This window comes from Microbacterium petrolearium, from assembly GCF_054782875.1.
In genome coordinates, this window is record NZ_BAAGRQ010000004.1 from 1 (window position 1) to 109,959 (window position 109,959).

Sequence of the window (109,959 nt, forward strand, 5' to 3'; positions counted from 1 at the left end):
AAAGCAGGCTCACCCTCGTCGCTGACAACAGCCCCGAGGAGGTGACCGACACCAACCTCGAACTCAGCGCCTGAACCATCAACACGAAGGACCGAGCGCTACACCACCACCAGGGACTTGACCAGCCCCCGTGACAACTGCTGGTTCCGCCAGCCCTCGATCATCGCGTTGAAGACCTGCTCCTCAGGGTTCGCCAGCGCGACGTTCGAAGCTGAAGTGATCAGTCGAAGCGCCGCTGGAGAAGCCCCAAAGTCTTGCATTAGATGCAACAAAGTATGGGACAGTGCATCACCATGTCAACTCAGGACTCGGCATCCGCAAGATCGCGCTGTTATGGTCAGAGCAGTTCGGCACCGAACAAGACGAATAGGCGTCGTTTGCAAACGTGAACAGTTGCATTCACTGCAACACGCGATGGTTGCTCACCCGCATGTTCACGCTGGAGTACGGCTTCTGGTTCGACTACATGCTCTCGGGCCTCGACGCGTCGCGCCTGCCGCTGCCGCTGCCGCTCGGCGGCACCTCCAACCACTTCCGCGTGGACGGGCTCAAGCGGCTGGGCGGCTGGGATCCGTACAACGTCACGGAGGACGCCGACCTCGGCATCCGCGCCGCCGCGCTCGGCTGGCGCGTGGGCGTGATCGACTCCGTCACCTTCGAGGAGGCCAACACCTCGATCCCCAACTTCATCCGCCAGCGCAGCCGGTGGATCAAGGGGTACATGCAGACCTCGCTCGTGCACGCCCGCAACCCCATGGTGCTCATCCGCCGGGCGGGGCTCGTGCCGTTCCTCGCCTTCGCGCTGCTGATCGCCGGTACCCCGCTGACGTTCCTCGGGGTGATCCCGTCGTACCTCGCCACTCTGGCTCCGCGACGCCCCGCTGGATGAGCTCATCCCCTATTGGGTGATGTGGACGCTGCTGTTCAACTTCCTCATCGGCAACGTGCTCATGGTCTACGTCAACATGATGGGGCCGTTCAAGCGCGGCCAGTTCCACCTCGTGCCGTGGGCGCTGCTGAACCCCGTGTACTGGATCCTGCACTCGATCGCGTCGTACAAGGTGCTGTGGCAGCTGGTCACGCGCCCGCACTACTGGGCTGGATCGACGCGGGCCTGGAGGCGCCCGCCGAGACGCCGCTGGCGCCCGAGGAGCGCATGGCGGCGGTGCTGGCCGTCACGGGGCAGGCGCGCTGGAACGGCATCGTCGTGGCCGGCTATGCCGAGAACGCGCGCGCATCCGGCAGGGACGACATGCAGGTCGCCGCGCAGGAGCAGGCCTTCTACGACGCCGTGATCACGGCCGAGGCGTACCCGCACCTGCGCACGATCGTCGACGTGGGCGTGTTCGTCTCGCCGTTCGATCCGTTCCGCTGGGCCTTCGAGCGCACCCTCGACGGCATCGAGTCGTACATCGCGGGGCTCGATCGCGGCGAGCCGCACCGGCTGGAGGACGCGCTCGACCCGGTCGACGATCTCGACGTCGCCGACGACAAGCGCTACCGCGCCGCCGCGAAGGCCGCGGCCGACGCCCGGAAGGCGGTGCTGCAGGCCGAGAAGGCGCTGCGCCAGGCGCGCAAGGCGCAGCGGCAGGCGCTCGCGGAGGCCCGGGAGCGCCGCACGAAGGCCGCCGATTGAGGCCACAGAAACCACATAGGTTTACACGCATCCCTCGCACCCCCTAAAGTGAGGGGACCGAAGAGCCGGGAGGGGAATCCAGGGATGGCTGAGCTGCCGGATGTGCGCTTTCTGACGGTGGCCGAAGTCGCCGACATCATGCGTGTGTCGAAGATGACGGTCTACCGTCTCGTGCACTCCGGAGAGCTGCCCGCGGTGCGTTTCGGCCGCAGCTACCGCGTGCCGGAGACGGCGGTCAGCGCCGCGCTGCAGCAGCCGTTCGTCGCCGACGACCGCGTCGCCGACGCGGGCTGAGCCGTCGCCTGGGTGCCTCCCGAAAGCGGGGCGCGCCTCATGAGCTAGAATGCTCTGAGGCACTTTTCCTGCCGTGACCTTTTCGGGCTCCGGCGCCAGCTGGTGCCGTGCATCCAACCCTGACTTAGCGAGGTTCCCGTGGGTTCTGTCATCAAGAAGCGCCGCAAGCGCATGGCGAAGAAGAAGCACCGCAAGCTGCTTCGCAAGACTCGCCACCAGCGCCGCAACAAGAAGTAAGCGGCACGTCCAAAGCGCCGGCTCCGTCTCGACGGGCCGGCGTTTCTGGTTCCCGGATCCGGTCCGTCCCGGCCCGCGCCGCCGCGGACCTGCGAGGATGGACGCATGAACGAGATCTCGGTCCAGGAGCTTCACGCGGCGGCGGGGGAGCAGCCGCTCATCGATGTGCGGGAGGCGGACGAGTTCGCCGCCGGCCACGTGCCGGGCGCCGTGAACATCCCGCTCTCCGAGCTGGGCGAGCGCCTGCACGAGCTGCCCGCCGAGCCGTTCGCCCTCATCTGCGAGGTCGGCGGCCGCTCCGGTCGTGCGTGCGCGGCGCTGGAGCCGCGCGGCTACGAGGTGACGAACGTCGCCGGCGGCACGAGCGCGTGGCGCGCGGCGGGCTATCCCGTCGAGAAGTGAGGCCGTCGTGACCGATCTGACGATCCTCACCAAGCCCGACTGCCACCTCTGCGACGTCGCGCGCGAGGTCGTCGAGCAGACCCTCGCGGAGCTGCCGGACGACGTCGCCGACGCCGTCGAGGTCACCGAGGTGTCGATCCTCGACGACGAGGCGCTCTACGCGCGGTGGTGGGAGAAGATCCCCGTCGTGCTCATCGACGGCAAGCTGCACGGACACTGGCGCGTCTCCCCCGACCGCCTGAGGAGCGCGCTCGAGGGCGCGGCGAAGGAGACCGCATGATCCGCCACATCGTCATGTTCACCCTGAACGGGCAGACGCAGGAGGAGAAGAACGCGCAGATCCTCGAGGTCGCCACGCGGCTCGAGGGCCTCGTGGGCGTCGTGCCCGGCCTGCGCACCATGAACGTCTACGCGAACGTCGTCGACGTGCCGGGCAACCACGACATCACGCTCGTGGCGCACTTCGACGACGAGGAAGCGCTGCGCGGCTACCTCACCCACCCCGCGCACGTCGAGGTCGCGGAGTACATCGGCTCGATCCGCACGGATCGCGCCGCGATCGACATCGACCTCTGACGCCCCGATCTTGATCTGCGCCGCTCGGGCTGTTTTTCTTTTTTGAATCTGCGCCGCTCGGGCACCCGCTTCGCGGGTACCGCTCGCGCTTCGCGCTCGCACAGTGACCGGTTTCTGTGGAGGGATGCCCGACCGGTTGCACTCATCGGTTGCTGAACGGAGCGCCGCAGGCGCGGAGATGAAGCGACCAGCGCAGCCGTCAATGGACTTGCGGGGGTCGCTTCATCTTCGTTCGCTGACGCTCACTTCGTTCAGCAACCGTGGGGTTCCACCGATCGGTTGCTGAACGAAGGCGCGAAGCGCCGAAGATGACGCGACCGGCGCAGGCGTGCCTCAGGCCTCGGCGGGCTCGGGCGTCGCGTCGACGCCGGCCTCCTTGCGCTGCTCGGGCGTGATCGGCGCGGGCGCCTCGGTGAGCGGGTCGAAGCCGCCGCCCGACTTCGGGAACGCGATGACCTCGCGGATCGAGTCGGTCTTCGTGAGGTGCTGCAGGATCCGGTCCATGCCCAGCGCGATGCCGCCGTGGGGCGGGGCGCCGAACGCGAAGGCGTCGAGCAGGAAGCCGAACTTCTCCTGCGCCTGCTCGTCGGTGATGCCCATCACGTTGAAGACGCGCTTCTGGATGTCCTCGCGGTGGATGCGGATCGATCCGCCGCCCAGCTCCGATCCGTTGCAGACGATGTCGTACGCGTAGGCGAGCGCCGATCCGGGATCGGTGTCGAAGGTGTCCTCGAACTCGGGCTTGGGGCCCGTGAAGGCGTGGTGCACGGCGGTCCACTCGCCCGCGCCGACGGCCACGTCGCCCGAGGCCACGGCGACGCCCGCCGGCTCGAACATCGGGGCGTCGACGACCCACGTGAACGCGAACGTGTCGGGGTCGAGCAGACCCAGGCGGCGGCCGATCTCGACGCGCGCGGCGCCGAGCAGGGCGCGCGAGTCCTTCGTCGAACCGGCGGCGAAGAAGGCGCAGTCGCCCGGCTTCGCGCCGACGAGCTCCATGAGCCCGGCCTGCTCGGCCTCGGAGAGGTTCTTGGCGACGGGGCCGCCGAGCGTGCCGTCCTCGTTGAAGAGCACGTACGCCAGGCCGCGGGCGCCGCGCTGCTTGGCCCACTCCTGCCACGCGTCGAGCGTCTTGCGCGGCTGGCTCGTGCCGCCGGGCATGACGACCGCGCCGACGTACTCGGCCTGGAAGACGCGGAACGGGGTGTTCGCGAAGTACTCCGTCGCCTCGACGAGCTCGAGGCCGAAGCGCAGGTCGGGCTTGTCCGATCCGTACTTCGCCATGGCCTCGGCGTACGTCATCCGCGGCAGCGGGGTCGGCACGTCCACGCCGATGGTCGCCCACATCGCGCGGATCACGGACTCCGTCATCTCGATGACGTCCTCCTGGTCGACGAAGCTCATCTCGATGTCGAGCTGCGTGAACTCCGGCTGGCGGTCGGCGCGGAAGTCCTCGTCGCGGTAGCAGCGCGCGATCTGGAAGTACTTCTCGACGCCGCCGACCATGAGCAGCTGCTTGAACAGCTGCGGCGACTGCGGCAGGGCGTACCAGCTGCCGGGGTGCAGGCGCGCGGGCACGAGGAAGTCGCGGGCGCCCTCGGGCGTCGAGCGGGTGAGCGTGGGGGTCTCGACCTCCACGAACTCGCGCTCGTGCAGCACGTCGCGGATGGCCTTGTACACCTGCGAGCGCAGGCGGATCGCGTGCGCGGGGCCCTGGCGGCGCAGGTCGAGGTAGCGGTGGCGCAGGCGCACCTCCTCGCCGATCGGGTCGGTCTCGGCAAGTCCCGACGAGACCGGGAACGGCAGGGGAGCGGACTCGTTGAGCACCACCACGTCGGCCGCGATGAGCTCGACCTCGCCCGTGGGGAGGTTGGCGTTCTCGTTGCCCGCGGGGCGCTTCGACACCTCGCCGGTCACCTGCAGCACGAACTCGCTGCGCAGCGGGTGCGCCACCTCCTCGTCGCGGATGACGACCTGGGCGATGCCCGACGCGTCGCGCAGATCGATGAAGGCGACACCGCCGTGATCGCGCCGGCGATCCACCCACCCGGTGAGGGTGACGGTCTGGCCGATGTGCTCGGCTCGCAGGGAGCCGGCGGTGTGGGTGCGCAGCACGGAGGTTCCTCCTGGGTTCTTGCGGGACGCGTCAAGTCTAGGCGGGCGGGCGCGGGCCCGAGCGTGACGACCGGCATCGGCGCCCCCGCGCGCGCCGGAGTCGTGCCGGCATGGAGGAGGCCCCCGCCGGAAGCGGGGGTTGATCCCAGGGGAACGCGAGGCGGGCGCCGGTAGTGTCGTGCTCTGAAGTCCGGCACCCGAAGGGAAGCGATGTCCGCCACCGCACTCGATCGACGATCGGGGATCCTGCAGAGCCCGCTCAACCTCCTGCGCGGCTTCCTCATCGGCATGGCCGAGCTGGTGCCGGGCGTCTCGGGCGGCACGGTCGCGCTCGTGACGGGCGTCTACGAGCGCGCGCTGAACTCGGCGACGGCGCTCGGCGGCGCCTTCGTGGCGCTCGCCAAGGGGCCGGATCGGCGAGCCGGCTTCCGGCGCCGCATCGGCGATGTCGACTGGTGGCTCATCCTGCCCGCCCTCGTCGGCATGGCGGCGGCGGTGCTGTTCGCCGCCGGCGCGGTGGAGGCGCTCGTCTCCGCGAACCCCGAGAACGCGCGCGGACTGTTCTTCGGCCTCGTCGCCGCGAGCCTCGTCGTGCCGCTGCGGATGCTGCCGGCGCGGACGGAACGCGGGGCGGGGCGGATCGCGGACGTCGCGGCGGTCGTCGTCGCGGCGGTCGTCGCGTTCGTGCTGGTCGGCTTCGCGTCGAACACGACGCTCGAGGACCCGCAGCTCTGGTTCGTCTTCGTCGCGGCGGCCGTGGCGGTGTGCGCGCTCGTGATCCCGGGCGTCTCCGGGTCGTTCTTCCTGCTGGCGATCGGCCTGTACTCGCCCACCCTGCAGGCGGTGGACCAGCGCGACCTCGGGTACATCGCCGTCTTCGGGCTGGGCGCGATCGTCGGGCTCCTCACCATCGTGAAGGGCATCTCGGTGCTGCTCACCCGCGCCCGCCGCGTGACGCTGCTGGTGATGTTCGGGCTCATGCTGGGGTCGCTGCGCGCGCTGTGGCCCTGGCAGGGCGGCGCCGGCGGCGACGAGGGGCACGGCGTGCTGCTGGCGCCGACCGACCCGCTCGCGCCGGTGCTCCTGGCGGTCGCCGGCGCCGCGGCCGTGCTGGCCCTCGTCACGCTGGAGGCGCGCGCCACCCGGCGCGCCGCGCGCTGAGCGGCCACCCCCACGCCCCTTTCGGGGGACACCCCCAGGGGCGGGCGGGGTGCCGGTCGGTAGGGTCGACGGGGCGGATCGCGCGACGAAAGGCCCTGCATGCACGCACTCCAGACGACGACCTCCTCGGGATCCGAGGGGTGGCTGTCGGGACTGGTCGACTGGCTCGTCGGCCTCATGGATGTCATCGGCCCGGCCGGCGCCGGCATCGCGATCGCCGCGGAGAACCTCTTCCCGCCCATCCCGAGCGAGGCGATCCTGCCGCTGGCGGGCCTGGCCGCGCAGCGCGGGTCCTTCCCGCTGTGGGAGGCGATCCTGTGGACGACGGCCGGCTCGCTCGTCGGCGCCCTGCTGCTCTACGGGATCGGCGCGCTCGTCGGGGTGGGGCGCCTCGTGTGGGTCGCCGAGCGGGTGCCGCTGCTGCACGCCGAGGACGTGCACCGCACCGTCGCGTGGTTCGAGAGGCACGGCCCCGTCGCGGTGTTCTTCGGGCGGTTCGTGCCGATCTTCCGCAGCCTCATCTCGATCCCGGCGGGCGTCGTGCGCATGCCGATCTGGAAGTTCCTGCTCTACACGGGCGCGGGAAGCCTGATCTGGAACACGATCTTCGTGCTCGTCGGCTGGTACCTGGGCGAGTCGTGGCACATCGTCGAGCAGTACATGGACATCGCGCAGAACGTCGTGGTGGTCGTCGTGATCGTGGCGGTCGCCCTGTTCGTGTGGCTGCGCGTGCGCCAGCTGCTGCGCGCGCGGCGCGACGGATCGGAGAACGGCCCCTCCGCCGAGTGACCGCGGGGGATATCCCCCCGCCGGATCGGGCGGAGCGCCCCGCTGTGCGGCGGTCGCCGGAACCCTAGCGTGGAACCATGATCTCGACCACCACGCCATCCGGCGACACCGGAGCCCCCGCGGCGCCGGCCGTCCCCCCGGCGCCCGCGCCGGTCACCGGCGCGGTGCGCACGACCCCCGCGCCGCGCTCGATCGCCTCGCCCCTGGCGATCCTCGGCGCCATCGCCCACCTCGCGTTCATCGGCTTCTGGGGCGCCGCCGTCTTCACCGTGCTCGGCATCCTCTTCGCCGTGGGCTTCGGGTTGCTCGTCTTCGTCGTGGGCGCGATCCTGCTGCTCGGCTTCGTCTACGGCCTCTACGCCGCGGCGTTCCTCGAGACCGCCAGAGTCGAGGGCCTGTACGGCTTCGGGCTGCCGATGCTCAAGGCGCGCCGCTCGCCCAAGCGCGGCTTCGGCGGGTTCCTGCACACCATCTGGCTGCAGTTCATCGACGGCGGCATGTGGCGCGCGATCGCCCACCTCGTCGTCGCGTCGATCCTCGGCTGGATCGCGTGGGCCGCCTTCGGGCTCCTCGTCGCCGCGGCCACGGGCGCCTTCGCGCCGCTGTACGTGACCGACGGGGCCGTGGAGATCGAGCGCTGGAGCATCGACGTCGCGTGGACGCCCCTCGCCGGCATCCTGCTCTCCCTGCTGGCGCTCGCGGTGCTCGTGGGCCTGGCCCTGCTGCACGGCGTGCTCTCGCGCGTGCTGATCGCCCCCATCCGCGAGGCCCAGCTCACGGCCCAGGCGCGCGACGCCGCCACACAGCGGCAGGGCGCGATCCGCGCCGGCGAGCTCGAGCGCACCCGCATCGAGCGCGATCTGCACGACGGCGTCCAGCCGCGGCTCGTCTCGGTGGGCATGACGCTCGGCATGGCGCAGAACAAGATCGACACCGATCCGGAGGCCGCCAAGCAGCTCATCTCCGAGGCGCACACCTCCACGAAGGCGGCCATCACAGAGCTGCGCCAGCTCGCCCGCGGCATCCACGCCTCGGTGCTCGACGACCGCGGCCTCGACGCGGCCCTGTCGGCCCTCGCCTCGCGCTCGCACATCCCGGTGCACCTCGACGTGGGCATGGACGTGCGGGCCGGGCGCGACGCCGAGGCGGCCGTGTACTTCGCGATCGCCGAGAGCCTCACGAACGCGGCCAAGCACTCCCGGGCCACCGAGGCGCGCGTCGTCGTGCGCTCCCGTCCCGAGCAGGGCGTGCTGTGGGCCCGCGTCGAGGACGACGGGATCGGCGGCGCCCGCGTCATCCCCGGCGGCGGCCTCGACGGCATCAGCAACCGGGTCACCGCACTCGGCGGCACGGCGCGGCTCGACAGCCCGCAGGGCGGCCCCACGTCACTGGAGGTGAGCGTGCCATGCGCATCCTGATCGTCGAGGACTCCGTCCTGCTGCGGGAGGGGCTCGTGCGTCTGCTCGAGGACGCCGGCCACGAGGTGGTCGCCGCCCTCACCGACGCCCGCGACGTCGTGGACGAGGTCGACCGCACCGAGCCGGAGCTGTGCATCCTGGACGTGCGGCTGCCGCCCACGTTCACGGACGAGGGCATCCGCGCCGCGCTCGAGCTGCGCCGACGCGACCCCAGGCTGGCCGTGCTCGTCTTCTCGCAGTACGTCGAGGAGCGCTACGCCAGCGACCTCATCGCCCAGCCCGGCGGCGCCGTCGGCTACCTGCTGAAGGACCGCGTCACCGACGTGGCCGACTTCCTCGAGTCGCTCGACCGGATCGCCGAGGGGGCGACGGTGCTCGACCCCGAGGTCGTCGCACAGCTGCTCACGCGGCGGGCGCGCGACGAGAAGATGCAGCGGCTCACCGAGCGCGAGCGCCAGGTGCTCTCGCTCATCGCCGAGGGCCGCAACAACGCCGCCATCTCGCGCCTGCTGTTCATCAGCGCCGGCGCCGTCGAGAAGCACATCACCTCGATCTTCCAGAAGCTCGACCTCGACCAGGACGAGCAGGGCAACCGCCGCGTGCTGGCGGTGCTCGCCCACATCGAAGCGAACGGCGCGACCGGCCCCGTGGGGCCCGCGCCCGAGCGCGGACGGACAGGAACGGAACGATGACCACGCAGCTGACCCCTCCCCCCGTGACGCCGGAGAACCCGGCGCCGCAGAGCGAATCCACCCGCACCGGCACGCGCGCGCTCGCGATCACGGTCGCGGCGCTCGGTGCGCTGGGCCTCATCCTCTCGGCCGTGTTCACGTCCATCTCCACGGTGCGGCAGGCCACCCGCCCCGATCCCGTGTCGCAGTCGATCGGCAGCGTCGCGGGGGTCACCGGGATCGACATCGACATGTCGCGCGGTGACCTGCGGGTCACCTTCGGCGAGGGCGACGAGGTCTCGCTCGAGTCGACGTCGACCTCCGGTTCGGACTGGCGCCTCGAGCGCGAGGGCGATCGGATCGTCGTGGCCGACTCCGCGCCGTTCGACTGGAACATCGGCTGGAACTGGGGCTGGATCGGCGACGAGAACGCCGCCACGCTGACGCTGCCCGCCAGCCTCGAGGGCGTCGACCTCGACGTCGAGCTCGGCGCCGGTCAGGTGCTCGCCGACGGCGTGTTCGGCGAGGTCGGGCTCGACATCAGCGCCGGTCTGGCCGAGATCGAGGGCGAGGCCGACGCGCTCGACGTGACCATCGGCGCCGGGCAGGCCATCGTGGAGCTGGCGGACGTGCGCGACGTGACGTTCGACCTCGCCGCCGGACACGCCCGCGCCACGCTCACGGGCGAGGCGCCCGATCGCGTCGGCATCGAGGTGAGCGCCGGCGCCCTGGACCTCACCCTGCCCGACGCGCCCTACGCCGTCTCGACGGACGAGGAGGCCGGGCAGGTCGACACGAACAACCTCGAGCGGTCGTTCGACGCCCCGCGCACCGTGGAGGTGCAGGTCTCGGCCGGCCACGTCGACCTCCGCGCGGGCTGACCCGCTCCGTTCAGCAGCCGATTGGTGAAACTCACCGGTTGCTGAACGCAGTGAGCGTCAGCGAACGAAGATGAAGCGACCACAGCAACTCGACGACCGGTTGCGGTGGTCGCTTCATCTCCGCGGCCTCCGGCCGCTCCGTTCAGCAACCGGTGCGGTGCGACCCCGCGGTTGCTGAACGTAGTGAGCGGAGCGAACGAAGATGAAGCGACCACAGCAACTTCCGTTCGTCGACCGGAGGCGCGAAGCGCCGGAGCGGAGACGGGCCGAGCGAGCGAAGCGAGCCGAGGCCGTGGGTGCAGGCCTTGCTTTCGACTCCGCGCTTCGCGCTCCGCTCAAGCCGTCTCCGCTCGCTTCGCTCGGTCGACGACCGGTTGCGGTCTCGCTTCATCTCCGCGGCTGTCGCGCAGATCGCAAGAGCACGGCCAGCACCCGCCAGCCGACGAGGAACAGCAGCAGCGTCACGGCCGTGACGATCACGAAGGGCAGCGCGGTGCCGCCGCCGGTGAGGGCGCGCAGGATCATCCCGCCCGCGACCGTCACGGCCCACACCGGGAGCCCGCCGCGCAGGGGCTTCGCCGGCGCCCGCCACGCGAGCGTGGCGATCCAGCCGATCGCGAGCGCGGCGAGGAACGGCCACACCGCGGCGGCGAACGTCGGCAGCGTCAGGACGCCGTGGTGCTGCTCCACGCCGATCCAGGCGAAGATGACGACGAGGATCACGTCGGCGAGGAACGCGGCGGGCCACGGGAAGCGCATCTCTCGAGCGTACGGGCCCCGCGCCGCGCCGGCGCGGTAGCGTCGTCACCATGGCGTACGACGACGTGGTGAAGGTGCTGGACGAGACGCAGGTCGTCGCGATCGTGACGACCCGCCGGGCGGGGGATTCCGCCGCGACCGCGATCTGGTCGATGGTCGTCGACGGGGTGCCCTATGTGCGCTCCGCGTACGGCGAGCGGTCGTGGTGGTACAAGCACGTGGTCGCCGGCCGGCCCGTCGCGTTCGTCCTGGGCGACGGATCGGTCGCCGAGACCGACCGCGACGCCGCGCTCGCGCTGCCGCGCGAGGCCGTCACGCTCACGCGCGTGCCGGCGGACGATCCGGTGCAGGCGGCGATCACGGCCGAGGTGGAGCGCAAGTACGCCGCGTCGCCCCGCTCGTCGATCGACGCGACGATCGCCCCCGAGGCCGTCGCGTGCACGTTCCGGGTCGATCCGGCCTGAACGACGGCTCCTAGACTGGGAGCGTGACGGCAGCGCGCATCCACCTCGTGCGCCACGGCGAGGTGCACAACCCGCGGCGCGTGCTCTACGAGCGCATCGCGGGGTACCGGCTCAGCGAGGCCGGGCGCCTCATGGCGCGCGTGGCCGCCGAGCACGTGCAGTCGCTCGGGCGCCCCGTGTCGGCGCTCGTGTGCTCGCCGCTGGAGCGCACGCGCGAATCGGCCGAGCCGTTCGCCGAGATCTTCGGCCTCGTGGCGCAGCCGGACGAGCGGGTCGTCGAGCCGTGGAACGCGTTCGCCGGCAAGGTGATGCGCCGCGCGGTGCTGCGGCCCTGGAACTGGCACCACCTCATGCGCCCGTCGGTGCCGAGCTGGGGCGAGCCCTATGCCCTCATCGCCGCGCGGATGCGCGAGGCGATGGACGAGCTGTGGCACGAGCACGACGACGACGTCGTGGTGGTCTCGCACCAGGCGCCCATCTGGATCGCGCACCTGTCGGTGGCGGGGCTGCCGCTGCGGCACGATCCCCGCACCCGCCGGTGCGCGCTGTCGAGCGTGACGTCGTTCGAGCGCGTGGGCGATGTGTGGCGCGAGGTCGACTACGCCGAGCCGGCCACCCACGAGCGCTCGATCGACGTCGGCGCCGTGTAGACCCGACGACGACTGCGCGCTATCGGGCTTCACACAGGTCGCGCGGAGGGCGAAACGTAGGATGGTCGCGTGACTCGCCCCCGCCGGATCGCCGCTGCCGGAGCCGCCCTGCTGGCGCTCGCGACGCTCGCGGCGTGCGCGCCCGATCCGGTCACCGAGGACTACCTGAACGGCGAGAACAAGGGCTTCATCTCGAGCGACTTCCGCGTCGATCCGATCGCGCCGGAGGAGCGCGGCGAGCCCGTCGAGTGGGCGGGCGTCACGGAGGACGGCGAGGAGCTCTCGAGCGACGACGTGGCCGGCGATGTCGTCGTCGTCAACTTCTGGTACGCCGCGTGCGGCCCCTGCATCGTCGAGGCCCCCGACCTCGAGGCGGTGTGGCAGGAGTACCGCGACGAGGGCGTGTCGTTCGTGGGCGTCAACACGTACGACCAGGCCGACACCGCGCGCTCCTTCGCGCGCGACAACGGCGTGACCTACCCCAGCATCATCGACGTCAACACGGGCGACGTGAAGCTCGCCTTCGCGGCGGCCACGACCATCCAGGCCACGCCGACCACGCTCGTGCTCGACCGCGAGGGCCGCGTCGCGGCGCGCATCATCGGCCAGCTGGAGAGCCCGTCGATCCTGTCGACCCTCGTCGGCGAGACGCTGGCGGAATCGTGACCGCGCGGTCCGGATCGGGCCGCGCGTGAACGCCGGCTCCCTCGTCTTCGACGGCGCCCTGTGGGCGGCGCTGCCGATCGCCCTGCTCGCCGGCCTCATCTCGTTCCTCTCGCCGTGCGTGCTGCCCCTCGTGCCCGGCTACCTCGGCTTCGTCGCCGGCGCCGTCTCGCCGCAGACGCCGGCCGAGCGCGCCCCGCGCGGCCGGATGGTCGGCGGCGTGCTGCTGTTCATCGCCGGCTTCACCCTCGTGTTCGTCACGGTCATCGTGCTCGGCGGCCTCGCGGGCGGCGCCATGCAGCGCTTCAGCCTGCAGTGGGGCGACCTCGTCACCCGCATCCTCGGCGTCGTCATCATCGCGATGGGGCTGGTGTTCATCGGGATGTTCGGCGTCGCGCAGCGGATCGTCCGCCCGCAGGTGCGCGGCGGCCTCGGCCTCGTCGGGGCGCCGCTGCTGGGCATCGCGCTCGGCCTCGGCTGGGCGCCGTGCATCGGCCCGACGCTGTCGGCCATCATGTCGATCGCCTGGACCACGGGCGACGCCGGTCGCGCGGCGCTGCTCGGCGTGACGTACTCGCTGGGTCTCGGCATCCCGTTCCTGCTCGTCGCCCTCGGCTTCGGCTGGGCGACGCGCTCGCTCGCCTTCCTGCGCCGCCACATCCGCGTCGTCAACATCGTCGGCGGCGTGCTGCTGGTGATCCTCGGCCTGCTGATGGTCACGGGCGTGTGGACCATGATCATGTCTCGACTGCAGGGGGTGCTGACGAGTGTCCCGCTCCCGCTCTGAGGTGCAGGCCGATCCGCTCCGTCCGTCCGACCACGTGGACGGCGACGAGCCGGTGAACCAGCCGGCGCTCGGCCCGGTCGGCTGGCTGCGCTGGGCCTGGCGGCAGCTCACGAGCATGCGCACCGCGCTCGTGCTGCTGCTGCTGCTGGCGATCGCCGCCGTGCCGGGATCGATCTTCCCGCAGCGCATGGCCGACCCCAACGGCGTCGTGCAGTGGGAGGCCGAGAACCCCGACCTGTTCCCGGTGCTCGACGCGATCCAGATGTTCGACGTGTACCAGTCGCCCTGGTTCTCGGCCATCTACCTGCTGCTGTTCGTCTCGCTGATCGGCTGCATCCTGCCGCGCACCAAGCACCACGCCAAAGCGCTGCGCTCGCGCCCGCCCCGCACCCCGGCGCGCCTGGGCCGGCTCGCGGATCACCGTGCCGAGACGCTCGAGGACGCCGACGCGGCCGCGGCGGTGGCCCTCGCCGAGCGCCAGCTGAAGGCGGCCGGCTACCGCGTGCAGCGCTACGACGACGAGCGCCGCGGCACCCGATCCGTGTCCGCCGAGCGCGGCTACCTGCGCGAGACGGGCAACCTGCTCTTCCACGCCGCGCTCGTGGGCGTGCTCGTGACCGTGGGCGTGGGCGGCGGCTTCGCCTACACGGGCCAGCGCGTGGTGGTGGAGGGGACGACGTTCGTCAACTCGCTGCTGGACTACTCGTCCATGAACCGCGGCCGCTGGGTCTCGGACGACGCCCTCACCCCGTACGCCATGACGCTCGAGTCGTTCGACGTGACCTACCAGCCGCCCGGCACGAACGGCGCCGGCCAGGCGGGCGACTTCTCCGCGAACGTCTCGGTGCGCTACCCCGGCGGGGGCGAGGCCACCGAGGGCGCCGTGCGCGTGAACGACCCGCTCGAGGTGGGCGGCGACAGCATCTACCTGCTGGGCAACGGCTACGCCCCGACGATCCGGATCACGAACGCCGACGGCGAGGTCGTCTTCCACGACTCCGTCGCGTTCCTGCCGCAGGACAACAACCTCACCTCGCAGGGCGTCGTGAAGGTGGCCGACGGCATGCCCGAGCAGCTCGGCATGGTCGGCTTCTTCTATCCGACCGTGGGCGAGCTGACGACCGGGGCGCTCACCTCGATCTACGGCGACCTGCTCAACCCCGTGCTCACGCTCGACGTGTACGCGGGCGACCTGGGCATCGACGACGGCACGCCGCGCAACGTGTACACCCTCGACCCCACGGGCATGGATCGCCTGACGGGCGGCGACACGGGCGTGGAGTCGATCGAGCTCGCGCCGGGGGAGTCGCAGGAGCTGCCGAACGGCTGGGGCACGATCGAGTTCGTCGACGAGACGCCCGAGGGCTTCGACCCGGCGCTGGGCATGACGGAGTCGGTCAAGCGCTTCGCATCGCTGCAGATCCACTACGACGCCTCGGCGGTGTGGGTGCTCGTCTTCGCGGTGCTCGCGCTGCTGGGCCTGCTGACGGCGCTGTTCGTGCCGCGCCGGCGCGTGTGGGTGAAGGCGACGGCGGACGGCGACGCCGTGCGCATCGAGTACGCGGGTCTCGCACGCGGCGAGGATCCCGGCCTCGGCGCCGCCGTTGACCAGCTCGCCGAGAAGCACCTCGCCGCACTGCGCGACTGACGCGCGTTGCGCTGGTCGCTTCATCTCCGGCGCTGGCGCGCCTTCGTTCAGCAACCGATGAGTTCAGCCACAGCAAGCCACTCGCGATCAGACGGCAAGCCCGCTCCCAGATGCCCGAACGTAGGATGAGCGCATGCCCGACGTCGCCCAGCTCGACACCTACTCCGTCATCCTGATCTGGACCGCGATCGCGATCTACGCCCTCGCCTTCATCGCCTACGCGGTGGACCTCGCGAAGCGCTCGCAGCAGTCGATCGAGGTGAAGGACGCCGAGCGCCGCCTCGTGACGGTCGGGGCCGCGACGTCCTCCGGTGGATCGACGGCCGCGCTCGCCGAGGACGAGCCGTCGGACGCCCCCGCAGGCGGCGCCAAGCGGGCCGTGTTCGGGCGCATCGGCACCGTGCTCACCGTGCTGGGCTTCGTCTTCCACCTGGGCGGCACCGTGCTGCGCGGCGTGGCCGCCGGGCGCGTGCCGTGGTCGAACATGTGGGAGTTCGCCATGACGGGCACGCTCCTCATCACGGCCGTGTACCTGGGCGTGCTGATCTTCCGCGACCTGCGCTTCCTCGGCACGTTCATGACGGGGCTCGTCACGGTGCTGCTGGGCGCCTCCTCGACGTTCTATGTCGAGATCGTGCCGCTGATGGATCCGCTCAAGTCGATCTGGCTCGTCATCCACGTCTTCGTCGCCTCGCTCGCGACCGCGTTCCTCGCGCTCGCCTTCGCGCTCAGCGTGCTGCAGCTGCTGCAGGCGCGCCGCGAGCGCAAGGCGCTCGAGTCGCCCGGGGCGGCGGGCCGGCGCTCGATGCTCCGCACGATCCCCTCCGCCGAGGCGCTCGAGGGGCTGGCGTACCGCTTCGCGATCGTCGGCTTCATCTTCTGGACCTTCACGCTCATCGCGGGCGCCATCTGGGCGCAGGACGCCTGGGGCCGCTACTGGGGCTTCGACGTGAAGGAGGTCTGGACCTTCATCATCTGGGTGCTCTACGCCGGCTACATCCACGCCCGCGCGACGCGCGGCTGGCGCGGCAGCCGCTCGGCGTGGCTGGCGATCGTCGGCTTCGCCGCCGTGCTGTTCAACTTCACGATCGTCAACACCTTCTTCGACGGGCTGCACGCCTACAGCGGACTGAGCTGACGCACGCGCCGCTCGGCTTCCGTCCGGGCGCCCTGCATAGTCTGGGCGGATGCCGGCATCCGCATCCCGCAGACTGCACGCGCTCGACGGCGTGCGCGGCGTGGCCGCCCTCGTCGTCGTGCTGTACCACGCGAGCCTCATCGCCAAGCCCTTCGCGGACGAGGGCACGGCGCGCCTGGTCTGGGAGACGGCGACCGAGACGCCCCTGAAGCTGGGGTTCGCGGGCACCGAGGCGGTGCAGGTGTTCTTCGTGCTCTCGGGGCTCGTCATCACGCTGCCCGCGCTGCGCGACGGATTCTCGTGGCCGGGCTATGCCGTCTCGCGGCTGCTGCGCCTGTACCTGCCGGTGTGGGCCGCGATCCTGCTCGCCGTGCTGCTCGTCGTCGCGTTCCCGCGCGACGAGGCGGCCGTCACCCCCGACGCGTGGATCGTCAACGCGAACATCGTCTTCCCCGATTGGGAGCTCGCGCTGCGCGAGGCCACGCTCACCCCCGCCTCGTACGACACCGTCAACGCGCTGTGGTCGTTGCGCTGGGAGCTGCTGTTCAGCATCCTCCTGCCCGCCTACGTCGCGCTGGCGGTGCTGCTGCGGCGCTGGGCGTGGCCCGCGGCGGCGGTGTGCGTCGCGGCGATGGTGGCGGGCCGCGTGCTCGATGAGCGGCCCTTCGACCTGGAAGCGCTCGTCTACCTGCCGACGTTCTTCGTCGGGTGCCTCATCGCCGTGCGGCTGCCCGACCTCACGCGGTGGGCACGCGAGCGGCGCCGCCCGGCGCTGTGGCTGGCCGCCGCCGTCGGATCGGCGCTGCTGCTGATCGCGTCGTGGTGGACGCGGCCGTTCGTGCCCGCCTCGAGCGCGCTCGGCGACGCGCTCTGGGGGCTCGCGGGGGCGGGCGCGGCGGGGCTGATCCTCGTCGCGATCGGCTCGCCGCTGGCGGCGCGCCTGCTCGAGACGCGGCCGGTGCGGTGGCTCGGCCAGGTGTCGTTCAGCCTTTACCTCGTGCACGCGCCGATCCTCGCGACGCTCGCCTTCGCATGGGGCGACGAGCGCTGGGGTCTCGTCGCGCTCGTCGGTGTGCCGCTCAGCCTCGTCGTGGCCTGGGCGTTCTTCCGCGTCGTGGAGCGGCCCGCGCATCGCGTGGCGCGGGCGGCCGGGGCGCGCGTGGCGGCGCTGTTCAGCCCGACTTCCGGCGACGGGCGCGGTGCATCGCCCGAGCCCACGCGCGCGTGATCTCCTCGTCCGAGTAGCGCCGCGCGGTCGCCATGGCCGCGCGCCGCATGCGGGCCCTGTCGCGCTCGGGCAGCCCTACGAGGCGCACGATCGCCGCCGCGAGGGCCTCCTCGTCGCCCGCGGGCACGAGGAAGCCGTTCTCGCCGTCGCGGATGATGTCGGCGGGCCCGTACGGCACGTCGTAGGCGATCGGCAGGCACCCCGCGGTCATGGCCTCCACGAGCACGAGCGGGAACCCCTCGGACGTCGAGGTGGAGAGCAGGAACGACGCCTCCTCCAGCATGGCCGCCGCGCCGGGCGCGTAGCCGCGCAGCCGCACGCGATCGTCGGCGAGCGACTCGAGCCTGGCGTGCTCCTCGCCCTCGCCCCACACGTCGAGCGTGACGTCCGCCCCCTGCCGCGCCGCGGCCTGGACGGCGCGGATCGCGTGGCCGACGCGCTTGCGACGGGTCAGGCTCGCGAGCACGACGCCCCGCCCCGGCGAGCGGCCTCGCGGAGGGGGAGCGGGCGGCAGATCCCGGCTGTTCGGGATCACCTCGAGCCCGGCGTGCGGCCCCAGCAGCGCCACGACGTCGTCGCGCTGGCGCGGCGTGAGCAGCACGACGGCGTCGAAGCCGTCCAGGTCCTCGAACACCCGCCGGCGCGATTCGCGCAGCCGCCCGAACGGCCGCTCCGTGCCCACCAGGTGCGACGCGTGCACGACGTGCATCGTGACCACGTGTCGCCGGCGGTACTCGATCGCCCAGCGGGCGGTCGTCTTGCTGTCGACGATGACGAACGATGGCCGGCGTGCCGTGACGGCGTCGAGCCAGGCGCGGTACAGGTCGGCGATCCGCCCCCACGAGCGCACCGGGGCGCCGCCCTCGTCGCACAGCACGACCGACTTGCCGCCCAGACGCCCGCGCGCCGCGGTGTCGCGCCGCTCGGACAGCAGCAGGCTGCCGTCGAGCCGGTAGTGGTCGGTCTGCAGGATCTCGCCGTCGGCGGCCCGGCGCACCCGGCTCAGCACGCGGCCGTCGCGCTCGCGCTCCTCGATGCGCTCCGCCGGATCCGGGCCGAGCTCCGCGAGCGGCGTGAACGCGTGCCGGCCGAGGCGCAGCGATCCGCCGGGCAGCGGGTGCGTGCGCAGCCAGTCCCACAGGTTCGCGAGCGAGACGCCCTCGGGGAGCCGGCCGTCGGCGCGCAGCCGCTCGGCGCGCGCCGGGTAGTCGGGGTCGGGATCGAGCGTGAGCACCGTGACGGGCGCGCCCGCGAGGCGGGCGAACGCCGCGCTGCGATGCAGCATCGCCGACGTCATCCCGCCCCACTCGTCTCCGACGGCCCAGGTCAGGGCGAACTGCCTTCCCGACGGCAGGCGGATGCGGCGGTGGAACATGTCCGGGAGCGTACGCCGACTCGCTGCCGATCGAGGGGCGTGTCGTCCGCCGAACGCGCAAATCCCCAGGCTCTCCCCAGTTTCCGCGCGCGGCCCGGAGCGCCGCCGGGCCGCGCAACTACACTGACCGAGGAGCTGACCGGGCCGCACCACACGGAACGGCGCCGCTCGATCGGCTCTGCTCGCCCGACCGGATGACGGAAGGAAGACCGTTGAGCACGCAGCCCGGCACGCCGGAGGATCCCGGCGCCGTCCCCACGCACATCGACCCGCTGAGCGGGGAGGAGCTCCCGCAGAACCCCGCGATCGAGCGCGTGCCCGAGCGCCACTACATCGCCGAGGAGGACTCCGACGAGGAGATCACCCGCAAGCTGCGGCGGCAGGGCGTGCGCATCGGCAAGGGGCTCGTCGCGCCGCGCGTGTTCTGGCCCGCGCTGATCGTGATCGTCGCGGTGGCCGTCCTCGCCATCGTGTTCCCCGTGCGCACGCGCGAGGTCTTCGACGCCGCCCAGGGGTGGATCGTCGCCGATCTCGGCTGGTACTACATGCTCGTCGTCGGCGGCTTCGTCGTCTTCGTGATCACGATCGCGCTCACGAAGCTCGGATCCATCACGCTCGGCCGCGAGGGCGACGAGCCCGAGTTCGGCCTGATGAGCTGGTTCACGATGCTCTTCAGTGCCGGCATGGGCATCGGCCTCATCTTCTACGGCGTGGGCGAGCCGCTCACGTACGCCACCGTGCAGCCCAAGCCGGGCTGGTCGGGAGACGAGTCCGAGCTCGCCGGCATGGCGATGGCGCAGACGTTCGTCCACTGGGGCCTGCACCCGTGGGCGGTGTACGCCGTGATCGGCCTCGCGCTCGCCTTCGCCATCCACCGCCGCGGCCGGCCCGTCTCGATCCGCTGGGCCCTCGAGCCGCTGTTCGGCGATCGCGTGAAGGGCTGGCTCGGCGACGTCATCGACATCGTGGCGATCTTCGGCACGGTGTTCGGCGTCGCCACGTCGCTCGGCCTGGGCGTGCAGCAGATCGCCGCGGGCATGCAGGCGATCGGCATCGTCTCGGCCGCCGACACGACCCTGCTCGTCGTGCTCATCGTCGCGATCACGCTGCTCGCCATGATCTCGGTCATCTCGGGCCTGGGCGCCGGCATCAAGTGGCTCTCGAACCTCAACATCAGCCTCGCCGGCGTGCTGCTCGTGTCGATGCTCGTGCTGGGGCCGACCCTGTTCCTTGCGCGCAACCTCGTGCAGTCCCTCGGCGTATACCTCGCCAACGTGCTCGAGATGACGGTCGACGTCGGCGCGTACCAGGGCGCCGAGGCGCAGGAGTGGCTCTCGAGCTGGACGATCTTCTACTGGGGATGGTGGATCGCGTGGGCGCCGTTCGTCGGCGTCTTCATCGCGCGCATCTCGCGCGGCCGCACGGTGCGCCAGTTCGTCGCGGGCGTGCTGCTCGTGCCGACGATCGTGGGCATGATCTGGTTCTCCGTGCTGGGCGGGAACGGCCTGTACCGCCAGTTCTTCGGCGCGGGCGACCTCGTCGTCGACGGCGAGGTCTCGGCGGAGGGCTCGCTGTTCCAGGTGCTCGGCGGCCTGCCGCTGGGGTCGGTCCTGTCGGTCCTGACGATCGTGATCGTCGCGCTGTTCTTCATCACGTCGTCCGACTCCGGCTCGCTCGTCGTCGACATGCTCGCCTCGGGCGGGCACCCGAACCCGCCGGTCTGGTCGCGCGTGCTGTGGGCGGTGCTCGAGGGCGCCCTCGCGATCGCGCTGCTGCTGGCCGGCGGGCTGCAGACGCTGCAGACCGGATCGCTCATCACGGCGCTGCCGTTCAGCGTGATCCTCATCCTCATGGCCATCTCGATCGTCAAGGCGCTGACCTACGAGTACAAGACGATGCAGTACGCCGAGAGCACGGCGCGCCTCGAGCGCGTGACCGAGCACATCACCGGAGAGATCGCCGGCAGCATCGGGTCGTCGCCCGTGCTCGACGAGTACGTGGACGACCGCATCGACTACCGGCTCAAGCGCACGACGGGCCTGCGCCGGCCGTCTCCGCCTCGAGGCTGACGGCATGAAGAAGGGGCCGCTCCGCTGCGCGTGGAGCGGCCCCTTCGGGTCGCGGATGGCCGGATCAGCCCTCGGCGGCGGCCTGCTTCTCGGCCACCTGGCGGCGGACGTCGTCCATGTCGAGCCCGCGCACGGCGGCGATGAGCTGGTTCAGGCTCTGCTCGGGAAGCGCGCCCGGCTGCGCGAACACGCCGATGCCGTCGCGGAAGGCCATGAGGGTCGGGATCGACGTGATCTGGAAGGCCGCCGCGAGCTCCTTCTGATCCTCGGTGTCGACCTTGCCGAACGTGATGTCGGCGTTCTCCTCCGATGCCTTCTCGAACACCGGCGCGAACTGCGTGCACGGGCCGCACCAGTCGGCCCAGAAGTCGAGCAGGACGATGCCATCCTGCGCGATCGTGTCGTTCAGGTTGTCCTTCGTGATCTCGGTGGTAGCCATCCACCGAGCCTAGGAGCCTCACGAGCGCCGTGGGCCGTCACGCCGGAATGCTCAGGGGATTGTGCAGTGCGGGCCGAGGTCGGGCGGGAGGGCCCGGGCCTCGGTCCGCGTGCGCGCGTCAGGCGAAGGCGGGTTCGAGGAGCGCCTTCGTCGAGACCGAGCGGCGGCGCGCCACCGCGAGGGTCGAGACGGCGAACGACAGCACCGCCCAGATGAGCAGGCCGGCGATCGCCGCGCCGCCCGCGCCCGTGTCGGCCATGACGGCGAGGAAGGCGTCGAACGCCGGCGTGGTGGGCAGGAACGCCTTCAGCCCCAGCAGCTCGGACGGGATCGTCGACACGATGCTCACGGCGATGGCCACGGCCCCGACGATGGCGGCGATCCAGCGGCCCGCGCCGCCGAACACCGCCACGAGGGCCTGGTGCACGGCCGCGAACGCCACGCCGGCGAGCACCGACACCCCCAGCAGCCCCCAGAAGGTGCCGATCTCGTAGCCGCCGGCCAGCTGCAGGATGCCGGCGACGAGCGCCCCCTGCAGGGCGCCGATGACGGCGGCGGGCAGCAGCGCGCCGCCCGCGAGCAGCACCGACGCGCGGCGCGAGGTGAGGGCGCGCGCGCTGACGGCGCGCAGGGCGAGGAACGTGGCCAGCCCGCCGAACCACAGCACGGCGGTGGCCAGCAGCGGGATCGCGGACGCGCCGAAGAGCGAGTCCCCCGTGCCCGAGGTGCCCACCGGGTTCGCGACGACCGAGGCCAGGTCCTGCGCCTCGCGGTCGTCGTACGACGGCACGGCGTCGACGGCCTGCTCGAGGCCGCCCGCGAGCTCGCTCGCGCCGCCGGCCAGCTCGCCGATCCCGTCGCCGAGGTCGCCCGCGCCGGTGGCGAGCTGCGAGACGCCGTCGTGCAGCTGCGGCACACCGGCTGCCGCCTGCTCGGCGCCTGAGGTGAGCTGGTCGAGACCCGAGCCCAGCTCGCTCGCACCCGCCGCGAGCTGGTCGGCGCCGTCCGCGCTCTGCGCGGCGCCCGCGGCGAGGCCGGAGGTGCCGGTGGCGAGGGTCTGGGCGCCGGCGGCGAGATGCGGAGTGCCGCCGGCGACCTGCGCGAGGCCGTCGGAGACCCGCTGGGCGCCGGGCGCGACCTGGTCAGCAGCGGCCGAAGCGAGCCCGGAGATCCCCGCGACAAGGCCAGGATCAGCCTCCGTTCCCGCCACCGCCTGGAGCTGCTGGCAGAACTCCTCGTTGGCGCCGGAAAGCGAGCAGGACTGCGCGAGTCCCCCGAGTGCGGACGCTGCCGGCTGAAGCTCCGTCAGCCCGTTCTTGAGCCCGTTCACACCCTGCGCGACCCCCGCCGCGCCGGCCGCGAGCCCCGGGTTCGCCGCGCTGCCGTCGCCGTTGAGCCCGACGTTGACCGCGCTGATCCCATCCGCCAGCTGCTGCGCCCCGCCGGCGAGCTGCTGCGCGCCGTCCGCGATGCCCGTGCCGGTGCCGTCGCCGCGCAGGCCCTGCGCGAGCGCGGCGGCCCCGCCGGCGAGCTGGTGCGCACCGTCGGCCGAGGCGCCGGCGCCCGTGGCCAGCTGCGAGACGCCGTCGCCGAGCTGACCCACGCCGTCCGCGGCCTGCGTGGCGCCGTCGGCCAGCTGATCCGCGCCCATGCGGGCCTCGCCCGCGCCGCCCGCGAGCTGGCGCGCGCCGTCGGCGGCGTCGCCCAGCTGGTCGCCCATCGTCGTGAAGCCGATGAGCAGGTTCGACAGCGTGGCCTCCGAGAGCATGTCGCCCATCGTCGACGCGGCCACGTCGGCCACCTGCGCCGTGATCGCCTCGTCCACGACGAGCGCGTCGGGCGCGGTCGTGACCTCGATCGTCGCCTGCTCGGCGGCCTCCTGCGTGCCGGAGAGCGCCTGGCCCGACGACGTCGCGGCCGCCGAGAACTCCTCCGGGATGGTCACGACGGCCTGGTACGTGCCGTCGCGCAGGCCCTCGCTCGCGTCGTCCTCGTTCGACAGCACCCAGTCGAGGTTGCTGTCGAGGTCATCCGATCCGTCCACGAGCCCGGCGGCCAGCTGGCGGCCGAGGGGCGTGTACTGCCCGTCGATCGTGACCGGATCGTCGAGGTTGACGATGGCGGCCGACATGTTCTCGAGTCGCTCCGTGGGGTTGTACAGCGCGGCGACGAGCACGCCGCCGATCACGGCGGGCAGCAGCAGCACGCCCAGCACGGTGAGCCAGGTGACGGGCTTGCGCGAGCGCGCGGGTTCCAGGACGGTCATGCGTTCACCTCGAGGGTCGAGTCGTTCACGGCGACGCGGTGGACGGTGGCCCACCCGGCGTCGGAGAGCAGGGATCGCGCGACGGCCGCGTCGGCGCACGTCGCGACGACCGTGAGCGGGCGGTCGGGATCGGCCACGTAGGCCGCGTCGCGCAGCGCGGCGGCGACCTGGTCGCGCTCGGCGGCCGAGAGCCGCTCGACGCCGTCGAGCACGACGGCGGCGGGGCGGCCCTGCAGCGCGTGGCGCGCGGCGGCGACCGGGTCGTCGCCGGAGGCGAGCAGCCCGAGGCCCACGTGCGTGCGCACCCAGGCGGCGCGGGCGGGCAGCAGGTGCCCGGCCACGCGCAGCAGCCCGTCGGACGGCGCGACGCGGCCCGCGATCGCGAGGGCGACGGCGCGCGAGGCGCGCGGATCGGCCGAGCTCAGCACGATGGCCTCGCCGGGCTCGGCGCGCAGGTCCACGCCCGAGGCGAGCACGACCTCGCCGGCGGCGACCTCCAGCCCCTCGGCGGCCACGACGGCGGTCGAGCCGGGCTCGGGCCAGTCGGCCAGGGCGCGCTCGCGCTCCACGGCCTCGCCCTCGATGTCGAAGTGCGGCAGGATCCGCTCCAGCCACGCCGGCATCCACCACGCGTGGCGGCGCAGCAGCGCCATGACGGCGGGCACGAGGGTCATGCGGATGAGGAACGCGTCGACCGCGATGCCCACGGCCAGCGCGAGCGCGATCGGCTTGATGTTGCTGTCGCCCTCGGGCACGAACGCCGCGAACACGGCGAACATGATCACCGCCGCCGCCGTGACGACGCGGGCCGACGCCGTGTAGCCGGTGCGCACGGCCTCGAGCGCGGTCTCGTTCGCCGCCTCGCGCGCGTCGGCGCGGGCCACGCGGCCCAGCAGCCCGCGGCGCTTCGCGGCGTGCACGTAGTCCTCGCGCATGCGCGAGACGAGGAAGACCTCGTAGTCCATGGCGAGGCCGAACAGCACGCCCATGACGACGATGGGCATGAACGCGATGACGGGACCGGTCTTCGAGACGTGCAGCAGGTCGGCGCCCCAGCCCCACTCGAACACCATCGTCACGACGCCGAACGCGGCGAGGATCGACAGCAGGTAGCCGAGCGCGGCCTTCAGCGGCACCCAGATCGAGCGGAACACGATCATGAGCAGGATGAACGACAGCCCGACGACGAAGACGCCGAACGGCAGCAGGGCGCCGGCGAGCTGGTCGGAGATGTCGATCGACACGGCCGTGAAGCCCGTGACCTTCAGGTCGATGTCGTACTCGTCCAGCCACTCGTCGTGGTGCGCCCGCAGCTCGCGCACGAGGTCCGCCGTCGCGGGGTCGGACGGGCCGGTCTCGGGGATGATCTGCACGATGCCCGTGTCGATCGTCTCGTTCGGCGTGGCGAGCGCGACCTCGGCGACGCCGTCGATCCGCTCCACCTCCTCGCCGAGGTCCTCCATGAGGGCCAGCGGATCGTCGGAGGTGACGATCGTGCCGGTGAGGATGAGCGGGCCGTTGAATCCCTCGCCGAAGTGCTCGCCCGTGAGGTCGTAGGCCTGGCGGGCCTCGCTCTCCTCCGGCAGCACGCCCGCGTTCGGCAGCGCGAGCTGCAGCTGCGCGGCCGGCAGGGCGACGATGCCCAGGCCGAGCACGACCGCGACGGTCGTGACGACCGGGTGGCGCGTGACGGCCTCGACCCAGCGGCGCGAGAACCCGACGCGCGGTCCGCCCTTGCGGGGGCGGGGCGGGCGGCCGGCGGCGCGGGCGCCGACGAAGCCGAGGAACGCGGGGGTGAGCGTGATGGCGATCGCCACCGCGATCGCCACGGCGACGGCGGCCGCGATGCCCATGGTCGTGAGGAACGGGATGCCCGCGAAGCCGAGGCCGATGAGCGCGATGAGCACGGTGACGCCGGCGAAGACGACGGCCGATCCCGCCGTGCCGGTCGCGCGCGCCGCCGATTCCTCGAGCGGCACGCCCTCGCGCACCTGATCCTGATGCCGCGCCCCGATGAACAGCGAGTAGTCGATGCCCACCGCCAGGCCGAGCATGAGCGCGAGCATGGGCGTCGTGGCGCTGACGGTGGCGAAGCCGGTCGCGGCGACGATGCCGAGCATCGAGACGCCCACGCCCAGCAGCGCGACGCCCAGGGGCACGCCCGCCATCGCGATCGCGCGGAACGCGACGATGAGCACGATGAGGGCGACGATCACGCCGAAGGCCTCGGTGATCGTGACGGTGGGCAGCTCCGTGGCGTACAGCTCGCCGCCGAGCGCGACCGTCGCGCCGTCGGGCAGTTCGTCGCGCAGGCCGTGGAACGCCTCCTCGATCGCCTCGCTGACCGACTCGTCGAGCGTCGTGGCCTGGCCGTCGAGCTGGACCTGGACGATCGCCGCCGCGCCGTCGTCCGAGATCGTGCCGTCCACCGACTCGTCGTAGGGCGAGGTGACGGCCGCGACGTCGTCGATCCTCTCGATCTGCGCAACGAGGTCCTCGATCGGCTCGCGGTAGGCCTCGTCCTCGATCTCGTCGCCGTCGGCGGCGACGACGACGCCCTGCGCGGACGTGCCGGCGACCTGCGGGAACGTGCGGCTCAGCTGCTCCAGGCCCTCCTGCGACTCGGTGCCGGGGATGGAGAAGGAGTTGTCGAAGCCCTTGTTCAGCCCCAGCGCGCCCGCGCCGACGACGAGCAGCAGCAGGATCCACGACACGAGCACGCGCCAGGGGTGGCGGAACGACCATCGGCCGAGCGAGTAGAGCAGAGTGGACACAGACGCCTCCGGGGAGCGGGGAGCGGGGATTCGATACAACGCTGTATCCGATACGTATGTGTATCGTAGTGCGCGCCCTCGGACGCGTGTCTGAACATCACCCGCGAAAGGACGACCGTGACCACGGAGCCTCAGCAGCCGGCGGCCCGGAGCCGCGAGAACACGCGGGCGCGCCTGCTCGACGCCGCGGCGCAGGTGTTCGCCGAGGTGGGGCTCGGCGCCGCATCGGTCGAGACCATCTGCGAGCGCGCGGGCTTCACGCGCGGCGCGTTCTACTCGAACTTCGAGAGCAAGGACGAGCTCTTCCTCGAGCTGGCCGCGCACGTCGCCGGCCGGCAGATCGCCCAGGTGCGACACCGCGTGGCCGAGCTCGAGACCGATCCGTCGTTCCTCGACGGCGACGACTTCGCGTCGCTCACGCGCGTGCTCGACTCGCTCGTGCAGGACCGGATCGGGCTCATGCTGCACGCGGAGATCCGCATCCGCGGCATGCGCGACGAGGCGTTCGGCGCCGCGCTCGTGGAGCAGGAGGCCCGCCTGCTGGGCGAGATCGCGGCGATCATCGAGGACGTCGTGCGCGTGCGCCGGCTGAGGCTGCGTCTCGAGGCGCCGGCCGCGGCGCGCCTGCTCATGGCGATGTGGGACTCGGCGGCGACCCGCGCGGTGCTCGCGGGCCTGCCCGACCGCGAGCGCGAGCAGGAGTGCGTGGCCGAGGTCGCCCGCATCGCCCAGCTGATGCTGGGTTGAACTCTTCTTTTCGAGTCTGCGCCGGCGCTTCGCGCCGCGGGGCGGCCGCACGCTCGCGCTTCGCGCTCGCACAGTGATCGGCTGCTATGGAGGGGTGTGCGAATCGGTGACACTCATCGGTTGCTGAACGGAGCGGCCGGAGGCCGCGGAGATGAAGCGACCTGCGCAAGCTCAGCGGCGCGGATCCACCAGGAGGAGTTCGGCGTTGCGGTCGTGCGGCTCGCCGATCGCGGTGGCGCGGGCGTTGAGGTCGTTGAACGCCAGCTCGCGGTAGATCGAGGCGAGCCCCGCGGGGGTGAAGTCGTCGTACTCCACGCGGGCCGGCGCATCCGACTCGATGAGCGTCGTGAACAGCGACAGCGTGCCGTCGCGGTTGTCGGCGAGCTCGATCACCCGGGCCAGCTGCGGCGCGTCGACGTGGGAGGCCGTGTTGATCTCCCAGAACCCGCGCTCGGGCGACGGGCCCGGGTGCGGCGTGATCGCGTTGCGGTGGCTGTGCCCGTTGATCCAGGCGATGACGTTGGGGTAGCGGTGCAGCAGGTCGAGCACCTGCGGCCCGAGCAGGCGCGGCTCGTCCGGGCGGCGCGGGTCGGGCGTCGGGTTGTCCATGGCGTGCGAGGGGTGGTGGCTGAACACGACGAACAGCTCATCGCTCGTGGCCTGGCGCTCCTCGCCGCCCAGCGGCGTCCAGTACCGGGACGATCCGGCGCGCAGCGTGCGCTCGAGCCAGGCGAACTGGTGCGCGCCGAGCGAGCCGCGGCCCCGGCCGCCCATCGTCGTCGTGTCGAGCGAGATGCCCGTGACGCCCTCGGCGATCGGGAACGTGTAGAAGAGGTCGCGGCCGTCGCGGTTCGCATCCGTGAATCCGTGCCCGATCGGGCCGGCGCCCTCGTAGCGCGGATCGAAGTGGGCCGCCACGAACTCCGCGGGCGTGAACGGGCGGCGCCGCTCGTCGGGGGTGATCTCGCGCAGCGTGCCGGTGCCGAACAGCTCGCGCGCCGTGACGCCGCGGGGATCGCGGAACGAGTCGGCGATCCGCTGCCGTGCCGCCCGATCCCTGCCGGTCACCTTCGTCGCCGCCGTGTAGTACTCGGCCACGGCGGGGGCGTCGGCCAGCGATCCCTGCACGGAGTCGTCGTGGTTGCCGAACGTGCAGTACCAGGGCAGGCTGAGGCCGGGCGAGGTCAGGGGCGCGCCGGCGGCGGTGAGCAGACCGGGGATCTCGGGGAAGCCCTTCGCGGTCCACGCCGAGCGATCCAGCGCGCGGTCGGGGTGCCAGTAGAACGGGTCGCCGCCGTCCTGCACGCCCTCGTACCGATCCGGATCGCCCGTGCGCTGCGCGGCCGTGCCGCCCGAGAGTGCCGTGAGGAACCACTCGAGCTCGGCGAGCTCGTGGTTGTCGGTGTTGTCGCCCGTCGTCACGACGAACGCGAGATCGCCGCCCGTGTAGGGTCCGCGCCGCAGCGCGTTGATGCGGCGCACCAGCGCGGCCGATCCGGCGAGGCCCAGTGCCTCCTGCGGGCGGTGCATCGAGGGGATGAGGTCGTGGATGTCCTCGATCCGCGCGGGGGACTCGGCGTCGATGAGGTGCAGATCGGTCACCTGCACGAACGACACGAGTCCCTCGCGCCGGTCGTCGCGATCCGGGCTGCCCGCGGTCAGCTCCTCGCGCACGACCGTCGGCCATCCGCCGGCCGCGACGAGCCGGGCGTAGCGGTGCGGATCGGCGTGCTCGGGAGCGCTCACCGACTCGACGGTCGTGCCGCGCGTCGACAGGGCGGGGCCCGCGGTGAGCGGCTGCGGACGCGGGGCGCCCGCGGGGGTGGCGCTCGCCGCGCCGACGGCCATGCCGGTGAGCCCGGCCAGGCCGCCCACGCCCGCCGCCAGCAGGATCCCGCGCCGCGTGAACCGCATGGGCCCAGGCTCCCCAGCGCGGGAGACGCCCGGTGAAGCGGTGGGCGAACACCCGGTGAAGCCCGGGTGACGATCGGGCGAGCCCGCGGGGTTGCGGTGGTCGCTTCATCTCCGCGCCTGCGGCGCTGCGTTCAGCAACCGGCTCGGTTGCACCCCTCGGTTGCTGACCCTTCGGCAGGCTCAGGGACCGAGCTGAAGCGACCTCAGCAACTCCTGCGGATCGACCTATCCGCCAGTGAGGAGCGCGTGGCAGCGGGTGATGCGCTCGCGCCACCAGGCCTCGCGGTCCGGCGCCGCGGCGTGCGCGGCGAGCAGGCCGGCGTCGGGCGCGACGCGCGCCGCGGGGATCGCGCCCTCATCCGCCGCCAGGCGCGGCTCGGCGACGTCGGCCGCGAGCAGCGCGGCGGTGCCGAGGCCGCAGTCGAACGCGAGGTCGGGCAGGGCCGCGGCGAGGGCGGCGCCCTGGGCGAGGCCGACGCTCGTGTCGAGCGCCGAAGAGACGACCGCCGGCAGCCCGGCGGCCGCGACGATCTCGAGCGCGCGGCGCACGCCGCCGAGCGGCTGGGCCTTGACGACGAGGATGTCGGCGGCGCCGGCGCGGGCCACGGCGAGCGGATCATCCGCCTTGCGCACCGATTCGTCGGCCGCGATCGGAATGTCCCAGTCACGCAGCCGCTGACGGATCTCCGCGAGCTCCTCGACCGTGGCGCACGGCTGCTCGATGTACTCCAGGTCGAACTCCGCCAGGGCGTGCGCGGCGTGCTCGGCCTCGTCCACGTTCCAGCCGCCGTTCGCGTCGACGCGCACCCGCCCCTCCGGTCCCATCGCCGCGCGGACGGCGCGCACGCGCGCGATGTCGTCGGCGAGGGTCTGGCCGCGCTCGGCGACCTTGACCTTGGCGGTGCGGCAGCCGTCGAAGCGGGCCAGGATCTCGGGCACCCGCTCGGCGGCGACGGCCGGCACGGTGGCGTTGACCGGGATCGCGTCGCGCCGCGGTGCGGGCTGGGGGAGCCAGGCGAAGTCCAGCGCGGCCGCGAGCCAGGCGGCGGCCTCGGCGTCGTCGTACTCCAGGAACGGCGAGAACTCGGCCCATCCCTCCGGGCCTTCGAGCAGCGCGGCCTCCCGGTGATCCACCCCTCGGAAGCGCGTGGCCATCGGCAGCGCCACCACGCGCGTCCGCGCGAGCACCTCGTCCAGCTCCGGCAGATCCATGCCCCCATCCTGCCCCTCGCCATGCACAACGAAGGAAGACCGGCGGCGCCCGTCCGCGCGTACCGGCGTGTCGCGCCGGCCGGGCCGTCATCTTCCTTCGTTGTGCAGCGGGGCGGGGGTCTGGCCGCGGAGGGGGGATCCCCGGGCGCGAGTACATCATGCGTGGGTGTTGCAATAGTGTGTGACGCACAGTAATGTTGCGGACATGGATGAGGGATTCGAGACACATCGACAGGAGCTGCGGCGCGGCACCGTCGTGCTGGCCTGCCTGCGCCTGCTGCGCGAGCCCGGTTACGGGTACGGCCTGCTCGAGGACCTCGCCGCGCGCGGCTTCGACACCGACGCGAACACGCTGTACCCGCTGCTGCGCCGCCTGCAGAAGCAGGGCTACCTCACGAGCGAGTGGAACACCGACGAGGCCCGGCCGCGCAAGTTCTACCGCACCTCCGAGGCGGGCGACCGCCTCGCCGACGCACTGACGACCGACTGGCGTGAGCTGGCACAGGCCTTCGACACGCTCGCCGACTGACCGAGAGACTGACCGAGGGAGGGATGGGGATGGACGCCATCACCAAGGACGACTACACCAACCGCTACGTCGAGGCCGCGACGCGGTCGCTGCCCCCCGACCAGCGCGACGACTACGCGGCCGAGCTGCGGGCGTCGATCCAGGACCAGATCGACGACCGCATCGAGGCGGGGCAGGCGCCGGCCGATGCCGAGCGCGAGGTGCTCGTCGAGCTCGGCGATCCCGCCACGCTCGCGGCGGGCTACGCCGGCCGATCGCTGCAGCTCATCGGACCGCGGTACTACTCCGACTGGAAGCGCCTGCTCGTGCTGCTGCTGTGGACGGTCATGCCGGTCGCCGCCTTCGCGGGGACGATCGGGCCGCTGCTGCGCGGGGAGGACGTGGGCGACCTGATCGCGGGGGCGATCGTGACCGCTCTCACCGCCGGCCTGCACGTGTGCTTCTGGGTCACGCTGGCGTTCGCGCTCGTCGAGCGGTTCGGCGAGCCGGGGCGCAGCCTCGGCGCGTGGACGCCCGACCGCCTGCCGCTCACGTCGGAGCGGCGCACCAAGTTCAGCGAGGTGGTGCTCGCGTTCGTCGCCGTCGCGGTGTTCGCGGTCGTCATCGCCTGGGACCAGCTCATCGGCTTCGTCATCCTGCGCGAGACCGGCGGCGAGCCGCTGCCGTTCCTCGACCCCGCGCTGTGGCCGTGGGGCTTCGGCATCGTGCTGGCGAGCACGCTCGCGACCGCGGTGCTCACGCTCCTGGCCTACCGCCGGGGCGAGTGGGCGACCTGGATGGGCGTCGCCGCCGCGATCCTCGCGCTCGGGGTCACGGCCGCGGCCGTGGTGCTCTCGGTGACGGGCCGGCTGCTGAACCCCGAGTGGTTCGCGCTCGTGTTCCGCTCCGCCGAGCCGGGCACGGTGCAGGTGATCCAGGCAGCCCTCGGCGTCGGGATCGCGGTGCTCGGCCTCTGGTCGGCGTGGGACTCGTTCCGCCGCACCCGCTCGCTGCGCTGACCCGGCCGGCCCAGCGGAGGACACCGGCGCCTCTGGGGGACGCGATCATCCGATCCGTCCACCGGAGGCGCCGTTCTCCGTCCCGGTGCGGGGTGGGCCTACCCTGATCCCATGCCTCTTCTCGACACCCCCGTGCGCCTCGGCGTGCAGCTCGCGCCCCAGCACCAGCCCTCGTACGCGACGATCCGCGACGCCGTGCGCCGCTTCGAGGACATGGGCGTGGACATCCTCTTCAACTGGGATCACTTCTTCCCGCTCTCCGGCGATCCGGACGGCACGCACTTCGAGTCGTGGACCGAGCTGGCCGCCTGGGCCGAGCTGACCGAGCGGGTGGAGTTCGGGGCCCTGGTGAACTGCAACTCGTACCGCAACCCCGATCTGCAGGCCGACATGGCCCGCACGATCGACCACATCTCGGCGAAGGACGGCGTGGGCCGGTTCATCTTCGGCACGGGGTCGGGCTGGTTCCAGCGCGACTACGACGAGTACGGCTACGAGTTCGGCACGGTCGGCTCGCGCCTCGACGACCTCGCCGCCGCGCTGCCGCGCATCGAGGCGCGGTGGGCCAAGCTGAACCCCGCCCCCACGCGCCGGATCCCCGTGCTGATCGGCGGCAAGGGCGAGCAGAAGACGCTGCGGCTCGTGGCGCGCCACGCCGACATCTGGCACAGCTTCGTGGGCCCCGAGGAGCTGCCGCACAAGCTCGACGTGCTGCAGACCTGGGGCGAGAAGGAGGGGCGCGACGTCTCGCGCATCGTCGTCTCGAGCGAGCTCGGGCACCGCGACGAGGCGCACGCCGACGCGCTGTACGCCGCCGGCGCGCGCCTGTTCACGCTCGGCATCGCGGGCGACGACATCGACGTCGACCGCGTGCAGCGCTGGCTCGACTGGCGGGACGGCAAGAACTGATGCGCGCGGGGGTCGCCGCGGCCCTCGCGGTCGGGCTGCTCGCCCTCGCAGGCTGCGCGACGCCGCAGGGCGCGGGCGCCGACCGCACGGGCGAGGTCGGCGAGGTGCTGCCGCGCGACGTGCCGAGCGGCTGGACCGGCCCGATGCCCGACGGGCAGAGCGCGGGCCCGCTGGTCGGCTGGATCGACGACGAGCAGTTCGGCGTCATCACGATCGGATCGGGCAGCTGCTACCCGGAGGCGACGGAGATCGAGGCGACCGGCGACGCGTCGGCGCGCATCGCGTTCGACATGCCGCCCGAGGACGCGATCTGCACGGCCGACTTCTCGCCGACGACGCACGCGTTCACGCTGCCGCCCGCCGTGACGGAGTTCCCCGTGTCGCTCGAGCTCGAGTTCGGCGACGACGTGGTCGACGCGGAGCTGCCCGCTCGCTGACCCGGGGGGGCGTGAGGGCGCCCCGGCGTAGGCTGGGAGCGTGACCGACACCTTCGTCTCCGAGCTGTTCGATCCGGACGCGTGGGACGCGGCCCCCGGCGCCGACGCCTACCGCGACATCACGGCGCACGTGTCGAAGGACGGCCGCATCGCCCGCATCGCGTTCGACCGGCCCGAGGTGCGCAACGCGTTCCGGCCGGGCACCGTCGACGAGCTGTACCGGGCGCTCGAGACCGCCCGCACCGACCCGCGGATCGGCGTCGTGCTGCTCACGGGCAACGGCCCCAGCCCGAAGGACGGCGGCTGGGCGTTCTGCTCGGGCGGCGACCAGCGCATCCGCGGGCGCGACGGCTACAAGTACTCCGACGACGACACGGCCGTGACCGATCCGGCCCGCGCCGGTCGCCTGCACATCCTCGAGGTGCAGCGGCTCATCCGGTTCATGCCCAAGGTCGTCATCTGCGTCGTGCCGGGCTGGGCCGCCGGGGGCGGGCACTCGCTGCACGCCGTGTGCGACCTCACGATCGCCTCGGCCGAGCACGGCCGGTTCAAGCAGACCGACGCGGACGTCGGATCGTTCGACGCCGGGTACGGATCGGCGTACTACGCGAAGCAGATCGGCCAGAAGCTCGCCCGCGAGGTGTTCTTCCTGGCCGAGGAGTACTCGGCGCAGCGCGCCTACGAGATGGGCGCCGTCAACCGCGTCGTCCCGCACGCCGAGCTCGAGCGCGAGGCGATCGCCATGGCGCGCACGATCCTCGGCAAGTCGCCCACCGCGATCCGCATGCTGAAGTACGCCTTCAACGCCGCCGACGACGGGATGGTCGGGCTGCAGCTGTTCGCCGGCGAGACGACGCGCCTCGCCTACGGCACCGACGAGGCCGTCGAGGGCCGCGACGCCTTCCTCGAGAAGCGCGACCCCGACTGGTCGGCCTTCCCCTACCACTACTGATGCCGGACGCGGCATGAAGCTCGAACGGCTGGACACCGACGACCCGCGCGATGTGCTGCGGGCGCTGCGCGGTGCCGTGCTGGGCGCCGGGCCCGCGATCGCGCTCGGACCGGCCGCCGGGCTGCCGCAGGAGGTGCCCGCCGGAACGGCCGTGGTCCTCACGACCTCCGGATCGACGGGGGTGCCGAAGTCCGTCGCGCTGTCGCGCTCCGCGCTCACCTCGTCCGCCCTCGCCACCGCCGCGCGCATCGGCGAGGGCCACTGGCTGCTGCCGCTCAGCGGCGGCTACATCGCCGGCGTGCAGGTGATGGTGCGCGCGCTCGTCGCGGGGCGCGATCCGGCGATCCTGGCGGGCCGCTTCTCGGCGCGCGCCTTCGCCCATGCCGCCTCCGGCATGCACTCGACGGAGCGCGGCGCGGCGGTGCCGACCTACACCTCGCTCGTGCCCGCGCAGCTGCAGACCCTCGTCGACGCCGCGGACGATCCGGATGTGCTGCGGGCGCTGCGCTCGTTCGAGACGATCCTCGTGGGCGGTCAGGCCCTGCCGCCGGCGCTGCGCGAGCGCGCTGCGGAGCGCGGGGCGCGGATCGTGCGCACGTACGGCTCGACCGAGACGAGCGGCGGGTGCGTCTACGACGGCGTGCCGCTCGACGGCGTGCGTGTCGCGGCGGTGGACGGCGAGCTGCGGATCGCGGGACCGACCCTCGCCGACGGCTATGTCGGCGAGCCCGAGCGGACCGCCGCGGCGTTCGCGTCGGACGGCGACGGCACGCGCTGGTACCGCACGGGCGACGCGGGATCCGTCGAGGACGGCGTCGTCCGGGTGACGGGCCGGATCGACAACGTCATCGTGTCGGGCGGCGTGAACGTCTCGCTCGACCGCGTGGAGCGCGTCGTCCACGCGGTGCCGGGCCTGGAGGGCGCCGTCGTGGTCGGCGGCCCGCACGAGCGCTGGGGCGAGACGCCCGTGCTCGTGCTCGAGGGGGGCGGTGCGCCGGAGCTGCTCGCGCAGGCGCGCGCGGCCGCGGAGCGCGAGCTCGGCGCGCCCGCCCGCCCGGACCGGATCGTCGCTCTCCCCGAGATCCCGCGGCTGGCCAGCGGCAAGCCCGATCGCCGCGCGATCACCCGGGCGGTGGCGCGCCGGTCGCAGGGCTGACACCGTCACGCGCGCGTCGTCTCGTGCAAGGGAGCGCGGCCCGCGCGCCGTAGAATCTCCCCTCGTGGCGAAGAGCAAGAGCGCGAGAGGTGTCAGCGGCAACCCGGCGAAGCGGGGGAGCGTCGTCGCGCCGCCGCCCAAGCCCGTCACGCTCGGCGACTGGGTCGGCGCGGCCCGGCTGCGCACGCTGCCGCTCGGCATCGCGCCCGTCGTCGTCGGCACGGGGGCGGCGATCCTCGCGGACCCCGAGCACCTGTTCCACTGGGTCATCGCGCTCGCGTGCCTCGTCGTGGCGGTGGCGCTGCAGATCGGCGTGAACTTCGCCAACGACTACAGCGACGGCGTGCGCGGCACCGACGACCACCGGGTCGGTCCCACCCGGCTCACCGCGAGCCGCCGGGCGAAGCCGCGCACGGTGCTCACCGTGGCGCTCGTCTTCTTCGCGATCGCCGCGCTCGCGGGCCTGGCGATCGTCATCCGCACGCAGCAGTGGTGGCTGATCGCCGTCGGTGCCGCCTGCATCGTCGCGGCGTGGTTCTACACGGGCGGCAAGCGCCCCTACGGCTACAACGCGCTCGGCGAGGTGTTCGTCTTCGTGTTCTTCGGGCTCGTCGCGACGCTCGGCACCACGTGGGTGCAGGCGCTGCGCCTGCCGCAGGAGGCGTGGGTGGGCGCCGTCGCCGTCGGGTTCCTCGCGTGCGCCGTGCTGCTGGCCAACAACCTGCGCGACATCGATCAGGACCGCGCCGCCGGCAAGCGCACCCTCACGGTGCTGATCGGCCGCCGCGCCACGCAGATCCTGTACACGGTGCTCGTGCTGCTCGCGCTCGGCATCGCGGCGTGGCTCGCGCTGTTCTACCCGATCGCGTGGCTGACGTTCTTCGTCGTGCTCATGCTGGGCCCCGCGATCCTCATCGTCTGGACCAACCGCACGCCGCGCGAGCTCGTCACGGCGCTGGGCCTGACGTCGTTCGGCACGCTCGTCTACGCGGTCTTCCTCTGCTGGGCGCTCGTCGGCTGACCGCCCGGAACCCGCGAGACAGCATCCCTGCGCCGAGACAGCGTGCGCACGCCACTGTCTCGGCGTGCAGATGCTGTCTCGCGGATCAGTCCTCGCGCTGGTCGCGGATCGCGGCCTCGTTCGCGGCGTCCTCGAGGGCGTCCTCCTCGGCGCGCGCGCTCGGCGCGCCCTTCGCGGCGCGGGCCTCGTAGATGCCCGTCGAGACATCGGCGAGCGGCTTCCGCAGCAGCAGGATCGACAGGCTCAGCCCGATGATCGCCGCGAAGATCGCCGCCAGCCACCACAGCTCCTGGAACACCGGCAGCAGCATCATCAGGCCGAACGGCACGAGGAAGAAGGCCAGGCGCAGCACGGCGTAGAGGACGAATCTCACGGCGCCAGCCTACGTGCGGCTCGCTGAGCGTCCGCTTCCCGGCATTCCCCCGGTGCGGGCCGATTAGGCTGGATGAATGGCCCGCCTCATCGTCATCCTCGTGGTCGCGGCGGTCGTCTTCACCGTCTTCAGCGTGATCGACTGCGCCGTGCAGCCGGCGACCCGGCACCGCGGCGTGTCGAAGGGGTGGTGGATCGTCATCACGTGCGTGCCCGTCGTCGGCGGCCTGCTGTGGTTCCTCATCGGCCGCGGCCGGGGTCTCGACGCGCGCCGCGCCCGCGGACCCGTCGCCCCGGATGACGATCCCGCCTTCCTCGGCAGCCTCGGATCCGCCGCCGACCAGGACGAGCGCATCCGCCGCCTCGAGGAGGAGCTCGCCAAGCTCGACGACGAGGACGATGCCGAGGACGGCGCGGGCGACGAGCCGAAGCAGGCGGGGCCCGACGACACCCCGGGCGACGACGGCGTCGGCGGCAGCCGCGGCGCCATCGGATGAGCGGCGCGGCGGCATGAGCGGCGACGCGTCGCGCTCCGCCGCGACCGACGCGGCCTGCGCCCTGCTGGACGAGCTCGTCCGGCGCGGGCTGCGGCACGTGGTCGTCAGCCCCGGCTCGCGCTCGCAGGCCCTCGCGCTGGCCGCCGCCGAGCTGGAGCGGCAGGGGCGCATCCGCCTGCACGTGCGCATCGACGAGCGCGTCGCCGGCTTCCTCGCGCTCGGCATCGCGCGCGAGACGGGCATGCCCGCCGCCGTGATCTGCACCTCGGGCACCGCCGTAGCCAACCTGCTGCCCGCCGCGCTCGAGGCGCACCACTCCGGCGTGCCGCTGCTGCTGCTCACGGCCGACCGCCCGCCCGAGCTGCGTGGCATCGGCGCGAACCAGACGACGACGCAGCCGGGCATCTTCGGGTCGGCGGTGGGGCTGTCGACGGACGTGCCCGTGCCGCGGGGCGATGCCGGCGAGGAGGCGAGGTTCCGCCGGATCGCGCACGCCGCTCTCGACGCCGCCGCGGGGCGCGTCGAGTACCCTTCCTCGGCCGCGCACCCGCCGCGCCGCGCGCCGCGACCCGGGCGCCACATCCCGGGGCCGGCGCACCTGAATCTGCCGTTCCGCGAGCCCCTCGCGGGGGAGCTGCCTGCCTGGTTCACGGATCCCGGATCGTCGCGCGCGGACCGGGTGACGGATCCCGCGGTGGGCGCCGAGGAGGCGCCGCTGCCGGGCCGGCCCCGCGTGATCCACGACACCCTCACGCTGCCGCGCGGCCCCCGCACCGTGGTGGTGGCCGGCGCCGACGCGGGGCCGGAGGCCGAGGAGCTCGCGCACCGGGGCGGCTGGCCGCTCATCGCGGAGGTCGTCAGCGGCGCGCGCTTCGGCCGCCACCTCGTGCACGGCTATCGCGAGGCGCTGCGCAATGCGGCGCTCGGCAGCGCGATCGAGCGCGTGGCGGTGCTCGGCCACCCCACGCTCGCGCGCGAGACGGCGGCGCTGCTGAGCCGCGAGGACGTGGAGGTGATCGCCGCGCGCTCGGGCGGCGAGGCGCTCGACCTCAACGGGCGCACGGTCGAGGCGGGGCGGCTCGAGGTCGGGCCCGGCGAGACCGACCGCGCGTGGCTCGGCGCGTGGATGCGGCACGCGCGCGACCACCGCGTCGACCTCTCCGCCGAGGCGCCGGATCTGGAGGGGCTGCGCTCCACCGATCCGCGCGAGCGCCTGAGCGCCGTGGACGCCGAGCTGCGCGCCGTGCGCCGGCCCCTCGACCGCGCGCTGCTCGTCGACGCCGTGTGGGCCGCGACGTGGCCGCACGACCGGCTCGTGTTCGGATCGTCGCGCCTCGTGCGCGTGGCCGACGAGATCCTGCCAGGCAAGCGGATCCGCGTGCACGCGAACCGCGGGCTGGCGGGGATCGACGGCACGGTCGCGACGGGCATCGGCGTCGCGCTGGCGGCGCAGGACGCGGGCGCGACGGGCGTGACCCGCGTGCTGCTGGGCGACCTCGCGCTGCTGCACGACGCCGGCGCGCTGCTGCGGGCCCCGGGCGAGGAGAGCCCGCGCCTCCAGGTGATCGTCGGCAACGACGGCGGCGGCACGATCTTCGACGGCCTCGAGGTGGCCCGCGCAGCCGGCGCCGAGGCGATGACGCGCGTGCAGTACACGCCGCACGACGCCGACCTCGCCGCGCTCGCCGCCGCGTACGGCTGGGAGCACACGCGCGTCACGACGCGCGCCGCGCTCGATCAGGCGCTGCTCGCGCCCCTGACGGCGCCGCGCCTCATCGAGGTGCCGCTGGAGCGCTGACCGGCGGCCGCCGCGATCCGGTCCGCCGCCCGATCCGCCCGCCCATCCGTCCCGCCCTCGATCCGTCCCCGCCGATCGGGCAGGATGGCCCCCATGGTCGCGAAGAGCCAGGCGAAGTGGACGACGGACGCGCGCGAGGCGCTGCGGGCGGGAGGAGGGTTCTCGCTCGCGGCGGTCGATCCGCGCTCGACGCCGGGGTACGAGGGCGACAAGGTCGACGGGATCGCGGATCTCGCGGCGGGCCTGGAGCAGCTGAGCGAGTACCAGGAGCGGCTGTACGCCGCCAGCCGCGGCGGCACCTCGCGCGACGCGGTGCTGCTCGTGCTGCAGGCGATGGACTCCGCGGGCAAGGGCGGCATCGTGCGCCACGTGATGGGCGGCGTGGATCCGCAGGGCATCGAGCTGGCGGCGTTCAAGGCGCCCACCGCGCAGGAGCGCGCGCACGACTTCCTGTGGCGCGTGGAGCGGCGCGTGCCGGCGCCGGGCATGATCGGCGTCTTCGACCGCTCGCACTACGAGGACGTGCTCATCGGCCGGGTGCGCGAGCTCGCGCCGCCCGCGGAGATCGAGCGGCGCTACGACGCCATCGTCGACTTCGAGCGGCGGCTCGCGGCGACGGGCACGCGGGTGGTCAAGGTGATGCTGCACCTGTCGTACGAGGAGCAGGGCGAGCGGCTCATGAAGCGCCTCGAGCGCCGCGACAAGCACTGGAAGTACAGCCCCGGCGACGTCGACGAGCGCGTGCTGTGGCCGCGCTACCAGGAGGCCTACGAGACCGCGATCGCACGCACGTCCACCGACGAGGCGCCCTGGTACGTCGTGCCCGCCGATCGCAAGTGGTACGCGCGCCTGGCGGTGCAGGAGCTGCTGCTCGAGACCCTGGAGGACATCGACCCGCGCTGGCCCGCCGCGACGTTCGACGTCGCCGCGGAGAAGGCGCGGCTGCGCGCGACGTTCCGGGCCTGATCCGGATCGCCGGGCGTTCGGGGTCCCGCGGCCGGATCCGCCGGGGCGACCGGGCGGTGTCGCATCCGCCGGTGCGGGGCGGCCGTCGCGCGCACGAGAGAATGAGGGCATGACCGATTCCCCTCGCGTGGTGTTCGCCCCCGACAGCTTCAAGGGATCCCTCGCGGCGGCAGGCGTCGCCCGCGCGCTCGCCGAAGGGTGGCCGGGCGCCGAGGCCGTGGCGCGGCCGATGGCCGACGGCGGCGAGGGCACGCTCGACGCGTTCGCGACGGCGGTGCCCGGCTCGCGCCGCACGCCCGTGCGCGTGACGGGACCGCTGGGCTTCGGCATCGACGCGGCGTGGCTGTGGCTGCCGCCCACCGACGACGCGCCGCAGGGCACGGGCGTCGTGGAGCTGGCCTCGACTTCGGGCATCGAGCTGCTGGGCGACGCGCGCCGGCCATGGGACGCCTCGACCCTCGGCTTCGGCCAGGCGATCGCGGCGGCGCTGGATCACGGCGTCTCTCGCCTCGTGCTCGGCATCGGCTCGAGCGCCTCGACTGACGGCGGGGCCGGGCTGCTCACGGCGCTGGGCGCGCGCTTCACGAACGACTTCGGCGCGTCGATCGCGCCGGGCGCCGCGGGGCTCGAGGAGGTCGCGGCGGCCGACCTCACGCGCCTGCGGCCCCTGCCCGAGGGCGGCGTGCAGGTGCTGAGCGACGTGACCAACCCGCTGCTCGGCCCCGCGGGCGCCGCGGCCGTGTTCGGCCCGCAGAAGGGCGTGGACGACGTGACGCGGGCCGAGGCCGCGCTCGCGCGCTTCGCCGACGTGCTGGGCCGCACCGCCGGCGAGTCGCTGCCGGTGACGGCCGCGCGCCACGCCGATCCCGCCGCGCCGGGTGCCGGGGCGGCCGGCGGCGCGGGATACGGGCTGCTCGCCTGGGGCGCGGAGCTCGTGCCCGGGGCGGTGCGGATCGCGGAGCTCACCGGGCTGCGCGAGGCGATCGCGGGCGCGGATCTCGTGGTGACGGGCGAGGGATCGTTCGACGGGCAGTCGGCGGCCGGCAAGGCGCCCGCGCACGTCGCGGAGCTCGCGCGGGCGGCGGGCGTGCCCGTGGCGCTCGTGGCGGGCCGGATCGCGCCGGACGCCGACGTCTCGGCCTTCGTCCGCGCCGTCTCGCTCACCGAGCTCGCCGGATCGGGCGAGGCCGCGATCGCCGATCCGGAGCGCTGGCTGCGCGAGGCGGGCGCCGCGCTGGCGCGCTGATCGGCCCGAGACGGACGTCGGCCCGCCGGGGTACCGTGGCGGCATGACGACGGAGTCGACGTTCGCACCGGAGTACCTCGCGGCCGCCCGCGAGTGGTTCGAGGAGGTGCTGCAGGCCGCGCGCGCCGTGCACGCGATCGGGGAGCGCGGGGCGGCCGAGGGGATCCTGCTCGCGCTGGATCGCTGGCTCCTCGCGCGGGACGTCTCGTCGGGCCCCTCGGCGGAGCTGGCGATGGTCGTGCAGGCGATCCTCGACGACGACGTGATGCGCCCCTTCGGCCCCTACGACCCCGCGACCTCCGTGCTCGGCAACCCGGTGGGGGCGCACATCACCCTCACCTTCGACGACGCGGCGGCCCTGGGTCGCGCCGTCTTCGCCCAGCTCGACCCCTGACGACGCCTTGCACTGGTCGCTTCATCTCCGCGGCTTCGCCGCTCCGTTCAGCAGCCGGTGAGGTGCAACCGATCGGTTGAACCGACGAGCAACCGAAGGGTGCAACCGATCGGCTCAACCGGTGAGCAAGCCAAAGCGCAACCGATCACTGTGCGAGCGAAGCGAGCGTGCGGGCGCTCATGCGCCCGCCCCGCGGCGCGAAACGCCGCCTCGTCGGCGCGGGAGCGCCGACGCGAGCACGCGAGCGGCACCGCGAAGCGGTGCCCGAGCGCGCGCAGATCAAAAAGAAGACAGCGCAGACCCTAAATAGTCAAGCCAGCGCATCCACGATCGGGCGGAACTTCACCCGCGTCTCGAGCAGCTCGGCCTCCGGCACGCTGCCCTCGACGATCCCGCCGCCCGCGTGCGCCGTGACGGCGCGGGTGGCGCCCTCGACGGGGCCGAACTGGGCGCAGCGCAGCGCGATGGCCCATTCGCCGTCGCCGTCCCCGTCGATCCAGCCCGCGGGGCCGGCGTAGCGGCCGCGGTCGAACGGCTCGAGGCGACGGATCGCGGCGACGGCCGCGTCGGTCGGGGTGCCGGCCACGGCGGCGGTCGGGTGCAGGGCGCGCACCATGTCGAGCGCGGTCGATCCGTTCGAGAGGGTGCCCTCGACGTCGGTCGCGAGGTGCCACAGGTTGGGCAGGCGCAGCATGAACGGCTGCTCGGCGGCGGCCAGGGCCGAGGTGTGCGGCCGCAGCGAGCGCAGCACGCTCTGCACGGCGTAGTCGTGCTCGGCGTTGTCCTTGTCGCTCGAGGCGAGCTCGGCGGTGATGGCCGCGTCCTCGTCGGCGTCGGCGCCGCGCGGCCGCGTGCCGGCCAGCACGCGGGCGGTCACCGTGCCGCGGCGGACCGTCACGAGCGTCTCGGGGCTGGCCCCGATGATCCCGTCGATGGCGAAGGCCCACGTGTCGGGGTACCCGGAGGCGAGGGCGCGCACGAGGCGGCGCAGGTCGGCGCCGGCCGGCACGGTGCCCGAGATGTCACGCGCGACGACCACCTTGCTGAGCTCGCCCGCGCGGATGGCGTCGAGCGCGGCCCGCACGGCGGCGCCGTGTGCCTCGGGATCCATCGCGCCGGGGCCGAGGGTCGCCGACCACTGCCCGCCGTACTCGCGCGGTTCCGCATCCGGCGCGGATCCGCCGAGTCGGTCGATCCGCGTCATCCACGCGCGACCGTCGCGGCGCCCGATCACCGTGGAGGGCACGACGAGCGTGCTCGGCGCCGCCGAGGCCTCGTCGAAGGCGAACGCGCCGAAGCCGACCAGGCCGGTGCCGGGAAGGCGCACCTCGTCGTCGACGTCGGTGGCCTGCGCGATCGCGCGCCACACGTCGGCGAGGGCGTCGAGTCGGCCGTCCTCTCCCACGTCGAGCCGCAGCACCTCGGGGCCGGCGCCGATGAGGCCGTCGCCGCGCCGCAGCCACGCGATCGGATCGGACGCCGACGCGTAGCGGAGCGGATCGTCGACGGGATCGATCTCGCGGGTCGTGGCGACGAGTCGCGGCAGCGAGATCGGATCGGACACCCCACAAGCGTACGCCGCGGCGGCTCCCACGCTCCGCGGGCGGCGCTCGGACGGGCTCCCCAGGAAGCACCCGCCTAGACTCGATCGGGTGAGCACCGAGCCCAATCGCGCCGATCTCGGCAAGGACCCGACGCGCGTCAGCCGGATGTTCGACCAGGTCGCCGCGAGGTACGACCTCACGAACATCGCGATGACCTTCGGGCTCGACGGGCTGTGGCGCGAGGCGACCACCCGCGCGGTCGACCCGCAGCCGGGGGAGCGGATCCTCGATCTCGCCGCCGGCACGTGCCGCTCGTCGGCCTCGCTGGCCCGCCGCGGCGCGCACGTGGTCGCCGCCGACTTCTCGCCCGGCATGCTCGCCGAGGGGCGGCGGCGCTTCGGCGACGTGCGCAACCTCGAGTTCGTGCAGGCCGATGCCACCGCGCTGCCCTTCGACGACGACTCCTTCGACGCCGTCACGATGTCGTACGGGCTGCGCAACGTGAACCAGCCGCGGCAGGCGCTCGCCGAGCTGCTGCGCGTGACCAAGCCGGGCGGGCGCCTCGTCATCAACGAGTTCTCCACGCCGCCGAACCCCGTCTTCCGCGCGCTGTACCGCTTCTACGACGACCGCGTGCTGCCGCGCGTGGCCCGGCTGTTCGGCTCGAACGGCGAGGCGTACGACTACCTGAACGAGTCGATCCGCGCGTGGCCCGACCAGCAGACGCTGGCGGGATGGATCCGCGAGGACGGCTGGACCGACGTGGCCTACCGGAATCTCACCTTCGGGATCGTGGCCCTGCACCGGGCGCGCAAGCCCGCTCCGACCGCCTGATCGCGGCTTGTAGGCTGGCAGGGTGACCCAGAGCCCCAGCGCGGCGGAGCGTTCGCGGATGGCGAGTCGCTTCGGACTGAGCGACCGCATCTTCGCGACCCCGGGCGCTCGCCGGCTGGTCGGCCGGATCGAGGAGGGGCTCGAGCGGGTCGAGACCGAGCTGTCGGAGGAGCTGCACTCCACCGACGCGCTCGTCGACGCCACGTCGCGCTACCTCTACGAGGCCGGCGGCAAGCGCGTGCGCCCGATGCTCGCGCTCCTGGCGGCGCAGCTCGGGGAGGGCGCGACGACCGAGGTCATCACGGCGGCCAAGGCACTCGAGCTCACGCACCTCGGATCGCTCTATCACGACGACGTCATGGACGGCGCGGACCGCCGCCGCGGCGTCGCGAGCGCGCACGAGGTGTGGGGCAACAGCATCGCGATCCTCACCGGCGACCTGCTCTTCTCGCGCGCGAGCGTGATGATGGCGCAGCTGGGCAAGCGCGCCATGGAGCTGCAGGCGCAGACCTTCGAGCGCCTCGTGCTGGGCCAGATGCACGAGACGATCGGCGCGCAGCCGGGCGACGAGCCCGTGGCCTTCTACATCCAGGTGCTCGCCGACAAGACCGGATCGCTCATCGCCGCGGCCGCGCAGGCGGGCGCCCTGTTCTCGGGGGCCGATGCGAGCTACCACGAGCCGCTGCGCCAGTTCGGCGAGAAGGTGGGCGTCTCGTTCCAGCTCATGGACGACGTCATCGACCTCTCGGCCGACCCCGCCGAGACCGGCAAGGTGCCTGGCACCGACCTGAGGGCGGGCGTGCCGACCATGCCGTACCTGCTGCTGGACGAGCTGGACGCCGCGCTGAAGGCCCGCATCGACGCGGGCGTGGAGCGGATCGCGGCGGGCGCCGACCCATCGGTGCTCGACGACGAGATCGCCGAGCTGCGCGACCACGAGGCCACGGCGCGCACGCGCGAGCTGGCCGAGTCGTGGACGCGCGAGGCGATCGCGCAGCTCGACGTGCTGCCGCGCGGCGGGGTGCGCGAGGCCCTCACCCGCTTCGCCGAATCGCTCGTCGACCGCAGCAGCTGACGTCGGGCGCGGCGTCCGCTCAGGAGCGGCGCGCGAGACTGGATGGCGCGCCCCACCGGACGTGCAAGGAGAGGAAACCATGACCAAGCTGAGGCTGGCCATCGTCGGCGCCGGACCCGCCGGCATCTACGCCGCGGACATCCTGCTCAAGACCGAGCGGAAGTTCGACGTCTCGATCGACCTCTTCGAGCACCTGCCGGCGCCCTACGGGCTCGTGCGCTACGGCGTCGCGCCGGACCATCCGCGCATCAAGGGCGTCATCAATGCCCTGCGGGAGGTGCTCGATCGCGGCGACATCCGCATCTTCGGCAACGTGCGCTTCGGCGAGGACATCGTGCTCGACGACCTGCAGCGGCACTACCACGCGGTGATCTTCGCCACGGGCGCCGTGCGCGACGCCGACCTCGACATCCCGGGCATCGACGCCGAGGGATCCTTCGGCGCCGCCGACTTCGTGAGCTGGTTCGACGGGCACCCCGACGTCCCCCGCACCTGGCCCCTCACGGCCGCGAGCGTCGGCGTGATCGGCAACGGCAACGTCGCGCTCGACATCAGCCGCATGCTGGCCAAGCACGCCGAGGACCTGCTGCCCACCGAGGTGCCGCAGAATGTCTACGAGATCCTCGAGGCCTCGCCCGTCACCGACGTGCACGTGTTCGGCCGCCGCGGGCCCGCGCAGGTGAAGTTCACGCCGCTCGAGCTGCGCGAGCTCGGCGAGCTGCGCGACGTCGACATGGTCGTGTACGACGAGGACTTCGACTACGACGACGCCTCGCGCGCCGCGATCGAGTCGAACAAGCAGGTCAAGGTCATCGACCGCGTGCTGCAGTCGTGGCGCCAGCGGCCCTCGGCCAACAACGCCGGCGGCACGGCGTCGCGGCGCCTGCACCTGCACTTCTGGGCGCGCCCCGTCGAGGTCAGGACCGACGCCGAGGGCCGCGTGGCCGCGCTCGTGTACGAGCGCACCCGCCCCGACGGCCAGGGCGGCGTGGAGGGCACCGGCGAGCTGCGCGAGGTGCCCATGGGGCAGCTCTACCGCGCCGTCGGCTACTTCGGATCGCCGCTGCCGGGCGTGCCGTTCGACGAGCGCCACGGCGTGATCCCGAACCACGAGGGCCAGGTGCTCGCGGCCGACTCGAACGAGCGCGTGCCCGGCATGTACGCCACGGGATGGATCAAGCGCGGCCCCGTCGGCCTCATCGGGCACACGAAGTCCGACGCCATGGAGACCATCCAGCACCTCGTCAACGACCAGGGCTCGTGGTGGCAGCCGGAGGACCCCTCGGAGGACGCGATCCCGGCCCTGCTGGCGGAGCGCGGCGTGCAGTGGACCGACCTCGAGGGCTGGCACCGCCTCGACGAGCACGAGATCGCGCTGGGCGAGCCGCACGGTCGCGCCCGCATCAAGGTCGTGCCCCGCGAGGACATGGTCCGCATCTCCCGCGGGGAGTAGCTTTTCTTTTTTGGATCTGCGCCGCTCGGGCACCCGCTGCACGGGCGCCGCTCGCGTGCCCTCGCCGGCGCTCGCGCGCCGGCGAGGCGGCGCTTCGCGCCGCGGGGCGGCCACATCGGCGGCCGCACGCTCGCTTCGCTCGCACAGTGATCGGCTGCGCGGTGGCTTGGTCGGACCCGTCGTTTGGCCCGACCGGTTGCACCGCATCGGTTGCTGAACGGAGCGCCGAAGGCGCGGAGATGAAGCGACCACCGCAACGGGGCGGCCGCCTTCGGTCAGGGCTTGGGGATGGGCTGCAGGCGCGACAGCTGCGTGACGTGGCGCGGCTCGAGCTCGGCCAGCGTCGAGACACCCAGCAGCGCCATCGTCCGGACGATCTCGCTGCGCAGGATGTCGATCGCGCGATCCACGCCCGCGCGCCCGCCGGCCATGAGGCCGTAGAGGTAGGCGCGGCCGATGAGCGTGAACTTCGCGCCGAGGGCGATCGAGGCGACAATGTCGGCGCCGTTCATGATGCCGGTGTCGATCATCACGGTGGTGTCGCGGCCGACCTCCTTGACCACGTGCGGCAGGAGGTGGAATGGCACGGGGGCGCGGTCGAGCTGGCGGCCGCCGTGGTTGGAGAGGATGATGCCGTCCACGCCCAGGTCGACGAGGCGCTTGGCGTCGGCGACGTTCTGCACGCCCTTGATGACGATCTTCCCCGGCCAGATGCCGCGGATGACGTCGAGATCCTCATAGCTGATCGTCGGATCCATCGCCGCGTTCAGCAGCTCGCCCACGGTGCCGCCCGTCGACGACAGCGAGGCGAACTCCAGCTTGGGTGTCGTGAGGAAGTCGAACCACCACCACGGGCGGGGGATCGCGTTCACGATCGTGCCGAGCGTGAGCTGCGGCGGGATCGAGAAGCCGTTGCGCTTGTCGCGCAGGCGGGCGCCGGCGACCGGGGTGTCGACCGTGAACTGCAGCGTGTCGAAGCCGGCCTCGGCCGCGCGGCGCGCGAGGCCGTACGAGATCTCGCGGTCGCGCATGACGTACAGCTGGAACCAGTTGCGGCCGTGCGGGTTGGCGGCCTTCACGCCCTCGATCGAGGTGGTGCCGAGCGTCGAGAGGGTGAAGGGGATGCCCGCGGCCGCGGCGGCGCCCGCCCCGGCCGTCTCGCCCTCGGTCTGCATCAGGCGCGTGAAGCCCGTGGGCGCGATGCCGAAGGGCAGGGCCGACGGGCCGCCCAGGATCTCGGTGCTCGTGTCGACGTTCTCGGCCGGCCGCAGGATGTCGGGGTGGAACTCGATGTCCTCGAACGCCTGCCGCGCGCGGGCCAGCGACAGCTCGCCCTCGGCGGCGCCGTCGGTGTAGTCGAACGCCGCGGCGGGCGTGCGCCGCTTGGCGATCGCGCGCAGGTCGCCGATCGTGAGGGCGGCGTCGAGGCGGCGCGTGCGCGCGCTGAGCGTGGGCCGCTTGAACTTCATGAGCTCGAACACGTCGGCCGGGCGGGGGAACTGGCGGGTGACCATGGGCACTGCCTTCAGGGACGGGCGCGCGGCGCGTGGCGGCGCGGCTGGTGGGAGCGGGAGACGGTCTCGCGCAGGCTCTCGAGCGAGCCGGAGACGAGGCCCGCGGCGCGGGCCTGCACGAGGAGGTTACCAAGGGCCGTGGCCTCGACGGGGCCGGCGAGCACCTCGAGGCCGGAGCGGTCGGCGGTGCGCTGGCAGAGCAGCTCGTTGAGCGCGCCGCCGCCGACGATGTGGATCGTCTCGACGGCGACGCCCGACAGCTCGGAGGCCTTGCGCACGGCGTCGGCGAAGGCCTGCGCGAGGCTCTCGACGATCGAGCGTGCGAAGGCGGGCCGGTCCTGCGGCACGCGCAGGCCGCGCTCGCCGAGCCACTGCGCGATCCGCGCCGGCATGTCGCCGGGTGGCAGGAAGACCGGGTCGTTCGCGTCGAACACCGGCACCTCGGCGTCGACCTCGGCCGCCGCGCGCAGCAGGGCGGGCAGATCGACGGCGGCGCCGTCCTCGGCCTCCCACGCGCGCACCGACTCGCTCAGCAGCCACAGGCCCATCACGTTGTGCAGGAAGCGGACGCGGCCGTCCACGCCGCCCTCGTTCGTGAAGTTCGCCTCGCGCGCCGCGTCGGTGAGCACGGGCTGCTCGGTCTCCACACCCACGAGGCCCCACGTGCCGCACGAGATGTAGGCGGCGCGGTCGGCGCGCATCGGCACCGCGACGACGGCCGAGGCGGTGTCGTGCGATCCGACGGCGACGACGGGCGCGTCGCCGCCCACCTCCGCCGCCACGTGCGGCAGGAGCGAGCCGATGCGCGCGCCCGGATCGACGAGCTCCGGCAGGATCGCGGTCGGCACGCCGATCCGCTCCGCCAGCTCCGCATCCCACGCGCGCGTGCGCACGTCGAGCAGGCCGGTGGTCGAGGCGTTCGTGCGCTCGGCCGTCTTCTCGCCCGTCAGCAGCCACGCGAACAGGTCGGGCACGAGGAGCAGGCCGTCGGCGAGCCCGAGCAGGCCCGCCTCGCGCTCGCACGCCAGCTGGTACAGCGTGTTGAACGGCAGGAACTGCAGGCCGTTGCGGCGGTAGAGCTCCTCGAACGGCACGGCGGCGTGCACGAGCTCCACGCCGCGGGCCGTGCGCTCGTCGCGGTAGTGGAACGGCGTGCCGAGCATGCGGTCGCCCCGCATGAGCGCGTAGTCCACGGCCCACGAGTCCACGCCGATCGAGCGGATCTGCGGCTCGGCCACGAACGCCGCGCCCAGTCCGTCGAGCGCGCCGCGGTACAGCGCGATGAGGTCCCAGTGCAGCCCGCTGGGGGTGCGCACGGGCGCGTTCGGGAACCGCCCAACGGTCTCCATGGCGATGGATCCGCCGTCGAAGCGCCCCACGATCACGCGCCCGCTCGTCGCCCCGAGGTCGACCGCCGCGACGGCACCCGACCCGCTCACGACGGTTCCCCGGCTGCACAACGAAGGAGATCCGTGGTCGCCGTGGCGTCCGGGCGGCGGGAAACCGCGGACGATCCGGTGCGGCGCGCCCCGTCCTCCTTCGTTGTGCAGACGCGCAGGGGAACGATCACGCCGCTCATCGCAGGAACGCCTGGGCCACGCCCGAGTCGACCGGGATGTGCAGGCCGGTCGTGCGGCTGAGCTCGGGGCCCGTGAGCACGTACACGGCGTCGGCGACGTTCTCGGGCACGACCTCGCGCTTGAGGATGGTGCGGTTGGCGTAGAACTGGCCGAGCTCCTCCTCCTTGACCCCGTACGTCGCGGCGCGGTTGGCGCCCCAGCCCGAGGCGAAGATGCCCGAGCCGCGCACGACGCCGTCGGGGTTGATGCCGTTCACGCGCACGCCGTGCTCGCCGAGCTCGACCGCCAGCAGGCGCACCTGGTGCGCCTGGTCGGCCTTCGTCGCCGAGTACGCGATGTTGTTCGGGCCCGCGAAGACCGAGTTCTTGGACGAGATGTAGACGATGTCGCCGCCCATGCCCTGCTCGATGAGCGGCTTCGCGGTGGCCTTCGAGACGAGGAACGATCCCTTCGCCATGACGTCGTGCTGCAGGTCCCAGTCCTTCTCGGTGGTCTCCAACAGCGGCTTCGACAGCGACAGGCCCGCGTTGTTCACGACGAGGTCGATGCCGCCGAACGCGAGCAGCGTCGCGTCGATCGCGGCCTGCACGCCGTCGGCGTCGGCGACGTTCGCCGCCACGCCGATCGTGACGTCCGTCGATCCGAGCTCGGCCGCGACGGCCTGCGCCTTCTCGAGGTCGAGGTCGGCGACGACCACGCACGCGCCCTCCTTCGCCAGGCGCGTGGCGATGGCCTTGCCGATGCCCGAGGCCGCGCCGGTGACGAACGCGATCCGGCCCTGGTGCGTCTTGGGCTTCGGCATGCGCTGCAGCTTGGCCTCCTCGAGCGCCCAGTACTCGATCCGGAACTTCTCGGCGTCCGAGATGGGGGCGTACGTCGACAGCGCCTCGGCGCCGCGCATCACGTTGATCGCGTTGACGTAGAACTCGCCCGCGACGCGCGCCGTCTGCTTGTTCGCGCCGTAGCTGAACATGCCCACGCCGGGCACGAGCACGATGAGCGGATCGGCACCCCGCATCGCGGGGCTGTCGGCGGTCGCGTGCGCCTCGTAGTACGCGGTGTAGTCGGCGCGGTACTGCGCGTGCAGCTCCTTCAGGCGCGCGATCGACTCCTCGACGGAGGCCGAGGCCGGCAGGTCGAGCAGCATCGGCTTGACCTTGGTGCGCAGGAAGTGGTCGGGGCAGCTCGTGCCCAGCTCCGCCAGCGCGGGGGCCTTCTCGGAGGCGAGGAAGTCGAGGACGACGTCGGCGTCGGTGAAGTGCCCGACCATCGGCTTGTCGTGGCTCGCCAGGCCACGGATCGTCGCCGCGAGGGCGGCGGCCTTCGCGCGGCGCTCGTCCTCCGGCAGCGCCTCGAAGCCGGGGCGGACCGATCCGAACGGCTCGGCCTTGCCGTGCGCGTCGATGTACGCCTGCGCGGTCTCGATGATCCAGAGCGAGTTGCGCTCGCTCTCCTCGCTCGTCTCGCCCCACGCGGTGATGCCGTGACCGCCCAGGATCGTGCCGATCGCCTGCGGGTTCTGCTTCTTGATCTCGGCGATGTCGAGGCCGAGCTGGAAGCCGGGGCGGCGCCACGGCACCCACACGACCTTGTCGCCGAAGATCTTCCGCGTCAGCTCCTCGCCGTCGGCCGCCGTCGCGATCGCGATGCCGCTGTCGGGGTGGAGGTGGTCGACGTGCGCGGCGTCGACGAGGCCGTGCATGGCGGTGTCGATCGAGGGGGCGGCGCCGCCCTTGCCGTGCAGGCAGTAGTCGAAGGCTGCGACCATCTCGTCCTCGCGCTCGATGCCGGGGTAGACGTCGACGAGCGCGCGCATGCGGTCCAGGCGCAGCGTCGCGAGCCCCGCCTCGGTGAGCGTGCCGAGGTCGCCGCCGGATCCCTTCACCCACAGCAGCTCGACGGGCTCGCCGGTGACGGGGTCGATGTCGGTGCCCTTCGCCGACGTGTTGCCGCCGGCGTAGTTGGTGTTCCTCGGGTCGGAGCCGAGGCGGTTGCTGCGGTCGATCAGGTCCTGGACGGCGGGAGTGGTCATGTCCTTCTTCTTTCGGGTCGGCGGTGTGCGCGTCCCGCGATCCGGAGCGTGCGGATCGCGGGACGCGCCGGCATCACAGGTTGGCGGGGACCTCGATCGTCAGGGGCACGCGGTCACCGTAGCGCTCGCGCTCGATCTGCTCGAGCGTCTTGCCCTCGGTCTTGGGCGCCCAGATCGTGCCGATCAGGAGGGCGGCCGCCAGCAGGCCGAGGATGATCAGGCCGAGGTTCCCGAGGCCGATCGTGTTGAGCAGCACCGGGAAGACGAGGCTCAGCAGGCCGACCATGACGCGGGCGAGCATGAACAGCACGCCCTGCGCGCTCGCCCGGTAGCGGGTGGCGAACAGCTCGGCGGTCCACAGGCCGTAGAAGGCCTGCGCCCCGATGCCGGCCGAGACGCCCCACGCGACGGCGAAGAACACGAGCGAGACCATGCCGGGGGGAGCGTAGATGAGCACGATCCAGCCGACGATGCCCAGCAGCGCGCCGCCGAAGTACAGCCAGCGGCGGCTCACCCGGTCGCCGTAGCGCATGAAGCCGGCCCACGTGGCGAGCGCGGTGAGCGACCACACGAGCACCTGCAGCAGGTTCTGCTGGATCTCGTCGTGCAGGCCCGCCGCCTCGTAGACGCGCGGCTGGAAGATGCCGGCCTGGCCGGCGACCGTGTTCCAGAGGCCGTACACGCCGAGCAGGAACAGCAGGGCGCCCCAGTTCTTGGGGTTGCGCAGCAGGTCGACGATGCCCGAGAAGAACCCGCCGCGCGTGCCGGCGGCGGTGGCGGCCTCGCGCTCGTCCTTCCAGCGGCGCGACTCGGGCAGACCGCGCCGCACCCACCACGTGATGGCGGCGATCACGAACAGGTGCACGAAGATCAGGCGCGAGCCCATCAGGCCCAGCGGGTGCACGAGCACGGCCAGCAGGAAGCCGACGGCGGGCCCGATCGACCACGCCAGCTGGGCCGTGCCGACGTGCGCCGCGCGGTGCTCGTCCGGCGCCTCCTCGGCGATGTAGGTCCACGACGCGGGCACGCCCGCGCCCACGGCGATGCCCATGAGGATCACGCCGCCGAGCAGCATGGGAAGGCCCGCCGAGAACGCGACGAGCAGGGCGCCGATCATGAACACGATCAGGTCGTACGTGTAGATGAACTTGCGGCCGAGGCGGTCGCACAGGGGCCCGCCGATGGCCGCGCCGATCGCGGCGCCGAAGGCGTTGGCCGAGAGGGCGGCGACCATGCCGACGACGCCGTCGTCGAAGCCGAACGCCTCCTGCCACAGGCCGAGGCTCGTCGCGAGGGCGATGATCGCCCCCGCCTCGATGTAGTTGGACGTGGCGACCGCGATCGTCGCCTTCCACGCCGTGAGCGTGCGCTTCTGAGTGGTCATCAGGGTGCGTCTTTCCGTTCCGTGCGTCACGCGCCCCAGCCGGCCTGCTGGCCGCCGACGCGCTCGTTCTCGATCCGCTGCTGGTAGCCCGACTCGATCTGGGCCTGCATGGGGTCGGCGGGCAGGCCGCGCGACGCGCGCCACTCGGCCAGCGCCGGGCGCACGTCCGTGTAGAACGCGTCCATGAACACCGCGTTGGCGGCGAGCGGGTCGCCGGCCACCTGCGCGGCGCGCAGCGCCGCCTGGTCGACGAGCAGCGCGCGCGCCGTCATCTCCTGCACGTTCAGCACGGAGCGGATCTGGCCGAGGATCTTGTTCTCGACGTTGTGGCACTGGTCGAGCATGAAGGCCACGTCGGGGTTGTTCAGGCCGCCGCCGCGGATCACCTCGAAGACGATCCGGAACAGCTGGAACGGGTCGGCGGCGCCCACGATGAGGTCGTCGTCGGCGTAGAAGCGGCTGTTGAAGTCGAACGAGCCGAGCTTGCCGAGCCGCAGCAGCTGCATCACGATGAACTCGATGTTCGTGCCGGGGGCGTGGTGGCCCGTGTCGAGGCAGACCATCGCCTTCTCGCCGAGCGCCGACACCTGGGCGTAGGACGTGCCCCAGTCGGGCACGTCGGTGTGGTAGAACGCCGGCTCGAAGAACTTGTACTCGAGCACGAGGCGCTGGTCGTCGCCGAGGCGGTCGTAGATCTCCCGCAGCGACTCGTGCAGGCGATCCTGGCGGCCCCGCATGTCGGCCTGGCCGGGATAGTTCGACCCCTCGGCGAGCCAGATCTTGAGGTCGCGCGAGCCGGTCTCGTGCATCACGTCGATGCACGCGAGGTGGTGGTCGATCGCCTTGCGGCGCACCGCGGCGTCCTCGTGGGTGAGGGCGCCGAACTTGTAGTCGTCGTCCTGGAAGGTGTTGGAGTTGATCGTGCCGAGCGCCACGCCCTCGTCCTCGGCGTGCTTGCGGAGGTCGCCGAAGTCGCACATGTCCCACGGGATGTGCAGGGCCACGCTGGGCGCGAGGCCGGTGAGGCGGTGCACCTGCGCGGCGTCGGAGATCTTCTCGAACGGATCGCGCGGCGTGCCGGGGGTGGCGAACACCTTGAAGCGGGTGCCGGAGTTGCCGAACGCCCACGAGGGCAGCTCGATGGCCTGCTGCTCGAGGGCGGAGAGGATGTCGGGGCTGAGCGTGGTCACGGTGGGCCTTTCTCGCGCGGGCGTCGTCGCCCTGGGTGGATCAGGATCGGGTCTGGGAGAGCTGCGTCTCGAGGTGGAACACCTCGGGATGCGTGGGTGCGCCCTGGTCGGCGCGCGCGTCGAGCTCGACGAAGAAGGGGTGCATCGACTCCTCCCAGCGCGCGGCCACCTCGCTCTGGGCGAGGTACGCGCGGGAGGCCTCGTCGTCGTCCGTCTCGTAGACGCCCACGAGCAGGCCGCCGCCGAGGTGGAAGATCGAGTAGTCGCGGCGCCCGGACGCGGCGATCTCGGCGAGCATCTCGGGCCACACGGGGGAGTGGCGGGCGATGTACTCGTCCACGAGCTCGGGGCGCACGCGCAGCGTGAAGCAGATTCGCTGCGGCTGGCGCGGGGCGGAGTCAGACGTGCTCATCATCGAGTCTTCCTGTCGTTCGGTGCGCCGTCGTCGCGTCACCTTCCGGGGTCCGACGCGCGATCCGCGCGCCGGATGAATCGTTTCATTATGAAACGATACATGCTCCGGGGGCAAACGAAGGGGACGGTATGGTGGTCAGCATCCGCGATGTGGCGGAGCGCGCGGGCGTCTCGGTCGGCACGGTCTCGAACGTCCTGAACCGCCCCGGCGCCGTGGCCGAGGACACGGTGCGGCGCGTGCGCGGCGCGATCGACGAGCTCGGCTATGTGCGCAACGACGCGGCGCGCCAGCTGCGCGCGGGGCGCAGCACCACCGTCGGTCTCATCGTGCTCGACGCCCGCAACCCGTTCTTCATGGACGTCGCGCGCGGCGCGGAGGACGAGGCGGCCGCCCGCGGGCTGTCGGTGATCGTGGGCAACAGCGGCGAGCAGGCCGATCGCGAGGCGGCGTACCTGAGCCTGTTCGAGGAGCAGCGCGTGCGGGGCGTGCTCGTCTCGCCGATCGGGGGCGAGCTGGAACGGCTCGCCCGGCTGCGCGACAAGGGCACGCCCGTCGTGCTCGTGGACCGCGGCGCGCCCGGGAGCGGCTTCTCGTTCGTCGCGGTCGACGACGAGCGCGGCGGCTACCTGGCCGCGAGGCACCTGCTGGATCGCGGGAGGCGCCGGATCGCGTACGTGGGCGGTCCCGAGGATCTGCGGCAGGTGGCGGATCGTCTCGCGGGCGCGCGGCGCGCGGTGGCGGAGGTGCCGGGCGCCTCTCTCGAGGCGGTCTTCCGATCGGCCCTCACGGTGCTCGAGGGGCGGGCGGCGGGAGACGCCCTGGCGGCGCGCGGCGCGGATCGCCCGGACGCCGTCTTCGCCGCCAACGACCTGCTCGCGATCGGTGTGATGCAGGCGCTCGTGATGACGCGCGACATCCGCGTGCCCGACGACGTCGCCCTCATCGGCTTCGACGACATCGACTTCGCGCAGTCCGCCGTCGTGCCGCTGTCGTCGGTGCGGCAGCCGAGCCACCTCATCGGCGCGACGGCCCTGGGCCTGCTCGCCGACGCGGCCGACGGCGCCGCCCCGCGCGAGATCCAGTTCGAGCCGGAGCTGGTCATCCGCGCCTCCACCGGGTGAGCGTGAACCCCATCGGTTGCTGAACGGAGCGGCGGAGCCGCGGAGATGAAGCGACCACCGCAAGCGGTCATTGTGCGAGCGCGAAGCGCGAGCGTGCGGCCGCGGGTGCGGCCGCCCCGCAGCGCGCAGCGCTGCCTCGCTGTCGCGGGACGCGAGAGCGCGAGCACGCGAGTGGCGCCCGCGCAGCGGGTGCCCGAGCGGCGCAGAATCAGTAAAAGAGAGCCGGGTCAGCCCTGGGCGCGGCGCGGGGTGCGGGGCGCGGACGAGCCCGACGACGTGCTGTACACCGACGGTGCCCCCGAGCGGCCGCCCGAGGCGCCCTGGCCCGAGCGGCGCTGGCCCTGGGCCGCTCCGCCCGATCCCTGACCGGATCCGCCGCGGCGGCGGCGCTGGCCCGAGCCCTCGCGCGGGGTCTGCGCGGCGACGTCGCCCGAGCGGGCGGCGCGCTTGCGGCGCGCGTTGGCGCCCTGCGACTGCCCGCCGCCCGTGGCGCCGGGAGCCGGAGCGTTGCCTGCGCCGGGCAGGCCGGGGCCGGGAGCGACGCGCGGGGCGACCTCGCCGATGAGGGCGACGACCGCCGGGTGCGACGGGGTGACGGCCTGCGGCTGCACCGAGATGGCGGCGCGGCGCAGCAGGTCCTTCGTGTCGCGTCGCTGCGAGGGCAGCATGATCGTCACGACATCGCCCGACGAGCCGGCGCGGGCCGTGCGGCCGCTGCGGTGCAGGTACGCCTTGTGCTCGGCGGGCGGATCGACGTGCACGACCAGCTCGATGCCGTCGACGTGCACGCCGCGCGCGGCGACGTCCGTGGCGACGAGCACGCGCACCGCGCCCGACGAGAAGTCGGCGAGGTTGCGGTCGCGGGCGTTCTGCGACAGGTTGCCGTGCAGGTCGACGGCCGGGATCCCCTTCGCCGTGAGCTGGCGGGCCAGCTTCTTGGCCTGGTGCTTGGTGCGGGTGAACAGCAGGCGGCGCGCGGTGCCCGACGCGAGCGCGAACACGAGGTCGTTCTTGGCCTCGGCGTCGACCTCGAAGACGTGGTGCGTCATGGCGGCGACGGGCGACTCGGCGGAGTCGATCGAGTGGTGCACGGGGTCGCTCAGGAAGCGCTTGACGAGCTTGTCGATGCCGTTGTCGAGCGTGGCCGAGAAGAACATGCGCTGACCCCCGGCGGGCGTCTGCGACAGCAGGCGCGTCACGCCGGGCAGGAAGCCGAGGTCGGCCATGTGGTCGGCCTCGTCGAGCACGGTCACGGCCACGCGGTCGAGGCGCACGATCTTCTGCGAGATGAGGTCCTCGAGGCGGCCGGGGCATGCCACGACGATGTCGACGCCGCCGCGCAGGGCGGTCTCCTGCGGGCGCTGCGAGACGCCGCCGAAGATCGTGGTGGTCTTCAGGCCCTGGGCCTGGGCGAGGGGCTCGACGACCTTGGCGATCTGCGTCGCCAGCTCGCGCGTCGGGGCGAGCACGAGGGCCGTGGGCGAGCCGGCACGGCGCTCGGCGCCGAGGGCGGCGAGGCGGGCGACGAGCGGGATCGCGAAGGCGAGGGTCTTGCCCGAGCCCGTCTTGCCGCGGCCGAGCACGTCACGGCCCGCGAGGGTGGAGGGCAGGGTCGCCTGCTGGATGGGGAAGGGGGTGGGTCGCCCCTCGGCGACGAGCACGTCGACGAGGCGGGCGGGGACGCCGAGATCGGCGAACGAGGGGGTCTGCGTGGTCGCAGAGGTCATGGATTCTCTTTCGGATGATCCGCGCGGCGCGGCGCGGCGCGATCCGAGAACGGAAGGACGCGAGCACGCGGCGGATGGAGGGCGAACGCGGCGGAATCGCCGGTCCGTTCGCCGCGGCAGTCGCAGAGCGCAGACGGCGCTCGATGAAGGCACGACGAGGCGCCACGGAAACCGGGCGCTGCATCGAGCCTAGCAGTCACCGTCCGGGCGGATGCACAACGAAGGAAAACCAGGGTCTGCGCGGGCGGATGGCCGCCGATCCAGCGAGCGACGCGTCGGATCTCCTTCGTTGTGCAGTGGCGCCGCAGATGTGGATCGGCCCTGCGGCGCTCAGGGGCGGGGCCGGGCGGTCGAGCGGCGCACGTGCAGCTCGAAGGGCAGCGGGGTGTCGGCGGGCGCGGCCGCGCCCTCCCGGGGCTCGAGCTGTGCCATGAGGATGTCGACCGCTCTGGCGCCCTGGGCCCGCGGGAACTGGGCGATGGTCGTCAGCCCGAAGAACTCGCCGAGGTCGTGGTCGTCGATGCCGACGACGGAGACGTCCGCGGGCACATTCAGTCCCAGGTCGCGGGCCGCGAGGATCGCGCCGAAGGCCATCTCGTCCGACGCGGCGAAGATCGCGGTGGGCCGGTCCCGCAGGGGTGCGCCCAGCAGCTGCTTGGCCGCCGCGTAGCCACCCTGCACCGTGAAGTCGGCCTGCGCGATGAGGCGCGGATCGGGATCGATCCCGGCGTCCGCGAGCGCGTGCTGCCAGCCGCGCAGCCGCTTGGCGGGCATGTGGAAGTCGACGTCCGAGGCGCTGTCGCCGCCGATGATCCCGATGCGGCGATGGTCGAGCCCGATGAGGTGCTCGGTCGCGAGCCGGGCGACGGCGACGTCGTCGATCATGAGGGTCGGCACGCCGGGGATGGGGCCGCCGACGCCGACGAGGGGCTTGCCTATGGCGCGCAGGTTGCCAAGCTCGGCGTCGGTGAGCTCGAGCGCGACGGCGATCACGGCGTCGACGCGCTGGCGCAGCAGGAACTGCTCGAACACCATGGCGCGCTCGCCGTCGTGCCCGGCGAGGTTGTAGAGCGTCACGTCGTAGCCGGCGTGCATCAGCCGCTGCTGGGCGCCCTCGAGCACCGAGGAGAAGTACCAGCGGCCGAGGAAGGGCAGCACGATGCCGACGTTGCGGGTGCGGCCGCTCGCCAGGCTCGACGCCGCCTGCGAGACGACGTAGCCCAGCTCGCGCGCCGCCGTGAGCACGCGGGCGCGCGCGGCCTCGGACACGTGCCCGCGGCCCGACAGGGCGCGCGAGACCGTCGCGGTCGAGACGCCCGCGAGCCGCGCGACCTCGGCGATGCTCACGGCGCGCCCCGTCCCGCCGGTCACGCCCGGACGAGCCAGGCGGCGGTGTCGGTCGGGATCTCGCCCTCGACGGGTCCGCTCGCGACGAGCACGCGCAGGCCCTCCGGCAGGGGCACGGGGGCGTCGCCGAGGTTGGCGATCACCGTGACGCCCGCGCAGCGGAACCAGATCGTGTCCTCCGGCGCCTCCTCGACCCAGTCGAACTGCCCGCTGGAGAGCCCCTGCGCGCGCCGCTGCCGCAGCAGCTCCCGGTAGAGGTTGAGCGTCGACGCGGGATCGGGCGACTGGACGTCGCGGGCCAGCCGCTCCCACTCCGGCGGCTGCGGCAGCCACGAGGCGCCGGTCTCGCTGAAGCCGTACGCGGGTGCCTGGGCCTCCCACGGGATCGGCACGCGGCAGCCGTCGCGGCCGTAGCGCTCGCCGTCCGTGCGGAACCAGGTCGGGTCCTGGCGCGCCTCGTCCGGGATCTCCATCGCCTCGGGCAGGCCGAGCTCCTCGCCCTGGTAGAGGTACGCCGAGCCCGGCAGCGCGAGCATCACGGTCGTGGCCGCGCGCCCGCGCCGCAGCGCCGCCTCGGGATCGGGCTTGCCGGGCGTCCTCGGTCCGACGCCGTGCCCCTGCGGGGCGTCGGCGCCGAGGGCCAGCCGCGTGGCGTGCCGCACGACGTCGTGGTTCGACAGCACCCACGTGGTCGGCGCGCCGACGCCGCCGAACGCCGCGAAGGACTGGTCGATGACGTCGCGCAGCTCGGCCGCGTCCCACGGCGCGGTGAGGTACGGGAAGTTGAACGCCTGGTGCATCTCGTCGGGCCGCACCCACAGCGCCGTCTCCTCGGCCGTGGGCATCCACGCCTCGGCGCAGAGCGCGCGGTCGCCGTCGTACTCGGCCAGCAGGCGGTGCCAGTCGCGGTAGATCTCGTGCACGCCCTCCTGCCCCCAGTACGGCACGGGCTCGCGCCCGCCCATGGAGTCGCTGTCCTCCGGCGGCATGTAGTCGGGCAGCTCGTCGTGCTTGACGAGGCCGTGCGCCACGTCCACGCGGAAGCCGTCGACGCCGCGGTCGAGCCAGAAGCGCAGGATGCGGCGGAACTCCTCGCGCACCTCCTCGTTCGCCCAGTCGAAGTCGGGCTGCGACGAGTCGAACAGGTGCAGGTACCACTGGCCGGGCTCGCCGTCGGCCTCGGTCACGCGCGTCCAGGCGGGGCCGCCGAACACCGACTGCCAGTTGTTCGGGGGCAGCTCGCCGTGCTCGCCCTTGCCCTCGCGGAACATGTACCGCGCCCGCTCGCGGCTGCCGGGCGCGGCCGCGAGCGCGGCCTGGAACCACGGGTGCTGATCCGAGGAGTGGTTCGGCACGAGATCGACGATCACCCGGATCCCGCGCTCGTGCGCCGCCGCGAGCATCTCGTCGAAGTCGGCCAGCGTGCCGAAGAGGGGATCGACATCGCAGTAGTCGGCGACGTCGTAGCCGGCGTCCTTCTGCGGGGAGGTCATGAACGGCGAGAGCCAGATCGCGTCGATGCCGAGATCGCTCAGCGCGTCGAGCCGGCCCGTCACGCCCGGCAGATCGCCGATGCCGTCGCCGTTCGCGTCCGCGAAGGAGCGGGGGTAGATCTGGTAGATCACGGCGGTGCGCCACCATTCGGAAGTCATGCGTGCACTCTAGGCGACGTGCGCGGATTCTGGAAGCGCTTGCAGACAAGGTTCCCAGCGCGGCGCGCATCACGGATCCATATCAACCCGGATCCGCGGCGCGCGACCGTTTGCGCATCCGATCGGCGCGTGCCACTCTGTAACCGCTTGCAGAACCCGGCGACGGCGCCGGGGCGAATCAGAAGGGCACACCAATGAAGGCGAACAGCAGGGGCCGCGTCATCGCGGCTTTCGTGGGCGTGGCGACTCTCGGCCTCGCGGGCTGCTCCGGCGGGCAGACGGACGACGCGCCCTCGGACGGCGGCGGCGACGCGGCCTCGACCCTCACGGTCTGGGTCGACGCGGAGCGCGTCGACGCGCTGCAGGACGCGGCCGACGCCTACACGGAGCAGACGGGCGTCGCGGTCGAGCTGGTCGGCAAGGACAACGCCGACATCAAGGACGACTTCATCCAGCAGGTGCCCACGGGCGAGGGGCCCGACATCACGATGGGCGCGCACGACTGGCTCGGCGAGCTGGCGACCAACGGCGTCGTGGCGCCGCTGGAGCTCGGCGACGCCGCGGGCGACTACCTCCCGGTCGCGCTCGAGGCGTCGACCTACGAGGGCACCGTCTACATGCTCCCGTACGCGGTCGAGAACATCGCGATGCTGCGCAACGCCGAGCTGGTGCCCGAGCCGGCCACGAGCTTCGACGACATGATCGCCAAGGGCAAGGCGGCCGGGCTCGAGCAGCCGTTCGTCGTCGAGCAGGGCGCGGAGGGCAACCCGTACCACCTGTACCCGTTCCAGACCGCGTTCGGCGCCCCGGTGTTCGGCACCAACGAGCAGGGCTACGACCCGACCGACCTGCAGCTCGGCAACGCCGGAGGCGAGCAGTTCGCCACGTGGCTCGGCAGCCAGGGCAAGAACGGCACGGGCGTGTTCAACACCGACATCGACGGCGACATCGCCAAGCAGGCCTTCATCGACGGCACCGCGGCCTTCTGGCTCACCGGTCCGTGGAACGTCGGCGCCGCGCTGGACGCCGGCATCGACGTCGAGATCGACACCGTCCCGAGCCCGACCGACCAGACGGCCTCGCCGTTCGCGGGCGTGAAGGGCTTCTTCGTCTCGGCGGAGTCGGACAACAAGGTGGCCGCGAGCGACTTCCTCGTGAACTACCTCGGCACCGAGGACGCGCAGCTGGCGCTGTTCGAGGCCGGCAACATCCTCCCCGCCCTGTCGGCGGCGGCCGAGACGGCCTCGTCCGACCCGATCATCGCCGGCTTCGCCGAGGTGGGTGCCGAGTCGGTGCCGATGCCCGCGATCCCCGCGATGGGTGCCGTGTGGCAGTACTGGGGCATCGCCGAGGCCGAGATCATCAACGGCGCCGACCCCGTCGCCACGTGGCAGAAGCTCGCGTCCGACGTGCAGGCCGCCATCGGCTGATCCGCTGACGCGGCCGGCCGGGGCGGGTGAGATGCAGATTCCCCGCCCCGACCGGTCGCCCCGCGCCCCGGACGCACCCCGAACCGAGCAGGAGCCATGACCGCAACCGACACGCAGACCGCGCCGGCCGCGAGCGACCCCGGCCGCGCGCGCCGCCGCCGGCAGGCCGAGCGCATCGCCGAGCGCGCCGGCGGCGGCACGAGGGCACTCATCCTGAAGCTCCTGCTGCTGGGCATCGTCGACGCGATCGCCGTGTACGCGGTGCTCGTGCTCATCGGCTTCGAGCAGTGGGTCGTCATGGGCGTCGTCGTCGCCGTGGCGCTGCTCGTCAACGGCATCTACCTCTCGCGCCGGGCGCTGCCGGCGAAGTACCTCACGCCCGGGGTCATCTTCCTCGTGCTGTTCCAGGTGTTCGTGCTGCTCTACACCGGGTACGTCGCCTTCACGAACTACGGCACGGGCCACAACGGCAGCAAGGAGCAGGCGGTCGCCTCGCTCATGGCCTCGGCGCTGGATCGCGTGCCCGACTCGCCGACCTACCCCGTCACGGTCGTCGAGCAGGGCGGCGCGCTCGGCCTGCTCGTCACGACGCCCGACGGCGACGCGCTCGTCGGCACCGCGGAGCAGCCGCTCGAGCCGGTCGACGCGGAGTTCGAGGGCTCGAAGGCCGTGGCGGTGCCCGGCTGGACGAGCCTGCAGTTCGCCGAGGTGCTGCAGCGGCAGCAGGAGGTCGCCGACCTCGCGGTCGCGTACTCCGACGATCCGAACGACGGGGCGATCCGCACGCCCGACGGATCCAGCGGCTACCGCTACACCTCGTCGCTCGCGTACGACGAGGCCGCCGGCACCCTTACCGACACGGAGTCCGGCACCGTCTACCGCGACACGGGCGTGGGCGCCTTCACGGCCGAGGACGGCACGCAGCTGATGCCGGGATGGCAGATCACCGTCGGCTTCGACAACTTCATCCGGGCCGTGACCGACGCGCGGCTGGCCGGCCCGCTCGTCTACGTCACGCTGTGGACGTTCGCCTTCGCGCTCATCTCCGTCGCGTCGACGTTCTTCCTGGGCCTGTTCCTCGCGATCGCGTTCAACAACGCGCGCATGCGGGGCCGGCAGGTCTACCGCGTGCTCATGATCCTGCCGTACGCGATCCCGTCGTTCCTGTCGGCGCTCGTGTGGGCCGGCATGATGAACCAGAGCTTCGGCTTCCTGAACGAGGTGATCTTCGGCGGCGCGTCCATTCCGTGGCTCACCGACCCGGTCATGGCGAAGGTGTCGATCCTCATCGTCAACCTCTGGCTGGGCTTCCCCTACATGTTCCTCGTGTGCACGGGCGCGCTGCAGTCGATCCCCGATGAGCTGCAGGAGGCGGCCACGGTCGACGGCGCCCGGCCGTGGGCGGTGTTCCGGCACATCAAGCTGCCGCTGCTGCTCGTGACGGTCGCGCCGCTGCTGATCGCGTCGTTCGCGTTCAACTTCAACAACTTCAACGTCGTCTACATGCTCACCGACGGTGGGCCGCGCGACTCCGCGGCGCCGATCCCCGTCGGGCACACCGACATCCTCATCTCGATGGTCTACAAGGTCGCCTTCACCGGGCAGACGCGCGACTACGGCCTGGCCAGCGCGTACTCGATCATCATCTTCATCGTCGTGGCCGTCATCTCGGTCATCGCATTCCGCCGCACCAAGTCGCTCGAGGAGCTGAACTGATGGCCGTCGCCGAAGCGCCCGTGAAGCGCCGCTCGTTCGGGCGCTGGCTCGCCGACACCGGATGGCGCCACGTCGTCGGCGTCGTGGTCGTGGCGTTCTCGCTGCTGCCGATCGTGTTCGTCGTGTCGAGCTCGCTGAACCCGCAGGGCACGCTCACGGGGTCGAACGCCCTGTTCTCGCGGATCGGGATCGACAGCTACGTGCGCATCCTCACCGATCCGAAGGTGCCGTTCACCGCCTGGTTCGCGAACACGCTGATCATCGCGGGCATCACGGCCATCGCCACGGTGTTCCTCGGCGCGCTCGCCGCGTATGCCTTCTCGCGCATGCGCTTCACGGGGCGCCGGTTCGGGCTCATCACGATCGTCGTCGTGCAGATGTTCCCGCAGCTGCTGGCCGTCGTGGCGATCTTCCTGCTGCTGAGCACGATCGGCGACTGGTTCCCGGCGCTCGGGCTCAACAGCCGCATCGGCCTGATCCTCGTCTACCTCGGCGGCGCGCTCGGCGTGAACACGTACCTCATGTACGGCTTCTTCAACACGGTGCCGCAGTCGATCGACGAGGCGGCGCGGATCGACGGCGCCAGCCACGTGCGCGTCTTCTTCACGATCATCCTGCGCCTCGTGGCGCCGATCCTCGCCGTCGTCGCGCTGCTGTCGTTCATCACGACCGTCAACGAGTTCGTCGTCGCGTCGGTCGTGCTCATCGACACCGAGCAGCAGACCCTGGCCGTGGGCCTGACCAAGCTCGTCTCCAACCCGCGCTACGCGGACTGGAGCGCCTTCTCGGCGGGCGCCGTGATGTCGGCGCTGCCCGTGGTCGCCCTCTTCCTCTTCCTGCAGAAGTACATCGTCGGCGGCCTCACGGCCGGCGCCGTGAAGTGACGCGCTTCCACGGCGCCTTCCCGGCCGATCCGGCGCTCTGCAAGGGGTTGACGCGGCCGCGGTGCCTGACTGAGCCTGGCGGCATCCAGCAGACCGATAGCCGCGGGTGACAGCATGGAGCGCCCGTCGGTTCACGACGAATCGGGCCGGGCGGCCCGGGAAGGGAGCACCGTGGGCGCACCGCATCCGTGGAGCGACAGGCCGTGGACGGCGCAGTACGCGCAGGACGTGCCGGACGGCATCGGCGAGGTGTCCGAATCGCTCGTCGACATGATGGCGCGCAGCGTGCGGCGGTTCCGGCGCAAGCCGGCGCTCGTGTTCTTCGGCGCGACGATCGACTACGGCGAGCTGGGCGAGCGGATCGAGCGGGCGGCGGAGGGGCTGCGGCGCCTGGGCGTGCGCAAGGGCGATCGCGTGGCCCTCGTGCTGCCCAACTGCCCGCAGCACGTCGTGGCGTTCTACGCCGTGCTGCGACTGGGCGCGATCGTCGTGGAGCACAACCCGCTCTACACGCCCCGCGAGCTGCGCCATCAGTTCGAGGATCACGAGGCGCAGGTCGCCGTGGTGTGGGACAAGGCGGCCGACGCCGTCGCCGAGCTGCCCGGCGACGCGCGCCCGCGCACCATCATCTCCGTCGACCTCACCGAGGAGCTGCCGTTCGGGCGCCGCCTGGCGCTGCGGCTGCCCGTGAAGAAGGCGCGCGAGGCGCGGCGGCGGCTCACGGGGCGGCCGAAGGCGCGCGGTCTCGTGCCGTGGCGCCGGATCGTCTCGTCGCGTCGGCTGTCGCGGCGGCACGCGCGCCCCGCGGTGGACGACATCGCGCTGCTGCAGTACACGAGCGGCACCACGGGCGACCCGAAGGGCGTGATCCTGACCCACCGCAACCTGCGCGCGAACGCGATGCAGGGCCGCGCGTGGGTGCCGGGGCTGCGCGAGGGCGAGGAGACCTTCTACGGTGTGCTGCCGCTCTTCCACGCGTACGGGCTCACGCTGTGCCTCACGTTCGCCATGAGCATGGGCGCCAAGCTCGTGCTGTTCCCCACGTTCGACGCGGGCCTCGTGGCCGACGCCGCCAAGGCCGATCCGCCGACGTTCCTGCCCGCGGTGCCGCCGATCTACGACGCCCTCTCGCGCGCGGCCGGGCAGGGCGCGATCGACCTGTCGACGATCCGCTTCGCGATCTCCGGCGCCATGAGCCTGCCGCTGGCCACCGTGCGGCGGTGGGAGGAGGCCACGGGAGGGCTGCTCGTCGAGGGCTACGGCATGACCGAGACCTCGCCCGTGGCGCTCGGCAACCCCATGGGGCCCACGCGCCGCCCCGGCACCGTCGGGGTGCCGTTCCCCGGCACCGACATCCGCGTCGTCTCGCCCGACGATCCGTCGACCGACGTGCCGCCCGGCGAGCGCGGCGAGCTGCTCGTGCGCGGGCCGCAGGTGTTCTCGGGCTACTGGCGGCGCCCCGACGAGACGGCGCAGACGCTGCTGCCGGGCGGTTGGGTGCGCACGGGCGACATCGTCACGGTGGCGGAGGACGGCTTCGTCACGGTGGTCGACCGGATCAAGGAGCTCATCATCACCGGCGGCTACAACGTCGCGCCCCACGAGGTGGAGGAGACGCTCGAGGCGCACCCCGACGTCGAGGCCGCGGCCGTCGTGGGCCTGCGCCGCCCGGACGGCAGCGAGCAGGTGGCCGCCGCGGTCGAGGTGCGGGCGGGGCGGCCCTTCGACGCCGCCGCGCTGCGCGACTACTGCCGCACCCACCTGGCCGACTACAAGGTGCCACGGCGCATCGTGCAGATGGACGAGCTGCCGCGCTCGCTCGTCGGCAAGGTACTGCGGCGCGAGGTGCGCGAGCGCATGGCGGGGGAGGGATCCAAGGCCGCGCGCCCGTAGGCCGCGGGTAGGCCCCGCCCGTGGGTCCCGCGTCGGTCGCCGGCGCGCCCTAAGCTGGCGGCATGGCGGAGGGGTGGCGGCCGGACGTGCTGGGGGCGGGGTTCGAGCAACGCACCCTGCCGCTCGGCACCGACGCCGAGGGCGAGGTCGTCGCCACGCTCGTGCGGCACCTGCCGCGGGGGCTGCGCCGCACCGGGGCGCTGCGCGGCGTCGACGTGCTGTACGTGCACGGCTGGTCGGACTACTTCTTCCAGCGCCGGATCGCGCGATTCTGGGCGGATCGCGGGGCGCGGTTCTTCGCGCTCGACCTGCGCAAGTACGGCCGCAGCCTGCGACCGGGCCAGACGCACGGCTTCGTCGCCGATCTCGCCGCGTACGACGAGGACATCGCCGCGGCGCTCGGCGCGATGGGCGACCGGAGCGGCCGGCGGCTCGTGCTCATGGGGCACTCCACGGGCGGGCTCACGCTGAGCCTGTGGGCCGCGCGGCACCCGGGCGAGGCCGCGGCGCTCGTGCTGAATGCGCCGTGGCTCGAGTTCCAACTCGGCGCGGCCGGGCGCGCCGCGATCTCCGCGGCGATCGACCTCGGCGCCCGGTTCCGGCCGCGCGACGTCGTGCCGCAGGTCGATCTCGGCTTCTACGCGCGGGCGCAGCTCGCGGCCGCCGATCCGGACGATCCGATGGAGCCCGACCCCCTCTGGCGTCCGACGCCCTCGCCGCCGGTGCTCACGGCGTGGCTCGACGCCGTGCTCGCCGGGCACGCGAAGGTCGCGCGCGGCCTGCGCATCGACGCGCCGGTGTGCGTGCTGCTCTCGGCGCGCAGCGTGGCGCCCACCCGGTGGAGTGAGGAGCTCACGCGCGCCGACACCGTGCTCGCCGTCGACGGGGTCGCGCGTGCGGCTCTCAAACTCGGGCCGTCCGTCTCCGTGGAGAGGATCGACGGCGCCCTGCACGATGTATTCCTCTCGCGCCGCGAGGCGCGCGACGAGGCGTACGCGCGGCTGGATCGCTGGGTCGGCGGATACGTGTCAAGGCCCTCGCGGCGGGGGCCGGCGCGCCCGTAGCGTCGGGCCATGACGAACGCCGCAGACGACGCCCCCGACGAGACCAGCGCGGACGAGACCGGCATGACCGAGGACGAGAAGCGGCGGGATCAGTTGCTGGCCGCCCCGGACGCGGTCGAGGAGGACGCCGCGCCCCGCATCGACGTCACGGAGCGCGACGGCGTGACCCGCATCGACGTCCGCGACGACGCCGCGGTCCGGCCCGGCGGCCCCGACGACGACGCGTGATCCGGTTCGCGAGTGCCTTCGTGCGGTGATCCGGCGCGTTGACGACACGAACGCACTCGCGAGGCTGCGTGCGCGAACTCAGGACTCGCGGATCGAGGAGCCCAGCACCTCGAGCGCGGCCGCGCGGGCGTCGCGGCCGCGCTCGCCGCGGCGGGTGAGGAGGGCGTCGACGAGCGCCTCGGTGACGAGCATGAGGGCGGCGCGCGAGGTGTGCAGCAGCTCGTCCTGGAAGGTGTCGTTCACGGCGGGCGCGATGAGGGCGATGTCGGCGAGCTCGGTCACGGCCGACTGGGCGAACGACGTGATCGCGAGCACGCGGCATCCGCTCGCCCGCGCCGCCTCCATGGCGGCCAGCGTCGTGTCGTTCGCCCCCGATCCCGACACGATCAGGCACACGGCATCGGGCCCGAGCTGGCGCGCCGCGATCCGCTGGGCGATGGCGTCCGACAGCTGCTCGGCGGGACGACCCGCGGCGTTGAGCCGCAGGGCGAGGTCGAGCCCGAGCGGCGAGGACAGGCCGTTGGCGACGACGAGCACTCGCGAGGCCTCGTCGAGGGCGCGCACGACGTCCTGCAGGCCTTCCTCCGTGAGCCCCGACAGGCTGTGCCCGAGGCGGGAGGCGAAGCGCTCGGCCGAGGCGCGCAGCCCGCCGAGGATCGTGCCGTCCGCCAGCAGCGACGCGTCGCTCGTGCGCATGGCGAGGTCGCGCGCGGCGGCCACGCGCAGCTGCGGGTAGCCCTCGTAGCCGAGCGCCTGTGCCGTGCGCACCACGGTCGCCCGGCCCACGCCGATGGCCTCGGCGGCCTCCTGCGCGGTGCGCTCCACGGCCGTGCCGAGGTCGTTCGCGATCGCCTCGGCCACCCGGCGCTCGCCGGGGTGCAGCGAGGGCGCGAGCGCCGTGATCCGCGCCGTCAGCGGTGCGTCAGCCGATCCTGTCCACGCCACGAGTCCTCGCCCCTTCCATGATCCGGCGGCGGATGGCGCCGGAGACCGCGTCGATGAGCATCGTCGCGACGATGACCACGATGAGCAGCATGCCCACCGTGCTCCACTCACGGTAGTTGGTGTAGTTCGACAGCATCGACCCGATCCCGCCCGCGCCCACGAGTCCGAGCACGGCCGAGGTGCGGATGTTGATCTCGAAGCGATACAGCGCGAACGACATGAGCGACGGCAGCGCCGCCGGCCACAGCGCCCAGCGCACGACGGCCACGCGCCCGCCGCCCGCGGCGCGCACGGCCTCGGCCGCGCCGTCGCTGAGCGACTCGATCGTCTCGTACACCCACTTGCCCTGCGTGCCGATGCCCGCGATGCCGAGCGCGAGCGCGCCGGTGAAGGGCGTCAGGCCCGTGACGGTGAGCAGGATGAGGGCGATGATCACCTCGGGCACGGCGCGGATGACGGCGAACACCGCGCGCAGGCCGTGCCGCAGCCACGCCGGGCCCACGCCGTCGGCGGCGAACATGCCCAGCGGCACCGAGAGCGCCACGCACAGCAGCGCGCCGAGCCACGCCATCGAGATCGAACGCCACATCTCGAACAGGGCGCGGCCCAGCCGATCCCAGTCCGGGTTCTCGAACATGAGCACCGCGTACTCCCACGACGCGCGCGGCAGGTCGAGCAGGCGGGCCCAGTTGGCGTCGAGCCCCGCGGCCGCGACGAGGAGCACGACGCCGGCCAGCACGGCGGCGATCGTCTCGCGCCGGCGCGACGGGGGCTTCGGCAGCTCGAGGGCCTTCGTGGCCTGCAGCATCGTGGCGGTCATGTGAGCCTCCGGCGGAGCTGGGTGGAGACGAGCTCGATGAGGATGACCACGACGAGGATCTCGAGGATGATCACCGACACGTCGTCGTAGGCGTAGAAGCCGAAGCGCTCGTCGAGCAGGCGGCCGATGCCGCCGGCGCCGACGATGCCGAGGATGGCCGAGATGCGCACGTTGAGCTCGAGCGTGTAGAGCCACTGGTTGGCGAACAGCGGCAGGGTCTGGGGGAGGGCCAGCGCGCGGTTGAGCCGGCCCTGCGTCGCGCCGGCCGCGCGGCCGGCCTCGAGGTACGGGTGCTCGGCGGAGTCGATCGCCTCGGAGACGAGCTTCACGACGATCCCCAGGTCGAACAGGAACAGCGTGAGCAGGCCCGGCAGGGCGCCGACGCCCACGAGCGCGACGAGGATGGTCGCGTACACGAGGTCGGGCACGGCGCGGACGACGTTGATGACGGCGCGCACGATGCGGCGGGTGACGCCGTTCGGGTTCGTCGGACGGGCCGCCCACAGCGTCAGCGGCACCGAGACGAGGGCGGCCGCGGCCGCGCCGACGACGGCCATCTGCAGCGTCTCGAGCATCGGCTGGACGGTGCGGGGCAGGAAGGCGAGGTCGGGCTGCAGCAGCTGCAGCATCTTGTTGGCGCCGTTGCGCCAGTTCTTCGCGATCGCGGCCAGGTCGATCTCCACGCCGCCGATCGCGGGCAGGCACGTGAGCACCGTGAACACCGCGAACGCGGCGATCACGAGCACCGTGCGCGGCCACGTGCGCGGCCGCGGCGGCACCGCGATCGGCGTCGCGGCCGCGTCGGCCGTCGTCACGAGGTCGCCCCGAGGCGATCCTGCGGCTGGATGCGGCGCCCGTAGATCTCCTCGAAGTCGGCGTCGGTGGCATCCGCCGCGGGCCCGTCGTACACGAGCTCGCCGGCGCGCAGGCCGATCATGCGCGTCGTGTAGTCACGGGCCAGGTCCATGAGGTGCAGGTTGACGAGCACCGTGAGGCCGCGCTGCACGCCGATCCGCTCGAGCTCGGCCATGACGGCGTGCGCGGTGGGCGGATCGAGGCTCGCGACGGGCTCGTCGGCGAGCATCACCTGCGGCTCCTGCGACAGCGCGCGGGCGATGGCCACGCGCTGCTTCTGTCCGCCCGAGAGCGACCCGGCGCGCGTCCACACCTTGTCGAGCATGCCGACGGCCTCGAGCGCGCGCAGCGCGATCTCGCGATCCTCGGCCGTGGGGATGCCGAGCAGCGTGCGCAGCGCGCCGGCGCGGGCGAAGCGGCCGACGAGCGTGTTGCGGTACACGTCCACGCGCTCGGCCAGGTTGAAGCCCTGGAAGATCATGCCGACGTGGCCGCGCAGCTCGCGCAGCCGGCGGCCGCCGAGGCCCGAGACCGTGTACGGCCCGACCTGCACCGATCCGCTGGTGACGGGGACGAGGCCGTTGATCGTGCGGATGAGCGTCGACTTGCCCGATCCGGACAGGCCGACGACCGAGACCATCTCGCCCGGGGCGATCGAGAGCGACACGTCGCGCAGGGCGGCCGTGCCGTTCGGGTACGTGACCGACACCTTCTCGAGGTGGATCGGCCAGGAGGCGGAGGCCGGGACGAGCCCGGCCTCCGCGATGTGCGCGTCGGATGTCATGCGCTCAGTGCTCCCGGAGGGGGATCAGCCCTGGAACTGCGCGAGGATCTCGCCGTAGCGGGTGATCTCCTCCTCGGCCGTCTCGGCGGTCCAGTCGCTCAGGCCCACGAGGTCGAACATGACCGTGGCGGCCTCCTCCGACGAGTCGGCGTACTCGTCGAGCAGGGTGGTGAGCTCGTCGACGAGGTCGGCGGGCAGCGTGTTCGAGACGGCGACGCCCCCGTTGGGGATCATCTCGGTGTAGGCGAACGCCACGGCCTTGTCGGCGATGTCGGGCACCTCCTCGGTGACCGTGGTGCGGGCGTCCCAGTAGCCGAAGCCCACCTCGGCGTCGCCGTTGGCGACGGCGAGCACGGCGTTGTTGTTGCCCTCGACGGGGATCTGCTGGATGTCGGCGTCGGTGTCGATGCCGGCGTCGCGCATCGCGACGACCGGGTACTGGTACCCGGCCGGCGACGTGGCGGCCTGCAGGGCGACCTTCGCGCCGGCGATCTTCTCGAACGCCTCGACGCCCACGGGGCCCTGGCCGGTGGCCGACGCGCCGGCCTCCTCCAGGCCGTTGCAGTACGACAGCTCGATGCCGCTCGCGTCGTACGTGGCCATGACCGGCTCGTCGTCGCAGTACTTGTCGGGGTTGTTCGTGTAGGCCACGGCGGCGTACGACGTGGCGCCGAAGCGCACGTCGCGCAGGATCAGCTCGGCGTCGTACTGCTCGATCGCGTTGTAGAGCGAGCCGGCGTCGGTGATGACGACCTGGGCCTGGTCGGCGCCGAGCGCCTCGACGGTGGCGGCGTAGTTGTTGGCGACGACGCCCTCGACCTCGATGCCGAGACCCTCCGAGAGGTAGTCGGTGAGGGGGCCGAGCGCCTCGGCGAGGTCCTCGCCCTCGACGGACGGGACGAGCGACAGCGTGATCGACTCCGGCCACTCGGTGGCGGCTTCGGCGTTGTCGGTGGTGTCGGACGTCGCGCAGCCGGCGAGTCCGAGGGCGAGCGCCGCGACGGCACCCGACGCGATCAGGGTCTTGCGCATGGGGGGGTTCACCTTTCGAGGGGGTGGCCCGTGCCGGGCAGCACGGGGGTCCGCGCGTCGGCCCGGCGGGCCCACGCGAGGATCTGGGGGGCGAGCTCGGCGAGGGTCGCCGCGCGCATGGTCACGTCGGCGGCGGAGCCGGCGGCCGTGGCGCCCACGAGGGCTGTGTCGGCGCCGAGCGCGGCGGCCGGGGCCAGGTCGTTCTCGACGATGTCGCCGATCGAGAGGACCGGTCCGCGCGCCAGCGCCTCCCGGATGATCGGGGCGAGGCCGGCGGGCTTGCCGCTGTCGTAGCGCAGCTCGTCGAAGTGCCGGCGCACGCCCCAGCCCTTCAGCAGCGCTTCCACGCCGAGCTCGGGGGCGTTGGTCGCCAGTATGACGCGCGTCGACGCGGGCAGCGCCTCGAGCAGCTCGGCCAGGCCGGGCGCCATGTCGACGGCGCCGTCGGGCCCGCCGAGCGCGGCGCGGCTGGCGAGGTACGCCTCCTGCATGGCCGCCGCGTCGAGCCCCGCCTCCGCCGCGAGCGTGCCGACGACGTCGTAGCCGTCGCGGAAGCGCGACTCGGTGCCGTCATCGAACGCCGCGATCGTCCGCTCCACGAGTGCGAGGAACTCCGGGCCGACGCGCCGTGCGGCCTCGCGAGCGTACGCGAGCACCGCGCCGTTGCCGACGGCGACGGTGCCGTCGAAGTCGAACACCAGGGTCGCGGTCACCGGCACTCCTTCACGCTCGCGAACAATGCGTCCACGCTATGGCAAGTTCGTGGACGGATTGGTCACGAGGAGATGAACATCCGGTGACCGGTGCGTTCGCGGACCCCTCTTTCCCGCGAGAATCCACGTCCGCGCCGAGAAGTCAGGCGCGCACGGATTCTCGGCGCGGCGATGGATTCTCGCCGGCCGGCGGGCGTGCGGGCAGGGCTCAGCGGGGGAGGGCGGCGTTCCAGCGCAGGCGCGGGGGTTCGGCTGCCGCCTCGCGCGCGAATTCGGCCGCGTCGGCGACCGGGAAGAGCGTGACGAGCCGCAGGCGCTGCCCCTCGTCCACGCCATAGCAGAGCACGCCGGATCCGCCGGAGCCGGCCGTGACGACCGCGCGCGTGGGAACGCCGTCGACGGGCACGTCCATCACCGCGACGGCGTCGGCGGGCGGGTCTTGCAGCAGGGGCAGCGCCGCGGCGGTCACGCGCGCGAGCGGCGTCTCGTCCGGGCTGTCGCCGAGCCGGAACGCCGCCCCGGGCAGCCCGAGCGCGCGGGCGAGCACGCCGTCGTTCCAGCGATCCCGCTTGTAGCCGTAGGGCGTGGGCACGTCGGAGAAGAAGTAGCCGTACACGTGCACGACGCCGGCGTTGCCGATCGGGAACTCCGCCTCGATCCCCGCCGCGTCATGCAGCAGGTCGAACAGCTCGCGCGTGATGACGGGGGCCCCGACGTTCTCGTCGACGACGGTCGAGTGCCCCCACAGCTCGAGCCGCCCGGCGCGCGCGTCCTCGCGCACGCAGCGCAGCGCGGCGTCGAGCCCGTCGGTCACCGGTAGTTCGTGAACTGGAGGTCGAGGTCGAGGTCCTTCGACTTCAGCAGGCGGATGACCTCCTGCAGGTCGTCGCGGCTCTTGCTCGTCACGCGCACCTCGTCGCCCTGGATCTGGCTCTTGACGCCCTTCGGGCCCTCGTCGCGGATGATCTTGCCGATCTTCTTCGCGTTGTCCTGATCGATCCCGTTCTTGAGGCTCGAGACGATCCGGTACTCCCTGCCGCTGGCCTGCGGCTCGCCCGAGTCGAGGCTCTTCAGCGAGATGCCGCGCTTGATGAGCTTCGACTGGAACACGTCGAGCACCGCGAGCGCGCGGTCGTCGCTGTTGGCCTTGATGAGGATCTGCTCACCGCTCCACTCGATCGAGGCGTCGGTGCCGCGGAAGTCGTAGCGCTGCTCGACCTCCTTGCGCGCCTGGTTGAGGGCGTTGTCGGCCTCCTGGCGGTCGACCTTGGAGACGATGTCAAAGGAGCTGTCTGCCATGGCCACAGCCTACCGGTGGGCCTCAAGACGCGTAGACGTTCTCGGAGATCTGGGACGTGCCCTCGGGGCCGGGCGCGCCGTCGGGCACGACCGCGAAATGCCCCGTCTCGCCGTCCGTCTGCAGCCCCGCTCCCTCGTCGCTGCAGACGACGACCCAGGCCCCGTCGTCCCGATGGGAGAGGAGGCAGATGGCGCCGGGATCCTCGCCTCTCATGAGCAGAGCGAGGAGCCCTCGTGCTCGCCGATCGCACGGGCCGAGTCGAGGTCGGCCGACTCGCCCGCATTCACGGGCAGGTCGGGAAGGGCGTCCGCGGCCTCGGGATCGCGCTCGAGCACCGAATACGTCGGGCCGGCCGCCGCGCAGCCGGCGAGGGCGAGCGCCGCGCATGCCGTGGCGAGCGCGAGCAGCGCGCGCCGGCGGGGGCGCATGGCGGCGGGGGCCGCCGAGCGGGCGGGGTCGGGCGTCATGTGCCGAACCTAGCGGCACCGGCGCCCGCGGCGCGAGCGATTCGTAGACTGGCGGGCGACCGGAGGGAGGACGCAGACATGCGACCGATGACCGAGCAGGAGGTGCTCGACTCGCTCGTGAACGCCACGCCCGACGAGCGGAGGGTCGCGGCGCTCCCGCACGACTTCCCGCTTGTGGAGTGGGATCACCTCGACTTCCTCGCCTGGGCCGACCCGCATTCGCGCGGGCGCGGCTACATCGTCGCCGAGATCGACGGCGAGCCGACGGGCGTCGTCGTGCGGCGGGCGAACGGATCGTCGCGGGCGCGCGCGGCGTTCTGCAACATCTGCCGCACGATGCAGCCCGGCAACCAGGTGGCGCTGTTCACTGCGCGCAAGGCGGGGGAGGAGGGCGAGCTGGGCAACAGCGTGGGCACCTACATGTGCGCGGATCTGTCGTGTCACGAGAACGTGCGGCTCGCGCTGCCGCTCGCGCCGAACGAGTACCGCGCGAGCGTCGACATGAAGATCGACGGCACCGCCCGCCGCTCGCGCGAGTTCGTCGCCCGCGTGGCCGAGGCCGCCTGACGCGGCGATTTCGGCGCGACCGCCGCAGCGGGTACTATGGATGTTCGCGCCTCCGGTTGGCTGAACAAGTCGGCCGGGTGCGCATCCTGGTAGGTTGCCCGAGCGGCCAAAGGGATCTGACTGTAAATCAGACGGCTCAGCCTTCGGGGGTTCGAATCCCTCACCTACCACGTGCGAGGCCCGCATCCATCGGATGCGGGCCTCCGTCGTTCCCGGGGTCGTGGATCGCGCGGCACCGGGCGTTCACCGGGCGGCGATAGCGTGGGGAGCATGACGACTCCGGGGGAACTGCGGGCGCTGGCGCGCGAGATCGCGGCCGAGGCCGCCGAGCTGGCGGCGCGGCGCCGGGCCGAGGGGGTCGCGATCGCGGCGAGCAAGTCGACGCTCGCCGACATCGTGACCGAGGCCGACCGCGAGGTCGAGGCGCTCATCCGCGCGCGCCTCGCCGCGCAGCGACCGGATGACGCCTTCTACGGCGAGGAATCCGGCGCGGGGAGCGGCACGTCGGGGATCACGTGGGTGGTCGACCCGATCGACGGCACGGTGAACTACGCGTTCGGCATGCCGGCATGGGCCGTGAGCATCGGCGTGGTCGAGGGCGGCGCCGATCCGATGACCTGGCACGCGCTCGCCGGCGTCGTGCACGCGCCGGTGCTCGGCGAGGTGTTCGAGGCGGCCGCGGGCGAGGGCGCGTGGCTCGGCGGGCGGCGGCTCGAGGTCACGCGGGAGGCGCCGGCGGGCGCGCTCATCGCCACGGGCTTCAGCTACGACGCCGCGTCGCGCCAGGAGCAGCTCGCGCTCGTGCAGCGCGTGATGCCGCTCGCGCGCGACCTGCGCCGCATCGGCGCCGCGTCGCTCGATCTCGCGTACGTCGCGGCCGGCCGGCTCGACGCCTACTACGAGCGCGGGCTGCGTCCGTGGGATCTCGCCGCCGGCGCGCTGCTCGTGCAGGAGGCCGGCGGACGCGTGGGCTGGCACCCCGCCGACGAGCGCGGCCGCGCGATGATCGTGACCGGCGGCCCGGCGATCTTCGACGAGCTCTACGTCGCCGTCGCGCCCGACGCCTGACCGCTCCCATCCGTCACTCGGCGGGGGTGTCGGAAGATTTAACACGCCCGTTTCCCGAACCGGCGGCGTGGACTGGCGATGCCCAGGTTCATCCGGGTAGTGTGTGGGTTATCCGATCGTTATAGTCCGATCCCGACGGACGAGGCGGTCGGTGCCCCCGATACACGAGTGCCGATCCCCCGCGGCACCCGAGCGAAAGCCTCCGTACGCCCGTGCCTCACGACCTCCCCCCGGCCGAGCAGCCGACGCGCCTCTCGCGGCGCGCGCTGCGCGCCCAGGCAGCAGGTCTCGCCGCGGCGCTCGCGCAGGCCGAGGCGGCGGCATCGTCGGATCGCGCCGTGGCCGTTCCCGAGCGGCGCTCGGCGGAGGTCGCGCCCGTGGCGCACCCCCCGGCCCAGATCGCCCCTGCCGCAAGCGTGGAGCCCGCAACGGTGGAGCCCGCTGCCGAGGCGCCTGCGACGAGCAAGCCGACGCCCGCCGAGACCGTGCCGCTGACCCGTCGTCAGCGCCGTGCCCTCGCGCAGTCGGCTGCGCACAAGCCCGTCGACCTCGTCTCGGTCGAGGTCGACGACGCGGCCGCGGCCCCCGCGACGCCGCTCGAGGCCGCCGCCGAGGCGCCCGACGCCGAGTCCTCGATCGCGATCGACGAGGTCCCCGCGCCCGAGGTCATCGCTCCGACGGAGCCGGCGGAGCCCGCAGAAGCGGATGAGCCGGCCGAGCAGTCCGAGCCCGTCGAGGCAGACGCCTCGAGCTCGTCGGACGATCCATTCCTCGAGGCCGTCCGCGCCTTCGGTGCGACCGGCGAGACCCCGGTCATCCGCGACGCCGCCGAGAGCGGGCGCGCCGAGGAAGCCGACCACGTCGCGCCGCGCCGCCCGCGCCGGCTGCGGCGCGTCATGGCCACCACCACCGCTTCGCTCGGCGTGATGGGGATCGTCGGCGCCCTTGCGGTGGGCCTGACCACGCCGATCGGCGCGATCGCCGCTCCCGCCGAGGGCGAGAGCCTCGCGACGCAGGCGTCCGCGTCCGGCTCGCTGGGCGGATCGAAGGCCGACATCCAGGCCTTCGTGGCGCCGGCCGACGTGACGGCGGAGGCGCTCGAGGCGTCGAGCTCGTACGCCTCGACGAGCTACAGCGAGCTCGCGGCCGCCGAGGGCATCAATGCCTCGGGCGCCGCCTTCACGAACGACCCGACGGCCGACATCCAGTGGCCGTTCCTCGTGGGCGTGGGCATCAGCTCGCCCTACGGGTACCGCTGGGGCCGGCTGCACGAGGGTCTCGACTTCGTGCCGGGCGCGGGCGCGCCGATCCAGGCGATCGCCGACGGCACCGTGCGCATCGCCACCGAGGCGGGCGGCTCGTACGGCGTGAACGTCTACATCGACCACATCATCGACGGCCAGCTCGTCACGAGCCACTACGCGCACATGCAGTACGGCTCGCTGCGGGTGGTGCCCGGCCAGCGCGTCGAGGTGGGCGACATCATCGGCCTCACGGGCAACACCGGCCGCTCGTACGGCGCGCACCTGCACTTCGAGATCATCATCGGCGGATCCACGATCGACCCGATGCCGTGGCTGCAGAAGTGGGCGGGCACGCACTATCCGGACGAGGCCGCCGCGGAGCCGGCGGGTCAGCCCGAGACCTCGGAGGGATGAGCCCCGGTTCGTGAAGGACCGCGGCGGGATGGTATTCTCTTCTGGTTGCCCGTGACCGGGTAGCACGCCCCGATAGCTCAGTGGCAGAGCACTTCCATGGTAAGGAAGGGGTCGTCAGTTCAATCCTGACTCGGGGCTCGCAGCATCTACGGATGCAGTCGCGGCGGAGTAGCTCAGTTGGTGAGAGCGCACGACTCATAATCGTGAGGTCGCGGGTTCAAGCCCCGCCTCCGCTACCGCATGCAGGCCCCCGGTTCGCCGGGGGCTTTCGCGTTCCCGGCTCAGGACGCCTGCCCGCGGGTGACCGCATCGCGCACGGCGACGACAAACGCTCCGGGGGCGTCGACCTGGAGGGCATGGCCACCGCGGGGTACGATCCTCAGTTCTGCGCCGTCGATCCCGCGGGCGAGCTCTCTCGCCGCGGGCAGATTGGGCCGGTCGGCGGACCCGCACAGCACCACGGTGGGGGCGTGTATCCGAGGGAGCGCATCGCGCAGATCCGCCCGCGCGCCGGCATCCAGCACCGCGAGCAGTGCAGGCTTGTCCAGCCCTTCCGGAAGCCCGAGCAGTCGCGACGGGATGGCGGTGATGAGGGCCCGCTGCAGGGACATGAGCGCGCGCGGGGGCCGCACCTGTCCGTCGTCCCAGCTGGAAGCGGCCTGCCCGGCGCCGGCGATGAAGACGATCAGGTGGGCCACACGCCGATTCTCTCAGGCGGTCGCGCGCAGCGTGGCCTCGCGGCAGAGGTCGCGGATCGCGGCCGTGATGCTCGCGCGGGCGCCGATGGGACGCGTGTCGCCGAGGTGCGCGCCGGCGAGGCACTCCCAGCCGTCCTCGGTGGCGCAGACGTAGCCGACGACCGTGTCGTCGAGCAGGATCTGGTAGCAGTCGAGCCCGACGGGCACGATCTCGGCCTCGGGGGCCCGGCCGAGCGCGGGGTGCCCCGAGCTCATCGGCGCGTTGGTGCGCGAGGGGCGGACGGCGGTGGTCGGGTCGGTCATCAGCGTCATCGTCTTCTCCGATCTCGACATCACGGTGGCAGCATGTGCGCTGCTGCCACCACTCTCCCGAGTAGAACCGCTTTCGGGGAATCGAGGCGCGAGGCTTGACGACCGTATGCCGCACGGGCTATGGACCGGACGCTGCTCAGGGCGACGGAGTGAACGTGATCGATCCGGTCGCGCTCTCGGCGGCGATGCGCTCGAGGCGCGCGGGATCGGTCGAGGGCGGCGTGACGGCGTCGAACTCGAAGCGCAGGTCGATGGCCGGAGCCACCCAGATCGCCACGCGCTGCCGAGCCTCCGTCCACGACAGGAGGAACCCCTCGCGGCGACGCAGCTTGGTCACGACGACCGCCTTGACGTGTGCGAGCTCGTCGTCGTCCACCTCGACGGGGTCGGGGTGTCCGTCGTAGTAGAGGCGGCCCATCTCCACACCGTAGACCCCCGGGGCGTGCGGCGCCATGGTCGGCGCCTTCCGAGAGACGCGCGGGTCTCAGGCGGCGGCGTACGGCGCGGGGCGGCCGTAGAGGTAGCCCTGCGCGTAGTCGATGCCCGCGTCGACGGCGGTGCGGCGGTGCCGCTCGGTCTCCACACCCTCCGCGAGCGTCCTGGCGCCCACCATGCGCGCCGCTGCCACGTACGCGCGCAGCTTCCTCGCCTCGGTCAGTCCGTCGCCGTCCGCGGGGACGGCGTTCCACAGCAGGGACTTGTCGATCTTGACGATGTCGGGGCGCAGGTCGATGATGCGCTCGACGTTGGCGTGGTTGGTGCCGGCGTCGTCGATCAGGAGCATCGCGTCGAGCTCGTCGACGTGCTCGCGCACGCGGCTGTCGGTGCCGAGCACCGAGGTCTCGAGCAGCTCGATGCCCCAGCGCCGACCGCGAGGCAGGAGCGAGCGCACCTCGGGCCGCGCGATCGACTGCGCCGACAGGTTGATCGTCACGGAGTAGGACGCCGGGATGGCCGAGGCCGCCGCGACGGCGCTGCGCGCGAGCGCGAGCTCGAGCTCGACGATCCCGCACGCCGGGTCCGCCAGGTGCTCGGTAGGCGGCCGCCCGTCCTCGAACCGCGCGAGGGCCTCGTATCCGACGATCCCGCCGGTCCGCGTCGAGACGAGCGGCTGGAAGACGATGCGGTGCGCGGGCACGTCCCTTCGTCGCGTGGCACGACGTGCCTGATCGATGTCGCCCGTCACACTCATCCGTTCTCGTGGCGCGGTTCTCTCGAGCGCGACGTTACCAGTGTGACGGGTGGGAGTGGTGTGCCGATTTGCGCCGGAGACCCTCCCGAGAATGTCTTCCGGAATGCTGCCCGATAGTCCCCGGGCAGCTATGGCGGATGCCCAGGCCCGTTCGGTATGGTCAGGGCGCACTCGCACCCCCGACCACACAGCACCCGGCGGCCCGGTCACATGGCACCGCCGGAGTGCCCGAACCGGTGAGACATGGCACGTTCCAACGACAGGGTCCTGACTCCCCTCGTCAGCCGCGTGCGCCGGGCGTGGAAGCACCAGTCGCGCTTCTCGCTCACCACCGCCATCGGCTCGCTCTACTTCGCCGCGCTCGCCGGGGCGCACCTCCTCGCGCACGATCCCGGCCCGGTGCAGGCCGCGCCCGAGGTCACGGTGCTGCTGTTCGGTCTGGCGGGCATGCTCGTGGCGCTCATCGCCGGGCGGCGGTTCCCCCGCTGGGCGGGGATGGCCCTGTCGTTCCTGCTGGGCGGCGGGATCGCGGCGGTCCTGACCTCGAGCGACCACCCCGGCACGGTGGTCGCGGCGCTCCTCGTCGTGCCCGTGCTGATGGTGTACCTCGGCTTCCAGCCCGCCGGCATGGCGCGCCTGGCCGCCGCCGTCGTCATCGTCATCTGCGCGGTGGCCGTCTTCGGCGGCCGCATCGAGCCGACGCACACATCGAGCGGGTCGTGGGTGGTCGTGTACGGCGGGATCGTGTGCTGGCTCGTGCTCGAGGTCTCGCTCGCGCTGGGGGAGGACCTCTCCCGCGTGGTGCGGACCGATCCCCTCACGGGAGCGCTCAACCGGCGGGGACTGAACCGCTACGTGCGCGAGACCCGCCGGTCGGGGGCGGAGCGCTGGATCCTCGTCGCCGACATCGACGGGCTCAAGCCCGTCAACGACCAGCACGGCCATGCCGCGGGCGACGCGCTGCTGCGGGCGACCGTCGCGTCGTGGCAGGAGGTGCTCGGGCCGAACGACGTGGTCGGGCGCTGGGGCGGCGACGAGTTCGTCATCATCTTCCGCGCCTCGGGCGAGGCGGCCGCGCGCGAGGTGGAGGCGCGCCTGCGCGAGGCAGCCGCGCAGCCGTTCAGCGCCGGGCTGGTGCGGCTGCAGTACGGGCCGGGGCTCGACATGCTCGTGCGTCTCGCCGACGACGACCTGTACCGCGAGAAGCGCGAGCGACCGCCGCGGGCCGACACCATCACCGCGCCGGTGATCACGGGCGACACGGTGGACGAGAGCGTGCAGGCCTGGCCGGCGCTCGTGTCGATCGGGGCGGCCGCCCTCTACGTCGCCAGCGCCGCCGTCGGCCTGATGTCGGCGATGACCGTGTGGCAGGTGGTGGCCGAGACCGCGGCCGTCGCCGTCGGCGTGGCGGCCATCTTCGTCGCGGTCCGGCTCGGCGCGCGCTACCCCCACTGGGGCGTCCTCGTCTGGGCGGGCGTGATGGCGGTCACCCTCATGGTGCGGGCGGGCGTGCGCGACGACGCGGACGGGCTCATCGAGCTGCTGTTCTGCCTGCCGCTGTTCGCGGTGATCTCGGGGTGGTTCTATCGCCGCCGCGTCGGGCGCTCCTTCCTGGCCGCCATCATCCTCGGCGTGCTCGCGACGGTGGCGTTCCTTCCCGCGGAGGTCGCCGAGGCGGTCGGATCGATGCCGCTCGTCGCGGCCATCGCCACCGCCTGGCTGCTGCTCGAGGCGGTGCACGCCGTGCGCCACGGGGAGCGCACGCTCGCCGAGACCGATCCCCTCACGCGCGCCCTGAACCGCCTCGGCCTCGACCGCGCCTTCGAGCGCGCCGCCGAGCGCACGCGGCGGCGGGGGCTGCCGCTCGCCTACGTCGCCGTCGACTTCGACGGCTTCAAGCAGATCAACGACGAGCAGGGCCACGACGCGGGCGACCGCCTGCTCCAGTCCGCGGTGGAGGCGTGGCGCGACGCGCTGCGCGCGGACGACGTGATCGGCCGGGTGGGCGGCGACGAGTTCGTCATCCTCCTGCCGGGTGCGTCGGCCGCCGCAGCCGAGGCGACGATGACGCGCCTGCACGCCGAGGCGGGCGGCGGCTGGTCGTGGGGCGTGGCCGAGCTGCGCGACGGCGACGACGCCGCGTCGGTCGGAGCGCGCGCCGATGCGGTGCTCTACGCGGCCAAGGCCGCCCGGAACTGATCCGCGGGGCGAACCGCCGGGGTAGCGTGGAGCGGTTGCCGCCGAGAACAGGAGCCCGATGACCGCCGACGCCCGCACCCCCAGGACCTACCTCGCGTTCGTGGCGATCGGCCTCGTCTCCGGCTTCATGTCCGGCCTGTTCGGCGTGGGCGGCGGCACCGTGATCGTGCCTCTGCTCGTGCTGCTGGCGGCGTTCGGGCAGAAGCTCGCCTCGGGCACGTCGGGCGCGTCGATCATCGTCACCGCCGCGGTCGGCGTCATCTCCTACGCCGCGCACGATCAGGTGAACTGGCTGGCGGCGGCGCTGCTCGCCGTCGGCGGCGTCGTCGGCGCGCCGATCGGGGCGCAGCTGCTGCATCGGATCAGCGAGGCGGCCCTGCGCTGGATCTTCGTCGGCTTCCTCGTCGTCGTCATGATCAGCCTCTTCTTCATCATCCCGGACCGCAGCGCAGACGTGCCGATGAACGTCTGGATCGGGCTCGCGCTCATCGCGACGGGCGTCGTCACGGGCGTGCTGTCCGGCCTCATCGGCGTGGGCGGCGGGATCATCGTCGTGCCGGTGCTGATCCTCCTCTTCGGCGCGAGCGACCTCGTCGCCAAGGGCACGTCGCTGCTCATGATGATCCCCACGACCATGTCGGGCGCGTGGCGCAACTGGCGCAACCGCAACATCGACTGGGCGGCCGCGGGGGTGATCGCCCTGGCGACGTGCGTCACGACGCCGCTCGGGGCGATCGTCGCCGGCGTCGTGGACCCCGTCGTGGCGAACTGGCTGTTCGTGGCGTTCCTCGTGCTCATCGCCGCGCAGATGGCGCAGCGCGCGATCCGCGCCGGCCGCCAGGGCCGCTGACCGGGAGCGGCCACGACAAGCCGCGTAGGATCGAACGGTGGCCGTGAATCCTGATCTCGTCGGCCGGGAGTTCCCGCCGACGCCGCCGTACCTCGTGGGTCGCGAGAAGGTGCGCGAGTTCGCGCGCGCCGTGCTCGCGCAGTCCCCGCAGCATCACGACGTCGAGGCCGCGCGCGCCCTCGGCTACGCCGATGTCGTGGCGCCGCCGACCTTCGCGATGGTCGTGCAGGACCTCACGCTGCAGCAGCTGCTGGGCGACGAGTCCGCCGGCATCGTGCTGGAGCGCACGGTGCACGCCGAGCAGCGGTTCCGCTACTCGCGCCCGATCTTGGCCGGCGACGAGCTCACCGCCACGCTGCGCGTGACGCAGGTGCGCGCGATGGGCGGCGCGTCGATGGTCACGAGCGAGTCGGACGTCGTCGACGCCGACGGTGCGCACGTGGTCACGACCACCTCGATCCTCGTCGTGGGAGGGGCCGAATGAACGCCGGAGACGTGCTCGCCGAGCGCACCGTGCACCTCACGCGCGAGTCGCTCGTGCGCTACGCCGGGGCGTCGGGCGACTTCAACCCGATCCACTACCGCGACGATGTCGCCCAGTGCGTGGGCCTGCCCGGCGTGCTCGCGCACGGCATGCTCACCATGGGCATCGCCGGATCGGTCGTGGCCGATGCGCTCGGCGACGCCGGCCGCATCCTCGAGTACGGCGTGAAGTTCACCAAGCCCGTCGTCGTCGACGCCGAGGCCGGCGCGGACGTGGCGATCGTCGCCACCGTCGGCAAGGTCGAGGACGACGGCACGGTGCGCGTGGACCTGACGGTGAGCCACGGCGAGACGAAGGTGCTCGGCAAGGCCCAGCTGCGGGTGCGGGTGTGACGGAGCCGGCCGAGTCGATCCCGCTGTCGCGGCTGACGACCCTGCAGGTGGGCGCCGCGCCCGCCCGCATGGTCGAGGCGCGCACGCGCGATGAACTCGTCGCGGCCCTGCGGGAGGTGTGGGCCGACGGCGACGACTGGTTCGTGCTCGGCGGCGGATCGAACCTGCTGGCGGGAGACGAGCCCTTCGACGGCACCGTCGTGCGGATCCTCACGACCGGCTTCGCAGAGGTTCCCGGCGCGCCGGAGGGGCGCGTGCGCGTGCGCGTGGAGGCGGGGCAGAACTGGGACGAGCTCGTGGCCTGGTCGGTGTCGCAGGGCCTGCGCGGCATCGAGGCGATGTCGGGCATCCCCGGCACGGCCGGCGCGGCGCCCATCCAGAACGTCGGCGCCTACGGGCAGGAGATCGTGCAGACGCTCGTCGAGGTCGAGCTCATCGACGAGGCCACCGGCGAGGTGCACGTGGTGCCCGCCGCCGAGCTGGGGCTCGGCCCGCGCACCTCCGACCTGAAGCGGCACTACGGCGAGGAGCCCGCGCGCTCGGCGGTGATCCTCTCGCTCACGCTCGAGCTCGAGCGCGTGGGCACGGATCCGCGCCCCGTCACGGATGCGCGCATCGCGTCGGCGATCGGCCTGCCGCCGGGTGCGGAGGCCTCGCTGGCGTCGATCCGCGACACCGTGCTGCGCATCCGCGCGGCCAAGGGCATGGTGCTCGACGCCGCCGACGACGACACCCGCAGCGCCGGCTCGTTCTTCAACAACCCGATCGTCACCGAGCAGGAGGCGCGCTCGCTGCCCGCCGACTGCCCGCGCTGGCCGATGGAGCCCGACATCGACGCCGTCTCGGTGATCCCGCTCGAGCGGTTCGACGGGTGGGTGCCCGCCCCCGCGCCACGCCAGGCGCCCGTGAAGGTGAGCGCGGCGTGGCTCATCGAGCACTCGGGCCTGCGCAAGGGGTTCCGGCTCGGCCGCTCGCGCGCCTCGCTGTCGACCAAGCACACCCTCGCGATCACGAACCGCGGGGGAGCGACCGCCGGCGAGATCGCGGAGCTCGCCCGCTTCGTGCAGATGCGCGTGGCGCAGGAGTTCGGCATCGAGCTGCGCCCCGAGCCGCTGTTCGTCGGCGTGGAGCTGTGAGCGGCCGCTGACGCCGTTCGGCGGCCGCCCCGGCGGGCCCGGGGCTCAGTCGGCGCGCGCCGGTCTCTTTGTCCGCAAGTCTCTGCCAAGTCCGCGCGTCTGAACAGCCGGATTCGACAGAGACTTGCGGACATGGGCTCGGCCGGCGGGCCCGGGGCTCAGTCGGCGCGCGAGGGCTCGCCCTGTGCGTCGGCGTCGGCGTCGGCGCCGGGCGCCTCGGGCGCGGCGGAGAGCGGGCCGTCGGGGCGGATCAGCTCGCGCACCTCCGCCATGAAGCTCGTCAGCTGCTGCTGCTGCCAGCGCAGCTGGCGGGCGCGGTCCTCGGCGTCGTGCAGCACGGCCGTCGTGTGCCCCGTGACCGTCTCGACGATCTTCTGGGCCTTCGCCCGCGCGCGCTCGAGCGTCTCGCGGGCGCGCACCTGCGCGTCGGCCTCGATCTGCGCCGCCTGCGCGCGCATCAGGCGCTCGTAGTCGTCGGCCTTCGCCGAGATCCGCTGGGCGTGCTCGAGCGACGCGGCGACCTGCTCGTTCGCGTCGGCCGTGATCCGCTCGGCGTGCGCCACGGCCTGGTTGTGCAGCACGAGGAACTCCTGCTGCGCGTCGTCCTGGCGGCGGGTGAGCGACTCCTCGAACTCCAGCAGGCGGGCGTTCATCTCGCGCACCTCGCGCTCCGTGTCGGCGCGCAGCTGCGAGGTCTCGCTCGTCACGAGCGCGCGCAGCGCGGCGGCGCCCTTCTCGGCCTCGGTGCGGATCGCGGCCGCCTCGCGCTCGGCCTGCGCCACCTTCTCGGCGGCGTGCTTCGCCTCGCGCTCGATGCGGGCCTCGTGCGCCATGTACTCCGTCTCCATCTTGAGACGGATCTGGTCGGCGTCGTGCTGGGCCTGCGCCGTGATGCGCGCCACATCGGCGTCGAGCTCGGCGCGCTGCGCGGCGACGTCGTCGCGCGCGGCCTCGAGCAGGCGCTCGGCCTGCAGCGCGGTGTTCTGGATGAGCGTGTTCGCCTGCTCCTCGGCCACGCGCAGCACGGCCTCGAACTGCTGACGGGTCTGCGGCTGATCGCCGTCGCCCGCGCCGTCCGAGAGCTCCGTCGTGAGCGCGGCGATCTGCTGCTCCGCCTCCGCGGCCTTCGCCTGCGCCGCCGCGAGCTGCGCGGCGCGCTCCTCCGACTCGGCGCGCAGCCGCTCGGCCTCCGCGCGCAGCCGCTCGGCCTCGGCGCGCTGCTCCTCGAGCTCCTGGCGGTGCCGGTCCTCGAGCGAGGCGAGCCGCGCCGAGACGCTCTGCAGCTTCGAGCCGAGGTCGGCGACCGCCGCGTCCACCTCCTCGCGGTCGTAGCCGCGGAAGCCGATCGAGAACTCGGCCTGCTCCGGCGATCCCGTCGGGAACAGGTCGTCGAATTCTTCGCGGCGACCGCCGCCGTCGGTCGTGGACGTGCTCATGCGGAGGCGTCTCCCTGCAGTCGGGGTTCACGCGACGCGCGTCGCGCGGGTGGGGGATGGTGCAGGGGCGCTTCCGTAGGACCGAGCCTGCGTGTTCATCGTAGGAGGCCGTGGGGTGCGCCTCAATGGAACCGGACGGATCCGGACGGCGTATATCGGCAGCGAGGGGCGGTCGCGGCCGCTCAGGCGCCGAACAGGCGCTGCAGGCGGCGCACCCCCTCGAGCAGCTGGTCGTCGCCGAGCGCGTACGACAGGCGCAGGAAGCCGCTCGGGCCGAAGGCCTCGCCGGGGACGACGGCCACCTCGGCCTCGTCGAGGATGAGATCGGCCAGCTCGAGCGAGGTCTCGACCCGTCGGCCCGCCCATTCGCGGCCGAGCAGGCCCGTCACGTCGGGGTAGGCGTAGAACGCGCCCTGCGGCGTCGGCACCGAGACGCCCGGGATCCGCGACAGCTCGTCGACGATCAGGCGCCGGCGGCGGTCGAACGCCTCGCGCATCCGGTCCACCTCGTCCTGCGGCCCGCTCAGCGCCGCGATCGCGGCGCGCTGTGCGACGTTGTTGACGTTGCTCGTGAGGTGGGACTGCAGGTTCGCCGCGATCCTGATCGCGTCGACCGGGCCGATCATCCAGCCCACGCGCCAGCCCGTCATGGCGTAGGTCTTGGCGACGCCGTTGACGAGGATCGTCTGGCCGGCCAGCTCGGGCACGGCCTCGACGATCGAGACGGCCCGCGCCCCGTCGTAGGTGAGGTTCTGGTAGATCTCGTCGGTGATCACCCAGATGCCGTGCGCGAGCGCCCATTCGCCGATCGCGCGCGTCTCCTCCTCGGTGTACACCGATCCGGTGGGGTTGGAGGGCGAGACGAACACGAGCGCCGTCGTGCGATCGGTGCGCGCGGCCTCCAGCTGGTCGACGGTCACCTTGTAGTCCTGCTCGGACCCGGCGAACACCTCGACGGGCGTGCCGTCGGCGAGCTGGATCGCCTCCGGGTAGGTCGTCCAGTACGGCGCGGGCAGCAGGACCTCGTCACCGGGGTTCACGACGGCCTGGAACGCCTGGTAGACCGACTGCTTGCCGCCGTTGGTCACGATGATCTGCGACGGCGAGACCTCCAGGCCCGAGTCGCGCAGCGTCTTCGCGGCGATCGCCTCGCGCAGCGCGGGCAGCCCGGCGGCCGCGGTGTAGCGGAAGTTCGCGGGGTCCTTCAGCGCCTCCGCCGCGGCCTCGACGATGAACGGCGGCGTGGGGAAGTCCGGCTCGCCGGCCGCGTACGAGATGACGGGGCGGCCCTCGGCCTTCAGCGCCTTCGCCTTGGCATCCACCTTGAGCGTGGCGGATTCGGCGATGGCGGAGATCTTGCGGGACAGCGGCGCGCGTTCGGTCACGCGTCAATCGTAGGACCACGCCCTCCCCGCCGTCAGGCCCCGCGGCGCGCCCTCGCGATCCGCGGCGCGCTGATGCACGATGGGCCGGGGAGGCCGCGGCGCGGTCCCCGCGGACAGGAGGAGCGAGCACATGGACGAGAAGACGCTGATCGGATCCATCCCGAAGGGGCTGTTCATCGGGGGCGAATGGGTCGACGCGACGGGTGGGGGAACGCTCGAGGTGCGCGATCCCGCCACGAACGAGGTCATCGCGCGCATCGCGGACGCGACGGCGGACGACGCCACGGCCGCGCTCGACGCGGCCGTCGCCGCGCAGGAGGAGTGGGCGGCCACGCCGCCGCGGCAGCGCGGGGAGATCCTGCGGCGGGCGTGGGAGCTCGTGCAGGAGCGCAAGGAGGACCTCGCGCTCGTCATGACGATCGAGATGGGCAAGCCGTTCGCCGAGTCGCTGGGCGAGGTCGCCTACGGCGGCGAGTTCCTGCGGTGGTTCGGCGAGGAGGCGGTGCGCATCACGGGCCGCTACGGGCTGAACCCCGAGGGCACGGGCCGGATCGTCGTGTCGCAGCGGCCGGTGGGGCCGTGCTTCTTCATCACGCCGTGGAACTTCCCGCTCGCGATGGCCACGCGCAAGCTCGCGCCGGCGCTGGCGGCCGGCTGCACGAGCGTCATCAAGCCCGCGCAGCTGACCCCGCTCACCACGATGCTCTTCGTCACCCTGCTGGAGGAGGCGGGCCTGCCCAAGGGCGTCGTGAACGTCATCACCTCCTCGTCGTCGAGCCGCGTCGCCGAGCCGATCCTGTCCGATCCGCGCCTGCGCAAGCTGTCGTTCACCGGATCCACCGCCGTGGGCAAGAAGCTCATCGCGCAGGCGGCAGACAATGTGCTGCGGGTGTCGATGGAGCTGGGCGGCAACGCGCCCTTCGTGGTCTTCGACGACGCGGATCTCGATGCCGCCGTCGACGGCGCCATGACGGCGAAGTTCCGCAACGTCGGGCAGGCGTGCACGGCGGCCAACCGGATCATCGTGCACGAGGACGTCGCCGAGGAGTTCACGCGGCGGGTCGCCGAGCGCGTGGCCGGGATGCGCGTCGGGCGCGGCACGGAGGAGGGCGTGCGGATCGGCCCGCTCATCGACGAGGACGCCGTGGCCAAGGCCGACGAGCTCGTGCGCGACGCCGTCGACCGCGGCGCGACGCTCGTGCGCGGCGGGGCGCGAATCGACGGACCTGGCACGTTCTACGAGCCGACCGTGCTCTCGGGCCTCGCCCCGGACGCGCGCATCATGTCGGAGGAGATCTTCGGGCCCGTCTTCGCCGTGGCGACCTTCGCCACCGAGGACGAGGCCGTCGCGCTCGCGAACGACACCGAGTACGGCCTCGTCTCGTACGTGTACACGCAGGATCTCGCGCGCGGTCACCGCATGATCGACCGCCTCGAGACGGGCATGATGGGCCTCAACGTGGGCGTGATCTCGAATGCCGCGGCGCCGTTCGGCGGTGTCAAGCAGTCGGGAATGGGGCGCGAGGGCGGCTTCGAGGGCATCCACGAGTACCTCTCGCCCAAGTACACGCTGCTGCCCGCGGACTGACGCCCCGGCGGTCGCGACGCGCCCGGGGCGCGGGGCCGCGTGTCGTCGCTCCGGGCGCATGCCGTACACTGGTGCGTGCAGTTGTCTGCATTCTTTCGGCATGCCCGGAGGGGTCTGGACGACACCCGAGGATCGCGGATCCTCTAGGGCGGTAGCTCAATTGGCAGAGCAGCGGTCTCCAAAACCGCAGGTTGCAGGTTCGATTCCTGTCCGCCCTGCGCGTCAGCGTCAGCTGGCTCACGAAAGGTAGCGAATGGCCAAGGACGTTTCGGGCGACATCGTCGCGGCAAACGGCGCGACCGAGAAGAAGCCCGGCTTCTTCGGGCGGATCCTGATCTTCTTCCGCCAGGTCATCGCCGAGCTGCGCAAGGTCGTCACGCCGACCCGCTCTGAACTGCTGAAGTTCACGGCCGTCGTGCTCGGCTTCGTCGTGGTCGTGATGGGCCTTGTGTACGGGCTCGACATCGTGTTCTCGTGGGTCGCGACCGTCGTGTTCGGCGTGCCGAGCTGATCCCGACGCACGAACGGAAGAGAAGAACCACGTGCCTGAGAACCACTTCGACGACGTCGACCTCGCGACCGCCGCAGAGCAGTCGAGCGAGGACGACGAGGCGCAGGACGGCAACGTCCTCGCGTCCGAGGAGCGCGCCAACGAGGCGGCCGAGCGCGGTGCCATGCACATCGACGGCGACCTGGGCGACGCGGACGAAGACATCGACATCGACGACCCGGAGGCGGACGCGATCGTGAACGACGCACTGAACATCGACGAGACGGCCGAGGCGGAGGCCGCCGCGGAGGTGCTGTCCGACGACGCCGCCGAGAACGGCGTGGACACCACCGCGGAGAACGACGAGCAGCCGGCGGAGAGCACCGACGAGGGCGCGGCCGAGGCGGCCGACGGCGACGACCCCTACGCCGAGTTCCGGGCCGAGCTGCGGTCCCTCGAGGGCAAGTGGTACGTCATCCACTCCTACGCGGGCTTCGAGCGCAAGGTGAAGGCCAACATCGAGCAGCGCAAGTCGACGCTCGAGGTCGAGGACGACATCTACCAGGTCGAGGTCCCGATGGAGGACGTCGTCGAGATCAAGAACGGCCAGCGCAAGATGGTCACGCGCGTGCGCATCCCCGGCTACGTGCTCGTGCGCATGGAGCTCAACGAGGACACCTGGTCGGTCGTGCGGCACACGCCCGGCGTGACCGGCTTCGTCGGCAACGCGCACAACCCCACGCCGCTGCGCTTCGAAGAGGCGTTCAACATGCTCAAGCCGCTCGCCGAGATCAAGGAGGCCGAGAAGGTCGCCGCCTCGGGCAAGTCGGCCGCCAAGACCGGCGCCGCGCCGCGCGTCATCCCCGCCGAGGTCGACTTCGAGGTGGGCGAGACCATCACGATCAAGGAGGGCTCGTTCGCGGGCCTGCCCGGCACGATCAGCGAGATCAACGCCGCGAGCGGCAAGCTCACGGTCCTCGTCTCGCTCTTCGAGCGCGAGACGCCGGTCGAGCTGTCGTTCGACCAGGTCTCCAAGATGATCTGATCCCACGGGATCCCCACGAGAGCCGCTCCCTTCCGGGGGCGGCTCTCGTGCATTCCTGCTAGGATTGTCTGGTTTGCGCCCTGTCTGCGCGAACGATCGCCACCGCTTCCGGGATGGCTCCCGGATGCGGGAGAGCGGATGCATCCGGCATCCACTCGACGAAAGGAATGTGCAATGGCACCGAAGAAGAAGGTCTCGGGGCTCATCAAGCTCCAGATCCAGGCCGGCCAGGCCAACCCGGCGCCGCCGATCGGACCCGCCCTGGGTCAGCACGGCGTCAACATCATGGAGTTCTGCAAGGCGTACAACGCGGCGACCGAGTCGCAGCGCGGCAACGTCATCCCCGTGGAGATCACCGTCTACGAGGACCGCAGCTTCACGTTCGTCCTGAAGACCCCGCCGGCCGCTGAGCTGATCAAGAAGGCCGCGGGCGTCAAGAGCGGCTCGGCCACGCCCCACACGGTGAAGGTCGCCAAGCTCACGAAGGCGCAGGTCGAGGAGATCGCCAAGACCAAGCAGCCCGACCTGAACGCGAACGACCTCGAGGCCGCCTCGAAGATCATCGCCGGCACCGCCCGCTCCATGGGCATCACGGTCGAGGACTGAGGGGGATCACGACAATGGCTACCAAGTCCAAGGCTTACATCGCCGCCGCCGAGAAGATCGAGGCCGGCAAGTACTACACGCCCGCCGAGGCCGTAGCGCTCGCGCGCGAGACCGGCTCGAAGAAGTTCGACGCCACCGTCGAGGTCGCGCTGAAGCTCTCGGTCGACCCCCGCAAGGCCGACCAGATGGTGCGCGGCACCGTCATGCTCCCGCACGGCACGGGCAAGACCGCCCGCGTCATCGTGTTCGCGAACGGTGCGGCCGCCGAGGCCGCCATCGCCGCGGGCGCCGATGAGGTCGGCGGCGCCGAGCTCATCGAGAAGGTCGCCGCCGGCTGGACCGACTTCGACGCCGCCGTGGCGGTGCCGGAGCTCATGGGCCAGGTCGGGCGCCTGGGCAAGGTGCTGGGCCCCCGCGGCCTCATGCCGAACCCCAAGACGGGCACCGTCACCCCGAACCCGGCCAAGGCCGTCGAGGAGATCAAGGGCGGAAAGATCGAGTTCCGCGTCGACAAGCACGCCAACATCCACTTCATCGTGGGCAAGGCGTCGTTCGCGCCGGAGCAGCTCGAGGCCAACATCACGGCCGCGCTGGACGAGATCGTCCGCCTGAAGCCGTCGAGCGCCAAGGGCCAGTACATCCAGAAGGGCTCGGTGTCGACCACGTTCGGCCCCGGCATCCCGCTGGACGTCAAGGCGATCGCGTAACACAGCAAGCAGAACGGGCCCCGTCTTCGGACGGGGCCCGTTCTGTTTTCTTTTCAGAAGCGTCTGTTTTCTTTTCAGAAGCGTCTGCGCGCGCTCGGGCACCCGCTTCGCGGGCTGTTTCTTTTCTTGAATCTGCGCGCGCTCGGGCACGGCTTCGCCGTGCCGCTCGCGTGCTCGCGCTCTCGCGTCCCGCGAGAGCGAGGCGGCGCTTCGCGCCGCGGGGCGGCCGCATCGGCGGCCGCACGCTCGCGCTTCGCGCTCGCACAGTGACCGGTGGGAGCGCCATCGGCTGCACCTCATCGGTTGAACCCATCGGTTGAACCCATCGGTTGAACCCATCGGTTGGACCCCGTCGGTTGCTGAACGGAGCGCCGTAGGCGCGGAGATGAAGCGACCACAGCAACCGTTGTGGACTTGCTGGGGTCGCTTCATCTTCGTTCGCTTCGCTCACTTCGTTCAGCAACCGTGGGGGTTCACCGATCGGTTGCGCCCATCGGCTGCTGGAACGGAGCGGCGAGGCGCGTCAGCCGAGGGCGAGGCGGATCGCGAGGACCAGCATCACGACGGCGATGATCGTGTCGAGGATGCGCCATGCGCGGGGCGTGCGCAGGTAGCGGCCCAGCAGCGTCGCGGCGACCGCGAGCGCGGTGAACCAGATGACCGAGCCGGTGATGGCGCCCGCCGTGAACGTCCAGCGGTCGTCGCCGAACGTGTTGGCGATCGAGCCGAGCATGGCGGTGTCGAGCCACAGGTGCGGGTTGAGCCACGTCATCGCGGCGCACGTGAGCAGCGCCGCCGCGAGCGTGCCCGTGCGCGGACGCGTGAGCACCGCCGTGCCGCCCGTTCCCGTCGCGCTCTGCGGCGCGGGCGCGTCCGGCGCGGCCACGAGCACCTCGCCGGTCGGGCGCCATGCGCGCCGGGCGGCCATGAGGCCGTAGCAGGCGAGGAACACGACGCCCGCCCAGCGCGCCGCCTCGAGCACCCACGGCGCGTGCGAGGCCACGTAGCCGACGGCGCCGGTGGCGGCGCCGATCAGGACGAGGTCGCTGAGGATGCAGAACAGCGTGACGGCCACGATGTGCTCGCGCTTGGCGGCCTGGCGCAGCAGGAAGGCGTTCTGCGCGCCGACAGCGACGATGAGGGAGAGTCCGATGCCGAGACCGGAGAGGAAAGCGGAGAGCACGCTCCCACGGTAGGCCGCGCGCGATACGAAGGCCAGTTCACGATCCTTCACCACATGAAGCACCGCTTCATGTAGCGTCGGGTCATGCGGATCGCCCCCGAGCTCGCCGAGACCGTCGCCGCCGTCGTGGACGCGGGAAGCCTCGAGTACGCCGCCATCGACCTCGGCATCTCGCCCTCGGCGGTGAGCCAGCGCCTGCGCGCCCTCGAGTCCGAGCTCGGCCGCGTGCTGGTCGTGCGCTCGCGCCCCGTGCGGGCCACCCCGGCCGGGGAGGCCGTCGTGCGGCTGGCCCGGCAGTACGCGATCCTGCAGCACGACGCGGCGCGCGAGCTCGGTCTGGAGGGCGCCCGCGTGCGGCTCCCGCTCGCGGTCAACGCCGATTCGCTCGCCACGTGGATCCTCGATCCGCTTGCCCGCTTCGCCGCCGATCGGCCCGTCGATCTCGAGCTGCTGCGCGACGACCAGGACGCGACGGCGGGGATGCTCGCCTCCGGGGCGGTGATCGGCGCGGTGACGTCGCAGGACGAGCCCGTCGCGGGCTGCACCGTGGTGCCGCTGGGCGCGATGCGGTACTTCGCGTGCGCGACGCCCGACTACATCGCGCGGTGGCTGCCCGACGGCGCCACGCCCGATGCGCTCGCCCGGGCGCCCGTGCTGGAGTTCGACCGCCGCGACGAGCTGCAGGGGCGGTGGCTCGCGGCCAGGGGCGTGGACCACACGCGCACGCCGCGGCACTTCATCCCCGGATCGCAGGACTTCGTGAGCGCCGTGGCGGCGGGCATGGGCTGGGGCCTCGTGCCCGAGCAGATGGCGCCGCCGGGCCTCGTGCGCATCCGCGAGGAGGAGGCGGTCGTGCCGCTGCACTGGCAGCGCCGCCACCTGCGCTCGCCGCTGCTGGAGGCGCTCGACGAGGTGCTCGTGGCGGCCGCGGCCGACGCGCTCGCGGGCCGGTAGGGGGCCGGCGCCGCTCAGCCCTCGGCGACCTGCAGCACGACCTTGCCGCGGGTGTGCCCCTCTTCGAGGTGGCGATGCGCGGCGGCGATATCGGCGAGCGGGAACACCTCGTCCACGTACGCCTGCACCGATCCCGACTCCAGCAGGCGCGCGATCGTGCCGAGCGCGACCCCGTCGGGCACGACCTTGAACGACGTGGCGCGCACGCCGGCCGCGGCGGCCTCCTCGGCGTATCCGGGCCAGGATCCGGTCGGCACCGAGGCGAGCAGGCCGCCGGGTCGCAGCACCGTCAGCGAGCGCGATCCCGTGCGCGCCGACACATTGCCCACGAGGTCGATCACCACGTCGACGGTGCCGACGACCTCCTCGAACCGGGTGCTCGTGTAGTCGACGACGACCGCGGCGCCGAGCTCGCGCAGCCACGAGGTGTTGCGGGCCGACGCGGTCGCCGTCACGTGGGCGCCGAAGTACGACGCGAACTGCACGGCGAAGTGCCCCACGCCGCCCGCCGCCGCGTGGATGAGGATGCGCTGACCCTCGTGCGCGTGGGCGACCTCGACCACGAGCTGCCATGCGGTCAGCGCCGCGAGGGGCACGCCGGCCGCCTCGGCGTGCGACAGCGAGGCGGGCTTGTGCGCCACCGCCGTCGACGGCGCCACGACGTACTCCGCGTGGCTGCCGCCGGTGCGGGGCACGGCCGCCATCCCGAACACCGGCGTGCCGGGCGCCAGCGGATGGGCCTCGTAGGGCGACTTCACGACCACGCCCGAGAAGTCGAAGCCGGGCACGGCGGGCCACGAGGCGATGCCTCCGGAGACGCCCCGCCCCGCCCGCGTCTTCACGTCGATGGGGTTCAGCCCGGCGGCCACGACCCGCACGAGCACCTCGTTCATGATGGGCGCGGGCGTGGGCACGCGGTCGAGGCGCAGCACGTCGGCGCCTCCCGGAGCGTCGAACACCGCGGCGCGCATCGTGTCGGGCGTCTCGGGCACGGGCTCGCTGGCGAGCGCCGTGCTGCTGGAACGCAGCGGCCGGAATCTCATGGGTCGCACCCCCTCCTGCGTGCTCGGCGCGTCGTCGCACCGGTGCGAACAGTCAACCCGATGCGTGAGTCGCCGGTGTTTCGGCGAGGAAACAGCATCCGCGTGTCGCGGCGCCGGATCAGTCCTCGGCCGGCCCGCCCGGCGCGCCCTGCACGAGGCTGTGCAGCAGGTCGGCCAGGCGCTCCACGTCGTGCACGGGCCACGCCCGCAGCTCGCGGAACAGGCCGTCCCGCGGGCCCCGGACCTCCTCGAGGCGGGCCTTGGCGGCGGGCGTCGCCTCGAGGAGCTGTGCGCGGCGGTCGGTGGGGTCCGGTGAGCGGACGACGAGCTCGCGCTCCTCGAGCATGGCGATGAGCCGGCTGAGCTGGCCCTTGTCGAGCATCATCCGCTCGGCCAGCTCCGACGCCTTCACCGGGCCGTGGCGCACGATCGTCGTGAAGACCTTGTAGGCGCCCGGCAGCAGACCGGGGGAGAGCAGCTCGGCGTTGCGCGTGATGATGCGACGGAAGCGCTGCGCGATCTCCGAGAACTCGCTCTCGACGCGGCGGATCGCGTCGTCGCGGGCGGCGTCGTCCGGCTCGTCCGCCCGCGCCCCGCCCGCGCCCTCGCTCATCGCCGCTCGCCCTCCGCCGATCCGCGTCCCTCGCCGTCCCGGTCCTCGGCGGGCAGCGGGATCGCGCCCGTCGCCGCCAGCGACACCTGACTCACGCTGGCCAGCATGGGGTGTTCGTCCTCGGCCGTCAAATCGCGCTCGCCGTTCGCCGGCTGCTCGCCGCCGGCGGCCTCGCGGGCCGCCTTCTCGGCGCGCAGGCGCTCGACGGTGGTCTGCCGCGTGAGCGGCTTGTTGGGCAGGAAGCAGATCGCGATGAGGCTCAGCAGCGCGATCGGGATCGCCACGACGAACGCGTGTGAGATCGCCTGGGCCGAGACATCCTCGATGATCGTCGCGATGCCCTCCGGCAGCGTGCGGGTGGCGGGCAGCGCGCCCGAGGCGAGCTCCTCGGCGATCGACACGCCCTCCGGGCCGAGCTTCTGCACCTCCGCGGCCACGTCGGCCGCGCGATCCGTGAGCTGCTGCGTCATGCTGGCGGCGAGCACCGAGCCCATCACGGCCGTGCCGACCGTGCCGCCCACCGAGCGGAAGAAGTTCACGCCGGAGCTGGCGACGCCCATCTTCTTCGGGTCGGTCGTGTTCTGCACGACGAGCACGAGGTTCTGCATCGTCATGCCCGTGCCGGCGCCCACGAGGAACATGAACACGCCGACCAGCCACAGCGGGGTGTCGTAGCGCAGCGTCGACATGAGCGACGAGCCGATCGTGAGCAGCACGGCGCCGACAACGAGGAAGCTCTTCCACTTGCCGAAGCGCGTGACGAGGTTGCCGACGACGGTGGAGGAGCCGAGCATGCCGATCGCCATGGGCAGCGTGAGCAGACCGGCCTGGGTGGGTCCGAAGCCGCGCGAGATCTGCATGTACTGGCCGAGGTAGACGCTCATGCCGAACATCGAGACGCCGATGGCGATCGAGGCGAGCACCGACAGCGTGAACGTCGGGTTGCGGAACAGATCCATCGGGATGAGCGGCTCGGCGACGCGGCGCTCCACGACGACGAAGAGGATCGCGGCGACGACCCCGATCGAGACCATCGTGTAGGTCTGCCAGCTGTTCCATCCGTAGTCGGAGACGTTCGTGATCCACACGAGCAGGAAGCCGGCGGCCACGCTCAGCAGCATGATGCCGAGGTAGTCGATCCGCACCTTCTGCGCCTCGCGCGGCTCGACGCGCAGCGTCTTGGTGATCACGATGAACGCGAGGATGCCGAGGGGCACGCCCACGAAGAAGTTCCACTGCCAGCCCACGGTGTCGGTCAGCAGGCCGCCCAGCAGCGGTCCGCCGACGATGCCGACGGCCATGACGCCGGCGAACAGGCCCATGTAGCGGCCGCGCTCGCGCGGGCTGATGATGTCGGCCATCAGGATCTGGCTGAGCGCCTGCATGCCGCCGCCGCCGATGCCCTGCAGGGCGCGGAACGCGATGAGCATCTCGGCGTTCGGCGTGAAGCCGGCGCCCACGCTCGAGACCACGAAGATCGTCAGCGCGATGAGCATGAGGGTCTTGCGGTTGACGAGGTCGGAGAGCTTGCCCCAGATGGGCGTCGAGATGGCCGTCGTGAGCATCGTCATCGTGACGACCCACGTGTACTGGGTCTGGGTGCCGCCCAGATCGGGGATGATCACGGGCATCGACGTGCCGACGACGGTCATCGTCATCATCGAGCAGAACATCGCCAGGAGCAGGCCGGAGAGGGCCTCGAGCACCTGACGATGCGACATGCGGGTGGCAGCGGGCGCGGTCATGCGGGCCTTTCACGAGATCGGATGGGGCACGACCTCGTCGTCGCGCAGAAGTTGCTGAACGTCAACCATACCCAAATGGTTGCACTACGTCAACTAATCCCATATCCGCAAGTCTGTGTCGAATCCGCGCGTCCGAACGTGCGGACTTCGCACAGACTTGCGGACACGGCTCGCGGTGGTGGGCGCCGGCGGGTGGGAGGCGCGGGAGGACGCGTCAGTCGGCGAGGGCGAGGGCGAGGGCGCGGTAGGCCGAGCGGGAGGCGGCGCGGTGCAGGGCCTCCTCGCGCGGGGTGAGCGCGCGGCGGCGGGGCACCTCGTTGCCGGTGGTGCGGCGGTAGAGCTCGTCGATGAGCGCGGTGGCCAGGCGCACCAGCCGATCGATCTCCGCATCGTCCCGATCGATCCACACGCACTTGGGCTCGTCGTGCAGGGGGGCGAAGTCGCGGTGCTCCTCCCAGGCGAACAGCGTGCGCTCGGCGCCCAGCACGTGCTGCTGCCACCAGACCTGGCGCAGGTAGGTGCGCGGGATCGTGCGCCACGACTTGTTCGTCGTCTTGATCTCGGCGAGCGTGATCCGGCCGGCGGCGTCCTGCGCCAGTCCGTCGGGCGTGGCCAGGTGGCGCTTCTCGAGCTCGGCGTGGAAGAGCGCGCTCGAGGGCTGGATGCCGTGCGTCGCGGCCACCCAGGCCGCGATCTCGGGCTCGCGGCGCCGGCCGTGATCGGTGTACGCGTTGCCGCCGAAGCGCGACCCCATGCCGAGCTTGGCGTCGGCCGCCCGCTGGATCGCGCCGTCCCCCGTCAGCTGCGCCACGTCGGTCGCGGTGATGCCCGCGGCCCTCGCGCGCAGCCAGCCGACCCGGTCGCGGGAGTCCGCGACGATCCGGGCCTGCAGTTCGGGAGACATCTCCTCGACCCTAACCCCGCCCGCCGACGCCTCCGATCCGACGCGCGCGCCCGGCCCGGTTTGGCGGTGCCGCGGCGATGGCGTAGCATGGACGGAGCCGAAGACCGCCGGTCATCGTCGTGTGCGCAAGCGCATGAGGATCGAAGCACTGCTCAGCAGGGGCCCGCGCAGGTGTCACGAACGATTCTCCTGATTCCAGGATTCACGCTCCGTGCGCTTGCGCCGGAGCGTTTTGTTTTGCCGTGTGGTGGGAAACGGTCGGCGCCCCGCCTCCGCGGAGCGCCTCGTACACATCAAGGAGTGGCCATGGCGCAGAAGGAAGCATCGGTCGCCGAGCTCACGAAGAACTTCGAGGACTCGACCGCCGTACTGCTCACCGAGTACCGCGGCCTGACGGTTGCCGAGCTCAAGGAGCTCCGCAACAGCATTCGTCAGGACGCGGAATACGCCGTGGTGAAGAACACGCTGACCAAGATCGCCGCGAACAACGCGGGGATCACGGCGCTGGACGACGAGCTCAAGGGCCCGTCGGCCATCGCCTTCGTGCACGGCGACCCCGTCGCCGTCGCCAAGGGTCTGCGTGCCTTCGCCAAGGCACACCCTCTTCTCGTGATCAAGGGCGGCTACTTCGATGGCGCCGCCCTGAGCGCCGAGGAGGTCAGCAAGCTGGCCGACCTCGAGAGCCGTGAAGTCCTGCTGGCCAAGGTCGCCGGCATGATGAAGGCCTCGATGTCGAAGGCTGCCGCCCTCTTCCAGGCGCCGCTGTCGAAGACCGTCCGCACGGTCGAGGCGCTGCGTGAGAAGCAGGAGACCGCCGCGTAACACGCGGTGAGTGATCGACCACCAAACCCCCAACACACAGGAGATACATCATGGCGAAGCTCAGCACCGAGGAGCTGCTCGACGCGTTCAAGGAGCTCACCCTCATCGAGCTCAGCGAGTTCGTGAAGGCCTTCGAGGAGACCTTCGATGTCACGGCTGCGGCCCCGGTCGCGGTTGCCGCCGCGGGCGCCCCCGCCGCGGGCGGCGACGCCCCGGCCGCCGAGGAGAAGGACGAGTTCGACGTCATCCTCGAGGCCGCCGGCGACAAGAAGATCCAGGTCATCAAGGCCGTCCGCGAGCTCACCTCGCTCGGCCTCGGCGAGGCCAAGGCGCTCGTCGACGGTGCGCCGAAGCCTGTTCTCGAGGGCGCCAACAAGGAGGCCGCCGAGGCCGCCAAGGCGAAGCTCGAGGAGGCCGGCGCCACGGTGGGTCTCAAGTAAGACCCCTCGCGTCGCAAGACACCTCACGAAGGCCCCGGGAGCGATCCCGGGGCCTTCGTCGTTCCCGCCGCCGGTCGGCCCTGTCGCAGATCACGGTTCTGTCAAGGCGTTGAAGCCCGAGCGGCGGCCCCAGTAGGGTGACTGCATCGTCCGCTCGCGGAGTCGCGTGGCGGAGACCGAGAACGCCGAAGTCTCAGGGAGCGTCATGAGTGCGAACCGGAACCGCAGGGTCATCTTCGTCGCAGCGGCGGGGGCCGTCGGGCTCACGCTGACGGGTTGCGCGGGAGGCGACGGGGGCGGAGGCGGAGGCGAGTTCTCCGGCGAGGAGCTCAACGTCGTCGCCGCGTGGTCGGGCGCCGAGCAGGAGAACTTCGAGGCGGTGCTCGACGAGTTCGAGTCGCAGACCGGCGCCACCGTGAACTACACGAGCTTCGGCGACAACGGCCCCACCTACATCCAGGGTCAGCTCGAGGGCGGCACGCCGCCGAGCGTCGCGGTGATCGGGCAGCCCGCGCTCATGCAGGAGCTCGCCACGAACGGCGACATCGTGCCGCTCAGCGACGACGCGCTCGCGGCGGTCGAGGAGAACTACTCGCAGGACTGGATCGACCTCGCCACGGTCGACGGCTCCACGTACGGCGTCTGGTTCAAGGCCGCGAACAAGTCGACGGTCTGGTACAACGCCGACATCTACGACGAGGCCGGCGCCGCCGAGCCGGAGGACTGGGACGACTGGCTCGAGCAGCTGCAGATCGTGACCGACGCGGGCTACGCGGGCATCTCGATCGGCGCCGATGTGGGATGGCCGCTCACCGACTGGTTCGAGAACGCCTACCTGCGCGTCGCGGGCGGCGAGAAGTACGACCAGCTCACCAACCACGAGATCCCGTGGACGGATCCGTCGGTGGCCGAGACGCTCGAGGTGCTCGCCGAGCTGTGGGGCAGCGACGTCGTGCAGCCCGGCGGCGACCAGCGCGACTTCCCGACGAGCGTGACCGAGGTGTTCGGCGCGAGCCCGAACGCCGGCACGGTGTTCGAGGGCGACTTCGTCGCCGGCAACATCGCCGCCGACGGCAACTCGGTGGTGGGCGAGAACGCGCTGTTCTACGACTTCCCGGCCATCAACGGATCGGAGCCCTCGGTGGTCGGCGGCGGTGACGTCGCGGTCGCGTTCAGCGACGACCCCGCCGTGGACGCGCTCATGCAGTTCCTCGCCAGCCCGGAGGCGGCGGAGATCTGGGTGCCCAACGGGGGCCTCACCTCGCCGAACCAGAACGTGGACACGTCGCTGTACCCGGACGAGGTCTCGCAGCAGATCGCCGAGTCGCTCACGGAGGCCGAGACGTTCCGCTTCGACATGTCCGACCTCACGCCGAGCGCGTTCGGCGGCACGCAGGGGCAGGGCTTCTGGCAGGAGATGATCGGGTTCTACCAGGACCCGACCGACGTCCAGGGCACCATGGAGCGTCTCGAGGCGGCGGCCGCTTCGGCCTACGAGGGCTGAGCGCGCCGTGACGGCCGTCACCGCCGCGCCGCCCGTCGCCCCCGCTCCGAGCGCGAAGCCGGAGCGGGGCGGCTGGCGGCGCTTCGTCATCACCGCGGCGTTCCTCTCGCCCGCGCTGGTCTTCCTCGGCGCGTTCGTCGTCTACCCGATCGTCTACACGGTCGTCCGCTCGCTCTTCGATCGCTCGGGCGGGCAGTTCGTGGGCTTCGAGAACTACGTGACGATGTTCACGAACGACACGACGTTCACGGCGATCCGGAACAACGTCATCTGGGTGATCGTCGCCCCCGCGGCGTGCACGATCCTCGGACTGATCTTCGCGGTGCTGCTCGAGAAGCTGGCGTGGAAGACGGCCTTCCGGCTCATCATCTTCATGCCGATGGCCATCTCGATGCTCGCCGCCGGCGTGATCTTCCGCGGCCTGTTCCAGGAGAACCCGAACCTGGGCGCCGTGAACGCCGCGATCGTCGGCGTGCAGGGCTGGTTCGGCGACGCCGCGAACTACCCCGGCGCCGGTCCGCGCGAGGGCACGGGGATCGTGGCCGACCGCGGCATCATCTCGTCCGAGGAGACCGTGCAGCCCGGCTCGATCCAGAACTTCGCCCTGACGGGCGTGCGCCAGTCCGACCTGCCGGAGGAGGCGGAGGACGCGCAGGCGGTGGACTCGGCCGCGGACACCGAGATCTCCGGCACGGTGTTCCTCGACGTCATCCGCGGCGGCGGCGGCACGAACGGCGAGATCGAGGAGGGCAAGAGCGGTCTGCCCGGCATCCGGGTCGACGCGGTGGCGCCGGACGGATCGATCGCCGGCTACGCGACGACCGGCGCGGGAGGCGAGTACACGATCGAGGGCCTCACGGCGGGCGAGAGCTACACCGTGGCGCTGCCGGCGGCGAACTTCGACGAGGGCGGCCAGGGCGTCTCGTGGCTGTCGGCGTCGTTCATCAACGCCGTCGTCATCCTGTCGTACATCTGGATCTGGGCGGGCTTCGCGATGGTCATGATCGCGTCGGGCCTGTCGGCCATGGATCGCTCGCTACAGGAGGCCGCGCGCATGGACGGCGCGAGCGAGTGGAAGGTGTTCACGAAGATCACGGTCCCGCTGCTGGCGCCCGTGCTCATCGTCGTGATCGTCACGCTCATCATCAACGTGCTGAAGATCTTCGATCTCGTGTACGTCATCCCACCGGGCGCCTCGAAACCTGCGGCGAACGTCATCGCGGTGGAGATGTGGACGCAGTCGTTCGGCGGCGGCAACAACCAGGGCCTCGGCTCGGCGCTGGCCATCCTGCTGCTCATCCTCGTGCTGCCGTCGATGATCATGAACGTCCGCAGGTTCCGTCAGGAGAAGGCCCGATGACCTCCGCCGCAGCGCTCGGACTGGTGACGAAGAAGAAGACGGCCGGACAGCGCATCGCCGACGCCCTCGGCAGCACGATCGTCAACGTCGTGCTGATGATCGTCGCGCTGTTCTGGCTCATCCCGAGCATCGGGCTGTTCCTGACGTCGCTGCGCTCCGCCGGCGACAACGCGCAGTCCGGCTGGTGGACGGTGTTCACCAAGCCGGCCGAGCTGACGATCCAGAACTACGCCAACCTGCTGCAGAACCCCGACATCACGGGATCGATCTGGAACACGATCGTCATCGCCGTGCCCACGACGATCCTCGTCGTGCTGATCGGATCGCTCGCGGGCTACGCGTTCGCGTGGATGCAGTTCCCTGGGCGCGACTGGCTGCTCATCGTCGTGATCGTGCTGCTGGCCGTGCCCATCCAGGTGGCGATCATCCCGCTCGCCCAGCTGTTCGGCGCGCTCGGCATCTTCGGCAGCGTGCTCGGCGTCATCCTGTTCCACACGGCGTTCGGCCTGCCGTTCGCGATCTTCCTGCTGCGCAACTTCTTCACGGAGGTGCCGGGCGAGCTGATCGAGGCGGCCAGGATCGACGGCGCGGGGGAGTGGCGGATCTTCTTCACGGTGATGCTGCCGCTGGCGATGCCGGCGGTCGCGTCGCTGGCGATCTTCCAGTTCCTGTGGACGTGGAACGACATGCTCGTGGCGCTGATCTTCACGAACTCCGAGTCGATGCCGCTCACGGTGGCGATCCAGTCGCAGCTGCGTCAGTTCGGGTCGAACATCGACGTGCTCTCGGCGGGCGCGTTCCTGTCGATGATCGTGCCGCTGATCGTGTTCTTCGCCTTCCAGCGCTACTTCGTGCAGGCGATGCTCGCCGGCTCCCAGAAGTAGGAGGATCAGCCGCAGCCGAGGCGGTTCTGCACCGACCGCAGCGCGTCGATCTCGCGCTGCTGCGTGTCGGCCATCGCCTGGGCCGTCTGCCGCACGCGGGGCACGCTGCCCAGGTCGAGCTCGGCGGCGACCATCTCGAGGGCGCCGGTGTGGTGGCGGATCATCAGCTCGGTGAACAGGCAGTCGCCGGCCGTCGTGCCGGCCGTCTGCTGCAGGCGCGCGAGCTCGTCGTCGCTCGCCATGCCCATGGCGTCGCGCAGCTCGTCCTCGCTGGCCGTGGGCGTCACGGCGCCGCCGTGGTCGTGCTCGCTGCCCTGCATCCACGCCATGAGCGGATCGGAGCCGCGCTGCGGCAGCCCCCACTCCACAAGCCACCCGTACATCTCGCCGCCCTGGGCCTGCTGGCCCGTGGCGATGTCATAGGAGATCACGCGAAGCTCGTCGTCCTCGGTGGCGCGGTACTGGATCATCGCCATCTCCACGGCCTGCGCGTGATGCACCTGCATGTCGCGGGCGAAGCCGATGTCGGCCTCGTTCGGCGCGGTCACCGCGTCGAACGCCGAGAACCGGCCGGCCGCGAAGGCGACGCCGGCGACGAGGATCAGCGCGAAGACGACGAGCGGCCACTGCCGCCGCGGGCGGACGGCGCGCTCGTCGTCGGCCATGCGGCTCAGGCCTTCCCTGGGCCGTCCACCGCGCCCGAGCACGAGGCGCCGGGCTCCGGCACATCCTCGCTGCGCCAGTACTCCTCGAAGAACTCCGCGAGCCGCGGGTCGTCGGCCGCGTCTACCTTCAGCTGGGCGTTCCAGGCCTGGATGGAGACGGGCGAGTCCATGCCCTCGAAGGGGGAGAGGATCGCGTAGGTGCGCGGGGTGATCCCGCGCAGCGCCTCGATGTCGGCGTCGCTGACCTGCGCGGGGTCGTACGTCAGCCACACCGCGCCGTGCTCCATCGAGTGCGTGGCGTACTCCTCCTGCTGCGGCTCGGTGTAGATGCCGCAGTTCAGCCAGTACGGGTAGTGCTCGCCGCCGGCCGAGGGGGTCTGGGCGTACTCGACGTCGGTGCCGACCTCGACGTGCCGCGTGTCGTTGTCGAAGGTCTCGACGCCCGCGATCTCGGCGCCCGTGCCGCCGGCGGTGTACTCGGGGTAGCTCGGCGCGAAGACGTACGACGCCACGATCGCGCCCACCACGGCGAGGGCCGCGACGGAGCCGACCGTCCACCACACCAGCTTGCCGCGCTGACGCTTCTTGAGGTGCGTCTGGTACTCGGCGAGCTTCTCCTGGCGGCGCGCCTCGCGCTGCTGCTTCACGGTGAGCTGCTGCTCCGCCGCGCGCGCCGGGTTGCCGCTGGTGCCCTTGGTGCGGTTGTTCGATGCCACGCGCCCAGAATATGCGCACGCAAGTAACGGGAGGCTGAGAAGGCGCCGCCCATGCGCCGGTCGCGGCGCCGCGTCGCCCGGGGACACGGCAGGATGGGTGCGTGAGCGAGAACGCGGTCCCGCGGACGAGCCGGCTGGGCGTCGGGATCGGCGCCCTCGCGGCGGCGGCCCTGCTGGGCCTCGTCATCCGGCTCGCCGCGGGCGACGGGCCGCTGCCGATCGACTCGTGGTGGCGCGACGTGGTGCGCGCCGCGCCGGAGGGGCCGCTGCTCGGCATGTCGCACGCGCTCGACACGATCGGGGGCGGGCGCTTCGCCAACCTGTGGATCCCGCTCGGCCTGCTGCTGGTGCTGCTCGCGCTGCGGCGGCCGTGGAGCGCGCTCGCCTACGCCGTCGCCTCGCTCGGCAGCACCGCGATCGTCCACCTGGGCAAGGAGCTCTTCGCGCGCGTGCGGCCCGACGACATCCTCATCCACATCTCCTCCGCCGCGTACCCGTCCGGGCACTCGGCCTTCGCCGCGACGGTGGCCACCGCGCTGTGGGTGGTGTTCCCGCGCTGGTGGGTGGCGGCCCTCGGCGGGGCATGGACGGCCGCGATGGCGTTCTCGCGCACGCACCTCTCGGCGCACTGGCTCACCGACACAGTGGGCGGCGCGCTGACCGGCATGGGCGTCGTGCTCGTCGTCGCGGCGCTCCTCGCGCACCGGCTCGACGAGGAGCCGCACCCGCGCGGGGAGACCCGGCCGCGGGACCCGGCTCAGGCTCTGTGAATCCGCAAGTCTCTGTCGAATCCGGGCGCCCAGACGCGCGGATATGACACAGACTTGCGGATATGCGCACGTCGAGACGGGTGCGGGATCAGACAAGGCCGAGGGAGCGCACCTGCGCGGTCTCGTCCTGCAGCTCGGACGCCGAGGCGTCGATGCGCTCCCGCGAGAACGCGTCGACCTCCAGGTCGGGCACGATCCGCCAGTCGCCGTCGGCGGTCGTGACGGGGAACGAGCTGACGACGCCCTCCGGCACGCCGTAGGAGCCGTCGGAGAACACGGCCATCGACGTCCAGTCGCCCTCGCGCGTGCCGCCGAGCCAGTCGCGCGCGGCGTCGACCGTGGCGCTCGCCGCGGAGGCGGCGGAGGACGATCCGCGCGCCTCGATGATGGCCGTGCCGCGGTTCGCGACCGTGGGGATGAAGTCGCGCTCCGCCCACTCCCGGTCGCCGATCGCCTCGAGTGCGGGGCGGCCCGCCACGAGCGCGTGCGTGAGGTCGGGGTACTGCGTGGCGGAGTGGTTGCCCCAGATCGCCACGCGCGAGATGTCGGCGACCGGCGCGCCCGTCCTCGCGGCCAGCTGCGCGATGGCGCGGTTGTGGTCGAGGCGCGTGAGGGCCGAGAAGCGCTCGCGCGGGATGTCGGGGGCGTGCGACGCCGCGATGAGGGCGTTCGTGTTGGCCGGGTTGCCCGTGACGAGCACCCGCACGTCGTCGTCGGCGACCGCGCCCAGCGCCTCGCCCTGCGCGCGGAAGATGGCGCCGTTGGCCTCGAGCAGGTCGGCGCGGGTCATGTCGGCGCTGCGCGGGCGGGCGCCGACGAGCAGGGCGAGCTGCGCGCCGTCGAAGATCGCGCGTGGGTCGTCGCCGGTCTCGACGCCGGCCAGCAGCGGGAAGGCGCCGTCCTGCAGCTCCATGACGACGCCTTCGAGCGCCTTCAGCGCCGGGGTGATCTCGAGCAGGCGCAGCTCGACGGGCCGATCGCCCAGGCCGCCGGCGGCGAGTCGGAAGAGCAGGCTGTAGCCGATCTGACCGGCCGCGCCGGTGACCGCGATGCGCAGGGGCGTCATGACTCCGACGCTATCGCGGCGGGCGGTGCAGGGGAACCGGTTAGCGGGACAGCTGGCCGAGCGTGTAGGAAGGGAGCGCCTGATCGCCGGCCGTGAGGGTGATGTCGTCGTCCTCCGTCATCCACGACTCACCGGGGATCTCGATCGTCGCGACACCGGACTCGTTGGCGACTCCGATTCCACACTTGGTCAGTGCGACCTCGACCACGTCAGCGTCGAGTATGTCGACATCGAGCAGGGTGTCGGAGATCGTCGCGCGCACTTCGGTACCCGCGGGCGCCGTGACGACGAGCTTCACCGTGCCAGAGTTGCCGTTGCCGTTGTTGCGCTTCCAGCTCGACGCCGCGAGGTCGAGCGTGAAAGGAATCGCCGGCTCCGGCTGAGGCTCGGGATCCGGATCGGTCTCGCCGGGCGTCTCCTCGCCCGAGCCGTCGGGATCCTCCGGCGGCGCGACCGGCTCCTCCGGAGGCGTCGTGGGTGCCGGCTCCGGATCCGTGACGGCCGGCTCCTCGGACTCGACGGGATCGGCAGGCGCCTCATCCTCGGGCAGTGCGGCCGGCTGGGGTGCGGGTGCGGGCGGCGCGGCCTCGATGAGCACGGGCGGGGCGGGTGCGGGCTCGGGCGCGGGCTCGAGCGCAGGCGGTTCCGGGAGCTCCGGCTCGGGGGCCGGGACCTCGGGGTGCTCCTCGGTCTCGGGCTCGTCGGAGCCGTGCGCGGCGAGGGCGGCGTCGGGCTCGATCGAGGCGTCGGACGGGGCCGCGCTCTCCTCGATCGCGGCGGGCTCGCTCGTCGGGGCCGGAGCGCCGGGAACGACCGCGTTGGCGACGATCGTGCCGACGATCGCGATCGAGGCGACGCCGGCGACGACGAGGCCTCCGATGGTCCACGCCGATCCGGTCGTGGAGCCGCCGCTCGCCGACCCGGAGGAGGAGCCCGCGGCGCCCGCGGTCCCGGCACCCGCCGCGGCGAGGAGCGCGCCGGCGCCCTCGGCGGCGTGGCCGAACACCTCGGCGCCGTGGCCGATCAGGTCGAATGACCCCGTGGCCGCGCCGTCGACCACGCCGTCGGGCATCGCCATGAGGGCCAGGGGAGCGGCGCCGTCCTGCTGCAGCGACGCGAGGTAGCCCGCGGCCCCCGTGACGCCGACCGCGAGGGGCAGCAGCACGAGCACCAGGCGGCTGCCCACGTCGTGCGCCTCCGCGGCCACGATGGTGCAACGGGCGCAGTCGGCGACGTGGCGGTCGACCTTGCCGCCGTCGCGCGTGCCCAGGTTGCCGCGGGCGTGCGCGCCGAGGCGCTCGATCGTCCAGCGGCAGTCCGAGTCATCGCCGACGGCGGCGATGTGCGCCTGGATCCACGCCTCGCGCAGCCCCTCGCGCGCGCGGAAGGCCAGCTGTGACACGGCGGCGGGCTTCATGCCCAACAGCTGCGACACCGCGGCGGGCTTCATCTGCTCCACCTCGGTGTACCAGAGCACCTCCTGCCAGCGGCTCGGCAGCGAGCGGAACGCCGAGGTGGTGAGGCTGCGGTCGAGCGCCGCGTCGACCGCGTCCTCGCTCGTGGCGGGATCCTCGACCTCGTCCATCTCGTCCACCGCGGTCTCGCGGCGGGCGCCGCCCCACGCGGCGGCCGTGTTGCGGATGGCCGTGAAGAGGTAGGCGCGGAACGAGCCGGTCGGGCCGCCGCCGCGGCGGATCGCCTGGAAGATCTTGGCGTACGCCTCCTGCACGAGGTCGTCGGCGTCGAGCGACGGCGAGATCGAGCGGGCGGCGACGATCGCCGATCCGTAGTGCCGGCGCCACAGCTCGCCGAACGCGTCAGCGTCGCCCGAGCGCGACCGCAGGACGAGATCGGCGTCGGCCGTCGTCTCGGTCGGGTCCGTGTCGGGCACACGCATCACTCCATTGTGGTGTTCGCGGGCCGAGCCGCGCCAGTTTTCCCCAGATTTCGAGGGTTCCTCTGCGCTTCGCGGGTCGGATCCGGGAATCTCCGGAGATTTTCTCCGAACCCGCGTAATGAATCGCGCGGTGCGCGGTCTCATCCGGTGAGAGAGGCATGCGCCCGCCGACGTCGTCGGTGCGGCGTCCCGATCGGACGGAGCACTTCGGGGGAGGGGCTCGGTTCCGATCGGATGAGAGGGGCCCGGTGTTCGGGGGAACGCCGGGCTCCTCGTTCTGCCCCGGCGCATCGGCGCACGCGGCGGGCGTCAGACGCGCGCGCCGGCGGCCCACACGGCGCGCACCCGCAGCGACGCGTCCAGCAGCACGGCGTCGGCGGCGGCGCCGACCGCGAGCGAGCCGAGGTCGCCCCGGCCGATCGCCGCCGCGGGCACGGCGGTCAGCGCCGCGACGGCGTCGGGCAGCGCGGCGCCGAATCCCACGGCCCGGCGCAGCGCGGCGTCCTGCGTCAGGGTCGATCCGGCGATCGCCCCCGTGCCGCGGACGCGGGCGACGCCGCCGGTCACGTCCACATCGAGGGCGCCGATGGCATAGGCGCCGTCTGGCATGCCGGTGGCGGCCATCGCGTCGGTGACGAGGGCGACCCGGCCCGGCGCGGATGCGAAGAGCAGGCGCATGACGTCGTCGCGCACGTGCACGCCGTCGGCGATGAGCTCGAGCGTGACGCGCTCGTCGCGCGCGGCCACGGGGATCGGCCCCGGGTCGCGGTGGTGGATGCCCGGCATGGCGTTGAAGGCGTGGGTGAGGATCGTCGCGCCCGCCTCGATCGCCGCCGGCGTGGCGTCGCCATCGGCCGCGGTGTGCCCGATCGCCGCGGCGGCGCCCGCCGCCACGACGCGCCGCACGGCGTCGAGGCCGCCCGGCCGCTCGGGCGCGATCGTCATCTGCCGCACGGTGCCGCGACCGGCCTCGAGCAGCCGCTCGACGTCGGC

108 protein-coding genes and 4 tRNA genes (1 of these 112 only partly in view) are annotated in these 109,959 nt (G+C 72.4%); 67 read left to right on the forward strand and 45 right to left on the reverse strand.

The annotated features are described in order from the left end of the window. Positions 1 to 418 precede the first annotated feature (418 nt). The 7 genes from ACYVJ0_RS04315 (at position 419) to ACYVJ0_RS04345 (ending at position 3,145) form a co-directional block, all read left to right on the forward strand. Complete coding sequence (locus ACYVJ0_RS04315; RefSeq protein ID WP_460816229.1) at positions 419 to 889, forward strand: glycosyltransferase family 2 protein; 471 nt, start codon at positions 419 to 421, stop codon at positions 887 to 889. A gap of 177 nt (positions 890 to 1,066) precedes the next feature. After that, the gene (locus tag ACYVJ0_RS04320; RefSeq protein ID WP_460816231.1) at positions 1,067 to 1,636 is read left to right on the forward strand and encodes a hypothetical protein; all 570 of its coding nucleotides are present in this window, start codon (positions 1,067 to 1,069) and stop codon (positions 1,634 to 1,636) included. 84 nt (positions 1,637 to 1,720) lie between these two features. Continuing rightward, positions 1,721 to 1,930, forward strand: coding sequence for a helix-turn-helix domain-containing protein (locus tag ACYVJ0_RS04325; RefSeq protein WP_460816233.1), 210 nt, complete (start codon positions 1,721 to 1,723; stop codon positions 1,928 to 1,930). A gap of 138 nt (positions 1,931 to 2,068) precedes the next feature. Continuing rightward, a complete protein-coding gene (locus ACYVJ0_RS04330) occupies positions 2,069 to 2,167 on the forward strand; it encodes a 30S ribosomal protein bS22 (RefSeq protein ID WP_003792170.1) in 99 nt (32 codons plus the stop codon). A 105-nt stretch (positions 2,168 to 2,272) separates the two neighbouring features. Then, entirely contained in the window at positions 2,273 to 2,569 is a 297-nt protein-coding gene (locus tag ACYVJ0_RS04335) for a rhodanese-like domain-containing protein (RefSeq protein WP_449854866.1), read from the forward strand. A gap of 7 nt (positions 2,570 to 2,576) precedes the next feature. Further along, the gene (locus ACYVJ0_RS04340; protein ID WP_460816234.1) at positions 2,577 to 2,849 is read left to right on the forward strand and encodes a glutaredoxin family protein; all 273 of its coding nucleotides are present in this window, start codon (positions 2,577 to 2,579) and stop codon (positions 2,847 to 2,849) included. Next, on the forward strand, positions 2,846 to 3,145 hold the full coding sequence (locus ACYVJ0_RS04345) for a Dabb family protein (RefSeq protein WP_449854864.1): 300 nt from the start codon (positions 2,846 to 2,848) through the stop codon (positions 3,143 to 3,145). The genes ACYVJ0_RS04340 and ACYVJ0_RS04345 overlap by 4 nt, the downstream gene beginning before the upstream one ends. Positions 3,146 to 3,478: 333 nt before the next feature. Here ACYVJ0_RS04345 and aspS read toward each other — a convergent pair whose 3' ends face one another. Continuing rightward, positions 3,479 to 5,260: an aspartate--tRNA ligase gene (gene aspS / locus ACYVJ0_RS04350; protein ID WP_460816236.1), complete on the reverse strand. Its 1,782-nt coding sequence runs from the start codon at positions 5,258 to 5,260 to the stop codon at positions 3,479 to 3,481. Between the two features lie 210 nt (positions 5,261 to 5,470). On the opposite strand from aspS, the gene ACYVJ0_RS04355 reads away from it, so the two are divergent. The 5 genes from ACYVJ0_RS04355 to ACYVJ0_RS04375 all read left to right on the forward strand — a co-directional run bounded on the left by ACYVJ0_RS04355 (position 5,471) and on the right by ACYVJ0_RS04375 (position 10,180). Next, positions 5,471 to 6,421 (forward strand): DUF368 domain-containing protein, encoded by a 951-nt coding sequence (locus tag ACYVJ0_RS04355; RefSeq protein WP_460816238.1) that lies wholly within the window; start codon positions 5,471 to 5,473, stop codon positions 6,419 to 6,421. A gap of 99 nt (positions 6,422 to 6,520) precedes the next feature. Next, complete coding sequence (locus ACYVJ0_RS04360; protein ID WP_460816240.1) at positions 6,521 to 7,210, forward strand: DedA family protein; 690 nt, start codon at positions 6,521 to 6,523, stop codon at positions 7,208 to 7,210. A 77-nt stretch (positions 7,211 to 7,287) separates the two neighbouring features. After that, positions 7,288 to 8,628, forward strand: a complete 1,341-nt coding sequence (locus ACYVJ0_RS04365; protein ID WP_460816241.1) for a sensor histidine kinase — start codon at positions 7,288 to 7,290, stop codon at positions 8,626 to 8,628. Then, on the forward strand, positions 8,616 to 9,320 hold the full coding sequence (locus ACYVJ0_RS04370) for a response regulator (protein WP_460816243.1): 705 nt from the start codon (positions 8,616 to 8,618) through the stop codon (positions 9,318 to 9,320). Before ACYVJ0_RS04365 ends, ACYVJ0_RS04370 begins: the two co-directional genes overlap by 13 nt. Beyond that, entirely contained in the window at positions 9,317 to 10,180 is an 864-nt protein-coding gene (locus ACYVJ0_RS04375; RefSeq protein WP_460816245.1) for a hypothetical protein, read from the forward strand. The genes ACYVJ0_RS04370 and ACYVJ0_RS04375 overlap by 4 nt, the downstream gene beginning before the upstream one ends. A 387-nt stretch (positions 10,181 to 10,567) precedes the next feature. On the opposite strand, the gene ACYVJ0_RS04380 is transcribed toward ACYVJ0_RS04375, so the two are convergent. Continuing rightward, the gene (locus tag ACYVJ0_RS04380; protein WP_460816247.1) at positions 10,568 to 10,939 is read right to left on the reverse strand and encodes a DUF3054 domain-containing protein; all 372 of its coding nucleotides are present in this window, start codon (positions 10,937 to 10,939) and stop codon (positions 10,568 to 10,570) included. Between the two features lie 50 nt (positions 10,940 to 10,989). On the opposite strand from ACYVJ0_RS04380, the gene ACYVJ0_RS04385 reads away from it, so the two are divergent. From ACYVJ0_RS04385 to ACYVJ0_RS04415, 7 genes are all read left to right on the forward strand, one after another. Next, positions 10,990 to 11,403, forward strand: coding sequence for a DUF2255 family protein (locus ACYVJ0_RS04385; RefSeq protein WP_460816249.1), 414 nt, complete (start codon positions 10,990 to 10,992; stop codon positions 11,401 to 11,403). 23 nt (positions 11,404 to 11,426) lie between these two features. Further along, complete coding sequence (locus ACYVJ0_RS04390; RefSeq protein ID WP_449854855.1) at positions 11,427 to 12,053, forward strand: histidine phosphatase family protein; 627 nt, start codon at positions 11,427 to 11,429, stop codon at positions 12,051 to 12,053. A gap of 69 nt (positions 12,054 to 12,122) precedes the next feature. Further along, positions 12,123 to 12,719 carry a TlpA family protein disulfide reductase gene (locus ACYVJ0_RS04395; protein WP_449854854.1) on the forward strand — a complete coding sequence of 199 codons (597 nt, stop codon included), beginning with the start codon at positions 12,123 to 12,125 and terminating at the stop codon, positions 12,717 to 12,719. A gap of 25 nt (positions 12,720 to 12,744) precedes the next feature. Continuing rightward, a complete protein-coding gene (locus ACYVJ0_RS04400; RefSeq protein ID WP_460816251.1) occupies positions 12,745 to 13,503 on the forward strand; it encodes a cytochrome c biogenesis CcdA family protein in 759 nt (252 codons plus the stop codon). Beyond that, positions 13,484 to 15,151, forward strand: a complete 1,668-nt coding sequence (resB, locus tag ACYVJ0_RS04405; RefSeq protein WP_460816253.1) for a cytochrome c biogenesis protein ResB — start codon at positions 13,484 to 13,486, stop codon at positions 15,149 to 15,151. The genes ACYVJ0_RS04400 and resB overlap by 20 nt, the downstream gene beginning before the upstream one ends. A gap of 133 nt (positions 15,152 to 15,284) precedes the next feature. After that, a complete protein-coding gene (ccsB, locus tag ACYVJ0_RS04410; protein ID WP_460816254.1) occupies positions 15,285 to 16,289 on the forward strand; it encodes a c-type cytochrome biogenesis protein CcsB in 1,005 nt (334 codons plus the stop codon). 49 nt (positions 16,290 to 16,338) lie between these two features. Continuing rightward, positions 16,339 to 17,517, forward strand: coding sequence for an acyltransferase family protein (locus tag ACYVJ0_RS04415; RefSeq protein ID WP_460816255.1), 1,179 nt, complete (start codon positions 16,339 to 16,341; stop codon positions 17,515 to 17,517). On the opposite strand, the gene ACYVJ0_RS04420 is transcribed toward ACYVJ0_RS04415, so the two are convergent. Continuing rightward, positions 17,462 to 18,892 carry a glycosyltransferase gene (locus ACYVJ0_RS04420; protein ID WP_460816257.1) on the reverse strand — a complete coding sequence of 477 codons (1,431 nt, stop codon included), beginning with the start codon at positions 18,890 to 18,892 and terminating at the stop codon, positions 17,462 to 17,464. The two genes, ACYVJ0_RS04415 and ACYVJ0_RS04420, sit on opposite strands and share 56 nt — an antisense overlap. A 212-nt stretch (positions 18,893 to 19,104) precedes the next feature. Here ACYVJ0_RS04420 and ACYVJ0_RS04425 point away from each other — a divergent pair, with 212 nt between their 5' ends. After that, positions 19,105 to 20,961 (forward strand): BCCT family transporter, encoded by a 1,857-nt coding sequence (locus ACYVJ0_RS04425; RefSeq protein WP_460816259.1) that lies wholly within the window; start codon positions 19,105 to 19,107, stop codon positions 20,959 to 20,961. 64 nt (positions 20,962 to 21,025) lie between these two features. Here ACYVJ0_RS04425 and trxA read toward each other — a convergent pair whose 3' ends face one another. From trxA to ACYVJ0_RS04440, 3 genes are all read right to left on the reverse strand, one after another. Next, positions 21,026 to 21,400, reverse strand: coding sequence for a thioredoxin (gene trxA / locus ACYVJ0_RS04430; RefSeq protein WP_460816261.1), 375 nt, complete (start codon positions 21,398 to 21,400; stop codon positions 21,026 to 21,028). A 118-nt stretch (positions 21,401 to 21,518) separates the two neighbouring features. Then, positions 21,519 to 23,666 carry a YhgE/Pip family protein gene (locus ACYVJ0_RS04435; RefSeq protein WP_460816263.1) on the reverse strand — a complete coding sequence of 716 codons (2,148 nt, stop codon included), beginning with the start codon at positions 23,664 to 23,666 and terminating at the stop codon, positions 21,519 to 21,521. Continuing rightward, complete coding sequence (locus ACYVJ0_RS04440) at positions 23,663 to 26,440, reverse strand: MMPL family transporter (RefSeq protein ID WP_460816264.1); 2,778 nt, start codon at positions 26,438 to 26,440, stop codon at positions 23,663 to 23,665. Before ACYVJ0_RS04440 ends, ACYVJ0_RS04435 begins: the two co-directional genes overlap by 4 nt. Before the next feature lie 117 nt (positions 26,441 to 26,557). Between ACYVJ0_RS04440 and ACYVJ0_RS04445 the strand changes: the two genes are divergently transcribed. After that, positions 26,558 to 27,187 (forward strand): TetR/AcrR family transcriptional regulator, encoded by a 630-nt coding sequence (locus tag ACYVJ0_RS04445; RefSeq protein WP_460816266.1) that lies wholly within the window; start codon positions 26,558 to 26,560, stop codon positions 27,185 to 27,187. Between the two features lie 171 nt (positions 27,188 to 27,358). On the opposite strand, the gene ACYVJ0_RS04450 is transcribed toward ACYVJ0_RS04445, so the two are convergent. Then, positions 27,359 to 29,101, reverse strand: a complete 1,743-nt coding sequence (locus tag ACYVJ0_RS04450; protein ID WP_460816267.1) for a TIGR03767 family metallophosphoesterase — start codon at positions 29,099 to 29,101, stop codon at positions 27,359 to 27,361. Between the two features lie 225 nt (positions 29,102 to 29,326). Then, positions 29,327 to 30,313 (reverse strand): o-succinylbenzoate synthase, encoded by a 987-nt coding sequence (locus tag ACYVJ0_RS04455; protein WP_460816269.1) that lies wholly within the window; start codon positions 30,311 to 30,313, stop codon positions 29,327 to 29,329. 205 nt (positions 30,314 to 30,518) lie between these two features. On the opposite strand from ACYVJ0_RS04455, the gene ACYVJ0_RS04460 reads away from it, so the two are divergent. The 7 genes from ACYVJ0_RS04460 (at position 30,519) to ACYVJ0_RS04490 (ending at position 36,315) form a co-directional block, all read left to right on the forward strand. Further along, positions 30,519 to 30,842, forward strand: coding sequence for a PadR family transcriptional regulator (locus ACYVJ0_RS04460; RefSeq protein ID WP_460816270.1), 324 nt, complete (start codon positions 30,519 to 30,521; stop codon positions 30,840 to 30,842). Between the two features lie 29 nt (positions 30,843 to 30,871). Then, positions 30,872 to 31,840, forward strand: a complete 969-nt coding sequence (locus tag ACYVJ0_RS04465) for a permease prefix domain 1-containing protein (protein ID WP_460816272.1) — start codon at positions 30,872 to 30,874, stop codon at positions 31,838 to 31,840. Between the two features lie 111 nt (positions 31,841 to 31,951). Beyond that, the gene (locus ACYVJ0_RS04470) at positions 31,952 to 32,749 is read left to right on the forward strand and encodes an LLM class F420-dependent oxidoreductase (RefSeq protein ID WP_460816273.1); all 798 of its coding nucleotides are present in this window, start codon (positions 31,952 to 31,954) and stop codon (positions 32,747 to 32,749) included. After that, positions 32,749 to 33,186, forward strand: a complete 438-nt coding sequence (locus tag ACYVJ0_RS04475; RefSeq protein ID WP_460816275.1) for a hypothetical protein — start codon at positions 32,749 to 32,751, stop codon at positions 33,184 to 33,186. The genes ACYVJ0_RS04470 and ACYVJ0_RS04475 overlap by 1 nt, the downstream gene beginning before the upstream one ends. A 40-nt stretch (positions 33,187 to 33,226) precedes the next feature. Then, entirely contained in the window at positions 33,227 to 34,138 is a 912-nt protein-coding gene (locus tag ACYVJ0_RS04480) for a 1,4-dihydroxy-2-naphthoyl-CoA synthase (protein WP_449854072.1), read from the forward strand. 13 nt (positions 34,139 to 34,151) lie between these two features. Beyond that, positions 34,152 to 35,294, forward strand: coding sequence for an AMP-binding protein (locus ACYVJ0_RS04485; RefSeq protein ID WP_460816276.1), 1,143 nt, complete (start codon positions 34,152 to 34,154; stop codon positions 35,292 to 35,294). A gap of 64 nt (positions 35,295 to 35,358) precedes the next feature. Next, entirely contained in the window at positions 35,359 to 36,315 is a 957-nt protein-coding gene (locus ACYVJ0_RS04490) for a 1,4-dihydroxy-2-naphthoate polyprenyltransferase (RefSeq protein WP_460816278.1), read from the forward strand. Between the two features lie 85 nt (positions 36,316 to 36,400). On the opposite strand, the gene ACYVJ0_RS04495 is transcribed toward ACYVJ0_RS04490, so the two are convergent. Further along, positions 36,401 to 36,688, reverse strand: coding sequence for a DUF4229 domain-containing protein (locus ACYVJ0_RS04495; RefSeq protein WP_460816279.1), 288 nt, complete (start codon positions 36,686 to 36,688; stop codon positions 36,401 to 36,403). Positions 36,689 to 36,764: 76 nt separating this feature from the next. Here ACYVJ0_RS04495 and ACYVJ0_RS04500 point away from each other — a divergent pair, with 76 nt between their 5' ends. From ACYVJ0_RS04500 to ACYVJ0_RS04520, 5 genes are all read left to right on the forward strand, one after another. Next, complete coding sequence (locus ACYVJ0_RS04500) at positions 36,765 to 37,184, forward strand: PLD nuclease N-terminal domain-containing protein (RefSeq protein ID WP_460816281.1); 420 nt, start codon at positions 36,765 to 36,767, stop codon at positions 37,182 to 37,184. 13 nt (positions 37,185 to 37,197) lie between these two features. Next, on the forward strand, positions 37,198 to 38,982 hold the full coding sequence (gene menD / locus ACYVJ0_RS04505) for a 2-succinyl-5-enolpyruvyl-6-hydroxy-3-cyclohexene-1-carboxylic-acid synthase (protein WP_449854077.1): 1,785 nt from the start codon (positions 37,198 to 37,200) through the stop codon (positions 38,980 to 38,982). A 93-nt stretch (positions 38,983 to 39,075) separates the two neighbouring features. Further along, the gene (locus ACYVJ0_RS04510) at positions 39,076 to 39,948 is read left to right on the forward strand and encodes a polyphosphate kinase 2 family protein (protein ID WP_460816282.1); all 873 of its coding nucleotides are present in this window, start codon (positions 39,076 to 39,078) and stop codon (positions 39,946 to 39,948) included. Positions 39,949 to 40,057: 109 nt separating this feature from the next. Further along, a complete protein-coding gene (locus tag ACYVJ0_RS04515; protein WP_460816284.1) occupies positions 40,058 to 41,194 on the forward strand; it encodes a glycerate kinase in 1,137 nt (378 codons plus the stop codon). Positions 41,195 to 41,237: 43 nt separating this feature from the next. Then, positions 41,238 to 41,588, forward strand: coding sequence for a hypothetical protein (locus ACYVJ0_RS04520; RefSeq protein ID WP_460816285.1), 351 nt, complete (start codon positions 41,238 to 41,240; stop codon positions 41,586 to 41,588). A gap of 310 nt (positions 41,589 to 41,898) precedes the next feature. Here ACYVJ0_RS04520 and ACYVJ0_RS04525 read toward each other — a convergent pair whose 3' ends face one another. Next, the gene (locus tag ACYVJ0_RS04525) at positions 41,899 to 43,152 is read right to left on the reverse strand and encodes an isochorismate synthase (RefSeq protein WP_460816287.1); all 1,254 of its coding nucleotides are present in this window, start codon (positions 43,150 to 43,152) and stop codon (positions 41,899 to 41,901) included. A gap of 88 nt (positions 43,153 to 43,240) precedes the next feature. Between ACYVJ0_RS04525 and ubiE the strand changes: the two genes are divergently transcribed. From ubiE to ACYVJ0_RS04540, 3 genes are all read left to right on the forward strand, one after another. Continuing rightward, positions 43,241 to 43,966, forward strand: a complete 726-nt coding sequence (gene ubiE / locus ACYVJ0_RS04530) for a bifunctional demethylmenaquinone methyltransferase/2-methoxy-6-polyprenyl-1,4-benzoquinol methylase UbiE (RefSeq protein ID WP_460816288.1) — start codon at positions 43,241 to 43,243, stop codon at positions 43,964 to 43,966. Between the two features lie 22 nt (positions 43,967 to 43,988). Further along, a complete protein-coding gene (locus ACYVJ0_RS04535; RefSeq protein WP_460816290.1) occupies positions 43,989 to 45,041 on the forward strand; it encodes a polyprenyl synthetase family protein in 1,053 nt (350 codons plus the stop codon). A 79-nt stretch (positions 45,042 to 45,120) separates the two neighbouring features. Continuing rightward, complete coding sequence (locus ACYVJ0_RS04540) at positions 45,121 to 46,494, forward strand: FAD-dependent oxidoreductase (RefSeq protein WP_460816292.1); 1,374 nt, start codon at positions 45,121 to 45,123, stop codon at positions 46,492 to 46,494. Between the two features lie 275 nt (positions 46,495 to 46,769). On the opposite strand, the gene ACYVJ0_RS04545 is transcribed toward ACYVJ0_RS04540, so the two are convergent. The 6 genes from ACYVJ0_RS04545 to ACYVJ0_RS04570 all read right to left on the reverse strand — a co-directional run bounded on the left by ACYVJ0_RS04545 (position 46,770) and on the right by ACYVJ0_RS04570 (position 54,609). Continuing rightward, positions 46,770 to 48,008: an alpha-hydroxy acid oxidase gene (locus tag ACYVJ0_RS04545; RefSeq protein ID WP_449854085.1), complete on the reverse strand. Its 1,239-nt coding sequence runs from the start codon at positions 48,006 to 48,008 to the stop codon at positions 46,770 to 46,772. 11 nt (positions 48,009 to 48,019) lie between these two features. After that, positions 48,020 to 49,447, reverse strand: coding sequence for a rhamnulokinase (locus ACYVJ0_RS04550; RefSeq protein WP_460816294.1), 1,428 nt, complete (start codon positions 49,445 to 49,447; stop codon positions 48,020 to 48,022). A gap of 136 nt (positions 49,448 to 49,583) precedes the next feature. Then, a complete protein-coding gene (locus ACYVJ0_RS04555; RefSeq protein WP_460816296.1) occupies positions 49,584 to 51,620 on the reverse strand; it encodes a bifunctional aldolase/short-chain dehydrogenase in 2,037 nt (678 codons plus the stop codon). Between the two features lie 73 nt (positions 51,621 to 51,693). Beyond that, complete coding sequence (locus ACYVJ0_RS04560; RefSeq protein ID WP_460816298.1) at positions 51,694 to 53,004, reverse strand: MFS transporter; 1,311 nt, start codon at positions 53,002 to 53,004, stop codon at positions 51,694 to 51,696. Positions 53,005 to 53,030: 26 nt separating this feature from the next. Further along, complete coding sequence (gene rhaI / locus ACYVJ0_RS04565; protein ID WP_449854097.1) at positions 53,031 to 54,194, reverse strand: L-rhamnose isomerase; 1,164 nt, start codon at positions 54,192 to 54,194, stop codon at positions 53,031 to 53,033. A 40-nt stretch (positions 54,195 to 54,234) separates the two neighbouring features. Then, entirely contained in the window at positions 54,235 to 54,609 is a 375-nt protein-coding gene (locus tag ACYVJ0_RS04570) for an L-rhamnose mutarotase (protein ID WP_460816300.1), read from the reverse strand. Positions 54,610 to 54,737: 128 nt separating this feature from the next. On the opposite strand from ACYVJ0_RS04570, the gene ACYVJ0_RS04575 reads away from it, so the two are divergent. Further along, positions 54,738 to 55,730, forward strand: coding sequence for a LacI family DNA-binding transcriptional regulator (locus ACYVJ0_RS04575; protein ID WP_460816302.1), 993 nt, complete (start codon positions 54,738 to 54,740; stop codon positions 55,728 to 55,730). A gap of 227 nt (positions 55,731 to 55,957) precedes the next feature. On the opposite strand, the gene ACYVJ0_RS04580 is transcribed toward ACYVJ0_RS04575, so the two are convergent. The 3 genes from ACYVJ0_RS04580 to ACYVJ0_RS04590 form a co-directional block, all read right to left on the reverse strand. Further along, on the reverse strand, positions 55,958 to 57,457 hold the full coding sequence (locus ACYVJ0_RS04580) for a DEAD/DEAH box helicase (RefSeq protein ID WP_460816303.1): 1,500 nt from the start codon (positions 57,455 to 57,457) through the stop codon (positions 55,958 to 55,960). Between the two features lie 330 nt (positions 57,458 to 57,787). After that, the gene (locus ACYVJ0_RS04585) at positions 57,788 to 58,804 is read right to left on the reverse strand and encodes a LacI family DNA-binding transcriptional regulator (RefSeq protein ID WP_460816304.1); all 1,017 of its coding nucleotides are present in this window, start codon (positions 58,802 to 58,804) and stop codon (positions 57,788 to 57,790) included. 20 nt (positions 58,805 to 58,824) lie between these two features. Continuing rightward, positions 58,825 to 60,456, reverse strand: coding sequence for a glycoside hydrolase family 13 protein (locus tag ACYVJ0_RS04590; protein WP_460816306.1), 1,632 nt, complete (start codon positions 60,454 to 60,456; stop codon positions 58,825 to 58,827). A gap of 194 nt (positions 60,457 to 60,650) precedes the next feature. Here ACYVJ0_RS04590 and ACYVJ0_RS04595 point away from each other — a divergent pair, with 194 nt between their 5' ends. The 6 genes from ACYVJ0_RS04595 to ACYVJ0_RS04620 all read left to right on the forward strand — a co-directional run bounded on the left by ACYVJ0_RS04595 (position 60,651) and on the right by ACYVJ0_RS04620 (position 67,671). Further along, on the forward strand, positions 60,651 to 61,886 hold the full coding sequence (locus tag ACYVJ0_RS04595; protein WP_460816307.1) for a sugar ABC transporter substrate-binding protein: 1,236 nt from the start codon (positions 60,651 to 60,653) through the stop codon (positions 61,884 to 61,886). Positions 61,887 to 61,982: 96 nt separating this feature from the next. Next, the gene (locus tag ACYVJ0_RS04600) at positions 61,983 to 63,602 is read left to right on the forward strand and encodes an ABC transporter permease subunit (protein ID WP_460816309.1); all 1,620 of its coding nucleotides are present in this window, start codon (positions 61,983 to 61,985) and stop codon (positions 63,600 to 63,602) included. After that, entirely contained in the window at positions 63,602 to 64,486 is an 885-nt protein-coding gene (locus ACYVJ0_RS04605; RefSeq protein ID WP_460816310.1) for a sugar ABC transporter permease, read from the forward strand. Before ACYVJ0_RS04600 ends, ACYVJ0_RS04605 begins: the two co-directional genes overlap by 1 nt. A gap of 171 nt (positions 64,487 to 64,657) precedes the next feature. Continuing rightward, entirely contained in the window at positions 64,658 to 66,379 is a 1,722-nt protein-coding gene (locus tag ACYVJ0_RS04610) for a long-chain-fatty-acid--CoA ligase (RefSeq protein WP_460816312.1), read from the forward strand. Between the two features lie 62 nt (positions 66,380 to 66,441). Beyond that, positions 66,442 to 67,443, forward strand: a complete 1,002-nt coding sequence (locus tag ACYVJ0_RS04615; RefSeq protein ID WP_460816313.1) for an alpha/beta hydrolase — start codon at positions 66,442 to 66,444, stop codon at positions 67,441 to 67,443. A 9-nt stretch (positions 67,444 to 67,452) separates the two neighbouring features. Further along, entirely contained in the window at positions 67,453 to 67,671 is a 219-nt protein-coding gene (locus ACYVJ0_RS04620; protein WP_460816315.1) for a hypothetical protein, read from the forward strand. Between the two features lie 78 nt (positions 67,672 to 67,749). On the opposite strand, the gene ACYVJ0_RS04625 is transcribed toward ACYVJ0_RS04620, so the two are convergent. The 10 genes from ACYVJ0_RS04625 to ACYVJ0_RS04670 form a co-directional block, all read right to left on the reverse strand. Further along, a complete protein-coding gene (locus tag ACYVJ0_RS04625; RefSeq protein WP_460816317.1) occupies positions 67,750 to 68,616 on the reverse strand; it encodes a MurR/RpiR family transcriptional regulator in 867 nt (288 codons plus the stop codon). After that, positions 68,594 to 69,436, reverse strand: coding sequence for a phosphonate ABC transporter, permease protein PhnE (gene phnE / locus ACYVJ0_RS04630; RefSeq protein WP_449854112.1), 843 nt, complete (start codon positions 69,434 to 69,436; stop codon positions 68,594 to 68,596). Before phnE (ACYVJ0_RS04630) ends, ACYVJ0_RS04625 begins: the two co-directional genes overlap by 23 nt. After that, on the reverse strand, positions 69,433 to 70,251 hold the full coding sequence (phnE, locus tag ACYVJ0_RS04635; protein ID WP_460816319.1) for a phosphonate ABC transporter, permease protein PhnE: 819 nt from the start codon (positions 70,249 to 70,251) through the stop codon (positions 69,433 to 69,435). The genes phnE (ACYVJ0_RS04630) and phnE (ACYVJ0_RS04635) overlap by 4 nt, the downstream gene beginning before the upstream one ends. Next, a complete protein-coding gene (phnC, locus tag ACYVJ0_RS04640) occupies positions 70,248 to 71,075 on the reverse strand; it encodes a phosphonate ABC transporter ATP-binding protein (RefSeq protein ID WP_449854114.1) in 828 nt (275 codons plus the stop codon). The genes phnE (ACYVJ0_RS04635) and phnC overlap by 4 nt, the downstream gene beginning before the upstream one ends. Before the next feature lie 24 nt (positions 71,076 to 71,099). Then, positions 71,100 to 72,107 carry a PhnD/SsuA/transferrin family substrate-binding protein gene (locus tag ACYVJ0_RS04645; protein WP_460816321.1) on the reverse strand — a complete coding sequence of 336 codons (1,008 nt, stop codon included), beginning with the start codon at positions 72,105 to 72,107 and terminating at the stop codon, positions 71,100 to 71,102. An 8-nt stretch (positions 72,108 to 72,115) separates the two neighbouring features. Then, a complete protein-coding gene (locus tag ACYVJ0_RS04650) occupies positions 72,116 to 72,820 on the reverse strand; it encodes an HAD family hydrolase (RefSeq protein WP_460816323.1) in 705 nt (234 codons plus the stop codon). 208 nt (positions 72,821 to 73,028) lie between these two features. Continuing rightward, the gene (locus ACYVJ0_RS04655) at positions 73,029 to 73,634 is read right to left on the reverse strand and encodes an amino acid deaminase (RefSeq protein ID WP_460816325.1); all 606 of its coding nucleotides are present in this window, start codon (positions 73,632 to 73,634) and stop codon (positions 73,029 to 73,031) included. Continuing rightward, positions 73,631 to 74,119, reverse strand: a complete 489-nt coding sequence (locus tag ACYVJ0_RS04660) for a YajQ family cyclic di-GMP-binding protein (RefSeq protein ID WP_460816327.1) — start codon at positions 74,117 to 74,119, stop codon at positions 73,631 to 73,633. The genes ACYVJ0_RS04655 and ACYVJ0_RS04660 overlap by 4 nt, the downstream gene beginning before the upstream one ends. Positions 74,120 to 74,141: 22 nt before the next feature. Next, positions 74,142 to 74,333, reverse strand: coding sequence for a hypothetical protein (locus ACYVJ0_RS04665; RefSeq protein WP_460816329.1), 192 nt, complete (start codon positions 74,331 to 74,333; stop codon positions 74,142 to 74,144). Beyond that, positions 74,330 to 74,587, reverse strand: coding sequence for a hypothetical protein (locus ACYVJ0_RS04670; protein ID WP_460816330.1), 258 nt, complete (start codon positions 74,585 to 74,587; stop codon positions 74,330 to 74,332). Before ACYVJ0_RS04670 ends, ACYVJ0_RS04665 begins: the two co-directional genes overlap by 4 nt. Before the next feature lie 78 nt (positions 74,588 to 74,665). On the opposite strand from ACYVJ0_RS04670, the gene ACYVJ0_RS04675 reads away from it, so the two are divergent. The 6 genes from ACYVJ0_RS04675 (at position 74,666) to ACYVJ0_RS04700 (ending at position 78,116) form a co-directional block, all read left to right on the forward strand. Then, entirely contained in the window at positions 74,666 to 75,154 is a 489-nt protein-coding gene (locus ACYVJ0_RS04675; protein WP_449854120.1) for an FBP domain-containing protein, read from the forward strand. Between the two features lie 88 nt (positions 75,155 to 75,242). Continuing rightward, a tRNA-Tyr gene (locus ACYVJ0_RS04680) sits at positions 75,243 to 75,324 on the forward strand. Positions 75,325 to 75,424: 100 nt separating this feature from the next. Beyond that, positions 75,425 to 76,222 carry an inositol monophosphatase family protein gene (locus tag ACYVJ0_RS04685; protein WP_449854121.1) on the forward strand — a complete coding sequence of 266 codons (798 nt, stop codon included), beginning with the start codon at positions 75,425 to 75,427 and terminating at the stop codon, positions 76,220 to 76,222. A 212-nt stretch (positions 76,223 to 76,434) separates the two neighbouring features. Beyond that, positions 76,435 to 77,880, forward strand: coding sequence for a M23 family metallopeptidase (locus ACYVJ0_RS04690; RefSeq protein WP_449854122.1), 1,446 nt, complete (start codon positions 76,435 to 76,437; stop codon positions 77,878 to 77,880). Positions 77,881 to 77,946: 66 nt separating this feature from the next. Next, positions 77,947 to 78,018: transfer RNA gene (locus tag ACYVJ0_RS04695), tRNA-Thr, on the forward strand. A 24-nt stretch (positions 78,019 to 78,042) separates the two neighbouring features. Continuing rightward, positions 78,043 to 78,116: transfer RNA gene (locus tag ACYVJ0_RS04700), tRNA-Met, on the forward strand. Between the two features lie 45 nt (positions 78,117 to 78,161). On the opposite strand, the gene ACYVJ0_RS04705 is transcribed toward ACYVJ0_RS04700, so the two are convergent. The 4 genes from ACYVJ0_RS04705 to ACYVJ0_RS04720 form a co-directional block, all read right to left on the reverse strand. Beyond that, positions 78,162 to 78,578, reverse strand: a complete 417-nt coding sequence (locus ACYVJ0_RS04705; RefSeq protein WP_460816332.1) for an alpha/beta fold hydrolase — start codon at positions 78,576 to 78,578, stop codon at positions 78,162 to 78,164. A 12-nt stretch (positions 78,579 to 78,590) separates the two neighbouring features. After that, complete coding sequence (locus tag ACYVJ0_RS04710) at positions 78,591 to 78,881, reverse strand: hypothetical protein (protein ID WP_449854124.1); 291 nt, start codon at positions 78,879 to 78,881, stop codon at positions 78,591 to 78,593. Between the two features lie 145 nt (positions 78,882 to 79,026). Continuing rightward, entirely contained in the window at positions 79,027 to 79,344 is a 318-nt protein-coding gene (locus ACYVJ0_RS04715; protein ID WP_449854125.1) for a DUF7882 family protein, read from the reverse strand. A 30-nt stretch (positions 79,345 to 79,374) separates the two neighbouring features. Beyond that, positions 79,375 to 80,082 (reverse strand): EAL domain-containing protein, encoded by a 708-nt coding sequence (locus ACYVJ0_RS04720; protein ID WP_460816333.1) that lies wholly within the window; start codon positions 80,080 to 80,082, stop codon positions 79,375 to 79,377. A gap of 243 nt (positions 80,083 to 80,325) precedes the next feature. On the opposite strand from ACYVJ0_RS04720, the gene ACYVJ0_RS04725 reads away from it, so the two are divergent. Genes ACYVJ0_RS04725 through ACYVJ0_RS04745 form a run of 5 tightly spaced genes read left to right on the forward strand, consistent with a single transcriptional unit; the run spans position 80,326 to position 85,143 of the window. After that, entirely contained in the window at positions 80,326 to 82,281 is a 1,956-nt protein-coding gene (locus tag ACYVJ0_RS04725; RefSeq protein WP_460816335.1) for a diguanylate cyclase domain-containing protein, read from the forward strand. Between the two features lie 58 nt (positions 82,282 to 82,339). Further along, positions 82,340 to 83,131 (forward strand): sulfite exporter TauE/SafE family protein, encoded by a 792-nt coding sequence (locus tag ACYVJ0_RS04730; RefSeq protein ID WP_449854128.1) that lies wholly within the window; start codon positions 82,340 to 82,342, stop codon positions 83,129 to 83,131. A gap of 37 nt (positions 83,132 to 83,168) precedes the next feature. Beyond that, positions 83,169 to 83,615 (forward strand): FAS1-like dehydratase domain-containing protein, encoded by a 447-nt coding sequence (locus ACYVJ0_RS04735; protein WP_460816338.1) that lies wholly within the window; start codon positions 83,169 to 83,171, stop codon positions 83,613 to 83,615. After that, positions 83,612 to 84,007 carry a MaoC/PaaZ C-terminal domain-containing protein gene (locus tag ACYVJ0_RS04740; protein ID WP_460816339.1) on the forward strand — a complete coding sequence of 132 codons (396 nt, stop codon included), beginning with the start codon at positions 83,612 to 83,614 and terminating at the stop codon, positions 84,005 to 84,007. Before ACYVJ0_RS04735 ends, ACYVJ0_RS04740 begins: the two co-directional genes overlap by 4 nt. After that, positions 84,004 to 85,143: a UDP-N-acetylmuramate dehydrogenase gene (locus ACYVJ0_RS04745; protein WP_460816341.1), complete on the forward strand. Its 1,140-nt coding sequence runs from the start codon at positions 84,004 to 84,006 to the stop codon at positions 85,141 to 85,143. Before ACYVJ0_RS04740 ends, ACYVJ0_RS04745 begins: the two co-directional genes overlap by 4 nt. 158 nt (positions 85,144 to 85,301) lie before the next feature. On the opposite strand, the gene ACYVJ0_RS04750 is transcribed toward ACYVJ0_RS04745, so the two are convergent. Beyond that, a complete protein-coding gene (locus ACYVJ0_RS04750; RefSeq protein WP_460816343.1) occupies positions 85,302 to 86,579 on the reverse strand; it encodes a cell division initiation protein in 1,278 nt (425 codons plus the stop codon). A gap of 182 nt (positions 86,580 to 86,761) precedes the next feature. Continuing rightward, positions 86,762 to 87,964, reverse strand: a complete 1,203-nt coding sequence (locus tag ACYVJ0_RS04755) for a pyridoxal phosphate-dependent aminotransferase (RefSeq protein ID WP_449854133.1) — start codon at positions 87,962 to 87,964, stop codon at positions 86,762 to 86,764. Positions 87,965 to 88,094: 130 nt separating this feature from the next. On the opposite strand from ACYVJ0_RS04755, the gene ACYVJ0_RS04760 reads away from it, so the two are divergent. From ACYVJ0_RS04760 to rplA, 6 genes are all read left to right on the forward strand, one after another. Then, positions 88,095 to 89,552 carry an NAD-dependent succinate-semialdehyde dehydrogenase gene (locus ACYVJ0_RS04760; protein WP_449854134.1) on the forward strand — a complete coding sequence of 486 codons (1,458 nt, stop codon included), beginning with the start codon at positions 88,095 to 88,097 and terminating at the stop codon, positions 89,550 to 89,552. 145 nt (positions 89,553 to 89,697) lie between these two features. Next, positions 89,698 to 89,770: transfer RNA gene (locus ACYVJ0_RS04765), tRNA-Trp, on the forward strand. A gap of 35 nt (positions 89,771 to 89,805) precedes the next feature. After that, on the forward strand, positions 89,806 to 90,063 hold the full coding sequence (gene secE / locus ACYVJ0_RS04770) for a preprotein translocase subunit SecE (protein ID WP_449854135.1): 258 nt from the start codon (positions 89,806 to 89,808) through the stop codon (positions 90,061 to 90,063). 31 nt (positions 90,064 to 90,094) lie between these two features. Beyond that, entirely contained in the window at positions 90,095 to 91,087 is a 993-nt protein-coding gene (nusG, locus tag ACYVJ0_RS04775; protein ID WP_449854136.1) for a transcription termination/antitermination protein NusG, read from the forward strand. Positions 91,088 to 91,261: 174 nt separating this feature from the next. Beyond that, positions 91,262 to 91,693, forward strand: a complete 432-nt coding sequence (rplK, locus tag ACYVJ0_RS04780) for a 50S ribosomal protein L11 (protein ID WP_449854137.1) — start codon at positions 91,262 to 91,264, stop codon at positions 91,691 to 91,693. 14 nt (positions 91,694 to 91,707) lie between these two features. Then, entirely contained in the window at positions 91,708 to 92,400 is a 693-nt protein-coding gene (gene rplA, locus ACYVJ0_RS04785) for a 50S ribosomal protein L1 (protein ID WP_449854138.1), read from the forward strand. 523 nt (positions 92,401 to 92,923) lie between these two features. Here rplA and ACYVJ0_RS04790 read toward each other — a convergent pair. Next, positions 92,924 to 93,583, reverse strand: a complete 660-nt coding sequence (locus ACYVJ0_RS04790; protein ID WP_460816346.1) for a LysE/ArgO family amino acid transporter — start codon at positions 93,581 to 93,583, stop codon at positions 92,924 to 92,926. Positions 93,584 to 93,667: 84 nt separating this feature from the next. Here ACYVJ0_RS04790 and ACYVJ0_RS04795 point away from each other — a divergent pair, with 84 nt between their 5' ends. Beyond that, a complete protein-coding gene (locus ACYVJ0_RS04795; RefSeq protein WP_460816347.1) occupies positions 93,668 to 94,537 on the forward strand; it encodes a LysR family transcriptional regulator ArgP in 870 nt (289 codons plus the stop codon). 14 nt (positions 94,538 to 94,551) lie between these two features. On the opposite strand, the gene ACYVJ0_RS04800 is transcribed toward ACYVJ0_RS04795, so the two are convergent. From ACYVJ0_RS04800 to ACYVJ0_RS04815, 4 genes are all read right to left on the reverse strand, one after another. Continuing rightward, positions 94,552 to 95,580, reverse strand: a complete 1,029-nt coding sequence (locus tag ACYVJ0_RS04800; RefSeq protein WP_449855270.1) for an NADP-dependent oxidoreductase — start codon at positions 95,578 to 95,580, stop codon at positions 94,552 to 94,554. Between the two features lie 118 nt (positions 95,581 to 95,698). Beyond that, positions 95,699 to 96,193 carry a MarR family winged helix-turn-helix transcriptional regulator gene (locus ACYVJ0_RS04805; RefSeq protein ID WP_449855271.1) on the reverse strand — a complete coding sequence of 165 codons (495 nt, stop codon included), beginning with the start codon at positions 96,191 to 96,193 and terminating at the stop codon, positions 95,699 to 95,701. Next, positions 96,190 to 97,938, reverse strand: a complete 1,749-nt coding sequence (locus ACYVJ0_RS04810) for an MDR family MFS transporter (RefSeq protein ID WP_460816349.1) — start codon at positions 97,936 to 97,938, stop codon at positions 96,190 to 96,192. Before ACYVJ0_RS04810 ends, ACYVJ0_RS04805 begins: the two co-directional genes overlap by 4 nt. A gap of 214 nt (positions 97,939 to 98,152) precedes the next feature. Next, positions 98,153 to 98,842, reverse strand: a complete 690-nt coding sequence (locus ACYVJ0_RS04815) for a YqaJ viral recombinase family protein (protein ID WP_460816350.1) — start codon at positions 98,840 to 98,842, stop codon at positions 98,153 to 98,155. 306 nt (positions 98,843 to 99,148) lie between these two features. On the opposite strand from ACYVJ0_RS04815, the gene rplJ reads away from it, so the two are divergent. The 5 genes from rplJ to ACYVJ0_RS04840 all read left to right on the forward strand — a co-directional run bounded on the left by rplJ (position 99,149) and on the right by ACYVJ0_RS04840 (position 103,852). Continuing rightward, positions 99,149 to 99,664: a 50S ribosomal protein L10 gene (gene rplJ, locus ACYVJ0_RS04820; protein ID WP_460816352.1), complete on the forward strand. Its 516-nt coding sequence runs from the start codon at positions 99,149 to 99,151 to the stop codon at positions 99,662 to 99,664. 50 nt (positions 99,665 to 99,714) lie between these two features. Next, positions 99,715 to 100,104, forward strand: coding sequence for a 50S ribosomal protein L7/L12 (gene rplL, locus ACYVJ0_RS04825; RefSeq protein WP_449855275.1), 390 nt, complete (start codon positions 99,715 to 99,717; stop codon positions 100,102 to 100,104). 205 nt (positions 100,105 to 100,309) lie between these two features. Then, complete coding sequence (locus ACYVJ0_RS04830; RefSeq protein WP_460816354.1) at positions 100,310 to 101,608, forward strand: ABC transporter substrate-binding protein; 1,299 nt, start codon at positions 100,310 to 100,312, stop codon at positions 101,606 to 101,608. A gap of 7 nt (positions 101,609 to 101,615) precedes the next feature. Continuing rightward, complete coding sequence (locus tag ACYVJ0_RS04835; protein ID WP_460816355.1) at positions 101,616 to 102,968, forward strand: ABC transporter permease; 1,353 nt, start codon at positions 101,616 to 101,618, stop codon at positions 102,966 to 102,968. Further along, entirely contained in the window at positions 102,965 to 103,852 is an 888-nt protein-coding gene (locus ACYVJ0_RS04840) for a carbohydrate ABC transporter permease (protein ID WP_449855199.1), read from the forward strand. Before ACYVJ0_RS04835 ends, ACYVJ0_RS04840 begins: the two co-directional genes overlap by 4 nt. Before the next feature lie 5 nt (positions 103,853 to 103,857). Here ACYVJ0_RS04840 and ACYVJ0_RS04845 read toward each other — a convergent pair whose 3' ends face one another. Together ACYVJ0_RS04845 and ACYVJ0_RS04850 are read right to left on the reverse strand one after the other, a co-directional pair. Next, positions 103,858 to 104,517, reverse strand: a complete 660-nt coding sequence (locus tag ACYVJ0_RS04845; RefSeq protein ID WP_460816357.1) for a DUF305 domain-containing protein — start codon at positions 104,515 to 104,517, stop codon at positions 103,858 to 103,860. A 5-nt stretch (positions 104,518 to 104,522) separates the two neighbouring features. Further along, a complete protein-coding gene (locus ACYVJ0_RS04850; RefSeq protein ID WP_460816358.1) occupies positions 104,523 to 105,233 on the reverse strand; it encodes a DUF3105 domain-containing protein in 711 nt (236 codons plus the stop codon). Between the two features lie 101 nt (positions 105,234 to 105,334). Between ACYVJ0_RS04850 and ACYVJ0_RS04855 the strand changes: the two genes are divergently transcribed. After that, the gene (locus ACYVJ0_RS04855; RefSeq protein ID WP_460816360.1) at positions 105,335 to 106,003 is read left to right on the forward strand and encodes a phosphatase PAP2 family protein; all 669 of its coding nucleotides are present in this window, start codon (positions 105,335 to 105,337) and stop codon (positions 106,001 to 106,003) included. Between the two features lie 88 nt (positions 106,004 to 106,091). On the opposite strand, the gene ACYVJ0_RS04860 is transcribed toward ACYVJ0_RS04855, so the two are convergent. From ACYVJ0_RS04860 to ACYVJ0_RS04870, 3 genes are all read right to left on the reverse strand, one after another. After that, on the reverse strand, positions 106,092 to 107,069 hold the full coding sequence (locus ACYVJ0_RS04860) for a malate dehydrogenase (protein ID WP_460816361.1): 978 nt from the start codon (positions 107,067 to 107,069) through the stop codon (positions 106,092 to 106,094). 40 nt (positions 107,070 to 107,109) lie between these two features. Further along, positions 107,110 to 108,966, reverse strand: a complete 1,857-nt coding sequence (locus tag ACYVJ0_RS04865) for a sigma-70 family RNA polymerase sigma factor (RefSeq protein ID WP_460816363.1) — start codon at positions 108,964 to 108,966, stop codon at positions 107,110 to 107,112. A 309-nt stretch (positions 108,967 to 109,275) separates the two neighbouring features. Next, positions 109,276 to 109,959: the 3' portion of an N-acetylglucosamine-6-phosphate deacetylase gene (locus ACYVJ0_RS04870; RefSeq protein ID WP_460816364.1), read on the reverse strand. Its footprint extends 468 nt past the window's final position; only the last 684 of its 1,152 coding nucleotides appear in the window; the start codon falls outside the window, past its right edge — the gene reads right to left on this strand; its stop codon occupies positions 109,276 to 109,278.

What these genes read in the sequence shown, in the direction of transcription:
- ACYVJ0_RS04740 (WP_460816339.1), top strand. Translation starts at nt 83,612, where the DNA reads ATGAACGCCGGAGACGTGCTCGCCGAGCGCACCGTGCACCTCACGCGC.
- ACYVJ0_RS04455 (WP_460816269.1), bottom strand. Translation starts at nt 30,313, where the DNA reads ATGGATCTGCCGGAGCTGGACGAGGTGCTCGCGCGGACGCGCGTGGTG.
- ACYVJ0_RS04715 (WP_449854125.1), bottom strand. Translation starts at nt 79,344, where the DNA reads ATGGCGCCGCACGCCCCGGGGGTCTACGGTGTGGAGATGGGCCGCCTC.
- ACYVJ0_RS04560 (WP_460816298.1), bottom strand. Translation starts at nt 53,004, where the DNA reads ATGACCACTCAGAAGCGCACGCTCACGGCGTGGAAGGCGACGATCGCG.
- ACYVJ0_RS04860 (WP_460816361.1), bottom strand. Translation starts at nt 107,069, where the DNA reads ATGACGCCCCTGCGCATCGCGGTCACCGGCGCGGCCGGTCAGATCGGC.
- ACYVJ0_RS04760 (WP_449854134.1), top strand. Translation starts at nt 88,095, where the DNA reads ATGGACGAGAAGACGCTGATCGGATCCATCCCGAAGGGGCTGTTCATC.
- ACYVJ0_RS04420 (WP_460816257.1), bottom strand. Translation starts at nt 18,892, where the DNA reads ATGTTCCACCGCCGCATCCGCCTGCCGTCGGGAAGGCAGTTCGCCCTG.
- ACYVJ0_RS04720 (WP_460816333.1), bottom strand. Translation starts at nt 80,082, where the DNA reads ATGAGTGTGACGGGCGACATCGATCAGGCACGTCGTGCCACGCGACGA.
- ACYVJ0_RS04435 (WP_460816263.1), bottom strand. Translation starts at nt 23,666, where the DNA reads ATGACCGTCCTGGAACCCGCGCGCTCGCGCAAGCCCGTCACCTGGCTC.
- ACYVJ0_RS04830 (WP_460816354.1), top strand. Translation starts at nt 100,310, where the DNA reads ATGAGTGCGAACCGGAACCGCAGGGTCATCTTCGTCGCAGCGGCGGGG.
- ACYVJ0_RS04415 (WP_460816255.1), top strand. Translation starts at nt 16,339, where the DNA reads ATGCCGGCATCCGCATCCCGCAGACTGCACGCGCTCGACGGCGTGCGC.
- ACYVJ0_RS04810 (WP_460816349.1), bottom strand. Translation starts at nt 97,938, where the DNA reads ATGACCGCGCCCGCTGCCACCCGCATGTCGCATCGTCAGGTGCTCGAG.
- ACYVJ0_RS04615 (WP_460816313.1), top strand. Translation starts at nt 66,442, where the DNA reads ATGGCGGAGGGGTGGCGGCCGGACGTGCTGGGGGCGGGGTTCGAGCAA.
- ACYVJ0_RS04475 (WP_460816275.1), top strand. Translation starts at nt 32,749, where the DNA reads ATGCGCGCGGGGGTCGCCGCGGCCCTCGCGGTCGGGCTGCTCGCCCTC.
- ACYVJ0_RS04620 (WP_460816315.1), top strand. Translation starts at nt 67,453, where the DNA reads ATGACGAACGCCGCAGACGACGCCCCCGACGAGACCAGCGCGGACGAG.
- ACYVJ0_RS04815 (WP_460816350.1), bottom strand. Translation starts at nt 98,842, where the DNA reads ATGTCTCCCGAACTGCAGGCCCGGATCGTCGCGGACTCCCGCGACCGG.
- ACYVJ0_RS04595 (WP_460816307.1), top strand. Translation starts at nt 60,651, where the DNA reads ATGAAGGCGAACAGCAGGGGCCGCGTCATCGCGGCTTTCGTGGGCGTG.
- ACYVJ0_RS04385 (WP_460816249.1), top strand. Translation starts at nt 10,990, where the DNA reads ATGGCGTACGACGACGTGGTGAAGGTGCTGGACGAGACGCAGGTCGTC.
- ACYVJ0_RS04325 (WP_460816233.1), top strand. Translation starts at nt 1,721, where the DNA reads ATGGCTGAGCTGCCGGATGTGCGCTTTCTGACGGTGGCCGAAGTCGCC.
- rplJ (WP_460816352.1), top strand. Translation starts at nt 99,149, where the DNA reads ATGGCGCAGAAGGAAGCATCGGTCGCCGAGCTCACGAAGAACTTCGAG.
- ACYVJ0_RS04380 (WP_460816247.1), bottom strand. Translation starts at nt 10,939, where the DNA reads ATGCGCTTCCCGTGGCCCGCCGCGTTCCTCGCCGACGTGATCCTCGTC.
- ACYVJ0_RS04660 (WP_460816327.1), bottom strand. Translation starts at nt 74,119, where the DNA reads ATGGCAGACAGCTCCTTTGACATCGTCTCCAAGGTCGACCGCCAGGAG.
- ACYVJ0_RS04355 (WP_460816238.1), top strand. Translation starts at nt 5,471, where the DNA reads ATGTCCGCCACCGCACTCGATCGACGATCGGGGATCCTGCAGAGCCCG.
- ACYVJ0_RS04710 (WP_449854124.1), bottom strand. Translation starts at nt 78,881, where the DNA reads ATGACCGACCCGACCACCGCCGTCCGCCCCTCGCGCACCAACGCGCCG.
- ACYVJ0_RS04600 (WP_460816309.1), top strand. Translation starts at nt 61,983, where the DNA reads ATGACCGCAACCGACACGCAGACCGCGCCGGCCGCGAGCGACCCCGGC.
- ACYVJ0_RS04465 (WP_460816272.1), top strand. Translation starts at nt 30,872, where the DNA reads ATGGACGCCATCACCAAGGACGACTACACCAACCGCTACGTCGAGGCC.
- trxA (WP_460816261.1), bottom strand. Translation starts at nt 21,400, where the DNA reads ATGGCTACCACCGAGATCACGAAGGACAACCTGAACGACACGATCGCG.
- ACYVJ0_RS04800 (WP_449855270.1), bottom strand. Translation starts at nt 95,580, where the DNA reads ATGAGATTCCGGCCGCTGCGTTCCAGCAGCACGGCGCTCGCCAGCGAG.
- ACYVJ0_RS04500 (WP_460816281.1), top strand. Translation starts at nt 36,765, where the DNA reads ATGGCCCGCCTCATCGTCATCCTCGTGGTCGCGGCGGTCGTCTTCACC.
- ACYVJ0_RS04675 (WP_449854120.1), top strand. Translation starts at nt 74,666, where the DNA reads ATGCGACCGATGACCGAGCAGGAGGTGCTCGACTCGCTCGTGAACGCC.
- ACYVJ0_RS04645 (WP_460816321.1), bottom strand. Translation starts at nt 72,107, where the DNA reads ATGCGCAAGACCCTGATCGCGTCGGGTGCCGTCGCGGCGCTCGCCCTC.
- ACYVJ0_RS04845 (WP_460816357.1), bottom strand. Translation starts at nt 104,517, where the DNA reads ATGGCCGACGACGAGCGCGCCGTCCGCCCGCGGCGGCAGTGGCCGCTC.
- ACYVJ0_RS04730 (WP_449854128.1), top strand. Translation starts at nt 82,340, where the DNA reads ATGACCGCCGACGCCCGCACCCCCAGGACCTACCTCGCGTTCGTGGCG.
- ACYVJ0_RS04805 (WP_449855271.1), bottom strand. Translation starts at nt 96,193, where the DNA reads ATGAGCGAGGGCGCGGGCGGGGCGCGGGCGGACGAGCCGGACGACGCC.
- ACYVJ0_RS04840 (WP_449855199.1), top strand. Translation starts at nt 102,965, where the DNA reads ATGACCTCCGCCGCAGCGCTCGGACTGGTGACGAAGAAGAAGACGGCC.
- ACYVJ0_RS04540 (WP_460816292.1), top strand. Translation starts at nt 45,121, where the DNA reads ATGACCAAGCTGAGGCTGGCCATCGTCGGCGCCGGACCCGCCGGCATC.
- ACYVJ0_RS04460 (WP_460816270.1), top strand. Translation starts at nt 30,519, where the DNA reads ATGGATGAGGGATTCGAGACACATCGACAGGAGCTGCGGCGCGGCACC.
- ACYVJ0_RS04335 (WP_449854866.1), top strand. Translation starts at nt 2,273, where the DNA reads ATGAACGAGATCTCGGTCCAGGAGCTTCACGCGGCGGCGGGGGAGCAG.
- ACYVJ0_RS04360 (WP_460816240.1), top strand. Translation starts at nt 6,521, where the DNA reads ATGCACGCACTCCAGACGACGACCTCCTCGGGATCCGAGGGGTGGCTG.
- ACYVJ0_RS04590 (WP_460816306.1), bottom strand. Translation starts at nt 60,456, where the DNA reads ATGACTTCCGAATGGTGGCGCACCGCCGTGATCTACCAGATCTACCCC.
- ACYVJ0_RS04450 (WP_460816267.1), bottom strand. Translation starts at nt 29,101, where the DNA reads ATGCGGTTCACGCGGCGCGGGATCCTGCTGGCGGCGGGCGTGGGCGGC.
- ACYVJ0_RS04580 (WP_460816303.1), bottom strand. Translation starts at nt 57,457, where the DNA reads ATGACCTCTGCGACCACGCAGACCCCCTCGTTCGCCGATCTCGGCGTC.
- ACYVJ0_RS04485 (WP_460816276.1), top strand. Translation starts at nt 34,152, where the DNA reads ATGAAGCTCGAACGGCTGGACACCGACGACCCGCGCGATGTGCTGCGG.
- phnC (WP_449854114.1), bottom strand. Translation starts at nt 71,075, where the DNA reads ATGACATCCGACGCGCACATCGCGGAGGCCGGGCTCGTCCCGGCCTCC.
- rplL (WP_449855275.1), top strand. Translation starts at nt 99,715, where the DNA reads ATGGCGAAGCTCAGCACCGAGGAGCTGCTCGACGCGTTCAAGGAGCTC.
- ACYVJ0_RS04865 (WP_460816363.1), bottom strand. Translation starts at nt 108,966, where the DNA reads ATGCGTGTGCCCGACACGGACCCGACCGAGACGACGGCCGACGCCGAT.
- ACYVJ0_RS04520 (WP_460816285.1), top strand. Translation starts at nt 41,238, where the DNA reads ATGACGACGGAGTCGACGTTCGCACCGGAGTACCTCGCGGCCGCCCGC.
- ACYVJ0_RS04670 (WP_460816330.1), bottom strand. Translation starts at nt 74,587, where the DNA reads ATGACGCCCGACCCCGCCCGCTCGGCGGCCCCCGCCGCCATGCGCCCC.
- ACYVJ0_RS04545 (WP_449854085.1), bottom strand. Translation starts at nt 48,008, where the DNA reads ATGGTCACCCGCCAGTTCCCCCGCCCGGCCGACGTGTTCGAGCTCATG.
- ACYVJ0_RS04725 (WP_460816335.1), top strand. Translation starts at nt 80,326, where the DNA reads ATGGCACGTTCCAACGACAGGGTCCTGACTCCCCTCGTCAGCCGCGTG.
- rplK (WP_449854137.1), top strand. Translation starts at nt 91,262, where the DNA reads ATGGCACCGAAGAAGAAGGTCTCGGGGCTCATCAAGCTCCAGATCCAG.
- ACYVJ0_RS04685 (WP_449854121.1), top strand. Translation starts at nt 75,425, where the DNA reads ATGACGACTCCGGGGGAACTGCGGGCGCTGGCGCGCGAGATCGCGGCC.
- ACYVJ0_RS04470 (WP_460816273.1), top strand. Translation starts at nt 31,952, where the DNA reads ATGCCTCTTCTCGACACCCCCGTGCGCCTCGGCGTGCAGCTCGCGCCC.
- ACYVJ0_RS04665 (WP_460816329.1), bottom strand. Translation starts at nt 74,333, where the DNA reads ATGAGAGGCGAGGATCCCGGCGCCATCTGCCTCCTCTCCCATCGGGAC.
- ACYVJ0_RS04750 (WP_460816343.1), bottom strand. Translation starts at nt 86,579, where the DNA reads ATGAGCACGTCCACGACCGACGGCGGCGGTCGCCGCGAAGAATTCGAC.
- menD (WP_449854077.1), top strand. Translation starts at nt 37,198, where the DNA reads ATGAGCGGCGACGCGTCGCGCTCCGCCGCGACCGACGCGGCCTGCGCC.
- ACYVJ0_RS04605 (WP_460816310.1), top strand. Translation starts at nt 63,602, where the DNA reads ATGGCCGTCGCCGAAGCGCCCGTGAAGCGCCGCTCGTTCGGGCGCTGG.
- ACYVJ0_RS04555 (WP_460816296.1), bottom strand. Translation starts at nt 51,620, where the DNA reads ATGACCACTCCCGCCGTCCAGGACCTGATCGACCGCAGCAACCGCCTC.
- secE (WP_449854135.1), top strand. Translation starts at nt 89,806, where the DNA reads ATGGCCAAGGACGTTTCGGGCGACATCGTCGCGGCAAACGGCGCGACC.
- ACYVJ0_RS04365 (WP_460816241.1), top strand. Translation starts at nt 7,288, where the DNA reads ATGATCTCGACCACCACGCCATCCGGCGACACCGGAGCCCCCGCGGCG.
- ccsB (WP_460816254.1), top strand. Translation starts at nt 15,285, where the DNA reads ATGCCCGACGTCGCCCAGCTCGACACCTACTCCGTCATCCTGATCTGG.
- ACYVJ0_RS04510 (WP_460816282.1), top strand. Translation starts at nt 39,076, where the DNA reads ATGGTCGCGAAGAGCCAGGCGAAGTGGACGACGGACGCGCGCGAGGCG.
- ACYVJ0_RS04575 (WP_460816302.1), top strand. Translation starts at nt 54,738, where the DNA reads ATGGTGGTCAGCATCCGCGATGTGGCGGAGCGCGCGGGCGTCTCGGTC.
- ACYVJ0_RS04375 (WP_460816245.1), top strand. Translation starts at nt 9,317, where the DNA reads ATGACCACGCAGCTGACCCCTCCCCCCGTGACGCCGGAGAACCCGGCG.
- ACYVJ0_RS04515 (WP_460816284.1), top strand. Translation starts at nt 40,058, where the DNA reads ATGACCGATTCCCCTCGCGTGGTGTTCGCCCCCGACAGCTTCAAGGGA.
- phnE (WP_449854112.1), bottom strand. Translation starts at nt 69,436, where the DNA reads ATGACCGCCACGATGCTGCAGGCCACGAAGGCCCTCGAGCTGCCGAAG.
- ACYVJ0_RS04345 (WP_449854864.1), top strand. Translation starts at nt 2,846, where the DNA reads ATGATCCGCCACATCGTCATGTTCACCCTGAACGGGCAGACGCAGGAG.
- ACYVJ0_RS04795 (WP_460816347.1), top strand. Translation starts at nt 93,668, where the DNA reads ATGCGGATCGCCCCCGAGCTCGCCGAGACCGTCGCCGCCGTCGTGGAC.
- rplA (WP_449854138.1), top strand. Translation starts at nt 91,708, where the DNA reads ATGGCTACCAAGTCCAAGGCTTACATCGCCGCCGCCGAGAAGATCGAG.
- ACYVJ0_RS04570 (WP_460816300.1), bottom strand. Translation starts at nt 54,609, where the DNA reads ATGATGAGCACGTCTGACTCCGCCCCGCGCCAGCCGCAGCGAATCTGC.
- ACYVJ0_RS04370 (WP_460816243.1), top strand. Translation starts at nt 8,616, where the DNA reads ATGCGCATCCTGATCGTCGAGGACTCCGTCCTGCTGCGGGAGGGGCTC.